Here is a 109,727-nt window from a genome sequence, read left to right as displayed (position 1 = left end):
TTCGCCGCCGAGTCCATTCCTGCGCGCCGCAAGATCGGCGAGATTCGCGGCGAAGCCATCAGCGTGAAAGAAGCGCGGCGCCGCGCGAAAGGCGTGGCGCGCATCATGATCGTCGAGTTGAGCGAGAAGCGCGCCATCGACGCGTCGCAGTCGGCCGACCCGTTGCGCTTCACCAACCACTCGTGCCAGCCCAACGCGGTGCTGCGCATCCGCCAGGGCCGGGTCGAGTTCTACGCGATGCGTGATCTGCGCGCGGGCGAAGAGCTCACAGTGAACTACGGCGAGACCCACCACGAAGGCCGACTGCGCTGCCGCTGCGGTGCGCCGGGCTGCGTGGGGCGGCTGTAGGGGCGGCTGCCGGCGGCCCGCTTCAGTCCGGCCGGCTTTGTCCGAAATACGAGGCATGGGCCCACCTGCGCCGCTGCTGCGAGCGCGAGGCGGGTTCCGACTGGAAGCCACCGCTCGCGAGAGCCAGCCACCCGTGAACCTCTTCGGTATCTCATCGTCGTCACCCCGCGCCGCATGGCTGTTCGCCGCGTTCGGCTCGCTGAAGCTGCGCATCACGCTCGGCGCCATCGCCGGGCTGGTGCTCGGCGTGGGCCTCACGACCGCCGGGCTGCTGCGCCAGGCCGAACGCGACACGCTCTCGGCCCAGCGCTACCGCGAAATGAGCGAAGCGGTGCGCACGGCCAACGTGCTCTCGCGCCGGGTGGTCGACCTGCAGGTCGCGCTGCAGGCCACCGCCGCACGTCTCGACGCTGCGACTCTCGCCGACAACGCGCGCCTCGCCGCGTTCATGGAATCGCAGCCGGTGTTGCGCGGCCTGTTCGCCAATGTCTTCGCCACCGCCGCCGACGGCCGGATGCGGGTGTACGCCGACGCGTCGGGCATCCGCCACCCCGAGGTGAACCTGAGCGAGCGCAGCTACTTCAAACGCACCGTCGAAGAACGGCGCACGATCGTCTCGGACCCGGTGCCGGGCCGCATCCTGAGCGAACCGGTGATCGTGTTCACCGCACCGCTGCTGGCCGAGGCGCGGGTCCACGGCGTGCTCGGCGGGGTGCTGCGGCTGGTCAGCCGTGACCTGCTCGCCGACCTGACCGACGGCGTCGATGCCGAGGGCGACGCCATCACCATCGTGACCGACACGCAGGGCCGCATCCTCGCTCACCCGTCGAGCACGCGGCTGCTGCAATCGCTGGCACAGGAAGAACGCTTGTCGCAGGCCTTCGCACATTGGCTCGAAGCCGGCAGCTCGGCCGAACCTTCCGGCATCAACCTGGCGCAGGCCGACGAGCTGGTCAGCGCCGCCGGCGTGGCCGGCACCGACTGGGTGGTCTGGCGCGCCGTGCCGCAGGCCGAGCTGCTCGCGCCGCTGCGGGCCGCGCGGCGCCAGGCGCTGCTCTGGGCCGCGGTGCTGATCGTGATCGTCTCGGTGTCGACGCTGCTGCTGCTCTGGTGGCTGCTGCGGCCACTGACGCAGCTGGAGCATCGCGCGCAGCACCTGTTCGACGGCTCGCAGGACGCGCATGCCGGCTGGCCCGAGGTGGGCGGCGAGCTCGGCCGGCTGGCGCGTGTGCTGCGCCACGTGGGCGCCGAGCGCGCGCAACTCGAGTCGTTCAACACCGGGCTGCTGCAGAAGCTCGGCTCGGTGATGGGCGCCGCGCCGGTGGGCATCTGCTTCACGCGGGCACAGCGTTTCGAGCTGGTCAGCGCCGAGTTCTGCCGCCTGTTCGGGCGCGAAGAGCACGAGATCGTCGGCCAGCCGACACGGCTGCTCTACGCCTCGAACGCCGACTTCGACGCGGTCGGCCCGCAGGTGAGCAAGGCTTTCGCGGCCGGCGAGCCGTATGTCGGCGAATGGGAAATGCAGCGTGCCGACGGCACGCGCTTCTGGGCTTGCCTGCGCGGCTCGCCGGTCGACAAGATCGAACGCGGCGCCGGCACGATCTGGACCATCAACGACATCGGCGAACAGATCGCCGAGCGCGCACGGCTCGAGTGGTCGGCCACGCACGACGCGCTGACCGGCCTGGCCAACCGCAAGGCGCTCGACCAGCGCCTGCAGGCGGTGTTCGAGGCAATGCCACGCTCGGTGCCGGCGGCGATCGTGATGATCGACCTCGACCACTTCAAGCCCATCAACGACAACGCCGGCCACGCCGCCGGCGACGCGGTGCTGAAGGCCGTGGCGGCGGCGATCGTCTCGCAGGTGCGCGCCAGCGACCTGGTGGTGCGCATCGGCGGCGACGAGTTCGCGCTGCTGCTCGAGCGCTGCGCGCCCGAGGTGGCGATGCGCATCGCCGACAACGTGCGCGCTGCCGTGGCCGCGCTGGCGCTGCCCTGGCAGGAGCGCACGCTGCGTGTGGGTGCGAGCGTGGGCGTGGCCTCGCTCGTGGCCGAAACGCGCGACGCGGCGTCGTGGCTGGCCGATGCCGACGCGGCCTGCTACGAAGCCAAGGCCAACGGCCGCAACGGGGTGCGCGCCGCCGTGCGGCCGATGCTGCGGGGCCGTGCCGTGGACGACGAAGCCGACGAGCTCGACACCGACACGCAGGGCTAGCCGGCGCGATCCCACGGCGGCACGCCCTGGAAGGCCTGCGCCAGAAAGTCGATCATCACGCGCACTTTCGCGCTCACGTGGCGCCGGCTCGGGTAGACCGCGAGCACGTCGATGTCGGGCATGCGGTAGCCGGGCAGCAAGGGCACGAGGCGGCCGGCGCGCAGGTCGGGGCCGATCAGGAAGCTCGGTTGCCAGATCACGCCGCGCCCCGCCAGCGCCGCGGCACACGCGGTGTCGCCGTTGTTGGTGTGCATCACGCAAGACACCTTCACCGCATGGTCGGCGCCTTGTGCATCGCTGAAATGCCACTCGTCGGCGGTGGCCGCGTAGGTGTAGCCGATGCAAGCGTGCGCTGCCAGATCGGCCGGCGTCTTCGGCTTGCCGTGTTTGCGCAGGTAGGCCGGCGAAGCGCACACGATGTTGCGCGAGGCCGCGAGCTTGCGCGCCGCGTGCGTGGTGGAGCCGCTGCGCGAGATGCGGATCGCCAGGTCGTAACCCTCATCGACGATGTCGACCACACGGTCGACCAGCGCCACATCGAGCTCGACCTCGGGGTGGCGCTGCATGAACTTCGGCCACAGCGGCGCCAGGTGCAATACGCCGAAGCTCAGCGGCGCGTTGATGCGCAAGCGGCCACGCGGCTGCATCGAGGCCGACGCGGTGATGGCCTCGGCCTCGGCCACGTCTTCGAGAATGCTCTTGCCACGCTCGAACAGCGCTTCCCCACTCTCGGTCAGCGACAGCTTGCGCGAGCTGCGGTTGAGCAGCCGGGTGCCGAGGTGCGCTTCGAGCTCGGTGATGTAGCGGCTGACGTTGGCGGGCGAGGTGTCGAGCGCCAGCGCGGCGCGCGCGAAGCCACCACGCGCCGCGACCGTCACGAACACTTCGATGGCACGCAGGCGGTCCATGGCGGGCTCCTTGATTCATGAAAGCTGAAGCGATTGTGCAGTCTTGCTGCCTTGTTGACGACAAAGCTGACTCTTAGAGTTCAACCCATCGGCAACGACGCCGACGAAACCACAAACCTCACCGGAGAAACACCATGACAAGACTGAACGGCAAGCGCACCCTGATCACCGGTGGCACCAGCGGCATCGGCCTGGAGACGGCACGCCAGTTTCTGGCCGAAGGCGCCCGTGTGGCCGTGACCGGCACGAACCCCGAAAGCTTGGCCGCCGCAAGAATCGCGCTCGGCCCCGACGCACTGATCCTGCGCGCCGACGCCGGCAGCGTGGCCGGTCAAAAGGAACTGGCGCAGACGCTGAAGGAGCACTTCGGCCAGCTCGACGCCGTGTTCATCAACGCCGGCGTGGCCGAGTTCCGCGCGCTGGCCGACTGGGACGAAGCCGCGTTCGACCGCAGCGTCGCCACCAACCTGAAGGGCCCGTTTTTCCTGATGCAGGCACTGCTGCCGCTGTTGGCGAACCCGGCTTCAGTGGTGCTCAACACCTCGATCAACGCCCACATCGGCATGCCGACGTCGAGCGTTTATGCCGCCACCAAGGGCGGGCTGCTCACGCTGGCACGCACGCTCTCGGGCGAGCTGATCGGGCGCGGCATCCGTGTCAACGCGATCAGCCCGGGGCCGGTGGCCACGCCTTTGCACGGCAAGCTCGGCATGGGGCCCGAAGAGCTCAAGGGCCTGATCGCGCAGATCCCGGCGGGGCGGCGTGGCGAAGCGAGCGAGATCGCGAAGGCGGTGGTGTTTCTGGCGTCCGACGAGTCGGCATTCACGGTCGGCAGCGAGCTGATCATCGACGGCGGCATGAGCACGCTGTGACCGTTGGCAGGCCGCTCGCCGGCGGCCTGCGGCGCGGCATCAGTTCGCTGGTTTGCGAAAGACGATCACGTGCTGCCAGGGCAAACCGCTGGCCGTGCGTTCCCAGTTCAGGGCCAGCACGGCCGCTTCGCGCCGCACCTGCGCTTCGCTCATCTTGTGCAGCGGCTTGATCGGCACGCGCGGGTCTTCGGCGCGGTACTCGACGAAGACGACGCGGCCACCCGGCTTGAGCGCACGCACGATGCTGGCGAGCACCTCGCGCGGGAACTCGAGCTCGTGGTACACGTCGACCATGATCGCGAGATCGACGCTCGCCGCCGGCAAGCGCACGTCGTCGGCGGCGCCGAGCACCGGCTTGACCTGCGCCAGACCGGCCTTGGCCGACAGCGACTGCAGCATGCGGATCATCTCGGGCTGCACATCGACCGCGTAGACCACACCCATCGGCCCGACCAGCGCCGCCATGCGGCGTGCGATGTAGCCGGTGCCGGCGCCGATGTCGGCCACCACCATGCCGGGTTTCAGCGCGAGTTCGGGCAGCAGCAGATCGGTGCGCTCCTCGCGTTCGCGCTCTTCACGTTCGAGCCAGGCCGCGCCCTGCCAGCCCATCACCTGCGCGATCTCGCGACCCATGTAGCGCTTGCCGATGCCGTCGGCACTCGGCGCTTTCTGTTCGTAGACGGGCGCGCCCTCGGCCGCCGACACGGCGGCAGCAAAGGCCAGCGTCGCCAGCGCGGCATAGAGCGAATGCCAGAAGCGGGCACGCCGCATGTCAGAGCCGGTCGAGGTAAGTGAAGGTGCCCGAGCTTTTCACCTCGGTCGCGGCTTGCGTCAGCCCGGCCATCGCCGCGCGGTACAACGAGGTGGCCAAACTCACGCGGCGCACGCCCGCGGCCTGCAACTCGGCCACGCCGAACGACTTGCCCTTGATGCTGGCCATGAAGCTGAACGGCTTCGAGAGCGACGCGCACACCGTGCGCACCGCCGCCAGGTCGGGCAAACCGGGCGCGAACAGCACGTCGGCGCCAGCCTTCTCGAAAGCCTGCAGGCGCCGGATCGTGTCGTCGAGATCGGGATGGCCGCGCAGGTAGTTCTCGGACCGCGCAGTCAGCGTGAACGGGAAGGCATGCGCACGCGCCGCTTCGGCCGCGGCCGCCACGCGCTCGACGGCGTGGTTGAAGTCATAGAGCGGTTTGTCGGCGTCACCGCTCGCGTCTTCGATCGAGCCGCCGACGAGGCCCACTTCGCCGGCGAGGCGAATCGTCAGCGCTGCATCGGCCGGCGCGTGGCCGAAGCCGTTTTCCAGGTCGGCCGCCACCGGCAGGTCGGTGGCTGCCGCGATGGCGCGGCCGTGCGCCAGCGCTTCGTCGCGCGTGATCTGGCCGTCGCGCCGGCCGAGCGCCATCGCGCACGCGGCGCTCGACGTGGCCAGCGCGTCGAACCCGAGTTTGGCGAGGATCAGTGCCGAGCCGGCGTCCCAGGGGTTGGGCATCACGAACACGGCGGGGCCACGGTGAAGCGCGGCGAAGCGCTCGGCCTTCTGCCGCTGGGTGGAGGGCGATGGGAGCGATGGGGGCGACGACGTGTTGACCATGAAGAACCTCCTGTGCGGCCCATTCTGCCGCGTCGGCCAGAATGCGCGCACCGCATGGAAACCATCGCCGTCATCGACTTCGAAACCACCGGCATCTCGCCCGGCCAGGGTGCGCGTGCGACCGAGATCGCCGCGGTGCTCGTGCAAGGCGGGCAGATCGTCGGGCGCTTCCAGAGCCTGATGAACAGCGGCGCCTGGGTGCCGCCTTTCATCGAGCAGCTCACCGGCATCAGCAACCACATGCTGCAGACCGCGCCGCCTGCGCGCGCCGTGATGCACGAGGTGGCGCGCTTCACCAAGGGCTGCCCGCTGGTCGCGCACAACGCGGCCTTCGACCGCGGCTTCTGGCACGCCGAGCTGGAACGTGCCGAGTGCGAGCCCGATGCGGCACACGTGTTCGCGTGCACGGTGCTGCTGTCGCGACGCCTGTATCCGCATGCCGACAACCACCGGCTCGGCACCCTCGCGAAGCTGCACGCGCTGCCCAGCGCCGGGCGCGCGCACCGGGCGCTGGCGGACGCGGAGGTGACGGCGCATCTGCTGATGCGGATGCAGCAGGATGTGCGGGAGCGGTTTGCGGAGCCGCTGTCCGGCGCGGCCGCGACCCACGCCCTGCTGATGGCCATGCAGCGCTCGCCGAAGGGCCAACTGGAGCGCTGCGTGGCGCGGGCGATTGGCGCCTGCTGACCTTGCAGTTCCCGAAGAGAGCGCGGCAAGGGCGCCATGCAGCCAGGCGCGCTCGACATCCAGGCTTCAGCAACAGGCTACGGGTGTTCTCGCGTGACGGGTACGCCGCGCAGAACAAGAGCAACCAGTTGTGCCTGCGTGTGAACGGCCGCCTTGCCGAACACGACCTTCAAGTAGGCGCGCGCGGTCTCGTAGGTGATGTTCATTTCACGTGCAGCGTCGCGCAGTGTTCCGGTGCTGGCCAGCAAGCGGCTGAGCTTCGCCTCGGCGGGGGTGAAGCCGAACGCGTCGCGCATGGCCTGGTCGGACATCGGCGCGAGGGTTTCGCTCGTGCCGACCGTCAACAGACATGAAGGCATGCCAGCAGACGACGGGCTGCCCGTGGTTCCCAGCGGAATGGCCTGAAGGGACATGACATTCCCGCGGCGGTCGCGCAGTTGCAGTGGCGCCGGGCTGTCGCCGTGCTGCTCACGCCAGCGCAAGGCCATGCGATCGATGTAGGCCTCCAGCACCGGCTGCGCGCCGTCAGCGGTCGCCACCAACTCGGCGCCGCGCATGGCCAGACCGTCGCGTCGCTTCAGCAATGTCTCCATGGCGGCGTTGGCGTAGAGCACTCTTCGCCGACGGTCGAGCACCGCGATCGGCTGCGAGCTGGCCTCGAAGGCAAGCGCCGCCGCCGGCACGTTCTGGGGATGCTCGAGCCGAATGGCCATGCGCAAGGCGCGAGTCATGTGGCCGCTCAGCGATTCGAATTCGCGCACCTCGGCCGCGCTGAAGGTCTTCATGCCGGGCGGTCGAAACAGTGTGATGTTGGCGACCAGGTCGCCTTCGGCCAGCAAGGTGTTGCCCAGGGTCAACTTGAAGCTCTGCGGCCGCATCCAGTCGTTGTAGTACGCCGATCGGTAGAGCGCACCGCGCTGCTGCAGGAAGCGATCCAGTCTTTCGTTCGTCCTGACCACGCCCGGCTTGTGCAACTGCTGCGTCAGCCGCATCCAGGGGTTGTCGGGCGCGAAATAGAGTTCGTTGAATGTTCGCAGCCAGCCCGGCTCGATACCCGCGAAGCTGACTGTCTGCAGGCGCCGCGGGTTGCGGTGCAGGTAGTAGAAGGCCTGGGCCGAGGATGGGAAGCACTGTGCGAGCTGCTGCATGACGTCGACCCACGCGGCGGGTTCCAGGGCCGCCCGGTACACCGAATCGAGAAGGTCTTCTGTAGCGGGCACGGGCAGCCTCCAACTCGCCAGTGACGAGCAAACACCCAGAGCTCGGCCTCCCTCCCAAATGGGAGTTGCGTCGCCCCTCTCATGCGCCAAAGATCATACCGAGTGGCGAATAGAGGCGTCGAACCCAGATGAACAAGCTCCCTTCACAACGGCAGCTCAGCGCGCCGGCTTGCATGAGTGCTGAGAAATACCCGAGAGCGGCCCTGTACCCGGTGATGGCGGGGGCTTTGCTATTCGCCTCGGCGACGGTCAGCGCGAAGCCCGATGACCCGGGCGTGTTGCTCGCGCAGGCCCGCCCACAACGAGCGGCCGCACCGTCGGTCGTCGACCCCACGCCCGCCGACTTCGGCACGGTCGAGGGCACCAGCAGAATCGCCGGCACGGCGGGCCTGCTCGACATGGTCGGCATCAAGCTGGGATCGCGCGAGAAAGACGCGGTCGCGGCGCTCAAGCGGTACAACCCGGCCCTGACGACGACCCCGCTGCTGCTGATGACCTACACGGTTCTGCCGAACGTCTCGATGACGCCGGTCATCGTGGCCGAGACCAAACCGGCCCCCGATGGCGGCTTCGAACGATTCAGCCTCGAACTCACGTATTCACCGAATGAGGCCTATGTGTGGAGCATCTCGCGCGAGGTCGGCATCGCGAAGAGCCAGGCGCCGACCTTCGAAAACACGCTGGCAGGGTTTCGCACGAAGTACGGCCCGGAGTCCTTCGCGTTGACCAACGAGCAGTTGGTGTGGGTCTTCGACTCGCAAGGCAAGCTCGTGCCCGGCGCGAAGGCAAAAGACATCTTCTACAAGTGCAGCAACCAGTGGCAGTCGGGTGTGGCGGGCATCTCAGCCGGCGGCAATCGGCCCACCGGCGAGAACCGACTCAGCAACTCCTGGTACGACCAGCAATTGCGCGGTGGTTACTACCATGCGCAGCAGGGCAACGACTACGCGAACGGCGTATGCCACTCGCATGCGCTGTTGCACCTGGGGCTGCAGCGCCTCGGTGCGATGGGCGCCGGTGAGCCGACGAATCTGATCCGCGGATTCGTCGTGCGCTTGTCGAACCGTCAGCTCGAAGCGAGCGGAGTGCAGGCTTCGCACAAACAACTCGCGGCGGCGGCCGGTGCGCTTCAGAAGGAGCGCGCCGGAGAGGCCGCCAAGCGCAGCGGGCCCAAGCTTTGACAGGCGTCCTGCTGTCGTGGCCATGCATCAGCCCACGCCTTGTTCCGTGAACTTCCGAAGCCAAGGAGAACCCATGAACCACCGCCGTTGCATGACCGCCGTCTGCCTTCTGCTGAGCTTGACCTTCGGCAGCGCGTTCCCTGTATCCGCCAAGCTTCACCCGGCTCAGCTCGGTCTGAATGCCACCGGAACGACCTGCGATACCGGCAAGAAGGGAACGTACACCTACACGGCCCGTTGGCGCGCCAGCCCTGCCGCCAGCTACACCGTGCACACCGGCAATCAATGCCAGGTCAGGGCCCAGATCTGCGGCACCGCGTTGTCCACGGGCTGCGCTGTGACTTGCGACGCCAAGGGCGCGTGCAGCGCCCCTTTGAATGCATGCCTCGCCACGGGTGCCGCCGCCGGCCAGTGGGTGAAGGTTCTGGGGAGCGATGGCGGGTGGCAACAAGTCAAGGCATTGGCACCTGGCAAGTGTTCGTAGCGCCTCAAGTCGACTGAAGAACGCCCTGCACTTACGCCCAACCTCAGTGTGCCGCTGCGCGCACCCGCGCGCTCGCCGCCTCCAGATCAACCCACGCCGCCTTGCCCGGCGCAAAGCGCTGCCGCATCCAGGCCGCGAGCTCCGCGACCTGCGCGTCGCTCAGGTGGTGGCGGAACGCCGGCATGAAGCCGATGTCTTTCGTGGCCGGCTCTTGAATGCCTTCGAGGATCACGCGCAGCAGGTTGTCGGGCCGTGCACTGTGCAGGTTGCTGTTGAGCGCGAGCGGGATGTTCTGGCCCAGCAGCACCGGGCCATCGCCGTCGTGGTGGCAGGCACCGCAGGCGGTGCTGAAGAGGCGCTGCGCCGGTCCGGCGAGAGTGCGCCCCTGCGCCGCGCTCTGCTCGACGAGCGCGGGCGCCGATGCGATGTCGTTCGGCTGCGTGGCCGGCGTGTTGAGCGACGCCAGGTAGACCGCCATCGCCCGCACGTCCGCCTCTGGCAGTTGGCCGAGTTGCTGCACCACCGGCGCCATCGGGCCGCTCGCGCTGCCGTGCTCGGCCGAGTGGCCGTAGCGCAGGTAGCCGAACAACTGGCTTTCGGTCCACGGCACCGGCGCATGGCTCAGTGACGTGAGCGGCGGCGCTTCCCAACCGTCGACCACCGCGCCGGCCAGGTAGGCGCTGCCGCCCCGCTCGGCACCGAGTGCGTTGCGTGGCGTGTGGCAGCCGCCGCAGTGGCCCAGGCCGTTGACGAGGTAGGCGCCGCGGTTCCATTCGGCCGATTGCGTGGCCACCGCGGGCACCGGGCCGGGCGCGAGGTAGAGCGCGTTCCACAGCGCCATCAGCGGGCGCACGCTGAACGGGAACGCGAGCTTCGTTTCGGGCACGGCCGACGACACCGCCGGCTGTGCCATCAGGTAGGCGTACAAGGCCGTCAGATCGTCGTCGGTCATCTGCGTGAACGCGGTGTACGGGAACGCGGGGTACAGGTGCTGGCCGTCGCGCGACACGCCTTCGCGCATCGCGCGTTGAAAGGCGCTGAACGACCACGCGCCGATGCCGGTGGCCACATCGGGGGTGAGGTTGGTGGTGACGACGCGGCCGAACGGTGTTTCCATTTCGCGGCCGCCGGCATTGGGCACGCCGCCCGTCGCGGTGTGGCAGACGATGCAGTCGCCCGCGGCCGCGAGCACACGCCCGCGTTCGATGGTGGCGGCGGTGTAGACACTCGCGCTCGTCCCCGTCACCGGCGCGATGGCAGAACGCCAGCCGAGCAGCGCTGCGCCGAGGCCGACGATGCCGGCCGCGAGCGCTGCAGCCTTTGCCCAAGTGCTGCGTTGGCGTGGCCACGGCGCGTTGTAGGGCGTTGTGGGCACCGCGCTGGCAAGCAGCGGCGGCGATGCGCTCGGTTCCGTCGACACGTTCAACGCCGCACGTACCACCTCGGGCGTGAACGGCGGCTCGCGAAAGCGCACGCCGGTCGCGTCGAAGATGGCGTTGGCGATCGCTGCCGTGCCGGGCACCGACGACGACTCACCCGCCCCCAGCGGCGGCTCGCCCGGCCGCGGCATCATCATCACCTCGACGACCGGCACCTCGCGAAAGCTCAGGATCGGGTAACTGCCCCACTCGCGCGCCGCCGGCAGGTTCGTCTTCGCATCGAGCGGCAGCGATTCCTTCAGCGCGCGGCTGGTGGTCTGCAGCACGTTACCGTGGATCTGGTGCTGCACGCCGGCGGGGTTGATCATCAAGCCCGCGTCGTGGCCCACGACGACACGGCTCACGTGCACGTCGCCGGTCTCGCGGTTCACTTCCACGTCGGCCACCCACGCGGCCCAGGCTGCACCGAAGCCGGGGAACTTGCTGTGCACGTAGCGCGCATAGGCGAAGCCCTGGCCCTTGAGCAGCGGGCCGTCGCTCGGCTGCTGCTGCGGCTGCGTGTGCGCGAGCCAGCCGGCGCGCGCGGCGGTCGCCCTCACGAGCTCGCTCGCACGCTGGTCGTTCAGGTGCTGCAGGCGAAACGCCACCGGGTCGGCGCCGGCCGCGGTGGCGAGCTCGTCCACGTACGACTCGTGGGCGAACGAGTTCGGCAACGCCGACACGCCGCGCAACCACGAAGCACGCAGGATCGGCGCCATGTCGTTGGCCACGACGCGCAGGTTCTTGTAGTCGTAGGGCGGCACGGCCGTGCGGTCGCCCATCTCGTAGGCGGTCGACGCGGGTTCGACCGTGCGCGTGAGCAGCAGCGCCAGCGTGGGCGCGCCGTTCGACGGGTACGAGGTTTGAAAGTCGTACGCCGCCACGCTGGCGTCGGCGTTCAGCCCACCGTTCACCTGCATCAACTGCGCCGCGCCCTTGGGTTCCCACAGATGTTCCTGCTCGCGCGAGAGCTGCACGCGCACGGGGGCGCGCACGGCACGAGAGAGCAGCGCCGCATCGGCCGCCACGTCGTCGGCGCAGTTGCGGCCGTAACAGCCGGCGGCTTCCATGCGCACCACGTCGATCGTGGTGTCGGGCAGGCCGGTCAGCAACGCCAGGTCGGCGCGCAGCACGTGCGGGTTCTGCGTGCCGGCCCACACGGTCATCGCGTTTTCGCGCCAGTCGGCCAGCGCGCACGAAGGGCCGATCGAGGCGTGCAGCTGGTAGGGCCAGACGTAGTTGCGCTGCATCGGTTGCGCGGCATTCGTGATCGCGCCCTCGATGTCGCCCCGCTCCAGCAGCACGCGCCGCGTGGACGGGTTGTGGCGCAACGCGTTCTGCAAGTCGCCGAGCGGCTGCATGCCGGGCCACGGTTTCCACACCACCTTCAACTCGCGCATCGCCGCTTCGGCGTGTTCTTCGCGTTCGGCCACGACGCCGACGAAGTCGCGGATCACCACGACCGCGCGAATGCCCGGGATGTGCGCGATCGATGTTTCATCGACCGATTCGAGCGTGTTGCCCACGAACTCGCCGGCATCGACACCGGCATACGGCGGGCGCACCACCCGGCCGTGCAGCATGCCCGGCAGTCGCTTGTCGTGCACGAAGGTCTCGGCGCCGGTCGCCTTGGCCGTCAGGTCGACACGCGGCGCGTCGGTGCCGACGAGGCGGTAGTCGTTCGGCGACTTCAGCGGCGCGTCGAACGAGAGTGCGAGTTCGACATGCCGGCCGTGCAGCAGCGCGTGGTGATCGACCGGCGCGCCGCCCGCATGGGCCACGAGCCAGGCCCGCGCCTGCGCCGCCGCCTGCCGCAAAGGCACGGCATGGATCTGGATCGACGCACTGGCGATCGTGGCGCCCTGGTTCGGCACGAGCGCGGTGCTGCCCAGCACCATGTTGACGGCGCCGAGTTCGACCTCGAGTTCTTCGGCCACGATCTGCGCCAGGGCCGTGCGCAGGCCGGTGCCGAGGTCGACGTGGCCGTGCAGCGCCGTGACGCTGCCGTCGCTCCACACCGCGATCAAGATCTCGTCGCCCTCGGCCGGGTTGGCCGGCACGGCGGCGGGTTGCCCGGCGACGGGCGGCGCGGGTGGCGGCGGCGCGCGCGTCACCAGCAACACGCCGCTGGCAGCGCGCAGGCTCGCGCGGCTCGTCGGCGTGTCGGCGCGGCGTGGAGTCATGCCTCGGTGTTCATCAGTGCGGCCGCACGTTGCACGGCCTGCAGGATCTCGACGTGCGCGCCGCAGCGGCACAGGTTGTGCGCGAGCGCGTCACGCGCCTGCTGCTCGCTCGGCCGCGGCTGGCGCTGCAGCAGCGCGACCGTGCTCATGACCATGCCGTTGAGGCAGTAGCCGCACTGCGCCGCCTGGCACTCGACGAAGGCCTGCTGCACCGGGTGCAGCCTGCCCGCCACGGCCAGGCCTTCGAGCGTGGTGACGTGCCGGCCTGCGATGCCCCCGACCGGGATCACGCACGAGCGTGCCTCGACGCCGTCGACCAGCACCGTGCAGGCGCCGCATTCGCCGAGACCACAGCCGTACTTCGGGCCGTTCAGCCCGAGGTCGTTGCGCAGCACGTTCAGCAGCGGTGCGTCATGCGGCACGGCCAGCGTGTGCGGCTGGCCGTTGACCGTGAGCGCGATCACAGGTTGCGTCAGGCGATGTCGCTCGACTGGATGCGCTTCACGCCCTTGGCGGTCATCTGCTTCCAGGCCGCGGCGAGCGAGCCGTTGAGGTCGATGCCGCGCGTGGCGTCTTCGATCACGTAGACGTTGAAGCCGGCCTTGCGCGCGTCCATCGCCGTCCAGGCGACGCAGAAGTCGGTGGCCAGCCCGGTCACGTACACGGTCTTGATGCCACGCGCCTTCAGGTAACCGGCGAGACCCGTCGCCGTCTTGTGGTCGGCTTCCTCGATCGCCGAGTAGCTGTCCATCTCCTTGTGAAAGCCCTTGCGGATGATGATCTGCGCCGTGGGCAGCTTCAGGTCCTTGTGCAGCGACGCGTCTTCGGTGCCCTGCACGCAGTGGTCGGGCCACAGCACCTGCGTGCCGTAGCTCAGCTTGGTGGTCTCGAACGGCTTCTTGCCCGGGTAGGTGCTCGCGAACGAAGCGTGGCCGGGCGTGTGCCAGTCTTGCGTGACGACGATGTTCTGGAACGCGGCCGAGAGTTTGTTGATGACCGGCACCACCGCCTCGCCGTCTTTCACCGGCAGCGTGCCGCCGGTGACGAAGCAGTTCTGCACGTCGACGACGATCAGTGCGCTCTTGCCGTCGGGCGTGATCTTCGCAGCGGCGAAGCTGTGGCCGGTGGCGGCGGAAAGGCCGGTGGCAGCCAGGGCTTTCAACAGAGTTCTGCGGGTGCTCATGGGTGGACTCCTCGGGGTGGGTGGCGAAGCTGGGGCGGGGCGGCGCGCCGGGTGGCCTACACGCTCAGGTAGGCGCGGCGCACTTCTTCATTGGCCGACAGTTCAGCCATCGAAGCCTGGTAACGGATCTGGCCTTTTTCGAGCACGTACGCCCTGTCTGACACCAGCTCCGCGAAATGCATGTTCTGCTCCGACAGCAAGATGCTCACGCCCTGCGCCTTGAGCTCGAGGATCATCTGCGCCATCTGCTCGACGATGACTGGCGCCACGCCTTCGCTCGGCTCGTCGAGCAACACGACGAAGGGGTTGCCCATCAGCGTGCGTGCCACGGTCAGCATCTGCTGCTCGCCACCGCTCATGCGGCCGCCGGGGCGGTCGGGCATTTCGCCGAGGTTGGGGAAGAGCTTGAACAGCCGCTCGGGCGTCCACACCGGCGCGGCGCTGCCGTCGGGCCAGGTGCGCGCGGGTTGTTTGCCGACCTCGAGGTTTTCCATCACCGTGAGGTCGGCGAACACGCGCCGGTCTTCGGGCACGTAGCCCAGGCCGAGGCGGGCCACGTCGTGCGGTTCGGCTTTCGACACGTCTTTGCCGAGAAAGCCGATCGTGCCCTTGCGCTTGGCGAGCAGGCCCATCAGCGCCTTCAGCGTGGTGGACTTGCCGGCGCCGTTGCGGCCCATCAGCGCGACCACTTCACCGCGGTTCACCTGCAGGTCGACGTCGAACAGGATGTGGGCGGCGCCGTACCAGGCGTTCAGCCCTTTCGCTTCGAGGAGCGTTGTCATGCGGTGGCTTTCTCGAAGGTCTTGCCCGTGCCGAAATACACCTCCTGCACTTTCGGGTGGTCGCGAATTTCGGCCGGCTTGCCTTCGGCGATCAAGCGCCCGCGCGCCAGCACGATCAGGCGGTCGGCATACGCGAACACCACGTCCATGCTGTGTTCGGTGAACAGCACCGCCATGCCGCGCTCGACCACGAGGCGCTTGGTCAATGCCATCAGCTCGTTGCGCTCTTTGGGCGCCATGCCGGCGGTGGGCTCGTCCATCAGCAGCAGCTTCGGGGCGTTGGCCATCGCGATGGCGAGTTCCACGCGCTTCACGTCGCCGTAGGCCAACACGCTGCACGGCCGCTCGGCCTGCGCTTTCATGCCGACCTGGTCGAGCAGCGTGAGCGCCTCGTCGCGCTTGTGGTGGGCGGCACGCTTCCAGAGTTGGTAGAGCTTCGCGTCGGCCGAGATCAGGGCCATCTGCACGTTCTCGACCACCGTGAGCGAGGCAAAGGTTTCGGCGATCTGGAAGGTGCGGCCCACGCCCTGGTGCCAGATGTCGCGCGGCTTGCGGCCGATGAGCTCGACACCGTCGAGCACCACCGAGCCGGTGTCGGCGCGCAACTGGCCATTGACCATGTTGAAGGTGGTCGTCTTGCCGGCGCCGTTGGGGCCGATCAGCGCGAGCAGTTCACCGGCGGCCACGCTGAAGCTCACGCCATCGACGGCGCGGTTGCCGCCGAAGGACTTGCCGAGATCCGTGACTTTCAGCAGGCTCATGCCTTCGCCTCGCGCCGCCGCTCGAACAGGCCACCCACGAAACCGGCGATGCCCTGCGGGAACACCAGCACGATCAGCAGGATGATGCCGCCCAGCAGCGCTTTCCAGTAGTCGGTGTTGCGCGCCACCGCGTCTTGCAGCCAGGTGAAGGTGACGGCGCCGACGATCGGCCCGGCCAGCGTTTGCAGGCCGCCGAGCAGGACCATCACCAGGCCGTCGACGGAGCGCCCCACGTAGACCGCGTCGGGCGAGATGCTGCCCTTCGAATACGCGTACAGCGCACCGGCCAGCCCCGCGAACACCGCGGCGATCACGAAGGCGACCCACTGGATGCGCTTCACGTCGATGCCGATCGCATCGGCGCGCAGCGGTGAATCGCGCCCCGCACGCATGGCGTAGCCGAAGGGCGCGAACAGCGCACGCCGGATCAGTAACACGCCGCCGACCACCAGCGCGAGCGTGAGGTAGTAGTAGGTCTGCTTGTCGGCCAGCCACTCGGCCGGCCACACGCCGGTGAGACCGTTGCTGCCGCCGGTGAAGTCGTCCCACTGGAACACGACCGACCAGACGATCTGCGAGAACGCGAGCGTGAGCATCGCGAGGTACACACCCGACAGGCGCACGCAGAACCAGCCGAACACCAGCGCGCCGAGCGCGGCCACGAACGGCGAGAGCGCGAGCGCCACCTCCATGGGCAGGCCGAGCGAACGCACAAGCAGTGCGGCGCCGTAGGCCCCGAGCCCGAAGTAGGCGGCGTGGCCGAAAGAATGCATGCCGGCCGGGCCCATGATGAAGTGCAGGCTCGCGGCGAACAGCGCAGCGGTGAGCAGGTCGATCGCGAGCACGGTGAGGTAGGGCGAGCCGGCCGTGGCCACCGGCCACGCGACCAGTGCGATCAGGAGCAAGGCGCCGGCGATCTTCAAGGCCTTGTCGGCCTGGCGCAGCGGCGCTTCGGCCGGTGCCGAGTTGCGGCTCACGGCTTGCGGCTTGCCGAGCAGGCCCCAGGGCCGCACGACGAGCACGACCGCCATCACGAGGAATTCGACGACCAGCGTGAGCTTCGAGAAAGAAAAGCTGAAGCCACCCAGATCGACGTTGCCGATGCCGATGCAGATCGCCTTGATCTCGGCGATCAACAAGGCCGCGACATACGCACCCGGTATCGAGCCCATGCCACCGACGACGACGACGACGAAGGCGTCGCCGATCGTCAGCAAATCGAGCCCGAGGTTGGCCGGCTCGCGCGGCAGCTGCAGGGCGCCGCCGAGCCCGGCGAGCATGGTGCCGAGCGCGAACACCGCCGTGAACAACCAGGCCTGGTTCACGCCCAGCGCACCGACCATCTCGCGGTCTTGCGTGGCGGCGCGCACCAGCGTGCCCCAGCGCGTGCGCGTGAGCAGCAGCCACAGCAGGCCGAGCACGAGCGGGCCGACGACGATGAGGAACAAATCGTAGGTGGGGAAACGCCGTCCGAGGATGTCGACCGCGCCCGACAAGCCCGGCGCGCGCGGGCCGAGCAGGTCTTCGGCGCCCCACATCCAGAGCGCGGCGTCCTTGATGACCAGCATCAGCGCGAAGGTGGCGAGCAGCTGGAACAGCTCGGGCGCGCGATACACACGCCTGAGCAACACGATCTCGACCACGGCACCGACCACGCCGACGGCGAGCGAGGCCAGCAGCAGCGCCGGCCAGAACCACAGGCCGCCCCCGAGCTTGTCGGCCAGCATGTAGGCGATGTAGATGCCCAGCATGTAGAACGAGCCGTGCGCGAAATTGACGATGCGGGTCACGCCGAAGATCAGCGACAACCCGGCACCGACCAGGAACAGCGAGGAAGCGCCGGCCAGGCCGTTGAGGAGCTGGACGACGAAGCCGGAGAAGTTCATGCGCGCAGGCGGGGCTCGGGAAACCGAATCAGTTGGGTGCGCGCAGCGTCTTGACCTTTTCGTTGCTCGGCAGGAACTTCGCGCCGTCGAGGTACTTGTAGTCGACCATCACGCCCTTGCCGCCTTCGTTCTTGGTCTTGCCCACGTAGGCGCCCATGGTCGACTGGTGGTCTTCGGCGCGGTACGTGAACTTGCCGAACGGCGAGTCCATCTGCAGGCCTTCGAAGGCGGCGACGAGCTTGTCGGTCTCGGTGCTCTTGGCCTTCTTGGCGCCGGCGGCGATCGACTTGATCATGGTGTAGCCGACGACCGAGCCCAGGCGCGGGTAGTCCTTGTACTTGGCGTGGTAGGCCAGGAAGAAGGCCTTGTGCTCGGGCGTCTGGATGCCGTACCAGGGGTAGCCGGTGACGATCCAGCCGCTCGGGGTGTCTTCTTTCAGCGGGTCGAGGTACTCGGGTTCGCCGGTCAAGACGCTGACCACTTCCTTGCCCTGGAACAGGCCGCGGGTCGTGCCTTCGCGAACGAACTTGGTCAGGTCGGCGCCGAACAGCACGTTGAAGATCGCGTCGGGCTTGGCGTCGGAAAGCGCCTGCACCACGCTGCCGGCGTCGAGCTTGCCGAGCGGCGGCGCCTGCTCGGCGACGAATTCCACGTCGGGCTGCGCGGCCTTGAGCAGTTCCTTGAACGCGGCCACGGCCGACTGTCCGTATTCGTAGTTGGGGTACACGATCGCCCAGCGCTTTTTCTTCAGCTTGGCGGCTTCGGGCACGAGCATCGCGGCCTGCATGTAGGTGCCGGGGCGCAGGCGGAAGGTGTACTTGTTGCCACTGCCCCAGATGATCTTGTCGGTGAGCGGCTCGCCGGCGAGGTAGAAGAACTTCTTCTGCTTGGCAAAGTCGGTCAGCGCGAGGCCGGTGTTCGACAGGAAGGCGCCGGCCAGCACATCGATCTTCTCGCGCGAGAGCAATTCTTCGGCGGCGCGCACCGCGTCGCCGGGGCTCGCGTTGTCGTCGCGCGTGATCAGCTCCAACTTCTTGCCGTTCACGCCGCCGGCGGCGTTGATCTCTTCGACGGCGAGTTCCATGCCCTTCTTGTAGGGCTCGAGGAAGGCGGGCTGCGCCTTGTAGCTGTTGACTTCACCGATCTTGATCGTGCCCTGCGCGAGTGCGCCGAGCGGCAGCACCGAGAGGCCCACCACGAGGCTGGCGGCGGCCAGTGCGATCTGTCTGCGTTGTGTCATCAGGTGCTCCTTGGGGTTCAGGATGAAAAAGGATTGTGGAATGAGTGCCGATCAGCGCAAGCCGTCTTCACCCTTGATTTCGCTCATCCGCAAGCCACCGATGCGCGGCAGTGGCCGGCCGCTGTCGGTGACGACGACGCAGACCACGATCTCATTGGCACGCGGCGCGTCGGCCACGCGCGCTTCCATCGCGTCGAAGTGGCTGCGCACGAATGCGGCGTCTTTGTGCCCGAGCGGCACGTCGATGGCGGCGCCCAGGCCACCACGCTTCTTGGCCGAAGGCACGAGGGCCGCGCCCTTCTCGACCGCCTTGCGCAAGGGCGCGCCGAGCTTGGGGTGCAGGATCGCGGCGGCGTGTTCGAGTTCGCCGGCTTCTCCGACGATGGCGGCCTTGCCGTAGCTCTGTGCTTCGTTCGGCGCGATGCCGAGCGCCTGCACGCATTTGTCGCCGAGCAGGCCGCCGAGCTCTTCGCCGATGTTGATCAGCGCGTCGAGGTTTTCTTCATACCGGCCGGCGAACGGGTTGTCGATCACGGCCATCGCGAGCGCACGGCGTGTCGGCGGGTCGATCGCCTTGCCCATCTCGATGCGGGTTTCGTCCACCTGAACGACGAGTTTTCTGATCTTCGCGAGCATGTTCGTGATTCCTTCGTTTCAGCGCAGGCCGTTCCACTGCGCGATGTCTTGTGCCTTCAGCCCGCCGACCCGCGCATGCACTCGCGCGCCGGTGCTCATCACGAGAAAGAACACGATCTCGTCGGGCAGCGGCGCACCGGGCACACGCACTTCGATCGCGTCGAAATGGCTGCGCACGTAGGCGGCGTTGATGTGGGTCATGGGCACGTCGAGCGTGGCGCCCGGGCCGCCGACCTTCTTGGTGGATGGCACGATGGCCAGCGCGTTGCCGGTTTGCGCGCCCGCGGCACCGGCGGCCGGCGCCTTGCCTTGCGCATACGCGACGCGGTCACCCTTCCAGCCCAGCAGTTCGCGCATCGCGTAGCCGCCGGGCACGTGCCAGAGCGCGCCGTGTTCGAGCTCGCCGTTGGCGCCGACGATGGCGCCCTTGCCGTAGCACTCGATGCGCTCGACGGGCAGGTCCATCGCGGCGCGCAGGCGCTGCGCCATGTCGATGCCGACCGGCTGCAGCGCGTCCATCATCGGCACGATGTCTTCGACGTAGCGGCCGGCGAACGGGTTCGTCAGCACCGCGCCGATCGCACCGCGGCGCAAGGGCACGGCGGCGGCCGGGCCGAACTCGTGGTGGATGTCTTCGACATGCGTGAAGACGCGGCGGATTTCGATCATGTTTTCGTTAAGCAAATACTGAACCAAGTTCGGCAGCCACGTTGGCCGGGCCGGGTGCTTCAACGCGAAGCATGCGATGTTGGCATACCAGCACCGCAGAGTGAATCAGGCCTTCACGCTGCAGGTCGCGGGCGCGGCGCTCGCCGGCCTGCAGTGCGCGAGCCACCTGCGCTTCTTCGAGTGGCGGCACGTCGACCGTGACCGCGATGTCGCCGAGGTCGGAGTCGTCCTTGAGCTGGTTCGCCGGGCGGCGCTGGATGCTCGCGTCGTTCACATTGACCGCGTTCGCGATCACGGTGGCGGCGGCATCGGCCATCGCGGCGGTGCGCGCGAGCACGGTCACGCTGTCGGCGATGCCGAGCGAAAAGCTGCGCCCGCGCCAGCCGCTGGTGGCGATGCCACGCACCGGCATCGCGGCACGCACCTCGAAGTGGCCGTCGGTCGGCAGCGTGGCTTGTGCAGGGTCGAAGCGCGCCAGGTCGGCGAACAAGCCCACCTTCACCGCCGCGCCGGGCGCCAGGTGCAGCGCGATGTCGCCGCCGTTGTTGACCCAGGCGCGCGACACCCCTTCGCGTGCATAGCAGCCGATCAATTCCTGCGCGACCGACCCCGCCACCGCCGCCATCGGCGTGATGAACTGCGAGTGGTACGGCCGGCACGCATGCCACATGCGACGCGCGATCACACCTTGCAAAGCGCACGGCCCGCGCACAGGCAGGCGCAGCGTGCGCAACTCGGCCACGAGCTCGGGCAACACGGTCTCGAAGCGTGCCCAGGCCGCTGCGTGCGCGGCGGCCACCGCGGCGGCATCACCTTCGGCGCCGATCACGATGTCGATCGGGCCGTGCTGGAAGTGCCAGCGGCCAGCGTCGAGCAAGGCTCGTTGTGCTTGCATGTCAACCCAGCAGGGGCGGCTGCCCCAGCGGCCACGCGTTGCCCGAAGGCAGCGTTTCGAAACGCCGCGCGGTCGGCGCACCGTCGTTGTGCCACGCGCCGCTGCGCAGCACGTCGGCGAGCGAACGCACGTACTCGGTGTGGCCGCCGAGGGCTTCGTATTCGTCGCGCCGCATGCTGAATTCGATCGGCGCCACGATCGCCGGCGTGGGCACGGTGCCGAAGCTCTGGTCGGGCATGCGCATCACGTCGACCATCACCGTGATGCCGCCGCCTGGCCACACGTAGGCCGGTGCGCCGCCGCAGGTCACGTTGACCACGGCCTGCTTGATGCGGCGCGTGAGATGCACCGGGTTGTCGGTCACGCCGGCGCGCAGGCTGCCACCGGCACCGCCGAGAAACAGCACCGTGGTGAGCGAGGGTTCGCAGTTCTCGCCGATGCGCTCGACCACGTGGCGGATCGCCGCCGGCATCGGTGCCGGCTGCGGCACGAGCGCTTCGTCGAGCACGTACCAGCTCGAGTGCTCGCCGGTGGTCGAGACCATCAGCAGCCGCAGACCCGGCCAGGCGACGGTGTCGTCCCAGCCTTCGATGATCGACAGCGGGTCGGCGATGTCGGTGCCGCCCCAGCCGGTGCCCGGGTTGGCGACCTGAAAGTAACGCCCGGGCGTGGATTTGCGGCCGCGAATCTTGATGCCCGAGGGCCGCATGTCGAGGCAACGCCCGGCCTGGTGCAGCGTGAGCACGCCGGTGATGTGGTCGTCGACGACGACGACTTCATCGGCTTGGCCGAAAAACTGCTTGGCGAAGATGCCGACGGTCGCCGAGCCGCAGCCGACCCGCATGCGCTGTTCTTCCACGCCGTTGACGATGGGCGCGCGGCCTGCCTGGATCACGACCTGCGCACCACCGTCGATCGAGAGGTCGACCGCTTGCTTGTTGCCGAGCGCCAGCATCATGTCGCAGGTGACGCGCCCTTCTTTCTTGCTGCCGCCGGTGAGGTGGTGCACACCGCCGAGCGAGAGCATCTGCGAGCCGTATTCCGCCGTCGTGACGTGGCCGACGACCTCGCCCTTGCAGCGCACGTTGGCCTGCTCGGGGCCGAGCCAGCGGTCGGTGTCGATCTTCACCTTGAGGCTGCAGTAGCTGAAGATGCCTTCGGTGACGACGGTGACCATGTCCACGCCCTCGAGCTGCGAGGCGACGATGAAGGGCGCGGGTTTGTAGTCTGGGTAGGTGGTGCTGGAGCCGATGCCGGTGACGAAGATCTCGTCCTGCGCGGCAAGCGGGTTCGCGGTGGCTGCGCTCTCGGCATCGGCGCTGCGCGCCACAAAAGGCACCAGCGCCGCGTCGCCCGCCTCGACGGTGCGCCGCAGCAGCACGACCGGGTCGACGCGGATCAGCACACCTTCGGCATTGGCATACCGGTCGCAGGCCCCGGTGCGCCCGGGCGAGATCTGGCACAGCACCGGGCAGGCGTTGCACTCGATCTTGTCGCTGGCCATGCGCTCGCTGCGCGGGCGCGATTTGTCGAGCACCTGCGGCGAGGCGTCGGGCAGGGGCATCAGTTCGGGCAGGCCGTCGGTCTTGGTGTGTTCGGTCATGCCAGCACGCTCCGGTTAGGATTCGGCCCCTTGACCTGCATCATCCCCGGGCAGCGGAGTTTCATGTAGTATTTACTGAACGACGGTGTTGTGAATGCTACATGGCCGATGCGGCCAGCGCAACACCGGGAAGCCCCCATCCCCGCCCACCCATTCGCCCAGATCACCATGAGTGCATTCAACGAAGAGCGCGTGCTGAGCGTGCACCACTGGACCGACAAGCTGTTCACGTTCACGACCACGCGCGACCCGGCGCTGCGGTTCTCGAACGGCCACTTCACGATGATCGGCCTGCGCATCAACGGCAAGCCGCTGCTGCGCGCCTACAGCATCGTCAGCGCCAACTACGAAGAGCACCTCGAGTTCCTGAGCATCAAGGTGCCCGACGGCCCGCTCACCTCGAAGCTGCAGCACCTGAAGGTGGGCGACACCATCATCGTCGGCAAGAAGCCCACCGGCACGCTGCTGATCGACTACCTGAACCCCGGCAAGCGCCTGTACATGCTTTCCACCGGCACCGGCATGGCGCCGTTCATGAGCATCATCCGCGACCCCGACACCTACGAGCGTTTCGAGCAGGTGATCCTGGTGCACGGCGTGCGCAACAAGGACGAACTGGCCTACCACGACCTCGTCACCAAACACTTGCCGGCGCACGAGTTCCTGGGCGAGATGGTGAGCAGCAAGCTGCGCTACTACCCCACCGTGACGCGCGAGGCCTACAAGAACATGGGCCGCGTGACCACGCTGATGGAATCGGGCAAGCTCTTCACCGACCTGGGCGTGCCGCCGATCGACCCGGCCGAGGACCGGGTGATGATCTGCGGCAGCCCCGGCATGCTGCGCGACATCAAGCACATGCTCGAAGGCAAGGGCTTCAAGGAAGGCAACACCTCCAAGCCCGGCGACTTCGTCATCGAACGCGCGTTCGCGGAACAGTGAGCTGGCACGCATGACCGCCGCGCCAGTGCGCAAGCCGGGTGTCCGCGCGCTGGCCGCCCAGGCCACGCGCGACAGCATCCTGCGCGCGGCGACCAAGGTCTTTGCCAAGCACGGCTACGCGGGCGGGCGCATCGAGCAGATCTCGAAGGCGGCCAAGTCGTACGACCGCATGATCTATTACTACTTCGGCAGCAAGGAAGGCCTGTTCATCGCCGTGCTCGAAGAGATGTACCGGCGCTTCAACGAAGCCGAGTCGAAACTCGTGCTCGGTGAGGCCGGGCCGGTGCAGGCGCTGCAGGCGGTGATCCGTTTCATGTGGGGCTACTACCAGAAGAACCCCGAGTTCATCACCTTGCTCAACACCGAGAACCTGCACCGCGGCAAGCACATCTCGAAGTCGCTGCGGGCGAGCGAGTACTCGTCGCAGGCGGTCAGCGTGCTGGGCGACGTGCTCGCGCGTGGCGCCCGCCAGAAGCTGTTCCGCAGCGACATTTCGGCGCGCGACGTCTACCTGATGATCGCCGCGCTGGCCTACTTCTACCTCTCGAACCGGTTCACGTTGTCGGCGTTCCTGGGCGAAGAACTGGAGACGCCGGCCGCGCTCGCGCACTGGGAAAGCTTTCTCGTCGACGCGGTGCTGCGCACCGTGGCCGTGGCGCCGGCCCTGCCACCAGCTTGACCCAGCGCAAAGCGCCGAGGCGCGGTCGGGCGCATCCTGAGTTCTCAAGAAACAACAGGAGCAAGACATGACGGCAAACGTAGGCACCGTGGACCGCGCTGCGCGCATCGCCTTCGGGCTGGCCTTGATGGTCGCCGCGGCCATGGGTTGGATCGGCGTCTGGGGCTGGCTCGGCGTGGTGCCTCTGGCGACTGGCGTGTTCCGCTTCTGCCCCGCCTACCTGCCGTTCGGCCTGAGCACCTGCAAGCGCTGACCGCGGCACAGGGCCTGCGCCCGCCACGATGAACATCAGCTTCTTCGGCGCGGCCGACACCGTGACCGGCTCGCGCCATCTGGTCGAGATGGCCGGCCGGCGCGTGCTGCTCGACTGCGGGCTGTTCCAGGGCTTCAAGACCCTTCGCGAGCGCAACTGGCAGCCCTTCCCGGTGGCGGCGGCCGACATCGACGCCGTGGTGCTGAGCCACGCGCACCTCGACCACAGCGGCTGGCTGCCGGTGCTGGTGCGCGAAGGTTTCAAAGGGCCGGTCCACTGCTCGCCCGCCACGCGCGACCTGGCAGAGGTGCTGCTGCTCGACAGCGCCCACCTTCAGGAAGAAGACGCGCGCCGCGCCAACCGCCGCGGGTTCTCTCGCCATTCGCCGGCCCTGCCGCTGTACACCACCAAAGATGCCGAGCGCGCACTGGCGCGTTTCGTGCCGATCCCGGCCGGGCGCCTGGCGCGGGTCGGCGCGCTGCGGGTGTCGCTCACGCCGGCGGGGCATCTGCTCGGCGCCAGCGCGGTCACGCTCGCCGCGGCTGACGAAACCCTTGTGTTCTCGGGTGACCTGGGCCGCAGCGACGACCTGCTGATGCCGGCGCCCGAACTCATCGCCCAGGCCGACGTGTTGCTGGTCGAGTCGACCTACGGCAACCGGTTGCACCCGGCCGACGACGTGCAGCAGGAGCTCGGCGCGATCGTGCGCGCCACCGTGCGGCGCGGTGGCTCGGTGCTGCTGCCCTCGTTCGCGGTCGGCCGCGCGCAGGCGCTGATGCTGTGCATCCAGCGCCTGAAGGCGGAGGGCAGCATTCCGGCCGAGCTGCCGGTGTTCCTCGACAGCCCGATGGCCACGCGCGCGACGGCGCTGTACCACCAGCACCGCCGGCTGCTGCGCCTGCCACCGCGTGAAGCCGCGTTGCTGGGCGAAGGCGTGACCGTGATCGGCTCCCCGCAGGAATCGGAAGCGCTGAGCCGGTCGCCTTACCCCGCCATCATCATTTCGGCCAGTGGCATGGCCACCGGCGGGCGCGTGTTGCACCACCTCAAGGCGCTGGCGCCGCACCCGCGCAACCACATCGTTTTCCCCGGCTTTCAGGTCGCGGGCACACGCGGCGCCAAGCTCGTCGAAGGCGCGCGCGAGGTCAAGATCTTCGGCGACTACGTGGCCGTGAAAGCGCAGGTCAGCCACCTCGAAGGCTTTTCGGGCCACGCCGATGCGAACGGGCTGCTCGACTGGCTGCGCGGTTTCAGGCAGCCACCGCGCCAGACCTTCGTGGTGCACGGTGAACCGGCCGCCAGCGACACGCTGCGGCTGCGCATTGCCGACGAACTCGGCTGGCCGGTGCGGGTGCCGGAACAGGGGTCGACGGTGAACGCGTGAGCCGCGCGGCGCTCTGCGCGCCAGCGTCTCAGCGCACCAGCAGCACCGGCGTCTTGCAGTTCGCCAGCACCTTGGTGGCGACCGAGCCGAGCACCAGGTTGCCGAGCAGGCCGTGGCCGTGCGAACCCATCATCAGCAAGTCGAACTTGCCGCTGTCGGCCAGCTTGGCGATCATGGCGGCGGGGTGGCCGACCTTGCTGACGAAGCTCGCCTCGATGCCCTGCTTCTTGAAGAAGCTGCGGATCGGCTTGAACACGGCTTCGGCTTCGCTGTCGTAGTAATTCTTCACCGTCTCCCTGTCGACGAAGGCCGCGGCGCCGTTCGGCACGGCGAGCACGCCACAGAACACGGTGTACTCGTGCTGCGCCCCGAGCCACTCGTCGTGCGCCGCCAGGTAGGCCAGCATGCGCTTGGTGTAAGAACTGCCGTCTGCTGCAACGAGGATCTTCATCGCGCGCCTTTCGCTTGCCGTGGATGAGCCAGTGTGTGGCGGCGCGGCCAGGCGCGGCTTGCCCCAGATCAAGCCCGGGGCGATTCGCCCGGCCCCACCCGAGCAGCTGGCCACAGGCACGATTCCTGCTGTGCACTCGCTTGTATACCAACAAGAGCACCAACAAGTCGCATGGCCTCGAACGCCCCGCTCACACTGCCCGAATGGCGCCAGGCCTACGCCGAAGGCGCTTCTGCGCTGGCGCTGCTGCAGAGCCTGCGCCAGCGCCTGCTCGAACAAGGCCCGCGCGAGGCCTGGATCACGCTCACCGGTGCCGCCGCACTCGAAGCCGGCGTGCGGGCCATCGAAGCCCGGGCCGCGCTGCACCCCGATCGCGCCACGGCGCTGAAGGCCATGCCGCTCTTCGGCGTGCCCTTCGCCGTCAAAGACAACATCGACGTGCTGGGCCTGCCCACCACCGCCGCCTGCCCCGGCTTCGACCGCCCGGTCACGGCCGACGCCACCGCGGTGGCCCGCCTGCTCGATGCCGGCGCGGTCTGCATGGGCAAGACCAACCTCGACCAGTTCGCCACCGGCCTGGTCGGCGCACGCTCGCCTTACGGCCGCCCCAGCAGCAGCTTCGACCCGGAACGCATCAGCGGCGGCTCGAGCTCGGGCTCGGCGGTCGTGGTCTCGCGCGGCGACGTGCCGTTCGCGCTCGGCACCGACACCGCCGGCTCGGGCCGCGTGCCGGCAGGCTTCAACAACATCGTCGGCCTGAAGCCGACACCGGGCCGCGTGAGCTGCGCCGGCGTGGTGCCGGCCTGCCGCAGCCTCGACTGCGTGTCGGTGCTCGCGCTCACCGTGGCCGACGCCGCCGAAGTGCTGGCCGCGATGGAAGGGCCCGACCCGGCCGACGCCTACAGCGCGTTCCGCACCGGTGCGGCGCAGCCCAAAGCGGTGCTGCGCGTCGGCGTCCCGATCGACCCGGTGTTCGCCGGTGACATCGGCTACGAAGCGTCCTACGCGCAGGCCGTCGCACAGGTGCAATCGCTCGGCCACAGCGTGGTGCCGCTCGACTTCTCGCCGCTGCTCGCGGTGGCGCGCCTGCTCTACGGCGGGCCGTGGGTCGCCGAGCGCCACGCCGTGGTGCAGGCGCTGATGGAAAAGAGCCCCGAGGTCATCGACCCCACCGTGCTGCGCGTGATCGAGGCGGCCGCGAACTACAGCGCCACCGACGCTTTCCGCGGCCAGTACGCCCTGCGCGAAGCGCAGCGCAGAACGGCCTCGCTCTGGCAGCAGGTCGACGTGCTGATGGTGCCGACCGCACCGGCGCACCCGACGCACGCCGAAATCGACGCCGACCCGCTGGGCGCGAACGCCTTGCTCGGCACCTACACCAACTTCGTCAACCTGCTGGGCTGGTGCGCGCTCGCGCTGCCGGCCGGCTTCACCGAAGCAGGCCTGCCGTTCGGCGTGACCTTCATCGCGCCGGGCTCGGCCGACACGGCGCTGGCGCATTTCGGCCAGTCGTGGGAGATGAGCCTGCAGCTGCCGATGGGTGCAACCGGGCGGCCGTTCGCGGCCTCCGGCGGCGCCGCCTGGCCGGCCAGCGCGCCGACGCTGCCGATCGCTGTGGTCGGTGCGCACCTGAGCGGCCTGCCACTGAACGGCCAGCTCACCGAACGTGGCGCCACCTTGCGTGAGGCCACGCTCACCGCACCGCACTACCGGCTGTTCGCGCTGCCGAACACCACGCCGCCCAAGCCCGGCCTGCTGCGCGCCAGCGGCTCCGAAGCCGGTGCGTCGATCGCCGTCGAGGTGTGGGACGTGCCGCTCGACCAGGTCGGCTCGTTCCTTGCGTTGATCCCACCGCCGCTCGGCCTGGGCAGCCTGGAGCTGATCGGCGGCCGCTGGGTCCACGGTTTCATCTGCGAAGCGCACGCGCTGGCCGAAGCGCGCGATGTCACGGCCTTCGGTGGCTGGCGCGCCTTCATGCAGGCGGGCGGCGCGACGGCAGCGCCGTGAGCGGCCTGCGCGTTTCCTGATTCTTCACCGTCACTTCTGGAGATTCACATGAGCCAGCTCCCCTTTCTTGCCACCGTCGACCCGCGCCGCCGGCGCCTGATCACCGCGGCCGCTTCCGGTGCGGCGCTGGTCGGCATCGGTGCGCCGCGCTGGGTGCGTGCACAGGCCGGCCCGAAGATCCGCATCGGTTACTGGCCCGTGGCGGCCGGCCTGCCGTTCTTCGCGGCGATCGAGAAGGGCTACTTCAAGGAAGCCGGCCTCGAGGTCGAAGCCCTCAAGTTCGCCGGCGCGCAGCAGGTGATGGAAGCGATGCTGTCGGGCCGCTCCGACGGCAGCTCGAATGGCACCGGCTCGGCCAATCTGGCGATCGGCGAGATCGCGCAGCCCGGCCTGTTCAAGATCTTCGCCACCAACCCGAGCAACGCGAAGCACGTGCTCGAAGAGTTCCTCGTGCCCAAGGACAGCCCCATCAAGACGATGGCCGAGCTGAAGGGCAAACGTGTCGCTTCAGGCCCCGGCATCCAGAACGTGACCCTCGCCAAGACCATGCTCGAAAAAGCCGGTGCCGGCGTGATGAGCGTGACCGAACTGCCGATCGGCCAGCACGTGGCGGCACTCGCCGCCGGGCAGATCGACGCGGCCTACACGCTGGAGCCCACCGGCACCATCGGGCGGCTGAACGGCACGACCCGGGTGCTCGAAGCCGGCGTGGTGGCGCACTACATCCTCGGCGACCCGATGGCGCCCTGGCACGGTGGCTCGGCCAGCCTCACGAGCGAGTTCATCAAGAAGTACCCGGCCGAGACGAAGAAGTTCATCGCGGCGTATGCGAAGGGCATCGAGCTGGTGCGCACCAAACCCGACGAAGCGCGCCAGTTCATGAAGGGCTACACCGCGATCGAAGGCGCACTCGCCAACGAAGTGCCGCTCGCGTCCTACATGCTCTACAACGAGTTCAAGGCGAGCGACGTGGCGTACTTCCAGAAGTTCTACGACCTGTTCTCCGACAAGGGCATCTTCGAGAAGAAGGTGGTCGTGGAACCGCTGCTCTACAAGGCTTGAGCCATGCGCGACGCCTCGCAGACCGCCCTGGCCGCAACCGCCAAGCCCTGGAGCGGCTCGACCGACGGCTCCAATGCCCCGCCGAGCAAGTTCAGCTGGGGCAAGCTGCTGCCCTTCGTGGGCCCGGTCGCCTTGTTCATCATCTGGGACCTGGTCGTGCGCGCCGGCCTGATCAAGGTGATCCTGCTGCCCACGCCGTCGGCCACGCTCTATGCGCTGGTCACCGGCCTGGCGGGCGGGCCGCTGCTGATGGACTTCATCGTCACCGTGATCCGCACGCTCGAAGCCTTCCTGATCGCGGCCGTGGTCGGCGTGCCGCTCGGCGTGCTGCTCGGCAGCAACGAAAAGGCCTACCGCAGCGTCGAGTTCCTGATCGACTTCTTCCGCTCCACGCCGTCGTCGGCGTTGATCCCGCTGTTCCTGCTGATCTTCGGGGTCTCGGACATCAACAAGGTGGCGATCGCGGCTTTCGGCGCCTTGCTGATCGTGCTGTTCAACAGCGCTTACGGCGTGATCAACGCGCGCAAGCAGCGCGTGATGGCGGCCAAGGTGATGGGCGCGTCGCGCTGGCAGATCTTCAAGGACGTGCTGATCTGGGAAAGCCTGCAACCCACCTTCGTGGGCCTGCGCTCGGCGGTGTCGATGGCGCTCGTGATCGTGATCGTGGCCGAGATGTTCATCGGCTCAGACAACGGCCTGGGCCACCGCATCATCGACGCGCAGCAGGTGCTCAACGTGAAGAGCATGTACGCGGCGATCCTGGCGGCGGGCGCGCTGGGCTATGCATTGAACGTGCTGTTCCTGATCCTGGAACGCAAGATCGTGCACTGGAGCGGGAGATAAGCATGAGCGAAGTCCTGAACGCTGCCGTGGTGGCGGACGTGCCCGAACGCCCCTTCGAGCCCGGCCCGGCCGGCACCCACATCACGATCCGTGGCCTGACGAAGTATTTCGCCGGCTGGCCGCTGTACGAGAACTTCGACCTCGACATCCCCAAGCACCGAATCGTGTCGGTGTTCGGGCCGAACGGCTGCGGCAAGTCGACGCTGATCAACATGATCGCCGGCCTCATCCCCATCGACTCGGGCCAGATCCTGTTCGACGGCAAGAGTCTGAAAGACACCAAGATCGGCTACGTGTTCCAGAACTACCGCGAAGCGATGTTCCCGTGGATGCGCACCATCGACAACATCGCCTACCCGCTGGTGCTCGAAGGCCGCAGCAAGGCCGAGGTCGACCGCCGCATGGCCGAGCTGGTGGCCTCGTTCGACGTGAAGTTCGACCTGCGGCGCTACCCCTACGAACTCTCGGGCGGGCAGCAGCAGACGGCGTCGATCATGCGCGCGCTCGCGCCCGGCCCCGAAGTGCTGTTCCTCGACGAACCGTTCTCGGCGCTCGACTTCGAGATGACGCTCTTCATCCGCGAGAAGCTGCAAGAGGTGTTCATGCAGACCGGCACGACCATGCTGCTGGTGTCGCACGACCTCGAAGAAGCGGTCTACCTCGCCGACCAGGTGCTGCTGCTGACCAAGCGCCCGACCAAGGTGGCCGAAATCTTGCAATACAACGACGCGCGCCCGCGCACCGTGGCCACGCTGTCTGAACCCAGCTTCGTGGCGGCCAAGAAGCTGAGCCTGGAAATCTTCCAACGCGAGGTGCGGCGCTGACTTTCCAGAAAGGCCCGCCCGTCGATGACTCCCGCGCAGATCGAAGCCTATGTGGACGCCGCTTCGGCCGCGTTGAACCTGCCGCTGAGTGCCGAGCACCGGCCCGGGGTCTTGCATTACTTCGCGCTCGCCGCCGGCATGGCCGATCTGCTGGCAGCGCATCCCTTGGCGATCACCGACGACCCGGCCGAAGCCTTCGTGCCGGTTTCACCGCCCGGCGGGCAGGCCTGATGAACGCGAATGAGTTGCTCGCAGGCAGTGCCGCCGACATGGCCGCGGCGGTGCGCAGCGGCGCCATCAGCGCCAGCACGCTGGTGCACGCGAGCCTGGCGCGCATCTGCGACACCGACAAACGGGTCAACGCCTTCACCGACGTGACCGCGCAGCGCGCCCTGCAGGCCGCTTCGGCACTCGACGCCCGGCTCGCCGTGGGCGACACCACCGTGAAGGCGCTGCCTCTGCTGGGTGTGCCTTTCGCGGTGAAGAACCTGTTCGACGTGACCGGCCTCACCACGCTCGCCGGTTCGAAGATCGAACGCGGCCAGCCCGCGGCCACGCGCGACGGCCCGCTGGTGGCGCGCCTGCAGGCCGCCGGCGCGGTGCTCGTGGGTGCGCTGAACATGGACGAATACGCCTACGGCTTCACGACCGAGAACACGCACGAAGGCGCCACGCACAACCCGCACGACCTGGCGCGCACGGCCGGCGGTTCGTCGGGCGGGTCGGCCGCGGCGGTGGCCGCCGGGCAGGTGCCGTTCACGCTCGGCTCAGACACCAACGGTTCGATCCGCGTGCCGTCATCGCTGTGCGGCACCTTCGGCCTGAAGCCGACCTATGGCCGGCTGCCGCGCAACGGCAGCTACCCGTTCGTCGCGAGCCTCGACCACCTGGGGCCTTTCGCGCGCAGCGCCAGCGACCTGGCGCTCGTCTACGACCTGATGCAGGGTTTCGATGCACATGACCCGGCCTGCGTGGCGCGACCGGCCGAGCCGACGGGCGAAGCGCTCGGCCTGGGCGTTGGCGGCCTGCGCATCGCCACGCTCGGCGGTTATTTCGTCGACCACGCCGGTGCCGAGGCGCGCGCCGCCGTCGCGCGGGTCTCGCAGGCGCTGGGCGTGACACGCAGCGTCGAACTGCCCGAGGTGGCGCGCGCACGCGCTGCCGCGTTCATCATCAGCAACGCCGAAGGCGCGGCGCTGCACCTGCCCGACCTGCGCACGCGTGCGACTGATTTCGAGCCGCTGTCGCGCGACCGTTTTCTCGCCGGCGCCCTGCTGCCTGCCGTGTGGGTGCAGCAGGCCCAGCGCGTGCGGCGCTGGTTCGCGCTGCGCGCGGCCGAATTGTTCCAGGACGTCGACGTGCTGCTCGCACCAGCCACACCGTGCGCGGCCACGACGCTCGGCACCGAGTGGATCGAGATCAACGGCCAGCGCCTGCCGGCGCGGCCGAGCATGGGACTGCTCACGCAGCCGATCTCATGCATCGGGCTGCCGGTGTGCGCGGTGCCGGTGTGGGGCTGCCACCCGGCATTGCCGATCGGCGTGCAGGTGATCGCCGCGCCGTGGCGCGAAGACCGGGTGCTGCGCGTGGCGCATCATCTGCAAAGCCTCGGCGTCGCCTCGTCGCCGGTGGCCCAGCTCACATGAACACACAGATCAATCTGCCCGACGTGCTGGCCGAAGTGACGGCCGTCTTCACACGCTACGAAGACGCGCTCGTCAACAACAAGGTCGAGGTGCTCGACGAACTGTTCTGGGACTCGGCGCTGACGGTGCGCTACGGGGCCGCCGAGAACCTGGTCGGCATCGAAGCGATTCGCGCTTTTCGCCTCGCGCGGCCGGCGGCCGGGCTGGCACGGCGCCTGTCGAACACCGTGATCACGACCTATGGCCGCGACTTCGCCACCGCAATGACCGAATTCCACCGCGACGGCAGCCGCCGCCATGGCCGGCAGAGCCAGACCTGGGTGCGTTTGCCGCAGGGCTGGCGCGTGGTCGCGGCGCACGTGAGCCTGATCGACTTGTGATGCTGCGAAAGCCGGCTCGCTAAGATCGTCGCCATGACTGCCGCCGTGACGACCCCGCTGCCTGCTGCCCGCGCCAACCTCGCGGAGCAGGTGTACGCCACGCTCAAGGCGCAGATCCACGACTTTCAGCTGGTGGCCGGCGACCGCTTCTCCGAGGCCGAACTCGGCAACCGGCTCGGAGTAAGCCGCACGCCGGTGCGCGAGGCGCTGTTCAGGCTGCGCAACGAAGGTTTTCTCGATGTCGAGCCCAAGCTCGGCTGGTTCGTCAAGCCGATCGACTTCGGCAAGCTCGAGCAGCTCTACGACCTGCGCATCGTGCTCGAGCTGGCCAGTGCGCTGCGCCTGTGCGCCCGAACCGAAGACCCGCCCGAGCTCGACGCGCTGAAAGACATCTGGCTCGTGCCGGTGGCCGAGCGGCTGACCGACGCGCGACAGGTCGGTGCGAACGACGAGCAGTTCCACGCCACGCTGGTGCGCGCGGCCGGCAACGACGAGATGGCGCGGGTGCACTGGGACGTGACCGAACGGATCCGCATCATCCGGCGGCTCGACTTCACACGGCCCGACCGCATCGAGGCCACCTACACCGAACACGCGAAGATTCTTCGCGCCGTGATCCAGCGCAAGCCAGACCAGGCCCAGCTGCTGCTGAAGACGCACATCGAGCAGAGCAAGGCCGAGGTGCGCAAGATCACGCTGCACACGCTGCACGAGGCGCGCGCGCGGCTGGCGCAGTAAAGCGCGCCGCTCTGTGCGGCGCCGGGGCCACGCCCCACCCTCCGCAGGCCCACGAGCCGCCCGATGCAGGCATGCGTCTTGCTGAATGCCACTCGGTATACCAGAGCGTGCACCAAAGTACGGCGCAACCCCTTACATCGCGGAGAAACTCCCATGACGAACCCTCTCGACACGTCCCGCCGCCGCGCCCTGGCGCAGCTTTCGGCCCTGACCGCGGCCACGCTGTCGCCCTGGACCCTGCGCGGCGCGGCGGCCCAGGCACCGCTGACCGTTGGCGTGATCTACGTCGGCCCGCGTGACGACTTCGGCTACAACCAGTCGCAGGCGGCCGCCGCGGCCGAGATCAAGAAGATGCCCGGCATCAAGCTCGTCGAAGAAGAGAACGTGCCCGAGACCGCCGCCGTCACCAAGACCATGACCGGCATGATCAAGCAGGACGGCGCCAAGCTGCTGTTCCCCACCTCGTTCGGTTACTTCGACCCCTACCTCATCACGCTGGCCGCCAAGGAAACCGACGTGCGCTTCGCCCACTGCGGCGGCATGTGGACCGAAGGCAAGCACCCGAAGAACACCGGCAGCTACTTCGGCTACATCGACGAGTGCCAGTACCTGAACGGCGTGATCGCCGGCCACATGAGCAAGAGCAAGAAGCTCGGCTTCGTGGCCGCCAAGCCGATCCCGCAGGTGCTGCGCAACATCAACGCCTTCACGATGGGCGCACGCTCGGTCGACCCGAAGATCACCACCACGGTGATCTTCACCGGCGAGTGGTCGATGCCGGTGAAAGAAGCCGAAGCCACCAACAGCCTGGCCGACCAGGGCGTCGACGTGTTCACGATGCACGTCGACTCGCCGAAGGTGATCGTCGAGACCGCCGCCAAGCGCGGCAAGATGGTCTGCGGTTACCACGTGAGCCAGGCCAAGCTCGCGCCCGCCGCCTACCTGACCGGCGCCGAGTGGAACTGGACCACGGTCTACAAGACCATCGTCGACGCGGCACAGGCGGGCAAGCCGCACCCGAACTTCTCGCGCGGCGGCCTGAAAGAAGGCTACGTGAAGATGTCGCCCTACGGCTCGATGGTGCCGGAGCCTGCGAAGAAGATGGCCGACGCCATCAAGGCCAAGATGCTCGCCGGCGGTTTCGACATCTTCGTCGCCGGGCTGAAGAACAACAAGGGCGCGGTCGTGGTGCCCACGACGCTGAAGCAGACCGACCCGGCGCTCGAAGGCATGAACTACCTCGTCGAAGGCGTGATCGGCTCGGTCTAGGCACGCATTTCGCGAGGCCGAGCCATGCACAAGAACATCGTCGACGCCTTGCTTCCGATTGGTGCGCTGATCGGCGCATTGCTGCTGTTCGGCGTATTCGTCTGGCTTGGCGGCGTGAGCCCGGTCGAGACCTGGGTGCTGCTGTTCAAGGGCGCGTTCGGCGACTGGTTCTCGTGGCAGAACACGTTGACGCGTGCCGCGCCGCTGATGCTCACCGCCCTGTGCGTGGCGCTGCCTGCGCGCGCAGGGCTGGTCATCATCGGCGGTGAAGGTGCCTTGGTGCTCGGCGGTCTCGCGGCGGCCGCGGTGCCTTACCTGATGCCGTTGCCCGGCAACCTCATCGGCAGCGTGATCCTGTGTGTCGCCGGCTTCGTGATCGGCGCGGGCTGGATCGCGATGGCCGGCGCCCTGCGGCAGTACCGCGGCGTCAACGAAACCATCAGCAGCCTGCTGCTCGCGTACACCGCCATCGCGATCTTCAAGCAGTTGGTCGAAGGGCCGATGCGCGACCCGGCCACGCTGAACAAGCCCTCCACGCGCACGCTCGAAGAAGCCGTGCGCATCGGCGGCATCGCTGGCTCCGACGTGCACTGGGGTTTCGTGATCGGTGTGCTGGCCTGCATCGCGCTCGGCCTGTGGCTGGCGCTCACCGCGCGTGGCTTCTCGGTGCGCGTGGTCGGCGGCAACCCGCGCACCGCGCAGCTCGTGGGCTTGCCGGCGAGCGGGCTGATCCTGCTGGCGTGTGCACTCGGTGGCGGATGTGCCGGGCTGGCGGGCGCCATCGAAGTGGCGGCGGTGCACACGAACGCCAACGCGTCCTTGATCGCAGGCTATGGCTACGCCGGCATCCTGGTCTCGTTCATCGCGCGGCACTCTCCCTTTGCGGTGATTCCGGTCGCGATCCTCTTCGGAGGCTTCGGCGCGGCGGGCAGCCTGCTGCAGCGCCGGCTCGGTTTGCCCGACGCTTCGGTGCAGGTGCTGCAAGGCATCGCCTTCGTGCTGATTCTTGCGAGCGAAGCCTTGCGTGGGGTCGACTGGAAAGCGGCCGGCGAGCGTTTCCGGCGCTCGATGGCGCCGCGCGAAGTGCCGCTGAACAGCACCGTCAAACCCACCTGACGTTCACTCAAAACGCCATGAACGACGTGCTGCTGCCCTTCTTCGCCGCGATTCTGGGTGGCGCCCTGCGCGTCGGCGTGCCCTTTCTCTTCGTCAGCCTCGGCGAGTGCCTGACCGAAAAATCCGGGCGCATCAACCTCGGGCTGGAAGGCGTGCTGGTGCTGTCGGCGATGGCCGGCTTCGGCGGCTCTTACCTCAGCGGCTCGCCGTGGATCGGCGTGCTGGTGGCCGCCGCAGCCGGTGCCGTGCTCGCGCTGCTGCATGGCCTGCTGTGCTCGTTGCCGCGCGTGAACGACGTGGCCACCGGCATCGCTCTGATGTTGCTCGGCACTGGACTGGCCTTCTACTGGGGCAAGCCGCTGATCCAGCCGCAGGCCACGCAGTTGCCACCCTTGCCGATGGGTGCGTGGAGCAGTTCGCCGCTGTTCCAGTCGGCCTTGCAGATCAACCCCTTGCTGCCGGTCGGCATCGTGCTCGCGGTGGTGATGTATCTCGGGTTCGCGCGCACCCGCTGGGGCTTGCTGGTGCGCCTGGCGGGCGATTCGGCCAGCGCGACCAAAGCCTTGGGTTATTCGGTCAACGGCATCCGCATCGCCGCCACCGCGGCAGGCGGCGCGATCGCCGGGCTCGGCGGTGCGTCGCTGACGCTGTTCTATCCCGGCAGCTGGAACGAAGGCATCTCCAGCGGCCAGGGCCTGATCGCCGTGGCGCTCGTGATCTTCGCGCGCTGGAGCCCGCTGCGCTGCGTGGGTGCGGCGCTGCTGTTCGGCGGTGCCGGGGCCATCGGCCCGGCGCTGCAATCGATCGGCATCAGCTCGGGCTACAACCTGTTCGCCGCGGTGCCCTATGTGCTGACGCTCGTGATCCTCGTGATCAGCTGCCGGCCCGGCAAGGTGGCCGAGGGCAGCCCGGGCGAGTTGTCTTCCGCACGCTGACAAGGACGATTCGATGAGCGGTCTCGGTGGCTTGAACAAATCGCCGAACGGCGTCGTGATCGGCCTCGTGCAACTGCAGTTGCCGGTGGTCGAAACGCCAGCGCAGTTGAAGCAGCAGGCCGCGCGCATCGTCGCGATGGTGGGCAAGGCGCGCCGCAACAACGCCGGGCTCGACTTGGTGGTCTTCCCCGAGTACGCGCTGCACGGCCTGTCGATGAGCACGGCCCCCGAGCTGATGTGCAGCATGGACGGCCCCGAAGTCGCGGCATTCAAGGTCGCCTGCAAGGAGCACAAGCTCTGGGGCTGTTTCTCCCTCATGGAGTTCAACCCGAACGGCAACCCGTACAACACCGGCATCGTGATCGACGACCAGGGTGAGGTCGCGCTCTACTACCGCAAGCTGCACCCGTGGGTGCCGGTCGAAGCCTGGGAGCCCGGCAACCTGGGCATCCCGGTGATCAGCGGGCCGAAGGGCTGCAAGCTGGCGCTGATCATCTGCCACGACGGCATGTTCCCCGAGATGGCGCGCGAGTGCGCGTACAAGGGCGCCGAGATCATGCTGCGCACGGCCGGCTACACCGCGCCGATCCGCCATGCCTGGAAGATCACCAACCAGGCGAACGCGTTCCAGAACCTGATGGTCACGGCGAGCGTGTGCCTGAGCGGCAGCGACGGCACCTTCGACTCGATGGGCGAAGCGATGGTCTGCAACTTCGACGGCACGGTGATGGCCGAAGGCGGCGGCCGCGTCGACGAGATCGTCACCTGCGAAGTGCGGCCCGACCTGGTGCGCGAAGCGCGTGTGCACTGGGGCGTCGAGAACAACCCGTACCAGCTCTGGCACCGCGGCTACAGCGCCGTGAAAGGCGGTGCGATGGACTGCCCCTACACCTTCATGCAGGACATGGTGAAGGGCACGTTCCAGTTGCCGTGGGAGGGTGAGGTCGTGCACACCGACGGCACGTCGTGCGGCTTCGCCCGCCCGACCCGCGCACACGCCCCGCGCAACATGCTGCCCGAGTGAGCGCCAGGAGAACGCCTTGAGCAAAACCTCCACTTTCGTCAACGCCGACCCGTATCCGTGGCCCTACAACGGTGACCTGCGCCCGGCCAACACGGCGTTGATCGTGATCGACATGCAGACCGACTTCTGCGGTGTCGGCGGCTACGTCGACAAGATGGGCTACGACCTGTCGCTCACGCGCGCGCCGATCGGGCCGATCAAGAAGCTGATGGGTCGTTTGCGAACGCTTGGCTTCCACATCATCCACACCCGCGAAGGGCATCGGCCCGACCTGTCGGACCTGCCCGCGAACAAACGCTGGCGCTCGCGCCGCATCGGCACCGAGGGCCGCGGCATCGGCGACGACGGGCCTTGCGGCCGGATCCTGGTGCGCGGTGAACCCGGCTGGAACATCATCGACGAACTCGCGCCGCTGCCGGGCGAGATCGTCATCGACAAGCCCGGCAAGGGCTCGTTCTGCGCGACCGACCTGGAGCTGATCCTGCGCACGCGCGGCATCGAGAACCTGCTGCTCACCGGCATCACGACCGACGTGTGCGTGCACACGACGATGCGCGAAGCCAACGACCGGGGCTTCGAGTGCCTGCTGCTCGAAGACTGCACGGCCGCGACCGACTATGGCAACCACCTGGCTGCGCTGAGCATGGTGAAGATGCAGGGTGGGGTTTTTGGTGCGGTGGCTTCTTCGGGTGCGGTGCTGGAAGGGTTGGCGTGATGGGCGGCAAAGGCGCGTCTGCGCTTGCTCGTCGAGAACCACCACTGGTGCCGCCCGCCGCAACGTGCCCGACTTGACGGAGTTCCAGCCATGACCGCCCCACTCGACCCCAAACCCCCCGCCACCGGCGCCCTCACGCTCGAAACCCTGGAGCTCACCAAACGCTTCGGCAGCTTCACGGCGATGGACGCAGTCAGCATGACGGTGGCTGCCGGTTCGGTACACGCGCTGCTCGGCGAAAACGGTGCCGGCAAGAGCACGCTGGTGAAATGCGTAGCCGGCTCGCAGCGGCCCGAAGGCGGCTCGATCTTGATCGACGGCCGCGAGCACGACATCGCCACGCCGGTGATCGCACGCTCGCTCGGCATCGGCATGGTGTACCAGCACTTCACGCTCGCGCCCGGCATGAACGTGGCCGAGAACCTGCTGCTCGCCGGTGGCCGCACGCCAGCATTGATCGACTGGAAAAAGGAGCGTGCCGCGCTGCAGGACTTCCTGAAATCCACACCCTTCAAGCTCGACCTCGACGCAACTCCCGCCGGCCTGGCCGCTGGTGAAAAACAGAAGCTCGAACTGCTGAAGCAGCTCTACCTGAAGCCGCGACTGTTGATCCTCGACGAGCCCACGTCGGTGCTCACGCCGCAAGAGGCCGACGAAGTGCTGGCCTATGTGCGTGCCGTGGCCCAGCGCGGCGAATGCACGGTGTTGATGATCACGCACAAGTTCCGCGAAGTGATGGCCTATGCCGACGAAGTGACCGTGCTGCGGCGCGGCAAGCGTGTGCATGGCGCTTCGGTGCCGAGCACCACGCCCGAGCAATTGGCGCAGGCGATGATCGGCGACTCGGCCGCGAGCGCATCGGCCATCGTGGCCGAAGGCAGTGCCGCGCCCCGCGCCGCCACCGACGCGGCGGCGCCCATCGCGCTGCAGGTCGAAGGGCTGAGCGCGATGGGTGACCGTGGCACGCTGGCCGTGCAGGGTTTGAATCTGTCGGTGCGCAAGGGCGAGATCCTCGGCATCGCCGGTGTCTCGGGCAACGGCCAGCGCGAGCTGGTGGAAGCGCTCGTCGGGCAACGACCGCGCGTGGCTGGCACGGTGCGGGTGGTGGGCGAACCTTATGCCGCCAAGCGCTCCGAGAACCGCATCCTGCAATTGCGCGCGCTGCCCGAAGAGCCGCTGCGCAACGCCTGCGTCGGTGAACTCTCGGTGGCGCAGAACATGGCGCTGCGTGACTTCGACGAAGCGCCGCTCAAGCGCGGCTGGCTGCGCTTCGGAACATGGCGCGAACGCGCGCGTTCGTGGATCACCGAATACGGCGTGAAGACCCGCGGCGAGAACGCGCCGATCGCCAGCCTCTCGGGCGGCAACGTGCAGCGCGCCGTGCTGGCGCGTGAACTCGCCGGCAGCATCAACGTGTTGATCGCCGCGAACCCGGTGTTCGGCCTCGACTTCGCGGCCGTGGCCGAGATCCACGCCCGCATCCTGCAGGTGCGCGCCAAGGGCGGCGCGGTGCTGCTGATCAGCGAAGACCTCGACGAGTTGCTGGAACTCTCGGACCGCATCGCGGTGATGAGCGAAGGCCGCATCGTCTTCGAAACGCCGGCCGCCGGCGCCGACCGCCGCGTGATCGGCTCGCACATGGGCGGCGGCGACCATGGCCATGCCTTGCCGGAGGCCGCATGAACCTGATCGACATCGCCGCGACGCCGTTTCCCTACCCGTTTGCGCCGGGCCGAACGGCGCTCGTCATCATCGACATGCAGCGTGACTTCGTCGAACCCGGTGGCTTCGGTGCATCGCTCGGCAACGACGTGACGCTGCTGCACACGGCGATCGGGCCGATCGCCAGCCTGCTCGCCGCTTGGCGCGCGCGTGGCTGGCCGGTGGTGCACACGCGCGAAGCGCACAAGGCGGATCTGTCGGACTGCCCGCCGGCCAAGCGCCTGCGCGGTTCGCCCACGCAGCGCATCGGCGAACCCGGGCCGATGGGCCGGCTGCTGATCCGCGGGGAGCCGGGCACCTCGATCATTCCGGCGCTCGCGCCGCAGAGCGGCGAACTCGTGATCGACAAGCCCGGCAAGGGCATGTTCTGGTCGACCGGGCTGCACGAGATGCTTCACGCGCAGGGTGTGACCCATCTCGTGTTCACCGGCGTGACGACCGAGGTGTGCGTGCAGACCTCGATGCGCGAAGCCAACGACCGCGGCTACGACTGCCTGCTCATCGAAGATGCGACCGAAAGCTACTTTCCCGAGTTCAAGGCCGCGGCACTGGCGATGATCGCAGCGCAGGGCGCGATCGTCGGCTGGCACGCGCCGTCGGCCACCTTGCTCTCGGCGATCGGCCAGGCGCCCTGATACGCGGCCGGCGCGGGCGGCGCGCCGCGCGTACGATGCGGCCGACTCCACTGCGCCGCCGAGGCCCCGCTTGCCGACAAGAACGCTTCGATTCGCCGCCGCGCTGCTGCTGCTCGTGGCGGGGCTGGCCGCTTGCGCCAGCGCACCGCCCAGCCTCTACGGGCGCCTCGGTGGCCGCGCCGCCATCAGCGCGGTGGTCGCCGACGCGATCCACAACATCTCGGCCGACCCGCGCATCAACCGCCACTTCCTGCATGCCAACGCGCCGGGGCTGGGCAACAACCTCGTCGACCTGATCTGCGAACGCACCGGCGGGCCGTGTGTCTACCGCGGCCTGGACATGTCGGCTTCCCATGAAGGCATGAACATCCGCAACAACGAGTTCGACGCGCTGGTCGAAGACCTGTTCAAGTCGCTCGCCCGGTTCAAGGTGCCGGCGCGCGAGCAGGCCGAGGTGAAGCTCGTGCTCGAACGCATGCGCAACGCGATCGTCGGGCACTGAAGGCGGCTCGCGCCGGCACGCCGAGCACTTCTGCCGCACTGGCACGAAGCTCGCTCCTTCGTCCGCAGCAGGCCACGAACGGGCCACCTTCCCTGGCGGGCGTGACAAACGACCGCGCCTCTGTATCCGGAGTTCACATGACTGACAAACATCGTCACCGCCACGGTGGTGTGCCCCACGGCTCGGCGCCGAACTGGGTGCTGATGCTGCTGTGCCTCGGCGCGATCGCGCTCACCGCTTTTTCCGCGTCGATCGTCTGAGCTCGGGCGGTGCGACCGGCAGCGTACCGAGCTGCTGCAGACGCGCCACCACCGGCGCCAGCGCGCGGCGCGGGCGCAGCGGCGTGAAGAGGTGCATCTCGTAGCGCGGCAAGGCTTCGCGCAGATGCAGGGGCACGATCTGCTCGCCCGACGTGCCGCGCAGCAGCGCCGGGTGGGGCAGCACGGCCAGCAGGTCGGTCTGCGCCACCAGCCGCAGCAGGCTGGCGTAGTCGGGGCACGACACAGCCACACGCGGCACGCGCATTCGGCGCACCGCATGCGCTTCACGCAGCACGTCGACCGGCCCACTCACGCTCGGCCCCACGATGGCCCATGACGCCGCCTGCAAGGCCACCAGCGATTGCGCACCCGCCAACGGGTGGCCCCGCCGCGCATAGGCCAGCGGTGCAATGGCGTACAGCGGCCGCGCCACGAGGCCGAGCACCTCTTGCCCGCGCGGCAAGGGCGCGATCACCAGGTCGAGTTCACCACCCTGCAGCCGCGCCAGCATGCGGCCTTCGTCAGCGCTCGACAGGTCGAGGCGCCGGCGTGGATGCCCCTGGCACCAGGCGTCGTGCAGGGCCGGGCCGCAGACGAGTGCCGCAGACGCCGTGGCGCCGACCCGCAGCGTGTCGCTGCCGCGCCCGGTGGCGCGCGGTGCGGCGAGTGCGCCAATCCGCTCGGCCAGTTCCTGCCCGCCCAGCGCAGCGCGCAAGGCCACGTCGGTGGGCAGCTGCCGTCGCCCAGAGGGTACGAACAGCGGCGAACCGAACCCACGCTGCAGTTGTTTCAAACCCTGGCTGATGGCCGGCTGCGAAACGCCGGCGGCGCGGGCAGCAGCACTGAAACTGCCGTGGTCGATGACGAGCCGCAGGTAGTTCAGGTGGCGCAGATTCATAAGCATCCCTTATCGGTTGCCCGGCATTCTGGCTTGTCGCTGCGACTGAAGCCAAGAACAATCCGGCCCATCGACATGCCAGGAGCTTGCACATGAACACCAATCCGCTCGACACCGTGCGTGCCTATCTGCGCTGCCTGCACACCAGCGACACGGCCGGCCTGGTCGCGAGCTTCGAGCCCGATGGCGTGGTGCATTCGCCCTTCCTGGGCACGATGCCGGCACGCGAGTTCTTCCCGCGGCTGGCGCAGGCGTCGAGCCAGAGCGTGATCACGCTGATCGACCTGTTCGCTTCGGTGCAGCCCACCGACGGCACGGTGCGCGTGGCGGCGTACTTCCGCTACGACTGGACACTCGCCGACGGCCGCCTGGTCGACTTCACCTGCGTCGACGTGTTCGGCTTTCGCGCGGGCAGCGAGCGCATCGCCAGCATGCACATCGTGTACGACACGCACCCGCTGCGCGAGCGGGTGGGCGACAAGTACGCGCCCACCGCGGCCACTGCCTGACCAGCCAGCGCGGCCAGTGTCACACCGGGTCAGGGGCCGGTCGCGAGCGCGAACGCGACGGCGTCGGCAAACGCACGCGGAATGATGCCGGTGTGGCCGCCGTCATAGGCCTGGGCCCTGAACGCCAGTCGGGCATAGCGGCGCTGCTCGATGGCCTGCGAATACCGCAGGTTGGCTTCGTAGTTCCCCCCAGTGGCGTACGACAGGTGCAGCCGCACCGGCAGCTCGCTGTAGCTTGCGGCGTAGCTGCGCTCCCAGCCGTAGGCGGTGTCGGTCATGCAGCTCACCGAAGCATCGCTCGCCAGGTAGGCACTGAAAAGATGCTGGCCCGGCGCTTGCGCGAACATCGCATACAGCACGAAACTGCCGCCATGCGAATGCCCGAGCAACACGCGGCGCGCCGGGTCACCACCGTAAGTGCGTTCGATGTAGGGGATGAGTTCGCTGCCGATGAAGTTCAAGTAGGCCACGTGGCCACCGCCACCGACTGTGCAGAAGTTGCCCGGCACGTAGTCGCGGCCGCGCAAGGCCGGGTTGCCGATGCCGACGATGATCACCCGGGCGTGGGTCGTCTCGGCAATGTTCACGAGCACCTCGAACCACCACTCACCGTCGAGCGCATAGATCACCGGCAACGCGCTTCGCGGGCCGGCACTGGCCGGCGGCAGGTAGACGTTGAGTGGGTAGCTGCTGCCGTTCACTCGAGACGCGATGGTCTGAACATCGCGCGAGCCTTCCATCGGCACGGCTTCGCCCGAGCCGCCGCCCCCGCAGCCAGAAAGCACCAGCAGGCAAACCAGCAACCCCAACCAGGCATCGGAAGTCAGCCACCTCAGAGGCAAACGCCCGCGAGCGTGAAGAGGCAAGGGCAGGCGATCGGTGGCAGGCGTCATGGCGCCAGTCTAAGCGCGCGAGGCACCCCGGCACCCAGCTCATGTAGCATCCACTGAACCAGATCGGAGGGCACATGGCAGACGTGGCGGCGGGTGGCAAATCGGGCAAGGTCGTGATTCGCAACATCGGGTTGCTGCTGTCGGGCGACATCGACCGCCCGGTGCTCGATGCGAACACCATCGTCATCCACGACGGGCTGATCACCGCCGTGGGCAAGGAGGCCGACTGCGACATCGCAGAAGCCGCCACCGTGATCGACGCGCGCCACACCTGCGTGGCGCCGGGCCTGATCGACAGCCACGTGCACCCGGTGTTCGGCGACTGGACGCCACGCCAGAGCCAGCTCGGCTGGATCGACTCGACGATGAACGGCGGCGTGACAACGATGATCTCGGCCGGCGAAGTGCACCTGCCCGGCCGCCCGAAAGACATCGTCGGCCTGAAGGCGCTGGCGATCACGGCGCAACGCGCGTTCGACAACTTCCGCCCCGGCGGCGTGAAGGTGCTGGCCGGCGCGCCCGTCATCGAGAAAGGCATGGTCGAGAGCGACTTCAAGGAGCTGGCCGAAGCCGGCGTGGGCCTGCTCGGCGAGATCGGCCTGGGCTCGGTGAAAGGCGGGACGGAAGCTGCCACGATGGTGAAGTGGGCGCGCAAACATGGCATCCAGAGCACCATCCACACCGGCGGCCCGTCGATCCCCGGCTCGGGCCTGATCGACAAAGACGTGGTGCTCGAGGCCGACGCCGACATCATCGGCCACATCAACGGCGGCCACACCGCGCTGCCCGAAGCGCACGTGTGCGAGCTGTGCGAAAAATCGTCACGCGCGATCGAGATCGTGCACAACGGCAACGAGCGTGTGGCGATCGCCGCGGCGCAGGCGGCGCTGCAGCTCAAGTGCCCGCATCGCGTGATCCTCGGCACCGACGGGCCGGCCGGATCGGGCGTGCAGCCGCTCGGCATCCTGCGCATGGTCGCGTTGCTGTCGAGCCTGGCCAACATCCCGGCCGAGCTGGTGTTCTGCTTCGCCACCGGCAACACCGCGCGCATCCGCCAACTGAACTGCGGCTTGATCGAAGTGGGCCGCGATGCCGACTTCGTCTTCATGGACCGGGCCCAGCACACCGCCGGCCGCACCCTGCTCGAAAGCGTGCAGCTCGGCGACATTCCGGGCGTCGGCATGGTGATGATCGACGGCATCGTGCGCTGCGGCCGCAGCCGCAACACACCGCCTGCCACCGAGGTGCCGGTGGTGGTCGGGGCGCACTGACGTCAGGGTGGCCCCGGCTGGTGCGCCCGCGCCGCCGCACCACAATCGAACGATGCCCCACACCCCGCACGAACCCGATTCCCGCTACGCCTGGACCCGCCTGCTGACCACGCTCGCGCTGATGACGATCGGCAGCGGCGCGATGTACGTGGTCTCGGTGGTGCTGCCGGCCGTGCAGGCCGAGTTCGGCGTGGCGCGCGCCGACGCGTCGCTGCCCTACACGCTCATGATGGTCGGCTTCGGCCTGGGCGGCATCGCGATGGGCAAGGCGGCCGACCGCTTCGGCGTGATGCCGGTGGTGCTGCTCGGTTCGTTCGGCCTGGGCACCGGCTTCATCGCGGCCGGCATGTCGGGCAGCCTGCTCGCCTTCGCGCTCGTGCACGGCGTGTTGCTCGGCGCGCTCGGCAGCGCGGCCACCTTCGCGCCGCTCGTGGCCGACACCTCGTTGTGGTTCGTGCGCCGGCGTGGCATTGCGGTGGCCATCTGCGCCAGCGGCAACTACCTGGCCGGCGCGGTGTGGCCGCCGATCGTGCAGCACTTCGTCGAGACGGCAGGCTGGCGCCACACCTACATCGGCCTCGGCATCTTCTGCATGGCAACGATGCCTTTGCTCGCGTTGATGATGCGGCCGCGGCCGCCCGCCACCGCGGGCGCATCGCCGGCGTCGCGGGCCGGCGGCGTCGTGCCGTCGACACGCCCTTTCGGCCTGAGCCTGAACCAGGCGCAGTTGTTGTTGTGCGTCGCCGGCGTGGCCTGCTGCGTGGCGATGGCGATGCCGCAGGTCCACATCGTGGCCTACTGCAGCGACCTGGGCTTCGGTGCGGCGCGCGGCGCCGAGATGCTCTCGCTGATGCTCGCCTGCGGCATCGTCAGCCGGCTCGTCTCGGGCCTGATCTGCGACCGCATCGGCGGGCTGCGCACGCTCCTGCTCGGCTCGGTGTTGCAGGGCCTGGCGCTGCTGCTGTTCCTGCCTTTCGACGGGCTGATCTCGCTCTACGTGATCTCTGCGCTGTTCGGGCTGTTCCAGGGCGGCATCGTGCCGAGCTACGCGATCATCGTGCGCGAGCACTTCCCGCCGGCCGAAGCCGGCGCGCGCGTGGGCACGGTGATCATGGCCACGCTGTTCGGCATGGCGCTGGGCGGCTGGATGTCGGGCAAGGTGTTCGACCTGACCGGCTCGTACCACGCCGCGTTCGTCAACGGCATCGGCTGGAACCTGCTGAACCTGACGATCGCGCTGTTCCTGCTGAGCCGGGTGCGCGGTCGCGCTCAGGCTCAGCCCGCCTGAACCGGCGCCGGCCGGCGCGCTGAAGGCCCGTCGTCCTACAGCCCGCGAACGGGCGCGGAGCGAAGCTGTGCGCACCCGCAGCACACCGCTGCATCGCCGCAGGGGACCTGCCATGACCCACCGTTGTTTGCCGTTCGCGGCAGCGTTCGCACTCGCCATGTGTGCCTTCAGCGCCGCCGCCCAGCCGGCCTCGGCACCGGAGCTGCCCAGCGCTTCTGCGCCGATCGCAGCCAAGCCTGCGCCGCGGCCGCTGAGCCCGAGCGAACTGCGCGAAAGCGCTTCGACGCCGGGCGATCTGCGGCCCGAAAACCCGGTCACGCCGCAGATCAACATCCCGTTCGGCAAGAAGCCGGCGCCGGTGCTGGCGCCAGAACCACGCGCCCAACGCCGCATCGGCTCGGCCTCGGCGGTGGCCGGCGGCCTGGCCGACGCGCCCGCGCGCTGCGAGGCTGAAGTGGGCGATGCAGCGCGCGCGGCGTGCCGCGGCAAGCTGGCCCAAACCAAACCGTTGCGCTGATCGTGCTGCTTCCTCGCTGCGCCAGCCTGGCTCTGACGGTCATGACCCTGCTGCTCGGCGCCTGCGGGTCGTTGCCGCGCATCGTGCCCGACATGGCGCGCGCCGCACCCGCTGCGCGGGTCGAAACCGCACGTGGCCCGCTGTCGGCAGCGCGCAGCAAGCAGGTGCTCGAAGGCCTGCGCAGTGCCGGCAAGGACACCGACGTGCTCGACCGCCACCTGGCGCTCGAGCAGGCCATCTCCGACAGCCCGCTGCTCACCGGCAACAAGGTCCAGCTGCTGCAGGACGGGCCAGCCACCTACGCCGCGATGTTCGCGGCCATCGCTGCGGCGCGTGACCACATCAACATGGAAACCTACATCCTCGAAGACGACGAGGTCGGCCGGCGCTTTGCCGACGCGCTCATCGCCAGGCAGCGCGCGGGCGTGCAGGTGAACCTGATCCACGACAGCGTGGGCACGATCGGCACGCCGAAAGAATTCTTTCAGCGCCTGGTCGACGCCGGCGTTCAGGTGCTCGAATTCAACCCCGTCAACCCGCTCACCGCCAAGGCCGGCTGGGACGTGAACCAGCGTGACCACCGCAAGCTGCTGGTCGTCGACGGCAAGGTGGCGCTGCTCGGTGGCATCAACATCAGCAGCGTTTATTCGAGCGGCTCGTCGGTGCGCCGCAAGCCGGCGGGCCCCGAGGGCAAACAACCCTGGCGCGACACGCACCTGCAGATCGAAGGCCCGGTGGTGGCCGAGCTGCAGAAGCAGTTTCTCGAGACCTGGAACAAGCAGAAAGGCGACACGCTCGCGCCGCGAAACTACTTTCCGGTGCTCGGGCGCGTGGGTGGCGAAGTGGTGCACGCCATCGGCAGCTCGCCCGACGACGCCTACAGCCTGATCTACGCCACGATGATCTCGGCCATCCAGTCTGCCGAGCGCGAAGTGCTGCTGACCAATGCCTACTTCGTGCCCGACCCGCAGCTCGTGGCGGCCCTCAAAGACGCCGTGGCGCGCGGCGTCGACGTGAAGCTGATCCTGCCGGCGCGCACCGACTCGGCGCTGGTGTTCCATGCGGGGCGCTCGCACTACAGCGAGTTGCTGCAGGCCGGCATCAAGATCTACGAGCGCAAGAACGCGCTGCTGCACGCCAAGACCGCGGTGATCGACGGCGTGTGGTCGACGGTCGGCTCGACCAACCTCGACTGGCGCAGCTTTCTGCACAACCAGGAGCTCAACGCCGTCGTGCTCGGCGCAGAGTTCGGCGAACGCATGCGCAAGGCCTTCGACGAGGACGTGGCGCAGTCGGAGCAGGTCACGCTCGAAGCGTGGCAAGGCCGCGCGCTCGACCTGCGCGTGAAAGAGATGTTCGGTCGTCTGTGGCAGTACTGGCTGTGAACAAGACCCTGCGCCATCTCGCCTCGGTGCTCGCCTGCGTGGCACTGGCCACGCTGGGTGCGTCGCCCGCGTTCCCGCAAGACGCCAGCGCGCTGCGCGCGGTGCACACACAGCTGCGCGAGCGTCTGGCTGCCAGCCCGTTCAAGCGCCCGCTGCTGCTCGAATCAACGCAGGGCGACGCGAGCCTGAAAGGCGACGTCTACGCGGTCGTGGACCAACCCTTCGCCGTGGTCGCGCCGGCGTTGAAAGGCAAGGCGAACTGGTGCGATCTGCTGATCCTTAACCTGAACGTGAAACTCTGCAGCGTTGCCGGCACCGGGCCGAACGACGTGCTCACGCTGGTCGTCGGCCGCAAGGTCGACCAGGAGCTGGCCGACGGCCACCAGCTCGCGTTCCGCTACAGCATGCCGGCGGCCACGGCCGACTATCTGCGGGTGAGCATGGCCGCCGACAGCGGCCCGCTCGGCACGCGCGATTACCGCCTCACGGTGCAGGCCACGCCACTCGACGCGAAACGCAGCTTCATCCACCTGTCGTACGCGTACTCGTACGGTGTGGCGGCGCGCGTCGCGCTTCAGGGCTACCTGTCGACCGTGGCGCGCGACAAGGTCGGCTTCAGTGTCGTCGGCCAGGGCGACAGCGGCCAGCCGGTGCACGTGGGTGGCCTGCGCGGCGTGGCCGAGCGCAACACGATGCGCTACTTCCTGGCCATCGAGGCCTATCTCGGCGCGCTGGGTTCACCAGCGGCCGAGCAGCCCGAGAAGCGCCTGCGCGACTGGTTCAACGCGACCGAACGTTACCCGCTGCAACTGCACGAGATGGAGCGCGACGAATACCTCGAGATGAAGCGCCGCGAACTGCAGCGCCAGCAGTTGCTGGCCGCGGGTGCACCGGCCAAGCTGAACTGAGGGCCGTCAGCTCGCGACCTTGAACACCTGGCGCAGGTAAGCCAGGAAGGTCTCGTCGTCGCACAACAGCTTTCCCGGGCTGTCTGAGAGTTTGGCCACCGGCTGGCGGTTGGCGTGCGTCAGCTTCATCACGATGTGCAGCGTGCGCAGGCCCATGTCGTTCGTGAGGTTGGTGCCGATGCCGAAACCGGTTTGCGTGCGGTCGGCGAAGTGGCGGTACAGCGCGATCGACTTGTCGAAGTCGAGCCCGTCTGAAAAAACCAGCCGCTTGGTCTGCGCGTCGACGCGCAGCTTGGCGTAGTGCGCCAGCGCTTTTTCACCCCAGACGACCGGGTCGCCGGAGTCGTGGCGCAGGCCGTCGAAGAGCTTGGCGAAGTAGAGGTCGAAGTCGCCGAGAAAGGCGTCCATGCCGACCACGTCGGTCAGCGCGGTGCCCAGGTCGCCGCGGTATTCCTGGACCCAGTCTTCGAGCGCCGCCCGTTGAAAGTCGCGCAGCCGCACGCCCAGCGTCTGGTAGGTCTGCAGGTACTCGTGCGCCATGGTGCCGATGGGCACGAGGTCGAGGTCACGCGCGTAGAGCACGTTCGAGCAGCCCTTGAAGAATTGCGGCACCTCGCGCTTGAAGGTGGCCACCACCTCACGCTGCCAGTCGCCCGAAAACCGCCGGCGCACGCCGAAGTCGAAGAACTCGAACGGGTGGCGGCGCTTCGGCTCGCGCTCGAAGTCGCGCAGGCGTGCGATCTTCGCGACCAGCCGCTTGCGCCCTTCCTGCAGCGCCGCGGTCTGGTCGAATCGGCGGAAGTACAACTCGTTGACGATCGCCAGCACGTAGATCTCGAAGGCCATCACGTGCACCTGCGGGCCGTTGGCCACGATCTCGAGCTTGCCGTTCACCACGCTGGCCGTGATGAACTCGCGCTGGAAATGAAAGATGCGCAAAAAGTCGACGAAGTCGGAGCGGATGAAACGCAGGCCGCCCAGGTAGGCCAGGTCTTCGGGGGCGAAGCTCAGGCGGCACAGGTGGTCGAGCTGCTGGTTCACCTCGGGCAAGAGCTCGGCCAGGGGGTAGGCCGGCTCGTTGCGGCACACGAAGGTGTATTCGGCCTGCGTCTGCGGGTGGCGGTGCAGCATGGTCTGCCACATCGTGAACTTGTACAGGTCGGTGTCGAGCAGGCTGTTGATGACGGGTTGCATCGGGTGTGTCCCCATGTGGTTTTGCTGCGGTGCGCCACACCCTCCATGCGTGCACTGCCTGGCCGCATTCTCGCGCCCAATTCCGGAGCCGCCGCGACGGCGCTGTTTGACCCGATGTCCCGAACGCGACAGGTTCCAAGGGTAGCTCCCATCGCATCACCCCGCGCATGAAGACTATTCTCGCTTTCGCACGAGGGACAGATGCGCCGCAGAGCGCCAACGACCAACCCATTGGAGACAAGTCATGAAGTACCACAAACCCCTGCGCCTGACCGCGCTCGCTCTCGCCAGCACGGCGTTCCTGGTGGCCTGCGGCGGCAGCGACGACCCGCCTGCGCCGGAAGAAACCCGCGCCCAGGACACGCGCACCTTCAGCCCCGCCGACCCGACCGCCACCACCTTCACCGCCATGGCCGCCGCGGCCGGCGACGTGACCGACATGAGCACCACCAGCCGCTGGGCCGGCGTGCTGGGCGGCGCGTCTTACCGCGTCGAAGTGCCGGCCAACTGGAACGGCAAGCTCGTGATGTACGCCCACGGTTACGCCGGCACCGGCAACCTGGTCGGCGTGCAGAACCCGTCGATCCGGCGTTACCTGGTGCAGAACGGCTACGCCTGGGCCGCGTCGAGCTACGCCAAGAACTACTACGACGTGCGCGCCGGAGTCGAAGACACGAACGCGCTGGCGCTCGAGTTCACCAAGATCGCCGCCGCCAACGGGCGCACACTCGCTGCACCGACGAAGACCTACATCACCGGCCACTCGATGGGCGGCCACATCACGGCCGCCGCGATCGAAGACGAAGCGGCCTCCACAGCGGTTCACAAGGTGAAGTACGCCGGTGCCGTGCCGATGTGCGGCGTGGTCGGCGACACCGAACTGTTCAACCAGTTCGCCGCGATGCAGGTCACCGCGCAGGCGCTGGCCGGGCTGCCCGCCTACCCGACCGACAAGTTCGCCGACATCGCCGCCGTGGTGACCAGCACGCTGTTCACCACGTTCCCGAGCGCGCCGACCGCGCAAGGCGCGAAGTACCTCGCCGTGCTGCAGAACATCACCGGCGGCCCGCGCCCGATGTTCGACCTGGGCATCGCGTTCGGCGGCAGCTTCCCGTCCGCCTACGGCACCTTCGGCTCCGACGGCACGGTCACCGGCATCCTGAACAAGAACGTGCTCGACACCACGGCCTACACCTACACCATCAACGGTGACACCGCGGGCACGACGGCGTTGAACGCGTCGGTGTTGAAGATCAGCCCCACGGCAGACGCCAACCGCCTGCGCCGCGACGGCCTGCGCTGGATCCCGAAGGTCAACGGCGAGTTCAAGATTCCGGTGGTCTCGATCCACACGCTGGGCGACTTGTTCGTGCCGTTCAGCATGGAGCAGACCTACAGGACCCGCACCAACGCCAAAGGCAACGGCACCTGGCTCGTGCAGCGCGCCATCCGCGGTGTGAGCCATTGCGACTTCACCACGGCCGAGCAGGTCGAGGCCTTCGACGACATGATCAAGTGGGAACGCGACGGCATCAAGCCGACCGGCGACGACGTGGTGACCCCGGCGACCGTGGCCGCCACGACCTACGGCTGCACCTTCACGCGCAACACGCTCGGGCCCGACGAAAGTGGCACGACCCGCGCGCTGCGGCCGGCGACACTCGCCAATTCGGCGCCCTGCCCGGCACCCTGATCGGTTGAAAATCTGAACGAACAAGGGGGCCCTCGGGCCCCCTTTCTGTTGTCACGGTGCGGTTTCGCTCAGATGTCGAAGAACACCGTTTCGCCCTCGCCCTGCAGTCGGATGTCGAAGCGGTAGGTCACGGCACCGTCTTTCACCTCGCGCTGCGCCACCAGCGTCTTGCGGCGCGCTTCCCACTCGATGATGTTCAAGACCGCGTCCTTGGCGTTGGCCTCGGCTTCGTCGCTGAAGTACAGGCGCGTGTTCAGCCCGAGGTTGATGCCACGCGCCACCAGCCACACGTTGATGTGCGGCGCCATGAAGCGGCCGTTGCGGCCCGTCACCACACCGGGCTTGATGGTGTCGAAGGTGTAGACGCCGCTGTCGAAATCGGTGCAGCTGCGGCCCCAGCCACGAAAGTTCGGGTCGACGGCCTTGCCCGGCTGGCGGTCGCCGGGGTGCGCGTACTTGCCGTCGGCGTTGGCCTGCCAGATCTCGATCAGCACGTCTTTCAGCACCGTGCCGATGCCGTCGGTCACGCGGCCTTCGATGCGGATGCGCTCGCCCTTCGTCTGCGCGTTGGTCAACACGCTGCCGAAATTGTTCTCGAAGATGTCGAACCCGGCCGCCTGCGGCGCGAGGCCGATGTGAACGTAAGGCCCGGCGGTCTGCGACGCGGTTTCGCGCATCAGCGGTTTCATTTGCTGCTGGCTCATTTCGCGGCTCCTTGCACGGCGTTCTCGAACAGGGTGGCGCGCTGGCCGCGCAGCACGATGTCGAAACGGTAGGCGCGGCTGTCGAGCTGCACGAAGGCGCTCGTGTCCTGCAGCGCGATCAGGCCGCGGATCTGCTCTTCGCTCGGCACGATGCCCAGGATCGGGCAGGTCTTGATGAGCGGGTCGCCCTCGAAGTACATCTGCGTGATCAGGCGCTGGGCCCAGCCGTCGCCGCTGATCGCGTAGTGGATGTGCGCCGGGCGCCAGTCGTTCACGCGGTTGCGCCACGGGTAGGGGCCGGGGCGGATCGTGCGGTAGGCGTAGTAGCCGTTCTCGTCGGTGAGCACACGCCCGCAACCGCCGAAGTTCGGGTCGAGCGCGCCGATGTACTGGTCTTTCTTGTGGCGGTAGCGGCCGCTCGCGTTGCATTGCCAGACTTCGACGAGGGCGTTCTTCACCGGCCGGCCGAGCTGGTCTTGGACGTAGCCGTGCACGACGATGCGCTCGCCGATCGGCAAGCCGCCTTTCGACGCGTTCATGATCAGGTCGTTGTCGAGCGGGCCCAGTTCATCGGCGCGAAACACCGGCGCAGTCACCTCGGAGAGAGAGTTCTGCAACGAGATCAGCGCCAGCCGCGGGCTGCGCAACACGCTGGTCTTGTAGGCCGGCGCGAGGGCCGGCGGGTGCGACGTGGTGTCGCGCATCATGAATTCGGCGTCGGGCGCGGCCGCTCTTCCCATGGGTGTCTCCGGGGCTGTTGTGGCGCCACTGTAGTTCGCCGACCCGCGCCCGACAATTGATTTGTCGGCGCGGCTTCGATCACCCGATGTTATCGAACGCGGTGCTTCGACGCGGTGCGGCCGGCCGCCGCCTGCGCGCGCACGGCAGCGACGAAAGTCGGCACCGTGGCGCTCGTGCCCGCCTCGGTGCGCAACATCAGGCCGACGGGCTCTTCGGGTGTCAGCGCCACGCCCAGCTGCTGCAGCGCGCCGGAAGCGAGGTCGGGCAGCACGGCGCCAGCCGGCGTGAACCACAGGTTATCGCCCTGCAAGACCAGCGCGCGCGCCAGCGAGGTGTCGAGCGTCTCGACCAGCCCGGCCTGCGCGCCCACGCCGTGGCGGCTGAGAAAACCGTCGGCCACCTGGCGGATCAGCGTGCCGGCGAGCGGCAGCACCAGCGGGTAAGAGCCGATCAGGCCGAGGGCGGGCGTGGCCCGGGCGGCACGCGCTCTGGCTTTGCGCACGGTGGCCAGCGGGTGCCCCGGCCGCAGCACGATCACCATCGGCTCGGCGTAGAGCGACTCGAAGCTCAGGCCCGCCATCAACTCGGGGTCGGAGAGGCGCCCGATCACCGCGTCGAGCTCGCGGCTGCGCAGGTGTTCGATCAGCTGGGCATTGCGCCCCGTCGACACCCGCACCGGCACCAGCGGCCAGCGCGCTGCAAACGCCTGCAGCACGCCGGGCAGGAACGACGGGGCCACCGTGGGCAACACACCGATGCGCAGCGGCGCGGCGTCGGGCTCGCGCAGCACGCTGTCGACCGCCGAGCCGAGCGCGTTGACGCTGTCGCCGGCGTGGCGCATGAAGGCCTCGCCTTCGGCCGTGAGCGTGGCGCCGTGGCGACCGCGCACGAACAGCGGCCGCCCCAGCAGCGCTTCGAGTTCGTTCAGCGTTTTCGTGACCGCCGGCTGCGTGATCGACAAGGCCTGCGCCGCGCGCCTCAGCTTGCCGAACTGCGCCACCGCGAGAAAACACTGCAGGTGGCGCAGCCGGATGCGGGCGAGCGCGGCGTCACGCATGCTTGCGTGCTTTCAATCTACGCATGCTGGCGTGCCTGCAGGTCACGCACCGGTGGCGGAGCTTTAAGCCAGGTCTTTCTGGCGCTCGATGATGCGCGAGACGATGCCGTAGGCCACAGCCTCTTCGGCGTTCATCCAGTGGTCACGTTCCATGTCGGCCATCACGGTCGAGAGCGGCTTGCCGGTCTCGCGCGCCACGATCTTGGCGATGCGCTCGCGCGTGCGCAGGATTTCCTTGGCCTGGATCGCGATGTCGGTCGCCTGGCCGCCCGCGCCGCCGGCCGGCTGGTGGATCATGAAGCGGGTGTTCGGCAGGCACAGGCGGCGCTCTTTCGGCACGGCCAGGAAGATGTGCGCACCGGCACTCGCCACCCAGCCAGTGCCCAGTGCCGTGACCGGCGCACGCACGAAGCGGATCATGTCGTGGATGGCGTCGCCCGATTCCACGTGGCCGCCGGGCGACGAGATCGTGACGGTGATCGGCGCGTCAGACTCTTCCGAGAGCGCGATCAGGCGCTGGCAGGTGGCGCGCGCCAGCTTGTCGTCGATCTCGCCGAAGACGAGCACGTAGCGCGACTTGAAGACGAGCTGGTCTTCGAGACGGTTGTTCTTGTCGGCCTTGGGGGCGGCGGTGTCGGGCGCTTCTGCAAGTCGGTATGTCATGGGCTGCTCCTTGGATCGGAATGTGCGATGCGTCGATTCTGGCAGCACGCGCGGCGCACCGTCAGCGCCCACCCTGTTGCCCGGAAAAGGGGGTAAGGGCAAACCCTATACTCACGCCTTTTTCGCCGAGACCCGCCCCATGCCCACTTTTCCTGCCCAGACGTATCGCGCCCTGGCCCCGCTGATCCTGCTGGCCCTGGGCGGCGCCGCATCGGCGCAGGGCGCAGGCGACACCATGGCCAAGGTGCGCGCCAGCAAGACCATCGTGCTCGGCGTGCGCGAAGCGGCGCGGCCGTTTTCTTACTTGAACGAGCAGAAGCAGCACGTCGGCTACTCGATCGACCTGTGCCTGAACGCGGTCGAAGAGATCAAGAAGGAACTCAAGCTCGGCGAACTCAAGGTCCAGTACAAGCTGGTCAGCGGCGCGGAGCGCATCCCCAAGCTGCTGAGCGGCGAAATCGATCTGGAGTGCGGCTCGACCACGAACACCCGGGCGCGCCAGGAAAAGGTCGACTTCAGCTACACCTTCTTCGTGGCGGCCATGCGCGTGCTCACGCCGAAGACGCGGCAAGTCGATTCGCTGAAAGACCTGAACGGCATGAGCATCGCGCTGAGCAAGGGCACGACCTCCGAGAAGCTCTTCCGGCAACTCGAAGGCGGCGAACTGCAGGCCAAGCTCGAGTCCTACGCCAGCAACACCGACGCCTACAAGGCGCTGAAGGAAGGCAAGGTCGGCGCCTTTCCGCAAGACGACTCGCTGCTGATCGGCCTGGCTTCGAACGACAAGGCGCTCGACACGCTGGGCGTGAGCGCGCTCGCGCTGTCGGTCGAGCCCTATGCCGTGATGATGCGCAAGGGCGACACCGCGCTGCAGGCCGCGGTCGACCGCAGCCTGGCCCGGCTCTATTCCAGCGGCGAGATCAACACGATCTACGGCAAGTGGTTCGCGACCGACACGCTGACCATCAAGATGGGCCGGTTGACGCGCGACAGCTTCACCCGCCCGAACCGCGAAGCCGGCGTGGCGATGCTGCTGGGCTACTCGATCTGAGCGTCACGGCCCTGCGGCCTGGGCGCGGCCGAACCAGTCGGCCCAGTGCTCGATGCAGGCCCTGATCTTCGGCAGGCGCTGGCGCGGGGTGGCGGTCACGGCGTAGACCGGCACCGGTTGCTTGTCGACGAAGCCGGGCAGCACCGGCACGAGCCGCTGCTGCTGCACCAGCGGCTCGGCCACCATGGTGGCGAGCCGGCCGATGCCCAGCCCCTGCAGCACCATGCTGGCGGCCAGGCCAGTATCGTTCGAGCGCCAGAAACCTTCGGCCGGCAGCGCACGCGCTTCGCCCTCGACGACGAAGGGCCAATGGTTCAGGTGCGTCGCCGCGCTGTTGGTGACGAGCCGATGCCGGCGCAGGTCGTCGGGATGCGCCGGCTCGCCGGCACGGGCCAGGTACGCGGGCGCGGCATACAAGGCGCGGCCGAGGCTGCCGATCTGCCGCGCGACCATGGTTTCGGGCAGCGTGCCCGAGGTGCGGATCGCTATGTCGATGCCGTCGCGCGCCATGTCGACCAGCCGGTCGCTCACTTCGAGCTCCACGCGCACCTGCGGGTGGCGCTCGCTCAGGCTCGCCAGGCTCGGCAGCAGCAGGTACTGCGCGATCACGGTGCTGGCCGCCACCCGCACCAGGCCGCTCGCTTCGCCGGCCTGCGCGGCGAACTCGCCTTGCAGTTCTTCGAGCGTGCCGGTCAGGCGCTGGCAGTAGCCGAGAAAAGTCTGGCCTTCCGGCGTGAGCGCCAGCGCGTGGGTGGAACGGTGGATCAAGCGTGCGCCGCAGGCCTTTTCGATGCGCGCCAGCGCACGTGAGATCTGGCTCACCGGCACGTCGCGCTCGCGCGCCACGGCCGACAGTGTGCCGAGCGCGGCCACGCGTGCAAACAGCTTCAGGTCATCAAAGGCGAGCTCGTTCATCGACGCGATGGTAGGGCGGCGGCCTTGCGCCGGGTGCAAGACGGTTTTGCCCGGCCTGCCGTTTCCGGCGAACGCGGGCCTGCCTAGAGTTCGGTCACGCTCTGAGGAAAGGCCAACACCATGAACCACGACAGCTTGAAGTACGACACCTGGCCCGACCGCCGGTCGGTGCTGCAACACAATGCACTGGTCGACGCCGCCAGGCAGCGGGCGCTGGAACTTCGCACCGAAGCGATCGACGCGTTCTGGTCGGGCATCGCCCGTTCAGCGCGCCGTGCGCTGCACGCCTTGCGGCGTGACAGCGCGCCCATCGCGCAGGCCACGGTGGCATCGCCATGCCCACGCTGACACTGAAGCTGGCCGCGCCGCCAGACCCACCACGCGACCAGGCGCTCGCCAGCGCGTTGACGGCCATCACCGCCGCCACGCTCGGCAAGCGCGCGGAGGTCACCGCCGTGATGATCGAAGAGCTGCCCGTGGCGCGCTGGTTCATCGGCGCACGGCCGGTGCAGCGGCCCACCGCGCTGCTGGAGATCAGCATCACGGCGGGCACCAACACGACCGTGCAGAAGGCGGCGTTCATCGAGGCCGCCTTCGCCGAACTGCAAAGCCGGCTCGCACCGGGTGCGTCTCTTGAAGAAGCGAGCTACGTGATCGTTCGCGAAGTGGCCGCCACCGACTGGGGCTACGGCGGCAAGACGCAACAGGCACGGCGCGGGCAGGGCGCGCTGTAGCGGCACCCGGCCTTCGGGCGCGGATGGCGTTTCAGGACGCGGGCAGCGCGCGCCGCGCGGCCTGGCCGGCGAACAACGGGTCGGCCAGCCAGCCCACCACCCAGCAGATCCACGCCGTCCAGAGCGTGTGGCTCATGAAATGGGCGCCGCGCAGCTGTTGCGCCAGGCCGAGCCCCAGGCCGGTGACGAGCGCCACGACGAGCCAGGTGCGCGCCAGCCGCGGCAGGTGCAGGCGCAACGCGAAGTAGCCGCCGACGAAAGCGAACCCGGTGGCGGCATGCCCGGCCGGAAAACAATGCCCGCCGCCGCCGTCGGCCATGAACCAGCCGCTCCAGTGCGACAGGTGCTGTGCCAGACCGCCGAACTCGGCCATGTCCCAGGGGCAACTGGTCGCGCTCAAGCCTTTCAGCAGCGAAACCGCCGCCGAAGCCAGCAAGGCCGTGACGGGCAGTTGCAGCCGGCGCGCGAACGGCAGCGACCGCAAGGGCCCGCGCGGCCAGACCAGGCCCAGGCACAGCAGCAGGGTGAAACCCCAGGCCGACATTTTCACGGCGTCGTGCAGCACGCGGGTCAGCAGCCAGTGGTTGCGCAGCGCGAAGCCGTCGGGCCCGCCGACCCAGCGCGCGAGCGCCATGTCCAGCCCCGAGGCGTCCCAGGCGATGAGCACGAGCAGCAGGGCGAGCGCGAGGAACCCGGTGCGCGCACGGTGAATCGTCATGGCGCGCAGTCTCGACAGCCCGCCTTAAGGAACTCTTAAGCAGAGGCGCACAATCGTTCACATGCGGGTACTGGTGGCGGAAGACGACGAGGGCATCGCGCACGGGCTCAGCCTGGCACTGCGGCAGGAAGGCTGGGCCGTGGACACCGCCCCGAGCATCTCGGCCGCCTGGGCGGCCCTCTGCGCGGAACCTTTCGGCATGGTGCTGCTCGACCTCGGCCTGGCCGACGGTGACGGCCTGCAGGTGCTGCAACGACTGCGTGCCGCGTCGGCAGGTGCGCTGCCCGACCCGGCCACGCCGGTCGTGATCATGACGGCACGCGACCAGGTCGCTTCGCGCATCGCCGGCCTCGACACCGGCGCCGACGACTACGTGACCAAGCCCTTCGACGCCGGCGAACTCGCCGCGCGCATGCGCGCGCTGCGCCGGCGCGTGGCCGGGCGCGCCCAGGCACTGCTGCACTGGGGCGAGCTCGAGATCGACCCGGCGGCGCGCCACGTGCGCCGCGGTGGCGTGGAGGTGGAGTTGTCGGCACGCGAGTTCGGCGTGCTGATCACGCTGATGGAAGCGCGCCCACGGGTGCTCTCGCGGGCCCAGATCGAAGCCAGCCTGTACGGCTTCAACGAGCCGCTCGACAGCAACGCGATCGAGGTGCATGTGCACCACCTGCGCCGCAAGCTCGGCGAGGGCGTGGTGCGCACGTTGCGCGGCGTGGGCTATTTCGTGCCGGCAGAGCCCGCGCCATGAGGTGGCGCCCTTCCTTGCTGCGCCACCTGCTGGGCTGGGCGCTCGCTTCGCTGCTGGTGGTGTGGGCCAGTTTCATGGCGGTGGGCTACAGCACCGGCGTGCACGAAGCCGACGAACTGACCGACGGCCACCTCGCCAGCGTGGCCTCGCTCGTGCTCGCGCAACGGCTCGGCGAGTTCGTACCGCGCCCGGCGGCGAGCGCTTCGGCCCCGCGCGGACGCAGCGAGCTGCGCGCCCACGACTACCAGCCCTCGCTGAGCATCGTGGTCTGGAACAGCCGGGGCGAGGTGCTGTCGCGCACCGGCAAGGCGCCGACCCCACCCTTCACGCAGATCGAAGGCTTCGCCACGCTGCAGCTGGGCCAGCCCGCCACCGAGTGGCGCGCCTTTTCGCGCTGGGACGCCCCCGAGCACGACCGCAGGATCACCGTGCTGCTGAGCCTGGCCGAACGCGACGACCTGGCCGACGACATCGCCTGGCAGGTCGCGGAACCCGGGCTCTGGCTGCTGCCGATCGTGACGCTGGTGCTGGCGTTGGCGATTCGCAGGGGGTTGCGTCCGCTGCACGAGCTGAGCGAGCAGGTGCACGGGCTCGACATCCACCGCGACACCGCTCTGCAAGCACCGCCCCACGAGGAATTCAGGGAGATCGTGCAGGCCATCGAGCTGCTGATCGAACGCTACAACGCGGCCCTGTCGCGCGAGCGCACGCTGGCCAGCGAAGTGGCGCACGAGCTGCGCACACCGTTGGCTTCGCTGGGCCTGCACGCGGCCTCGCTGCGCGGCGCGTTGACGCCCGCCGAGCGCAGCGAAGCCCTGGCGCGCGTCGAACACGAAGCGGCGCGCGCCAGCGCCGTGTTGACCCATGTGCTGGCACTGGCACGGGCGAGCCGGGCCGAGCTGACCGACACGATGCAGCCACTCGACCTGGCCGAGCTCGCGCGCGCCGTGACGGCGGAATACGGCCAACCCGCGCACCTGAGCGGCCACGAGCTCTCGGTCGACGCGCCCGAACACTGCGCGGCGCAAGGCCACCCTGTGTTGCTGGAGATGGCGCTGCGCAACCTGCTCGACAACGCGCTCGCCCACACCCCGCGCGGCACGTCGGTGCAGGTGGTGGTGGCAACGAACCCGCCGGCCCTCGAAGTGCGCGACAACGGCCGCAGCGTCGGCGCGCCGGGCCCGGGCGGCAGCGGGGCGCACCGGAGCCTCGGGCTGGGTCTGGGGCACGAGGTGGTGCAACGGGTCGCTGCCGTGCACGGCGGTCGCTTCGAGCGCACCGAAGGCACAGCGGCCGAACCGGCGCGTTACCGGATCAGCCTCGGCGAGGCCTGAGGCCGCGCGCCTTCTTCAGGGCGCCTCGACCACCGGCGCCGCCGGCGGAACGGCCGCCTTGCGGTGCGTGATGCGGCGCATCCACTGCACCACGTCGTCGACGAAGGTGAACAGCACCGGGATCACGAGCAGGCTCAGGAAGGTCGACGTGATCAGCCCGCCGATCACCACGATGGCCATCGGCGCGCGGAAGCTCGGGTCGGTGCCCAGGCCGAGCGCGATCGGCATCATGCCGGCGCCCATCGCGATGGTCGTCATCACGATCGGGCGGGCGCGTTTGTGGCAGGCGTCGAGCAGCGCTTCCATGCGCGTCATGCCCATGTCGCGCCGCGCCATGATCGCGTATTCGATCAGCAGGATCGAGTTCTTGGTGGCGATGCCCATCAGCATGATCAGGCCGATCATCGACGGCATCGACAGCGCCGTGTGCGTGATGAAGAGTGCGAGGAACGCACCCGGGATCGACAGGATCAGCGCCGAAAGAATCGTCACCGGCTGCACGAAGTCGTGGAACAGCAGCACCAGCACGATGTAGATGCACAGCACGCCGGTCAGCATCGCCAGGCCGAAGCTCGCGAAGAGCTCGCCCATGGCTTCGGCGTCACCCACCGTCGTCTGCGTCACGCCGGCCGGCAGGTTCTGCAGGCTGGGCAACGCGAGCGCGTGTTTTTCGACTTCGCCGAGCGGCTGCTGGTTCAGCTCGATCTCGAAGTTGATGTTGCGCTGGCGGTCGTAGCGGTCGATCTGCGCCGGGCCGCTGTCGATGGCGAGCGTGGCCACGTTGCCGAGCATCACCGGCCCGCGCGCGCCGGGCACGGCCAGGCGCGAGAGCAGCTCGAGGTCGGTGCGCGCGTCGGCCTTGAGCTTGACGACGATCGGCACCTGGCGCTGGCTCAGGTTGAGCTTGGGCAAGGCCTGGTCGTAGTCGCCGGCGGTCGCGATGCGCAGCGTGTCGGCGATGGCCGCGCTTGTCACGCCCAGGTCGGCAGCGCGCGCGAAGTCGGGCCGCACGATCAGCTCGGGGCGCACGAGGCTGCTGGTCGACGTGACGTTGCCGATGCCGGGAATGGTGCGCAGTTCGCGCTCCACCTCGCGCGCGTGGGTCGCGAGCGCGTTGCCGTCTTCACCGGCCAGCACCAGGATGTACTTTTCGGCCGAGCCGCCGAAGCCGACCTTCACGCGCGCCCCCGGCAACACCTCGACCGCGTCGCGGATCTGCGCTTCGATCGACTGCTTGGTCACGCCCTTGCGTTCGTCGCGGGGTGTCATGTTGATCGTGAGCGTGGCCTTGCGCACTTCAGCCGCGCCGCTCGGCGCGAACGGGTCGGCGCCGGTGCTGCCGCCGCCGATCGCGGTGTAGACCAGCTTCACATGCGGGTTCTTCTGCACCAGCTCGCGCGCGGCTTCGGCGGCGGCGAAAGTCTGCTCGAAGGTGGCGCCCGGCGGCAACGAGATCTGCACCTGCGTCTGCGACAGGTCGTCGGGCGGGATGAAGCCGGTGGGCAAGAACGGCACCAGCGCGAACGAGCCGACCAGGAACACCGTGGCCGCGATCGTGGTCCAGATGCGGTGCTTCAGCGCGGCCTTGACCCAGCGCATGTAGATCTCGACCCAGCGCCCTTCCTTGTGCTCCTTCTTCGGCCGCTTCAGGATGTAGGCCGACATCATCGGCGTGAGCAGCCGCGCGACCACGAGCGAAATGAAGACCGAGATCGCCGCCGTCCAGCCGAACTGCACGAAGAACTTGCCCGGCACGCCGCTCATGAACGCGGTCGGCAGAAACACCGCGATCAGCGTGAAGGTGGTGGCGATCACGGCCAGGCCGATCTCGTCGGCGGCCTGCATCGCAGCGTCGAACGGGCTCTTGCCCATGCGCAGGTGGCGCATGATGTTCTCGATCTCGACGATGGCGTCGTCGACCAATATGCCGACCACGAGCGAGAGCGACAGCAGCGTCACGCCGTTGAGCGTGAAGCCGAACAGGTACAGGATCGCGAAGGTCGGGATGATCGAGAGCGGCAGGGCCGTGGCCGACACCAGCGTGGCGCGCCAGTCGCGCAGGAACAGCCACACCACCAGCACGGCGAGCGCGGCACCTTCGAACAGCAGCGTCATCGAGCCGTCGTAGTTCTCCTGCACCGGGTCGACGAAGTTGAAGGCTTCGGTGACCGTGATCTCGGGGTGCGCCGCCTTCAGTGTTTCGAGCTGTGCGCGCACACCGGCCGCCACTTCGGTCTCACCGGCGCCACGCGTGCGCGTGATCTCGAAGCCGACCACCGGCTTGCCGTTGAGCAGCGCGGCCGAGCGTTTTTCGGCCACGGTGTCGGAGACGAGCGCCACCTGGTCGAGCCGGATGCGCCGGCCGTCGCTCAGCGTGACCTCGAGCCGCGCCAGTTCTTCGGCCGACTTCACGGTGGCGATGGTGCGCACCGACTGCTCGGCGCCACCCACGTCGGTGCGACCGCCCGAGGCTTCCTGCTGCACCTGGCGCAGTTGGCGCGAGATGTCGGCAGCCGTGGCGTTCAGCGCCTGCAGGCGCGCCGGGTCGAGTTCGACGCGCACTTCGCGCGTCACGCCGCCCACCCGCGACACCGCGCCGACGCCGCGCACGCTGAGCATGCTCTTGGTGACGGTGTTGTCGACGAACCAGCTCAGCGCTTCGTCGTCCATGCGGCTCGACGCGACGGTGTAGGTCAGGATCGGCGCGCCCGACAGTTCCATCTTCGTGACGACCGGGTCGCGCAGGTCGCCGGGCAGGTCGGAGCGCACGCGCGCGACGGCGGCACGCACGTCGTCGACCGCTTCCTGCGTGGGCTTCTCCAGGCGGAACTCGGCGGTGACGATGGCGCTGCCGTCTTGCACCGTGGTGTAGATGTGCTTCAGTCCCTGCAGCGTGGCGATCGAGTTCTCGAGCTTGCGCGCGACCTCGGTTTCGAGCTGCGCCGGCGAAGCACCCGGCAACGACGCCGACACCGTGACGGTGGGCAGGTCGATGTCGGGAAAGTTCTGGATCTTCATGGCCTTGAACGCCATCAGGCCCACCAGCGTGAGCATGATGAAGAGCAGGACCCCGGGAATCGGGTTGCGGATCGACCAGGCGGAAACGTTCATCGTGCGGCCCTCACTTCGGCGCCGACGCAGGCGCGCCAGCCACCGCCTTCTGCGGTGCCGCTTCGACCACACGCACCGTGTCGCCATCGCCCAGGAAACCACCGCCCGACGCGACAACGCGCGCCGCCGCATCGAGCCCGCCGGTGATCTCGATGCGGTCACCCACACGCCGCCCGACCGAGACCTTGGCCTGCGTGACCTTCGAGTCGGGGCCCACACGCAGCACGTAGCTGAAACCGTCGCGCAGCAGCACCGCGCTCTGCGGCAGCGTCAGGCCCGAGCCGCTGCCGATCTCGAACTCGCCGCGCGCGAACATGCCGGCGCGGGCCGTGCCGCTGCTGGGCAGGTCGACATACACGATGCCGTTGCGGGTCTGCGGGTCGACCGTCGGCGCGACCATGCGCACCGTGCCTTTCAAGCCCGCGCCGTTGGCCGGCGTCACGGTGACCGGCATGCCGGGTTTGAGCGAAGCCATGTCGCTGCTGGCGACTTCGCCGCGCCACTCGAGGCGGCCCTGGCGGATCATGCGGAACAGCTCCTGCCCGGCCGGCAACACCGCGCCCACGGTTGCGCTGCGCGCCGAGATCACGCCGGCGTCGGGCGCCAGCACCTGGGTCTGCTTCAAGCGCAGTTGCTGCATCTGCGCCATCGAGCGCTGCGCTTCGAGGCGCGCCTGCGCGGTGCGCTCGGCGGTGAGGTACTGGTTGATCACCGATTCGCTCAGCGCGCCGGTGGCTTGCAAGCCCCGCGCGCGCTGCGCGTTGGCGGCGGCTTCGGCCAGGGTGGCTTCGGCTTCGGCGACGGCAGCGCGGGTCTGCGCCACGTCGGCGTTCAGCGTGTCGGGCGCGAAGGTCGCGAGCACCTGGCCGCGCTTGACGACATCACCCACATTCACGCGCACATCGGCCAGCCGCAGGCCGTTGGCTTCGGTGCCGACGCTCGCTTCCTGCCAGGCCGCGATGTTGCCGTTGGCGCTCACGCGCAGCGGCAGCGCGGCCGGGCTCGGCTGCGTCACGGTGACGGTGAGCGCGGCCTTGGCCGGCGCCGACGCGGCCGCCTTCTTGTCGTCGGCGGCGTTGACGACGCCGCCGAAGCCGAGCACGAGCACGGTGCAGGCCGCGAGCGCGGCGACGAGCAGGGTGGGGTTGGTTTTCATCGTGGTGAGCGTGCGGATGTGAAGGTTCATTTCGAGGGCGATTGAGCTGCGGCCACCGGCGTGTCGGCGGTCGACCAGCCGCCGCCGAGCGCGCGGTAGAGCGAGATCCAGGCGGTGCTGCGCTCGCGCTGCAGATCGATCAACGCCACCTGCGCCTGCAGCGCCGAGCGGCGCGCGTCTTCGAGTTCGTAGAGACTGGCCAGACCGCCTTTGAAGCGCGCTTCGGTGGCGCGGAACGAGGTGGCAAAACCTTCGGTCGCGACCTGCGCGTCGGCGTCGCGATCGGCCGTGCTCTGCAAGGCGACCAGCGCTTCTTCGACCTCGCGCACCGCCGCGCGCAACTTCGCGCGGTACAACACACCGGCTTCGTCGTAGCGCGCTTGTGCGGCGGCCACGTTGGCGCGGCGCGCCCCGCCGTCGAACAGCGGCAGCGAGACCGTGACCGGCCCGATCGACCACAGCGTGCCGTTCTGCGAGAACGCGCCCGACTCGAATCGGGCCGCGCTGATGCTGCCGTTCAGGCCGATGCGCGGGTAACGCTGGGCCTGCGCCTGCGACACGTCGGCGCTCGCGGCGAGCAGCTCGCGTTCGGCGCCGAGCACATCGGGCCGTTGCGCCAGCACCTGCGCCGGCACGCTGGCCATCACGATCTGCGCCGGCTGCGGCAGCTTCGCCTGCCCGCCGGCGAGCTGGCCACGCAAGCCGGGCTCGTCGATGCCGGTCAGTGCCACCAGGCCCTTGACCAGCAAGTCGCACTGCGCGCGGCGTTGTGTGAGCAGCGCGTTGCCCTGGGCCGCGCTGGCGCGCGCGAGTGCCGCACCGGCCGGGGCTTCGAAGCCGGCTTTCGCGCTCAGCCCGGTGAGGCGCGCGGTTTCGCTGCGCGAGGCGCTGTCGGCGCGGGCCTGTTCGACCTGCGCTTCGCAGGCGCGCAGGCTCGTGTAGGTGGTGGCGACTTCGGCGGCGACCGAGACCCGCGCGTCGTGCCACGCGGCTTCGGCGCCGTCGACCCTGGCCTGCGCCGCGTCGCGCGCGGCGCGGCGGGCACCGAACAGGTCGAGCTCCCAGGCCGCCTGCAGGCCGACGCTGGCACTCGAACCAATGCCGCTCACGAAGTCGGGCTTGGCGCGCACCGCGCTGGCGTTGGCGTCGAGCGTGGGCAGCAGCGCGGCGCCGGCAGCCACGCGCGTGGCGCGCGACTGCTCGATGCGCGAGGTGGCCGACGCGAGCGTCGGGCTCACCGCCTGCGCCGCATCGATCAGCTGCACCAGCAACGGGTCGTTGAACTGCTGCCACCAGGTCTTGAGTTCGCTGAGCTGGCCGATGTGCGGCAGCGGGGCCTGCCACTGCGCGGGGGCCTGCCGGGTGAGTGCATCGGGCGCGGGCGCCGGGCCGGTGCTGCAGGCCGCGAGGGTGAAGAGGCTGGCGGCGATGGGCGCGGCGCGCAGCAGGGGGAACCTGGGCTTCATCACGAATGACTTCCGTTTCACGCTTGTGGGGTGCTCACGCCGCCAGAAGGCGGGCCGAGGCGGATAAGCGCTCGGACTTCGAATGGGCCGACGGGTGAGCCCGGAAATATAACAACGGCGCCCGGCGGGTCGATGAAGATGTGGGTGGTCATGGGCTCGTCGTGTGGGCGGCATGAGGCTGCGGAGTCTCGTGGTGTGCAGAGCCCCACCGGTACGACGATCGAGCAAGGCCGGAATCGACAGTGCAGCCTGTTGCTTCCACTTCAGCCCCGGAAACGATGCTGCCGCAGGGCTGCTGACAACGTGATGTCAGCAGCCCTGCGGCAGCGGGTGTCGCAGCGGGCGGCGCCGGCGCGCCGAATCGGCTTACTTGATGGCCTGCACCCGGTCGTACAGCTCTTTCGGCCACGGCGCGTCGGGCGCGGTCACGGCTTTCTGCACCGCGGCGATGAACGGGCCGCGGTCGACCTTGACGACCGAGACGCCGCGCTTGGCAAAGTCGGTGACGAGCGCGTTCTCGGCTTCGACGATGTCGTTGGTCGAGCGTGTCGAGGCTTCCCACATCACGTCGGAGACGATCTTCCTGTCGGCCTCGGGCAGCTTGCTCCACACACCACCGGCCACGATCGTCACCAGCGACTCGGTGATGTGCCCCGTCAGCATGATGTACTTCTGCACCTCGTAGAACTTCTTCGCGTCGATGGTGGGCAGCGGGTTCTCCTGCGCGTCGACGGTGCCGTTCTGCAGCGCCAGGTAGACCTCGGCGAAGGCGATCGGCGTGGCGTTGGCGCCCACCGCTCTCGGGAACATCAGGAACAGCGGCGCGTCGGGCACGCGGATCTTCAGGCCCTTCATGTCTTCGGGCTTCAAGACCTGCTTGTTCGCCGTCATGTGGCGCTGGCCGTAGTAGGTGTAGCCGACGATGTGGTTGCCGTTGGTCTTGCCTTCGTAGCCGGCCGCCAGTTCCTTGAACACCGGGCCGTTGCGGAAGGCCTGCCAGTGCGCGAAGTCGCGGAAGATGAACGGGCCCGAGGCGATCGACATCGGCGGGAAGGCGCGGCCGGCGAACGCCATGCCGGTGTAGATGATGTCGACGGTGCCCAGGCCGAGGCCCTGGTTGATGTCGCTTTCCTTGCCGAGCATCGACGCCGGATAGACCTCGATGACGACGCGGCCGGCGCTGCGCTTCTTCACTTCGTCGGCCGCCCACAGCGCCTGCTTGTGGTACGACTCGCCGACCTCGTAGACGTGGGCCCACTTGAGCTTGGTCTGGGCGCTGGCGAAGCCGCTGCACAGCGCGAGCGTGGCCAGGGCGGCGAGGGTCTTCAGGGTGTTGCGTTTCATGCTGGTTGTCTCCTTCGTGTGGGGCAGAAGCGGGTTCGGCAGCGCCGCGGGTTCAGGGCTTCAGGTTGAGCTTCGGAATCAGCGCCTTGAAGCCGTCGTTGTCGCGCGCCATCGTGGCCTTGAACGCCGCTTCGTCGCCGTAGGCGTAACCGAGCGCCAGCTTGTCCATCGCCTCGCGCATCTGCGGTTCGTTCATGGTCTTCTGCGCCACGGCCTTGAGCACGTCGATCACTTCCTTCGGCGTGTTCTTCGGCGCACCCAGGCCGCGCCAGGCGCCCAGGCTCACGTCGATGCCACGCTCTTTCAGTGTGGGAACTTTCTCGAAAGCCTTCAGGCGCTGGTCGGCCATGACGGCGAGCATCTTCAGCTTGCCGGTCGCCAGATGCGGCGCCACTTCGGCGGGGCTGACGGCCACCGCGTCGATGTGGCCGCCGAGCAGGCTCAGCACCGCCGGCGCCGCGCCTTGGTAGGGGATGTGGCTGAACTTGGCGCCGGTCTTGTCTTCGACCGAGGCCGCGGCCAGGTGCCAGATGGAGCCGTTGCCGGAGTTGCCCATCTTCATCTCGGCGCCGGGCTTCTTGGCGGCGGCGATGAACTCTTCGACCGTGTTCCAGGGCGCGTCGCCCTTCACGGTGATGGCCGCCGGGTCGGCGTTGAGCCGCGCGATCGGGGTGAACTCTTCGACGCCGAATTTCGACAGGCCGAGGTGCGGCAGGATCGTGAGCTCCACCGTCATCAGCGCGAGCTTGTAGCCGTCGGGCTTGGCGTTGACCACGTCGCTCCAGCCGATCACGCCGCTGGCGCCGGGCTTGTTGTTGACGACGAAGGGTTGCGCCAGGTGCTTGCGCGCGTTGTCGGCAAAAGCGCGAGCGAGCGCGTCGGTGCCGCCGCCGGCGCCGAAGGGCACGATGATCTCGATGGCGTGCGCCGGGTAGTCGGCGGCGCGCGCCGCACCGGCGCCGGCCAGCGTGGCGACGGCGAGGGTCGAGAGGAGAAGGCGTCGGTTGATCATCATCACGGTCTTTCTGGGTCGCTTCGTGGGTGGAATGGAAAGCGTGGCGGTACCGGCTCAGCCCTGCGGCCGCCAGCCCGAGGCAAAGCGCACCTCGGCGTTCTTCATGTGCTTGCGCATCGCGGCGCGCGCGGCCCGCGCGTCACGCGAGGCGATGCCTCGCAGGATCTCGCCGTGCTCGGTGACGGCCTCGCGCCAGATCTGCGCGCCGACAAAATGCGATTCGAGCTGCATGTAGAGCGGGCCGCGCCGCGCGTCCCACAACTGCTGCGTGACCATCACGAGCGCGCTGTTGTGGCTGGCTTCGGCGATGCCGAGGTGAAAACGGTGGTCGGCGTCGAGCGCGGCGGCGTTGTGCGAGGGCGCACTGCGCATGTCGCTCAGCGCGTCGTGCAGGCGCTGCAGTTGGGCCGGCGTGGCATGGGTGGCGGCCAGCGCGGCGGCTTCTGACTCGACGATCCAGCGCGCGCGGATCACGTCGAACGGGCCGGGCGCCGGCACCGCGCTGCGCCGCGGCGCGGTTGAGGCCGGCAGCACGAACACACCCGAGCCACCGCGCACCTCGACCGCCCCTTCGACCTCGAGCGCGATCAGCGCCTCGCGCACCGACGGCCGGCTCACACCGAACTGCAAGGCCAGTTCACGCTCGGCCGGCAGGCGCGTGCCGACCGGGTAGGCGCCGCCCGCAATCAGCTGGCCGAGCTGGTCGGCGATCTGGCGGTAGAGGCGGCGGGCATCGAGCGGGGACGGGGTCGGCATGCGTCAGGTCAGGCAAATTGGTAAGGCAAATTGGTAAGGCCAATGGATGATTGGCCTGTCCAATTGCGGCGTCAAGCGCCGGAAACCCGACCCGGGTTTACGCGGCCTACCAGGCGAACTGGCGCTGCGCGTCGTGCTCGACACGGCCTGCTTGCTGGGTGTGTGGCACATAACCGCGTGTGTCCAGATTCCAGCCGTCGGTGGCGCCGGCCTCGCTGTGCGGCACCACCACGGCTGTCGTCAGCTTGCGCGCAGCGGCGCGCGCCAACAGCGCTTCGCATTGCGGCGCCGTGAGCTGGCTGGCAAAGCTCTTCCAGCGCTGCTGCACCAGCGGCGAGCGCCACGCGTCTTCGACCGCCCAGCGCGCATGCTGGCCTTCGCCCGACAGGCCGGCCTCGATCACGCGCGGCAGCAGCGCCATGAAAAAACTCTTGAAGTCGCGCTTCAGCGGCTTGCCGGGCAACAGGTCTTCGAAGCGGCTGACACGCCCGCTCCAGCCGGGCTTCAACAACTGCTGGCTGACGAAAGCCTGCAGCGCCTGCACCGGGTTGAACAGGCGCAGCCGGTTGGGCGGCAACACCAGCAGGGGCAGCGCGCAGGCTTCGTCGTGAGAAAGCGTCTCGACGAAGCTGCAGAGCACGGCGGTGCGGGCCCACTGCTCGGCGGTCAGGCCGTTCAGGCCGGGCAGCTTGGCCGATTCGATCTGCTGCACGAAGCGCAGCGCGTCGCGAAACCCGTGCGACGCCTTCGCGTGGTTCGCCTTGGTGCTCATCACGGCCAGGTTGCCGGCCGCATAACCCGCGTCGTTGCGCACCCGGTCGACCGAGGCATCGGTGGCTTCGAGCGTGGCGGTGGAGAGTGCCGCGCGTGTGATCGGGCAGTGGCTCACGTCGATCTGCTGCAGGTAGTTGGGCGTGACCTGCACCAGCTCGACGCTGCGCCCGCGCAGCCAGGCGTGCAGCCGCAGCTGCAACCACTTGCGCACGTGGCGCGTGGCCGCCAGGGTGCGCTGCCCGAACGCGGCCTGACCGGCGAGCAGGCCGTTGCGCAGCGGCGAAGGCTCCTGCGCATAGGGCGCGGGCGGGTTGACGCGGTAATGCGCGTAGTCCCAACCCAGCTCGAAGCCGACGTGTTCGTGCGCCGTGACGCTGGCGTGCGGGTGGGGGAAGCCGGTTTGCAGATCGATGAAGTTCAGCGTGGTCATGGGAATGCTCCTGGGGAGTCGCTGCAAACGCTGCAGCGATGGAGCCAGTGTTCCGCCCGGGTAGCTCACAACGTGAGCCAGCAAAACTCGCTGAAAAAAAGCTATGCTGCGCGCCACTGGCTCACCCAGTGAGCCAGTGGGCTGCCACCACACCGGGAATCGATGGACCGCACCGAACGTTTCTACAAGATCGAACTGCTGCTCAAGGGCCGCGGCTGCGTCAGCTTCGCCGCGCTGCAAGGCGAGCTCGGCGTCTCGCCGGCCACGCTCAAGCGAGACCTTCAGTACCTGCGCGACCGCCTGAGCGCGCCGATTGTCTACGACGCCTTCAGCAACGGCTACCGCTTCGCCGCCGCGCCCGCAGGTGCCTCAAGCCATGCCCGCCACGAGCTGCCCGGCCTGTGGTTCAGCGAGAACGAGATCCACGCCCTGCTGACGATGCACCAGTTGCTCGCCGGCCTCGACGACGACGGTGTGTTGGCCCGCCACCTGCAGCCGCTGATGGAAAAGCTGCAGGGCATGCTCGGCACCGACGAAAGCACGGCGCGCGAACTGATGCGCCGCGTGAAAGTGATCGGCACCGCGCGCCGGCGCGTGCCGAGCAAACATTTCGAGCTGTTGGGCAGCGCGCTGCTGCAGCGCCGGCGCCTGACGCTGCGCTACTTCAAGCGGAGCGACCGCAGCACGAGCGAGCGCGAAGTCTCGCCGCAGCGCCTGGTGAACTACCGCAACACCTGGTACCTCGACGCGTGGTGCCACGCCAGCGACGGCCTGCGCCGCTTCGCGCTCGACGCGATCCGCGAGGCCGGGCTGCTCGAATCGAAGGCGAAGAACGTGGCACTGCGCGAACTCGAAGCCGAGCTCGACGCCGGCTACGGCATCTACGGTGGTGGCGGCGCCAAAGTGAAGTGGGCGACGCTCGTGTTCACTGCCGAAGCGGCGCAGTGGGTCGCCAACGAAGAGTGGCACCCGCAGCAGAAGACTCGTTTCCTGCCCGACGGCCGCTACGAACTGCAGGTGCCCTACAGCGACCCGACCGAGCTGGCGATGGACATCCTGCGCCACGGCGACACCGTGTTCGTCACCGGCGACAAAACCCTGTCGGCCATGATCGCGAAGCGCCTGCGCAGCGCCGCGGCGAGATATCCGGGATGATCCGGCATCGAACCACCCGCAGCACGAGGACCCCCGATGAAAGCCACCTGGAACGGCGTGACCCTGGCCGAAAGCGACGACACCGTGATCGTCGAAGGCAACCACTACTTTCCCGAAGCAAGCCTGAAGCGCGAATACGTGACCTTCAGCAACCACCGCAGCAGTTGCCACTGGAAAGGGCAGGCCTACTACTACAGCCTGATGGTCAATGGCGAGATGAACGAGAACGCGGTCTGGTACTACCCCGAGCCGAGCGAAGCCGCTGCCAACATCAAGGGGCGTGTGGCGTTCTGGAAGGGTGTGAAGGTCAGCTGAGACCGCATCAGCCTGCTCTCCTACAGCGCTGAGCCCGGGCGCACGCGATACTGCGCCGCCCCGACTCGCCACCCGTCATGCCAGCAGCGCTGTTCATCGTGTTCAACATCGGCTCGGGCCACGGCGACGCGGCCGAGGCCCGGGCCGCGATCGAGCACGCCTGCGCCGAAGCAGCCCGCGAGCTGCAGTTGCTGGTGGTCGACGAACCCCAACGCATCACCGCCGTGGCGCACGAGGCAGTGCGGCGCGCGCAACAAGTGGGCGGTGTGGTGGTCGCGGCCGGCGGCGACGGCACGATCAACGCGGTGGCGCAGGCCACGCTCGGCAGCGGCTGCCCCTTCGGCGTGCTGCCACAAGGCACTTTCAACTACTTCAGCCGCACCCACGGCATCCCGGCCGACATCGCGCCGGCGATGCAGGTGCTGCTGCACGAGCAGGCCCATCCGGTGCAGGTGGGGCTGGTCAACGAACGGGTGTTCCTCGTCAACGCGAGCCTCGGGCTGTACCCGAAGCTGCTGGAAGACCGCGAAGCGTGGAAGAAAAAGCTCGGCCGCAGCCGGCTCGTGGCTGCCGGCGCCGGCCTGATGACCTTGCTGCGCGGTTACCGCAACCTGCGGCTGCGCATCGGCGTGCATGGCGAGACGCACGACGTGCGCACACCGACGCTCTTCGTCGGCAACAACGCGCTGCAGATGGAGCAGTTCGGCTTTCCCGAAGCGCAGGCCATCGACGCGGGCGCGCTGGCCGGCATCACGCTGCGCCCGGTCGGACGACTGGCGATGCTCGGGCTGCTGCTGCGCGGCGCACTCGGCCGGCTGGGCGAAGCCGACCAGGTGCTGAACTTTCCGTTCCGCCAGCTCACGGTGCTGCGCGGGTTCGGCCAACGCCGCGTGAAGGTGGCCACCGACGGCGAGGTCACACGCATGAACCTGCCCCTGGTGTTCCGCGTGTCGCCCGAGCCGCTGTGGCTGATCCGCCCCAGCGCGCCCGCACCGGAGCGCGCAGCGCCATGACCGTCGTGCTGCAGGTCTCCGACCCGCACTTCGGAACCGAGCGGCCCGAGGTGGTCGCAGCGCTCGAACGCTTCGCCCACGCGCTGCGACCGGACGTGCTGCTGCTCTCGGGCGACATCACCCAGCGCGCCACCGAGGCGCAGTTCGCCGCGGCGCGCGCTGTTGTCGATCGGCTCGGCGTGCCGGTGGTGCTGGCGATTCCCGGCAACCACGACATCCCCTTGTTCAACCTCGCGGCGCGCCTGTTCTCGCCGTATGCGCACTTCTCGCGGGCTTTCGGCCAGCGCCTGGAACCGGAGTTCGAGAACGACGACCTGCTGGTGCTCGCCCTCAACACGACCCGCTGGTACCGGCACGCCGACGGCGAGGTGTCGGCCGCGCAGGTCGAGCGTGTGGCGCGCCGGCTCGAAGCGGCGCGGCCGGCGCAGACACGCATCGTCGTCGTGCACCAGCCGGTGGCGGTGACGCGCGAGCAGGACCGCCACAACCTGCTGCACGGCCACGCGGCCGCCGTGCGGCGCTGGGCCGCGGCCGGCGCCGACATCGTCGCCGGCGGCCACATCCACCTGCCCTATGTGCTGCCGCTGCGCGAGCGCTGGCCCGAGCTGCCGCGGCCGGTCTGGGCGGTGCAGGCAGGCACCGCCGTCAGCCGGCGGGTGCGCGCCGATGCGGGCAACTCGGTCAACCTGTTCCGGACCGGCGCGTCGGCGAACGAGGCGCACGTCACGGCAACGCGGCGTTGTGCGGTCGAGCGCTGGGACCACGACGCTGCCGCACAGCGCTTCGAGCGGGTCTCGGTTCACGAGCTGGCGAGCGCGCATGCCGGCTGAAAGCTGGGCGGGTGCCGCCACGTTCGTCGGCACTCATGCGCTGGCGGTGTTCTTCGGCCTGCTGGTGCTGTTGCTGCTGCTTGTCGGCGCGCTCGTCTGGCTGCTGCGATCGCAGGTGCTGCCACGAGCGCGCAGCCGGCTCGAGCCGCTGGCGCTGGAACTGGCCAGCGCGGCGATCGGGTTTGGGATCGTGCTCGGCGGCGCGGCGCTGTTCGCCGAGATTGCCGAGGGCCTCGGCCCGGGCGCGGCCATGGCATCGGCCGACGATGCGCTGACGACCGCGATCCGCGACCACGTGCATCCGGCCACGCTGCGTGTCTTCGCCATGCTCACGCACTTTGCCGATGTGATCACGCTCACGCTGCTCGGCGTGGTGGTGGCCGCGCTGCTGTGGTCGCGGGGCCGGCGCGCGCTGGCGCTCGGCTGGGTGCTCGCGGTCGGTGGCAACGCGGTGTTGAACCCCTTGCTGAAGCGGGTGTTCGAGCGCGTGCGGCCGCTGCACGAGCACGGCCTGGTCAACGAGGTCGGCTGGAGCTTCCCGAGCGGCCACACCTCGGGCGCGACCGTCGCCTACGGCATGCTCGCTTACGTGGCGCTGCGCACCTTGCCGCCGGCCTGGCATGTGCCGGCCGTGATGGCGGCGACCGCACTCGCGTTCACCGTCGGCTGCAGCCGCGTGTTCCTGCAGGTGCACTACGCCAGCGATGTGCTGGCTGGTTTCGTGTCGGGCTGCGCCTGGCTGACGGTGTGCATCGTCAGCGTGGAAATGGCCCGCGCCTACCGGCGGCGGGCCTGAGCGGTCGAGCTACTTGGCCGCCTTGAAGGCGGTGAACACACGCGTCTGCACACGCCGGATGTCTTGCGGCAGCGAGTCGGGTGGCGTCATGCGTTTCTTGTCGGCGTCGGACAGGAAGATGGTCTTGTTCTCGGCCACGTCCTTCTTCACGAACTTCAGCGAAGCAGCGTTCGGGTTGGCGTAGAACACCTTGTTGGTCAGCGACGCGTGCACCTCGGGGCGCAGGATGTAGTTGATGAACAGGTGCGCGTTGTTCGGGTGCTTGGCGTCCTTCGGGATCGCCATCGAGTCGAAGAACAGCGTGGCGCCGCCCTTGGGCACGAGCGCTTCAATGGCCGGCGGTGCTTTCGGGTTGGCCTCGATCGCGCGGGCCCGGGCGATGTTGATGTCGCCCGAATAGCCCATCACCGCGCACAGCGCGCCGCTGGCCAGGTCGTTGATGTAACCCGACGACGAGAACCGGCCGACGTAGGGGCGCACGCTCTTGAGCATCTTCGCTGCCGCGTCGTAGTCGGCCGCGGTCTTGCTGTAGGGCGCCTTGCCGACGTAGAGCATCGCGACCGGCAGCACTTCGGAAGCCGAGTCGAGGTAATTGATGCCGCAGCTCTTCAGCTTGGCCGCGTACTTCGGGTCGAAGATCAGGCTCCAGGCGTTGTCGGGCATCGGTAGCGCGTTTGGCAATGCTGCGAGCGCGGCCTTCACCTTCTCGGTGTTGATGCCGACCGTGACGTAACCCCACATCCAGTTCACGAGGTACTGGTTGCCCGGGTCGACCGCCGCCAGCTGCTCGAGCAGGCCCTTGTCGAGGTTGCCCCAGTTCGTGAGCTTGCTGCGGTCGAGCTTCTGCAGCAGGCCGCCTTCGATCTGCGCCTTGGCGAAGTGCGCGCCCGGCACCACGATGTCGTAGCCGGTCTTGCCGGCCACCAGCTTGGCGTGCAGGATCTCGTTGGCGTCGTAATTGTCGTAGTTGACCTTGATGCCGGTTTCTTTCTCGAAATTCCTGATCGTGTCTTCGGCGATGTAGTCGGACCAGTTGTAGATGTTGAGCAGCTTGGGTTCGTCGGCGGCCACGCTGGCGCCGGCGGCCAGCGCGAGGGTGAACAGGGCGGCGATCTTCTTGAGGTTCGACGTCATCGCGTCAGGCTCCTTCGGTGGGTGGGAAGGGAAATTCGTGGCACGGCTCCTGCGAGTGCGTCGTTCGCGCCGAGTTCCCGAGCGCAAATCCTAGCGGCATTTGTGCAGGCGAACCCGTACCATGCATCCACTTTCAACCTTGCCTCAAAGGACCGCCTCCATGCGACCGAACTTCCTGAAGCTGCTCCCCGTCCTCGCGCTGGCCGCCCCCGTGCTGGCAACCGCACAAGCCACCTCCACGCTCGACAAGGTCAAGGCCTCGGGCCAGATCACGCTGGCCTACCGCGAATCGTCGATCCCGTTTTCATACCTCGACGACAAGGCCCAGCCGGTCGGTTTCGGCCACGAGATCTGCCTGAAGATCGTCGACGAAGTGAAGAAGGCCACCGGCCGGGCCGACCTGAAGGTGAACCTGCAGGCCGTGACGTCGGCCAACCGCATTCCGCTGCTGCAGAACGGCACGATCGACATCGAGTGCGGCTCCACCACCAACAACAGCGCGCGTGGCAAGCAGGTGCAGTTCGCCACCAACTACTTCTACACCGGCACCAAGTTCCTGGTGAAGACCGGCACCGCCGTGAAGACGATCGACGACCTGAAGGGCAAGACCATCGTCTCGACCACGGGCACGACCAACTTCCAGATCCTGCGCAACCTGAACGAAGAAAAGAAGCTCGGCATGGAGCTGCTCGGCGCGAAAGACCACTCCGAGTCGGCGCTGATGGTCGAGATGGGCCGGGCCGTCGCCTTCGGCATGGACGACATCCTGCTCTACGGCCTGCGCGCCAGCAGCCAGAACCCGGCCACGCTGGCGGTGGTGGGCGAGCCGATCCAGGTCGAGCCCTACGCGATCATGCTGCGCCTGAACGACCCCGCCTTCAAGAAGCTGGTCGACGACACGCTCGCCGGCCTGATGAAGAGCGGCGAGTTCGCGAAGCTCTACACCAAGTGGTTCCAGTCGCCGATCCCGCCGAAGGGCATCAACCTGAACGCGCCGATGAGCCAGGAGCTGATCGACAACATGAAGGCGCTGAGCGACAAGCCGGCGACTTGAGACACGCGGCGGCATTCCGCCGCCGGGTCTCTGGCGCGTTCAGCCCGAGACCCGCGTGCTCAGCACGCGGCCGTCGCGCGGGTCGATCTCGCAGTCGAAACCGAACAGCGTGAACGGCGAGCCTTGCAGCGGCAGGGCGCGGCCCTGGCCATGCAGTTCGGCTTTCTCGGGGCTGGTTTGCACGAAGCTGCGGGCGCCGCTGTCGAGCCGGATCTCCGAGACGCGCGGCCAGCGCTTCTGCAGCACCGCCGCCACGCTCGCCTCGCAGGCTTGCGGCGACAGGTTGCGCAGGTCGGGCTCCAGCGCCGTGGGTGCGGGTCGGGCCTGCGCAGACGCCGGCGTCGTGTCGCGCAGCACCAGGCCCATGGCCTCGGCCGTGCGCGGGTCCACGTTGCAGCTGTACTCGAAGCGCCGCACGCCCGTGGCGGCGCGCCAGCTCCCTGCCCCTCGGAGCACAAGCTGACCGTCGTTCGAGCGGTCGGTCTGCGACGCGGGCGGGCCGTTGAACCGGAGGTCGGCCGCGGGCGCGCCCTTGCTCGCCAGCGATTGCTGAACCGACTGCTCGCAGGCGGCCACCGCCTCGGCATTCGTGGCGGGCTTGTTGCCAGGCGCTTGCGCATGCGCGCACGGAAGCAGCAGCAAGAAACCGCTGAGAGCGAATCCGAGGTGGAGCGGTGTCGTGCGCATGCCGGCAGTGTGCCGCCAAGCGCAGCGCTTGTCTGTCACGGTTTGCCACCGGCGCCGGGGCGCGCCGTGTCGGCAACCGCTACCAGCCGGTCCAGGCACGACGCCAGCGCGTCGCGGTCGGCAGCATCGAGCCTGAGCGCCAGGCCCGGCCCGGGCCCGTGCTGCGCCACGCAGTGTTCGAAGTACGACCAGTCGGTGGCCGTGTCGCCCAGCGCCACCACGCGCGGCAGCAGGCCGAGGGCGGCGAGCCGGTGCACCTCGTGTGCGGTGCCCTTGCGCTGGTCGGTGAAACCGCGCAGGTCGAGCAGCACCACGTCCGACAAGCCCATCAACTGTTCGACCACACCGCGCCACGAGGTGTCGAAACAGAACACCTCGTTGACGCGGAAGCGGCCTTCGTGGTCGAGCGCCAGGTCGAGGCTGGCTTCCAGCACCTCGGCTGGGGCCTCTCCGGGCTGGAACAGGTCGTGCAGCTTGAAGGTGACGAGGTGGATGAACTCGGTCAGGTCGAGGTTCAGCTTGGCCAGGTCGGGCCCGGCGATCTCGAGCACGGGCCCGGCCAATTGCCAGCGCGACTGGATCGCGTCGAGCAGGCGCTCGGCCTGGCGGTCTTTCGAGAACACCCGCAGCATCAGCAGGCGCCGGTTCGTCTGCGGGCAGGGCTGGTGCTGCAGCATCCAGGCATAGGCGCCGGCGGTCAGGCCCATCCAGCCGGCGTAGATCGCGACGCGCAGGCCGACCGTGGCCCGCGGGTCGTCGACGGCCAGCATCAGCACGCCGGCGATCATCGCCAGACCCGTGAACGCCACCAGCGAGCGGTCGGACAGCCAGCCGCGCCGCACGATCGCCGCCAGTCCGTCGAGCAGCCGTGCGCCGAACCACACGCAGGCCACGAACAGCATCACCGACGCGCCCAGCACGGCGCCGCTCAGCGCCCAGGCCTGCACGCCGGACGGCCCCTCTTCGGGCAGGCAGCTGAGCGGCAGCAGCGCCCACAGGGCCAGGAACGCGCCGACCAATGCCGCGGCACTCAGCACCAGCAGCGGCACGACCAGCGCACGCATCGTGCGGTGCACGCTCGTGAAGTACAGCAGCACAACGATGGCGACCGCGATCAGCGCGTCGTCCAGGCCCACGTCGGCCTCGAACGCCAGCGCACTCGCCGTCACGAGCACGGCGCCGGCCAGCAGCAGGCGCTTGGAGCCTTGCGGCACGACGTTCACGACCGCCGGGCCGGCGGCCAGCACCGCAGTGAACAAGACCATCCCGGCGTGGTCGAGGAGCGTCATGTCGAGCATCCACGGGGCCAGCATCGGGCTGTAGGCCACGCAGGCCAGGTAGGCCGCCCAGGTGGCGCGCCGGATACGGGTTTCGCGTTGTTGTATGGCCTGCGCCAACGGCATCGCCGTGCCGGCCTGTGCGCCGGCCGAAGCGCGGCGGCCGAGCGCACTTTCGCGGCGCCGCCACCAGGCACCGGGTGGCACCGCCACCTCGCGCAACCCCATGAAACGCTGAACGCGGCGGCCGTAGACGGCCTGCCACACGGGAGCCATCAGCACCGCCAGCACCAGGCCGACCATCGGGAAGAGCGCGAGCAACTGGGCCACGCTGAAGTCGGGGTCGGCGAGCACGGCCGCATGGGTGGCGTCGATCGTGGCCCGGCAGGACTGCAGGTTCATGCCGGCCCCGCCGCAGGCAGCTCGGTGGCCGTCATCCGGTAACCGGCGCGCTCGAGCAGGCGCCGGTGCAAGCCGTTGGCCCAGCGGCCCGCCGCGAGCGACCAGCCGATCAGCCAGAACAGCGCCAGCGCGCCCTGCGCGTTCTCACCAGGGACCGCGCCGATCGCCAGATTGGCAATGCCGTGCGCCGCCGTCGTGAGCGGAAACGACGCCAGAAACACCCACCACAGCCGGCGGTGCAGCGCCCACAGCGGCCAGGCCAGCACGGCCAGCCACGAGAAGCCGGTGCGGTGCAGCACGCTTTCACCGCTCGGCCGGATGTAGATGGACAGTCTCGTCATCGCACCACGAGCCTAGGCTGGCCACGGCGTCGCGGTCAATCCCGCAGGGCCGATACCGGGTGGCATCATCGCGGCCACACCCACCACTGGCGCCCGCGCGATGAAATCCTTCGAGACCGACTACCTCGTCATCGGCAGCGGCGCCGCCGGCCTGGCCTTCACCGACACGCTGCTCGACGAGAGCGACGCCCACATCACGATCGTCGACCGCCGCGGCAAACCCGGTGGCCACTGGAACGACGCCTATTCGTTCGTGACGCTGCACCAGCCTTCGGCTTTCTACGGCGTCAACTCGATGGAGCTGGGCAGCCGCCGCAAGGACACCATCGGCCTCAACAAGGGCTTGTACGAGCTGGCATCAGGCCCCGAGATCAGCGGCTACTACGACCGCGTGATGAACCACAAGCTGCTGCCGAGCGGCCGCGTGGCCTACCACCCGATGTGCAACCACCTCGGCGACGGCGAGTTCGAGTCGCTTCTCTCGGGCGAGCGCACGCGGGTGCGGGTGCGCAAGAAGGTGGTCGACGCGACCTGCTTCAGCCCCTCCATCCCGTCGACGCACACACCCCGCTTCGAGGTCGCGCCGGGGGTGCGGCTGGTGCCGCCGAACGCGCTGCCACGGCTCTGGGCCGACCAGCGCGGGGGCAGCCTGCCACGCCGCTTCGTGGTCGTGGGCGCGGGCAAGACGGCGATGGACGCGGCCATCTGGCTGATCCAGGCCGGCGCCAGCCCCGAGGCCATCCAGTGGGTGATGCCGCGCGATTCCTGGCTCGTCAACCGCATCACCACCCAGCCCGCCGAAGAGTTCTTCAACGAGGTGATCGGCGGCCAGGCCGACCAGATGGAAGCCTGCGCGCGCGCCACGTCGACCGCCGACCTGTTCCTTCGCCTCGAAGCCTGCGGCGCCGTGATGCGCATCGACCCCGATCGCACACCCACCATGTTCCACCTGGCCACGATCGCCCCGGGCGAGGCCGAGGTGCTGCGGCGCATCCGTGACGTGGTGCGCCTCGGCCGGGTGCAGCGCATCGACCCCGGCGAGATGGTGCTCGACCAAGGCCGTGTGCCGGTGGCACCGGGCACGCTGTTCATCGATTGCACCGCGTCGGCGGTGGAGCCGCGGCCCGCGCAACCCATCTTCCAGGGCGACGACAAGATCTTCCTTCAGCTCGTGCGCCTGCCCCAGCCCAGCTTCAGCGCGGCCCTCGTCGCCTACGTGGAGGCGCACTACGAGGGCACCGCGAAGAAGAACAGCCTGTGCGGCACCGTGCCGTTCCCGCACACGCTCGACGACTACCCGCGTTCGCTGATGGCCAACATGCTCAACCAGTTTCAGTGGGGGCAGGACAAGGAACTGCGCCAGTGGGTGCGCGCGAGCCGGCTCGACGGCTTCGGCAAGCTGATGACGGGCATCGCGCCCGAAGACAGCGAGAAGCAGGCCATCATGGCGCGCTTCAAGCAAGCGGCGGCAGACGCGATGACGAATCTGCCGAAGCTGCTGCACGCCTGAACGGCGCGCCCCGCCGGCTTCAGGCCCACGCCGGCGCCAGGCCGCGCCGCCAACGTGCGCTCGTGCCGTCGACCACGAGCACCAGCGCAAACATCGCGATCAGCACGGTCGCCGACTGTGCCTGCTGGAACAGGGACAGGTGGTAGTACAGCATCTGCCCGAGCCCGCCGGCACCGACGAAGCCGAGCACGGCGGCCATGCGGATGTTCATTTCCCAGCGGTACAGCGTGTACGACATCCACTGCGGCAGCACCATGGGCAGCGCGCCGTAGGCGAAAGCCGCGGCAGCGCCCGTGCCGGCGCCCTGAAGTGCGCGCTCGGCCTCACGCGGGGCGTTCTCCAGCGCTTCGGCAAACAGGCGGCCGAGCACGCCGCTGGTGTGCAGCGCCAGCGCCAGCGCACCGGCGAACGGGCCGAGGCCGGCGGCCAGCACCATCAGCGCCGCCCACACCAGCTCGGGCACGCCGCGCAGCATGTTGAGCAGCAGCCGCGCGGCGGGGCGCGCAGCGGCGCCGAAGCGGCCCGCCGCGGGCAACGCGAGCGCTGCGCCGAGCAGCACGGCGAGCAGCGTGCCAAGCGCCGAGACGGCGAGCGTCTGCAGTGCGGCCCAGGCGGTTTTCTTGACGAACGCGGAAGAGAGGTCGGGCGGGAAGAACTCGGCGACGAAGCGCCCCATCGAGCGCAGCGAGTCGGCGGCGAACAGGCCACGGTAGTCGATGCCGAGCCCGACGAAACTCGCGACCACGGCCGCGAGCAAGGCCAGCAGCACCACGACGCAGGTGAGGCACGGCCCGGCGGCGGTGGCACGCTCGGCCGCGCTGACGTCGCCAGGGGTCGCGTTCATGCAAGCAACCTGCGCAGCGCAGCACTCAGGCCGTCGGCCAGCAGCACCAGCAGCAGAAACATCAGCAGGATGGTGCTCGCCTCGCCGCCGTTGAGCATCTTCATCGACTGGTCCATCAGCTGGCCCAGCCCGCCGGCGCCGACGAAGCCCATCACGACCGAAGCACGCACCGCACATTCCCAGCGATAGACGGTGTACGACGCGAGCTCTTGCGCCGCGCCGGGCAGCAAGCCGTAGAGCAGCGCATTGATGCGCCCCGAGCCGGCTTCGAGCAACGCACGCGCCGGGCGGGTGTCGCTCGACTCCAGGATCTCGGCGTAGACCTTGCCGAGCATGCCGCCATACGTGATCGCGATGGCCAGCACACCGGCGCCCGGGCCGAGGCCGAGCGCGCGCACCAGCACCAGCGCCCACACGAGTTCTGGAATAGCGCGCAGCGCCAGCAGCAGCCAACGCGCCGCCGCCCGCACGATGCGGCCCAGGCCGCGCCCGCGCCCCGGCCCGATGCGCGAGACCGACAGCGCCTCGGTCATCACGAAGGCCAGCGGCACCGCGAGCAGGAGCGCGAGCGCGATGCCGGCGGTGGCCATCGCCAGCGTCTGCAGCGTCGCTTTCATCAGCAGGCCGAGGAACTCGGCCGAGGTGACCGGCGGCAAAAAGCCCGCCAGAAAATCGCCCATCACGCGCAGGTTGCCGGCCTCGAACAAGGCCCAGGGCTTGAACTCGGCGAGCACGAGCATCGGCCACAGCACGAGCACCGCGACCAGCAGCGCCGTGGCGCGTGGCAGCGCTTGCGGATCACGCTGCAGCGGGCGCGCCACGGCCGCGCTCATCGGCAGCCCGGGTGGGCGAGCGGCACGACGTCGCCTGCGGCTTGCGGCAGCGCCACGCCTTGCGTCGGCAAGGCCGCGCCTTCGGTCGCGTAGAGCTCGTGCAGCATCTGCGGCGTGACGCTGGCGGTGGCGGCATCGAACACCACTTCACCGGCACGCATGCCCACGATGCGCGGGAACCACTTCAGCGCCAGGTCGACGGCGTGCAAAGACGCCACGAGCGTGGCACCCGTGCTCTCGCTCTGCGCCGCGAGCTGCGACAAGGCCAGGTCGGCCAGCGCCGGGTCGAGCGCCGAAACCGGCTCGTCGGCGAGCAGCAGCTCGGGCTGCTGGTACAGCACCCGCGCGATGCCCACACGCTGCAACTGGCCGCCCGACAAGCGGTCGCAGCGCTCGAACAATCGGTCCGACAGGTCGAGCCGCGCGAGCACCGCGCGCGCGCCGGCGATGTCGGCCGGGTACACGAGCGATGCCAGCCCGCGCCGCAGTGACCACACCCCGAGCCGGCCGGCAAGCACGGCGGTCACGACACGCAGCCGCGGCGGGATCGGCGGCGCCTGGTGGATCAACCCGATGCGCGCGCGCAGCCGTTTCAGGCCGCCCGCGCTCAATTGCCACGGGTTCGCGCCAAGCGCTTCGAGGCGGCCTTCGCTCGGCCGCTGCGACGCCGCCGCGAGCCGCAGCAAGCTCGTCTTGCCGGCGCCCGAAGGGCCGATCACCGCCAGGCGCTCGCCAGCCTCGAGCGCCAGGCTCACGTGCTTCAGCGCGCGGTGTCCGTTGGGGTGGACCAGCCCGAGCCGGTCCAGCTGCAAACTCACTTGATCAGGCCGGCCGATCGTGCCGCGGCTTCCACGCCTTCGTAGTTCGCCGCCTTCGTGGCGATGAACTTGCTGGCGCGCTGCAGGCCCATGATCTCCTTGTGCTCCGGCACGTTGGGGTCAAGTTTGAGAAACGCGTCGGTCAGCTTCTTGGTGAGCGCCGGCTCCAGTCCGGGGCGCACGGTCCAGTTGTAGTCGTAGTACGGCGGCGTCGTCAGCAGCACACGCACCTTGGCGGCATTCGGGTTCGCAGTCTCGACCAGCTTGTCCATCACCGAGGCGTTCAGCACGCCGGCTTCGGCACGGCCGGCGGCCACGAACGCGACGGTGGCGTCGTGCGCGCCTGAGAACGCCACGGCCTTGAAGTCGGCTTCGGGGTTGACGCCGGCCTTGAGCAGAAAGTATCGCGGCATCAGGTGGCCCGAGGTCGACGACGGGGCGCCGAATGCGAAGTTCTTGCCCTTCAGGTCGGCCAGAGACTTGGCCGGGCTGTCGATCGGCACGATGAACTTGCTGGTGAACTTTTCGTCTTCGGCACGCTGCACGATCGGCACCGCGCCGCCGTTGGTGCGGATCTTCGCCTGCACGAACGTGAAGCCACCGAGCCAGGCCAGGTCGATCTTGTTGCTGGCCAGGCCTTCGACGACGGCGGCGTAGTCGGTGACCGGCGTGAACTGCACGTCGAGGCCCGTCTCCTTCTTCAGGTAGTCGCCGAGCGGCTTGAACTTGCGCTGCAACTCGGTCGGCGCTTCGTCGGGGATGGCGGAAACGCGCAGCACGGTGGTCTGCGCGAGCGCCAGCGTGGCGCTTGCCAGCAGTGCGGCTGCGGCGGCTTTCAGCAAGGTCTGTTTCATGGGGGAAGTTGCTTTCTTGTCAAAGGGAATCGTTTCAAGGGGTCAGGCCGCGGAAACCGGCAAACGCACCACCGCGCAACCCGCGATGATCGCCGAACCACGGCGCGGAGCCCTCGCGGTACGGGCCGGGGGCTCTGTGCTCGATCCGGCGAACACGCGGCGCGTGCTCGCCAACATGCTGGCGCCGCAGGCCGCGACCGGCGCTGACACAATCCCGAGACCGCAGCAACCGCTGCGCACCGCTCGCGCGCCACCATGAACACCACCCCCACACCCGACAAGCCCGCGCCGCTGCGCCTCACCAGCTTCTCGCACGGCGGCGGCTGCGGCTGCAAGATCGCACCGGGTGTGCTCTCGCAGATCCTGAAGAACAGCGGTGGCGGGCTGATCCCGAAAGAACTGATGGTCGGCATCGAGACCGCCGACGATGCCGCGGTCTACAAGCTCAACGACGAACAGGCCCTGATCGCGACGACCGACTTCTTCATGCCGATCGTCGACGACCCGTTCGACTTCGGCCGCATCGCCGCCACCAACGCGATCAGCGACGTGTACGCCATGGGCGGCCAACCGATCATGGCGCTCGCGCTGGTGGCGATGCCGGTGAACCAGCTGCCGCTCGAAGCCATCGGCCAGATCATCAAAGGTGGCGAGACGATCTGCGGCGAAGCCGGCATCCCGATCGCGGGCGGCCACACCATCGATTCGGTCGAGCCGATCTATGGCCTGGTCGTGCTCGGCCTCGTGCACCCCGACCGGGTGCGGCGCAACGCCGACGCGAAAGCCGGCGACGTGTTGGTCCTCGGCAAGCCGCTCGGTGTGGGCGTGCTCTCGGCCGCGCTGAAGAAGGGCAAGCTCGACGATGCGGGCTACACGCAGCTCGTGAAGACCGCGACGATGCTGAACAAACCGGGCATCGAATTCGCCAGGATGACGGGCGTGAACGCGCTGACCGACGTGACCGGTTTCGGCCTGGCCGGCCACACGCTCGAGCTGGCGCGCGGCGCGAAGCTCACCGCCGTGATCGACTGGCACAAGGTGCCGCTGCTGCCGGGTGTGAACACGATGGCGGCCGACGGTTTCGTGACCGGCGCGTCGGGCCGCAATTGGGATGCGTACGGCCACGAGATCACGCTCGCACCCGGCTTGCCGGCCACGGCACGCGACCTGCTGAGCGACCCGCAGACCTCGGGCGGTTTGCTCGTGAGTTGCCGGCCTGAGGCGGCCGACGAGGTGCTACGTGTGTTCCGCGCCGCGGGCTTCGATCAAGCCGCTGTGATCGGGCGGGTCGAGGCCGGCCCGGCGGGCTTGCGCGTGGAAGGTTGATCGGCGCACGCCGTCATCACTGCAGCCTGATCGCCGAGTCGAAAGACCAGGTCCGCCGAATCTCGATCACGTCGAACTGGCGGGCCAGGGCGGGCTGGAACGCCGGGTAGGGCGCGTGGCTTTCGATGATGCGCCGGATCGCTTCGTCGACTTCGGCCACGCCGCTGGTCACGACGAAGGTCACCGATTCGACCGAGCCGTCACTTCGAACCGCCACCGACACCAAGGGCGGCGCGTGCGCCCGCTGCGCCAGCTCACGAACCTTGTCGACCGCCGTGTTGAACTGGATCTTGCGAGACCACGCTTCCGCGTACTGCACCAGCTCGACATTGGGGTCGCTGCGGCCCCAAAGGCGCACGCGGCGTGCGGTGCTCAGCGAATACGGCAGCGTGTTGGGCGAGGCCGCGGCTTTTGCGGCAGCGTCACGCCGCGCAGCCTCTTCGTCGAGCTGGCGGCCGATGGCGCGGAGCACGGCCTCCTGTTTTGCCGCTTCGGCCTTTTCGGCATCGGCGCGTGCGGTCTCCTGTCGCGCGGCTTCGGCACGGGCCGCTTCCTGGCGAGCCGCCTCGCGCCGCTGGGCCTCCAGCCGGGCGGCATTCAGGCGCTCGGTCTCGATCCGCGCCGCCTCGACACGCGCTGCCTCCTGCCGGGCCGCTTCGGCGCGCAACGCGTCTTGCCGGGTGGCCTCGGCGCGCAACGTTTCCTGTCGCGCGGCTTCTTGTCGTGCAGCTTCCTGTCGGGCCGCGTTCAGACGTTCCGTCTCGAGCCGGGCAGCTTCGAGGCGCGCGGCCTCGGCACGCAAGGCTTCCTGCCGTGCGGTCTCTTGTCGCGCGGCTTCGGCTCGGGCGATCTCCTGACGAGCCGCTTCGGCTCGCAGCGCGTCTTGCCGTGCCGCTTCCTCGCGCGAGGCCGCCAGCTTCGCAGCCGCCGTGCGGTCGGCCTCGATGCGCGCGGTCTCGGCGCGGGCGGCCTCCTGGCGCGCCGCCTCTTCCCGTTGCGCCTGCTGCCGCGCCGTCTGGCGCGCGGCCTCCTGGCGTTCGGCTTCCTGCCGCGAGGCTTCGGCACGCGCCGCTTCGCGGCGATCGGCCTCCAGGCGTTCCTGTTCTTGCCGGGCCGCGGCCAGACGTGCGGCTCGCTCGCGTTCGGCTTCTTGCCGCGCGGCCTCGGCGCGAGCCTGTTCCTGACGCGCGGCTTCCTCACGCTGCGCCTGCTGCCGCGCGGCCTCGCGACGCGCCGCTTCTTCGCGTTCGGCATCACGCCGCGCGGTTTCCTCACGTTCGGCCTCGCGCCTCGCGGCCTCGGCGCGGGCTTCTTCCTGGCGCGCCGCTTCTTCACGCTGCGCCGCGAGCCGCGCTGCGTCGCCGGGGTCTGCAGACGCCGCGGGCGAGGGTTGCGGGCTCGACGCGCTGGGCGCCGCCGCGGCCACGGACGTCGGCGAGACCGGAACGGACAGCACCGGGGGAGCGGCTTCTTCGACGGGCTGGGCAACGATGCGGGCGGGCTCCGGTACCGGCTCGGCAGCCACCCGCTCGGGTTCGACTTGGGGTACGGGTGTTGGCGGCAGGGTCACCTCGGCCACCAGGCCCGGTGGCTCCGCGGGCGGCGGTGCGGCCTCGGGCTCGGGGACAGCCACGACGGCCTGGGTGGGGGCGGGAGCGGGGGGCGTCGGCACCGGCCGCGCGGGGGCCGCAGGAACGGGCCGAACGTCGGTCGCCGCCGGCTTGGCGGGCTCTGCGGCGGGCTGGGTCGCCGCCTCGGCGGGTGCTGGCGGCGGCACGAGAACGACACGCAGGTCGGGCACCTCGCCGCGCCGTTCCTGCCACGGGGCGACGAAGCCCGGCAAGCCGAGCTGGTCGCCGCCGAAGGTCAGGCCCAGCAGCAAACCGTGAATCAGCAGCGACACCGCCATCGCCGGCGCCAGCGGCCGGCGCACACGCCGGCCGTGCCGGAAAGGCTGCGCGGCAGCGTCGGTGTTGCGCGCAAGAGGCACGGGCGCAGAGGTGGCCGACGTTTCCGGGGCAACGACGGGCGGCTCGGGCACAGCGGGCCCGTCACCGACGACGGGCGCTGCCGCCTTGGGCTCGGTGGTGTTCCGCATGTGGGCCATCGGGCCGATTCTCGCGGATTGAACCCGGCCGTCGAGGCGGGGCCGGCCGGCACGGCGCGATGCCGGCGCTGGCGTCGTTCAGCGCCGGTGGACGAGGGGCCTCAGAGCGCCGCGGCCAGGCGCGTGCCCTGGTCGATCGCGCGTTTGGCGTCGAGCTCGCCGGCTTCGTCGGCGCCGCCGATCAGGTGCGTCTTCACGCGCGCCTGGCGCAGCGGCTCCAGCAGCTCGCGCAGCGGCTCCTGGCCAGTGCACAGCACCACCGTGTCGCATTCGATCAGCTGCCCGTCGCTGCGCTTCTCGCCGTAGGTCACGAACAAGCCCTGCGGCGTGATGCGCTCGTAGTTCACGCCACCGATCATCTCGACCTTCTTCATCTGCAAGGCCGCACGGTGGATCCAGCCCGTCGTCTTGCCCAGGCCCTTGCCGAGCTTGCCGCTCTTGCGCTGCAGCAGCGTGACCTGGCGCGCGGCCGGTGCCGGCTGTGGCCGCACCACGCCACCGCGCACCGTGGCGGGGTCGGCCACGCCCCATTCGGCGAGCCACTCGTGCAGGTTCATCGTGGGCGAGTGGCCGGGCGCGGTGACGAGGAATTCGGCCACGTCGAAACCGATGCCGCCAGCGCCGACGATCGCCACACGCTGGCCGACCGGTTTGCCGTGCAACAGCACGTCGACATAACTCAGCACGTTGGCGCCGTCGGAGCCGGGGATCTTCGCGTCGCGTGGCAGCACGCCGGTGGCGAGCACGACGTCGTCGAACTTGCCGGCCAGCAGCTGCGCCGCCGTGACACGCGTGCCCAGGTGCAGCTGCACGCCGGTGAGCGTGATGCGGCGCGCGAAGTAGCGCAGCGTCTCGCTGAACTCTTCCTTGCCTGGAATCAGTTTGGCCATGTTGAACTGGCCGCCGATCTGCGCCGCCGCTTCATACAGATGCACTTCGTGGCCACGCTCGGCCAGCGTGGTCGCGGCCGCCAGCCCTGCCGGCCCGGCGCCGACGACGGCGACGCGCTTCTTCGCCGCCACCGCGCGGATCATCAGCGTGGTCTCGTGACCGGCACGCGGGTTGACCAGGCACGACGCGAGCTGCGACTTGAAGGTGTGGTCGAGGCAGGCCTGGTTGCAGGCGATGCAGGTGTTGATCTGGTCGCGTTCGTTGGCGGCCGCCTTGTTCACGAAGTGCGCGTCGGCGAGCAGCGGCCGCGCCATGCTGACCATGTCGGCGCAGCCTTCTTCGAGAATCGCTTCGGCCACTTCGGGCATGTTGATGCGGTTGCTGGTGATCAGCGGCAAGGTGTAGCCGTCCGCACGCAGCTCCTTGCGCATCTTCTGCGTGACCCACGCGAAAGCACCGCGCGGCACGCTCGTCGCGATGGTGGGCACGCGCGCTTCGTGCCAGCCGATGCCGGTGTTGATGATGGTCGCGCCCGCGTCGGCCACGGCCTTGGCGAGCACGACCACTTCTTCCCAGCTGCTGCCGTCGGGGATCAGGTCGAGCATCGACAGGCGGTAGATGATGATGAAGTCGGCACCCACCGCTTCGCGCACACGGCGCACGATCTCGACCGCCAGGCGCATGCGGTTCGCGTAGCTGCCACCCCATTCGTCGCTGCGGTGGTTGGTGTGGGTGACGAGAAACTGGTTGATGAAATAACCTTCGCTGCCCATCACCTCCACGCCGTCGTAGCCGGCCTCGCGCGCGAGCTTCGCGCAGCGCACGAAAGCGCGGATCTGGCGCTCGATGCCGCGCACGCTCAGCTCGCGCGGCGTGAACGGCGAGATCGGGCTCTGAATGCGCGAAGGCGCCACGCAGAACGGCTGGTAGCCGTAGCGCCCGGTGTGCAATATCTGCAGCGCGATCTTGCCGCCTTCGGCGTGCACCGCGTCGGTCACCAATTTGTGCCGCCTCGCGCCGCCGCTCGTGCTCAGTGTGCCGGCCAGCGGTTTGGCCCAGCCTTCGATGTTGGGCGCGAAGCCGCCGGTCACCATCAGGCCGACACCGCCACGCGCGCGTTCGGCGAAGAACGCGGCCATGGCGGGGAAGTGTTTGCGGCCGTCTTCGAGGCCGGTGTGCATGCTGCCCATCAGCACGCGGTTCTTCAGCGTGGTGAAACCGAGGTCGAGCGGGCTGAGCAGGTGAGGGTACGGCACGGGCATGCTGGGCGCTTTCGGCAACGCCCGGCGGGCGGCGGCGTACCGATCATCGCAGCGAACCGCAGCCGCCGATGCAGAGGCTTTCGCCGCTTGACACTCAGGCGCAGACCAGCGTCATCAGCTTTTCGGGCGTGATGACGACTGGGCCGGCGCGCTCGCCGAGCAGCGCGACGATCGCGTACTCGGGCCGGCTGGTGTCGCGCCGCAGCGGCTCGCTCAACGCGGCGCCACGCGCGGTGGTCACGGTCGCCACCTGCGGCGTGTGCGCGCTGGGCCCGCGCCGCACCACGATGCCGGTCTCGCCCGACGCCAGCTTCACGAAGCAGCCCGGCGGGTACAGGCCGAATTCCTTGATCAGCGCGGCCGTGGTCGGGTCGCCGGGGTGGTCGGCGAACAGGCTGCGCGCCACGCTGTCGGCGCCGAGCGCTTCGCGGCTCTGGCGCGGGCTCAAGCGCGCGGTGTAGACGTCGCACTGGTGCAACACGGCGGCCAGCGGCGTCACGTCGCGCAGGCCCATCGGGTAGCCACTGCCGCTGCTGGTTTCGTGGTGCTGGGCCACGGCCTGCAGCCATTCGGGGTCGGTGATGCCGGCCAGCGCCAGCATGTGCATGCTGCGCTGCGGGTGGCTGTGCACGGCCTCGCGCTGCGCCGCCGTGAGCGGCGTGGCCTGGGCGGCGAGCTGCCCCTGCAGCTCGAGCATCGAGACGTTCATCGTCAACGCGGCCTTGAAAGCACGCTGCATGTCGGGCTTGTTCCAGCTCAGGCGCTGCACCGTGAGAAAGGCGGCGATCGCGCAGTGGATCGAGTGGTTCGCGCCGTATTGCGCGTGGCGGCCGCCGTGCTGGCGCAGCACCTGGAAGATGGCCAGGTCGGGGTCGCGCTCGACCAGCGCCACCAGCGGCGCGGCCACGTCGTCGACCACGACGTCGAGGTTCTTCTTCGGCAGCGCATACAAGGCCTGCGTGGCGGCGTCGATCGATTCGTCCCACAGCGCCGGCAATTGTTCGGGCGGTGCTCTCAGCACGCGGTGGGCGGCGGTTTCGAGCTCGGCCAGGTCGACCAGCATGCCGCGCTCGAACAGCGCCTGCAGTTGCTCCACGCCCACCAGCACCTGGCCGCGCGCCAGCAACAGCGTATGGTCGCTCTGGCGCACGTTGAACGGCAGCGGCACGCCCACCTGCAGGCGGTGCTTGACCGATTCGAGTTCGATGAATCGCATGGCGCTCCGGTAAGCCAGTGTGGGGTGGCCGGCCGGTGCATGCAACACCGCCCGTCAGCGTGTTTTCGGCGTCGCCGGCCCGGGCTTGAGGGCGGCTGCCTGGCGCGGCTACGCTTCGGGGCATGGCCGCGACCCCGCCCCCCGCCCCGATCACCGCGCTGCACCGGCGGCGCCTGCGCGACGTGTACCGTTCCGCCGGCTGGCCATGCCAGGACGCGCTGGAGATCGAGCTGCTCGTGGCCGGTTATCTGGCGCGGGTGCGCAGCGCCGGCGGGCACGAGACGCTGCGCGTCACCGACGCCGGCCTTCAACTCCTGGCCGAGACACAACAGCGAAACCGCGCCCGGCGCGACGCCCACGAAGGCCTGGTGGAACGCGTGGCGCGCGAGATGACCCGCGCCGGGCGCCTCGCCTGGCGGGGCCTGAGCCTGCGCGCCAGAGTCGAGAGTGGCTGGGTGATGGCCATGCCCGACGTGTTTTCGGTGCGGCACACCACGGTCGAGGCCTACCTCGAACCGATCGTCCACGAAATCAAGGTGCAACGCGCCGACCTGCTGTCGGACCTGCGCAGCGCCGCCAAGCGCGCGGCCTACCTGCAGCTCAGCAGCGAATGCTGGTACGTGATCCGCGAAGGCATTGCGCAGCCGCAAGAGATCCCGCCCGAGTGCGGCGTGCTGGTCGCCACCGACACCGGGCTCGACGTGGCGCGCGCCGCGCCCAAGCGGCCGATGCAGATGCCCTTCGGCCTGTGGATGGCATTGGCCCGCGCCACACCACTGGAAGGTTGGCGGCTCGAAGACGCCCAGGCGCATCTCGGCGACACTCAGGGCTCACCTCCGGAACCCTGAACCGCCCGATGCCCGACCCGAACCCCGCCCGCGCCCGCCAGGCCCTGTGGGCCGCGCTCGTGTTGATCGTCATCTGGGGTGCGAACTTCAGTGTGCAGAAGGAAGTGTTCAAGGCGCTCTCGCCGGGCGGCTTCCTGTTCGTGCGTTACCTCATCATGCCGGTGGCGGCCGCGCTGCTGCTGTGCTGGCTGCACGGCGCCCGCTGGCCGAAGGTGCCACGCCCGGAGCTGCTGGCCTTGCTCAAGCTCGGCATTGCCGGGCACTTGCTGCACGTGGGCCTGGTCACCTACGGCATCCACTGGTCGACGGCGTTCTCGAGCTCGCTGATCCTGGCCTGCGGGCCGGTGTTCACCTTGCTCATCTTGCGCTGGCACGGGCTCGAGCAGCTCACGCGCGCGCAACTCGCCGGCGTGGCCGTGGCCTGCGCGGGGGTGCTGCTGTTCCTGTCGGACAAGTTCCTCGGCGGCCACTGGCAGGCCAGCGGTGGTGACCTCACCTTGCTGGTCGCCGCCTCCCTGTTCTCGTACTACACCGTCGCCGCCAAGCCGCTGATCGAGCGCCACGGCGGGGTGACGGTGATGACCTACGCCACGCTGCTGGGCAGCGGCCCGGTCGTGCTGCTGAGCCTGCCGGCGGGTCTGGACGTGGACTGGGCGAAAGTCAGCCCGATGATCTGGCTCGGCACCTTCTATGCAGTGCTGATCTCGGCTTTTCTGGGCTGGATGGTCTGGGGCTGGGTCAACGCGGTGCGCGGCGTGGCCCGCAGCGCGCCGCTGATGTACTTGATGCCGCCGGTGGCCGGGCTGGTGGCCTGGGCCGTGACGGGCGAACGTTACACGGGCATAAAACTGGCCGGCGCTGCCCTCACGCTGGCAGGAGTGGCCGTGGCGCAGTACGCTTCGGCTCGGCCGAACGACCCGGTGCGCGAAGCGCCGGCGCCGGTGGACTGATCGACGAAGGACTCACCATGCACACACCGACCCGACACGCCCTTTCACTGCTCGCGCTGGCCGCGCTGCTCGCCGCCTGCTCGAAGCCGGCCGACGTGCCGCCGCCGGTGGCCGCCGCGCCGAAAGCGACGAACGCGCCCGCGGTCGCCGCCACCGACCACGCCGACGCCGGCATCGCCTGGAAATACGCGAGCAACGACACCGAGGTCGACGCCGCTTTCGCCCAGGCCAAGGCCGAGGGCAAGCCGGTGTTCGTGTACTGGGGAGCGAAGTGGTGCCCGCCTTGCAACCAGGTCAAGGCCACGCTCTTCAACCGGCAGGACTTCATCGAGCGCTCGCGCGCTTTCGTGCCGGTGTACGTCGACGGCGACCGGCCCGGCGCGCAGAAGATCGGCGCGCGCTTCAAGGTCAGCGGCTACCCCACGATGGTGCTGTTCAACCCGCAGGGCACCGAACTCACGCGGCTGCCGGGCGAGGTCGATGCCCAGCAGTACACCGAGGTGCTCACGCTCGGCATGAACGCGCAGCGGCCGGTGAAAGAAGTGCTGGCGATGGTGAAGGCCGGCGGCGCCGGCCTGACCGCGAACGACTGGCGGCTGCTCGCCTACTACTCGTGGGACACCGACGAGAAACAGGTCGTGCCCAAGGACGAGGTGCCGGCGCTGATGAAACAGCTGGCCGCCGCCTGCCCGGCCGACCAGACCGAGGTGGCGACGCGGCTGCAGCTCAAGGCACTGGCCGCCGTCGACGAAAAGGCGCCGGCCCAGCCCGACGCCGCAGCGCAGGCGCGGGTGCTCGCGCTGCTGGCCGACGCCAAGGCCTCGCGCGCCCACATGGACATGCTGGCCAACTACGCGACCGACATCACCCATGCGCTCAGCGCCAAGGGCACGCCGCAACGCGCCGAGCTGCTTGCGGCCTTCGAGGCGGCGCTGAAGCGTTTCGAGGCCGACACCACCTTGTCGCGCGCCGACCGCCTCTCGGCGCTGATGTCGCGGGTGTCGCTGGCGCGCATGGACGCCGCCAAGGGCGAGACCGTGAAACTGCCCGAAGCGCTGGTGGCCGATGCGCGCGCCCACGCCGAGCGTGCCGACCGCGAGATCACCGACGGCTACGAGCGCCAGGCCGTGATCGCGTCGGTGGCCCACCTGCTGACCGACGTGGGGCTGGTGGCCGAGTCCGACACCTTGCTGAAGGCAAGCCTGGCCAAGAGCCACTCGCCCTACTACCTGATGCTCGGCCTGGCCGGCAACGCCAAGAAGCGTGGCGACAAGGCCGATGCGCTCAACTGGTACGAGCAGGCCTTCGACAAGAGCGAAGGCCCGGCCACCCGGCTGCAGTGGGGCGCGAGCTACATCAACGCGCTCGTGGAGATGGGCCCGACTGAAGAAGCACGCATCGAAAAGGCCGCGAGCCAGCTGCTTGCTGAGGCGGCGAAACAGCCCGACGCGTTCTACGAGCGCAGCGGGCGCTCGCTGCAGCGCGTGGGCAGCAAGCTGCAGGCCTGGAACAAGGGCGGCGCTCACGGCGCGGCGATCAAGCGCCTGCAGACCCAGCTCGACGGCGTGTGCGGCGCGCTCGAACCGAACGACCCGAAGCGCACGAACTGCGAAGCGCTGCTGAAGGCGCCGGCGAAGAAAACCGCCTGAGCCCGGCTCTTCGCTGCGCGGGCATTAACAGGCCGCGGCGCAGCATGCCCACCGTGTAAACCAGCGCCGAGTGGCATGGCGCTTGCCTTAGCATCCGCGCCATGCGAAATAAACCTGTTCGCAGCTTGACGCGCCCTTTGCCCTGGCTGCTACCCGCAGCGCTGGTCATCGCGCTGATCGCCGCCACCTCCACCCCCCGGGCCGCACCGGCCACGCCGGCACCGGCCGATCCGCCCGCCGCAGCCTCGTCGCCCGAGGCCGCCGTGCTCGGTGTCTGGACCCACGCCTACGCCGCGTTCGGTCAGCCCAAGTACCCGCGCGACTTCAAGAACTTCGGCTACGTCGACCCGGCCGCGCCGAAGGGAGGCACGCTGTACCTGCGCAACCCCGACCGGCGCTCGAGCTTCGACAAGTTCAACTACTTCACGACGCGCGGTGTGGCCCCGGCCGGCCTGGTGATCTTCATGCTCGAGCCGCTCGCCGTCTTGTCGGGCGACGAGCCGCAGACCATGTACGGGCTGCTCGCCGAAGAGATGCTCGTCGCGCCCGACAAGTCGTCGGTCACCTTCCGCCTGAACCCGAAAGCCCGCTTCTACAACGGCGACCCGGTGACCGCGGCCGACGTGAAGTACAGCTTCGATTCGCTGTCTGGCAAGCAGGCGGCGCCGGCCTACCAGAGTGGCTTCAGCGGCGTCGAGCGTGCGGTGGTGATCGACGAACGCACGATCCGCTTCGACCTGCGCGACCGCTCCAACGACACCGTGTTCACGGTCGGCGCGGGGCTGCGCGTGTTCTCGCCGAAGTGGGCGCTGGGCGCCGACGGCAAGCCCAAGCCCTTCGACCAGATCGTCAACGAGTACCCGATCACGACCGGGCCGTACACGATCGACGTGGTCGACCGGCCGCGGCGCATCGAGTTCAAGCGCAACCCCGACTACTGGGCGCGTGACCTGCCGGCGCGGCGCGGCCACTTCAACTTCGACCGCGTGGTCTACCGCCTGTACAAGGACAACGACGTCGGCCGCGAGGCTTTCAAGGCCGGCGAATTCGACTTCTACAAGGAATACAGCGCGCGCGCCTGGGCCCGCCTGCACAAGGGCCCGAAGTGGGACGACGGGCGCATCAAGAAAGACGCCTTCGACACCTCGTTCGCGCAGGGCCTGCAGTCGTACCAGCTCAACAACCGGCTCGAGAAGTTCAAGGACATCCGGGTGCGCGAGGCGCTGACCTACACCTACGACTTCACGATGTCGGTGAACCGTTACGGCCAGTACAAGCGCGCCAACAGCCTCTTCAACAACTCGATCTTCGCGGCTCAGGGCCTGCCCTCGCCGGCGGAACTGAAGCTGCTGGAGCCGTTCCGCAAAGAGCTGCCGCCGGCCGTGTTCGGCCCGGCCTTCGTGGCCCCGCGCACCGATGGCGACCCGAAACTGCTGCGTCAGAACCTGCTGAAGGCGCGCGAACTGTTCGCCGCCGCCGGCTGGAAGCTCGCCCCCGACGGACGCCTGCGCAACGCCAAGGGCGAGGCCTTCGAAGTCGAGTACCTGATCGCCGGAGACCGCGGTTCGACATTGCCCGAGTGGCGCCTGAACCTCGAAAAGCTCGGCGCCGTGCTGCGCCTGCGCAGTGTCGACTTCGCCTTGTTCAGCCGCCGGCTCGACGAATACGACTTCGACATGGTCACGATCGCCGGCAACAAGTTCACGCTGCCCTCGGCCGCGGAACTGGTCACCGGGCTGAGCAGCAAGTCGGCCGACGAAAAAGGCAACAACAACTACCGCGGCATCAAGAGCGCGGCCGTGGACCACATTCTCGACGTGATGGGCAAGGCCACGACGATGGACGAACTGCGCGACGCCTGCCGGGCGCTCGACCGCGTGGTGATGTGGAGCTACTACCAGGTGCCCGACCTGTACCTCGCAGCCGAGCGCGCCTCGTACTGGGACAAGTTCGGCATGCCCGCCGTGCGCCCGCTGTACTACACCGTCGAGAGCCCCAGCGACGAACAGCCGGCCTGGCCGATCACGACCTGGTGGATCAAGGACCCGGCCAAGCGCTGAACCCGCGCCGGCCCGCTCTGTTCCTTTCTGAAAGTTTCCCGATGCTCGGCTACATCCTCAAACGCCTGCTGCTGATGATCCCGACGCTGCTGGGCGCGCTCACCATCACCTTCATCGTGATCCAGTTCGTGCCCGGCGGCCCGGTCGAAACGCTGATGGCCGAGGCGCGTGCCGGCCAGGGCGAGAGCAGCGGCTACAAGGCCGGCCGCGACAACGACGCCAAGCAGATCGCCGAGCTCAAGAAGCTTTACGGCTTCGACAAGCCGGCCCATGTGCGCTACGTCGAGATGATCGGCAGCTTTCTGCGCTTCGACCTGGGCAAGAGCTTTCTGCAGAACAAGGACGTGTGGTCGCTGATCAAGGAAAAGCTGCCGGTCTCGATCAGCCTGGGTTTGTGGACCTTCTTGCTGTCGTACCTGATCTCGGTGCCGCTCGGGGTGTGGAAGGCGGTGCGCGAAGGCTCGCGCTTCGACGTGCTGAGTTCGCTGTTGGTGCTGATTGGTTATGCGATCCCCGGTTTCGTGCTCGGTCTGTTCCTGATCGTGCTGTTCGCCGGCGGCAGCTTCTACGAGCTGTTCCCGCTGCGTGGCCTGACCTCCGACAACTGGGCCAGCCTGTCGTGGCCGGCGCGCATCACCGACTACCTCTGGCACATCACGCTGCCGCTGATCTGCATGGTGATCGGCAGCTTCGCGATCGTGACCATGCTGACCAAGAACACCTTCGTCGAAGAGATGCGCAAGCAGTACGTGCTGGTGGCGCGCGCCAAGGGCCTGTCGCAAAAGCGCGTGCTCTTCAAGCACATCTTCCGCAACGCGCTGATTCCGCTGATCACCGGCTTTCCGTCGGCCTTCATCGGGGCGTTCTTCGCTGGCTCGGTGCTGATCGAAACGCTGTTCTCGCTCGACGGCCTGGGCCTGCTTTCTTATGAATCGGTGGTGCGGCGCGACTACCCTGTCGTGCTGGGCTCGCTCTACCTCTTCACGTTGATCGGGCTGGTGGTCAAGCTGGTCTCCGACCTGTTGTACGTGGTGGTCGACCCGCGCGTGCAGTTCACCAGCGTGAGCAAGTGACGCCATGAACACGAACACCACCACACTGCCCGCTTCGGCCACCGAACCCCAGGCCATGCCGGCGAGCATGCCGGCTTCGCCGAACCAGCGCGCCTGGGCGCGCTTCAAACGCAACCGGCTCGGCTACGTGTCGCTCTGGATCTTCGGCGTGCTGCTGGTGCTGGCGACCTTTGCAGAACTGATCAGCAACGACCGCCCGCTGGTCGCCCGCTACAACGGCGAGATCCTGTTCCCGCTGTTCGCCAACCAGCCGGAAACACGCTTCGGCGGCGACTTCTCGACGCCGACCGACTGGAAAGACACCTTCATCACCGACCAGTTCGCCAAACCCGGCAATTGGGCCTTCTTCACGCTGAACCCGCACACCGCGCTGTCGCAGAACTACTTTCAGAAGATTCCGAGCCCGTCGCCGCCCGGCAGCGACGGCCTGCTCGGCACCGATGGTGACGGCCACGACATGGTGGCGCGCTTGATCTACGGCTTTCGCGTCAGCATCTGGTTCGCGTTCGCGCTGACGCTCGTGGGCACCGTGATCGGCATCGTGATGGGCGCGCTGCAGGGTTACTTTGGCGGCCGCACCGACCTGTTCCTGCAGCGCATCTTCGAGATCTGGGGCGCCGTGCCCGAGCTCTACCTGCTGATCATCTTCGCCTCGATCTTCGAGCCCTCGCTGCTGCTCTTGCTGGTGCTGCTCTCGTTGTGGGGCTGGCTCGGCCTGTCAGACTACGTGCGCGCCGAGTTTCTGCGCAACCGCAGCCTCGAATTCGTGAAGGCAGCGCGCGCGCTCGGCCTGTCGAACGCGCAGATCATCTGGCGCCACGTGCTGCCGAATTCGCTCACGCCGGTGATCACCTTCCTGCCCTTCCGCATGAGCGGCGCGATCATCGCGCTGACCTCGCTCGACTTTCTGGGCCTCGGCGTGCCGGCCACCACGCCGTCGCTCGGCGACCTGCTGCGCCAGGGCAAGGCCAACCTCGATGCGTGGTGGATCATCTTCCCGACCTTCGCGGTGCTGGTGCTGACGATGCTGCTGCTGACCTTCATCGGCGACGCGCTGCGCGACGCTTTCGACACGCGCAAATCATGAAGCCGCTTCTGGAAATAGACCACCTGACGGTGCGCTTCGGCACGAGCGTCGTCGTGAACGACGTGTCGTTCACGGTCGCGCCGGGCGAAAAGTTCGCGCTCGTCGGCGAGTCGGGTTCGGGCAAGTCGATCACGGCACTGTCGGTGCTGCGGCTCGTCGACGCAGCCACGAGCAGCGGGGTGATCCGCTTCGACGGCGCCGACCTGATGCAGAAGTCGGAACGCGAGATGCGCGGCATCCGCGGTGCCGACATCGCGATGATCTTCCAGGAGCCGATGACGGCGCTGAACCCGCTCTACACCGTGGGCAACCAGATCGGCGAGGTGCTGGAGCTGCACGAAGCGCTGCTCAAGAACCAGGCGCGCGCGCGTGCGATCGAGCTGCTTCAGCGCACCGGCATCCCCGAACCCGAACGCCGCATCGACTTCTACCCGCACCAGCTCTCGGGTGGCCAGCGCCAGCGCGCGATGATCGCGATGGCCTTGGCCTGCAAGCCCAGGCTGCTGATCTGCGACGAGCCGACCACCGCGCTCGACGTGACGATCCAGGCCCAGATTCTGGCGCTGCTCGACGAGCTGCAGGCCGAGATGGGCATGGCTCTGCTCTTCATCACGCACGACCTGAACCTGGTGCGGCGTTTCACCCACCGCGTGGGCGTGATGGAACGCGGCAAGCTGGTCGAGATGGGCGAGACCGCGGCGGTGTTCACGAACCCGCAGCACGCCTACACGAAGAAGCTGCTCGCCAGCCGCCCGCAGCGCGTGGTGCAAGCGGTGCCGGCCGACGCGCAGACCCTGGTCGAAACCAAGGACCTGGGCGTGACCTTCACCATGTCGGAAGGCTGGTTCGGCAAGCGCCACTTCGAAGCGGTGCGCCACGCCACGCTGCAGTTGCGGCGCGGTGAAACGCTCGGCATCGTCGGCGAATCGGGCTCGGGCAAGACCACGCTGGGCATGGCGCTGCTGGCGCTGCAGGGCATTTCTTCGGGCAGCGTGGCAATGGGCGGCGAGCGCATCGACAACGCCGACCGGCGGGTGCTGCGCTCGATGCGCAAGCGCATGCAGGTGGTGTTCCAGGACCCGTTCGCCTCGCTCAGCCCGCGTCTCACGGTCGGCCAGATCGTCGGCGAAGGGCTGGCGCTGCACCGACCCGAACTCTCGGCTTCGGACCGCGAGAAGCTGGTGCTGGCCATGCTCGACGAAGTGGGGCTGAGCGCCGCCAACGGCATCCACAACGTGCTGCAGCGTTACCCGCACGAGTTCTCGGGCGGCCAGCGCCAGCGCATCTCGATCGCGCGCGCCGTGGTGCTGCGCCCCGAGGTGCTGGTGCTCGACGAGCCGACCTCGGCGCTCGACGTGTCTGTGCAGCAGCAGGTGCTCGCGCTGCTGGCGGAACTGCAGCGCCACTACGGCATGAGCTATGTCTTCATCAGCCACGACCTGGCGGTGGTGCGCGCCATGTCGCACCGCGTGATGGTGATGAAAGACGGCGACGTGATCGAAGAAGGCGAAGCGCAGGCGCTGTTCGACGCACCGCGCGAGGCCTACACGAAAGCCTTGCTGGCGGCGGCGCACCTCGGCTGAGGCGGGGCCACAGGGCCAGCGCCAGCGCGGGGGCTACTTCGCTGCCGTCTTGCGTTCGCCGAGCTTCAGCTCGTAGCGGGCGTTCTTGTCGGCATCGACGAACTGCAGCGAGTTGCCGGCCCACTCGTAGACCGCGACGAATTCGTCGACCTGCATCGCACCGTGCATCAGCGCCACCTCGACCTGGCTGCTGTTGAGCTTCAAGCGGTAGACGAAGTCGCTGACGCGCACACGCGCCGCGCCACCGGCCTGCAGCTCGACCTGCGCCGGGCCGCAGCTCGGTGCGGCGCTCGAGGTCGCCACGCACAGCTCGGCGGCGTAGCTGCCAGCCGGTGGCGCCGAGTTCGCTTGCGCGAACGACGCGGCGAGGGCCAGCAGCATGAACAGCGCGGGCGCGCTGCCCGGGCTTGCAGCCCGCGCGGCAGGTGTCACGGCGGGCTGCACGGCGCGGCTTACTTGAGCAGGCCTTCGGCCTTGAGCGCGGCCTGCACGGCCGGCCGGGCGGCCATGCGGGCTTGGAACGCGCTCAGGTTCTTCAGGCCAGAGATGTCGATGCCGGTGTGCGCCGTCCAGTTCGTGACCGTGAACAGGTAAGCGTCGGCGATCGTGAAGGCATCGCCCATCAGGTACTGCTTGCCTTCGAGCTGCCCGTCGACCCACTTCAGCTTGTCAAGGGCACGGGCACGGATCACGGCCTTGCCGTCGTCGTTCATGGCCGGGTTGAACAGGCCACCGATGCCCTTGTGCAGTTCGCTGGTGACGAAGTTCAGCCACTCCTGCACGCGGTAGCGGGCCATCGTGCCGTTGGCCGGCGCAAGCTGTTTGGCAGGCACCTGGTCGGCCAGGTACTGCGTGATCGCCGGACCTTCCGAGAGGCGGTCACCGCTGTCGAGCTCGAGCAGCGGCACCTGGCCCTTGGAGTTGATGGGGTAGTAATCGCTGCCGTCCGCGGCGAGCTTGTGCGTCTTCAGGTCGGCCTTGACCAGGTCGAAGGCAAGACCGGTTTCCTGCAGCACGATGTGGGGGGCGAGAGAACACGCGCCGGGGCTGTAGTAGAGCTTCATGGTGCTTGGTCGGGAGTGAATGGGCTCGTATTACACCCCTTTCGCGCCTTTCCTGCCGGCGCGCGCGTCGTTCAAGCGCTTTCACCAATGAGTGCAAAGAGACGCGCTTCCATTCGCGGGCCGCGGCACTACATTGACTGCATGAACACCACCACGGCACTCCAGAACTTCACGGTGACACGCTCGCGCCAGGTCGAGCGGCAGGTGCGCGGCCAGCCCACCTCGGACGGCGACGGCGTGAAGCTCACGCGGGTGCTGACGCAGCCGCTGCAAAAGCGCCTCGACCCGTTCCTGATGCTCGACGCCTTTGGCAGCGACTCGGCCAGCGACTACATCGGCGGCTTTCCGAGCCACCCGCACCGCGGCTTCGAGACGGTGACGATCATGCTCGAAGGCCGCATGCGGCATAAAGACAGCGTCGGCAACGTCGGCCTGCTCGAGCCTGGCAGCGTGCAGTGGATGACGGCCGGCCGCGGCATCATCCATTCAGAAATGCCCGAACAGGAAGAAGGCCGCATGGCCGGCTTTCAGCTGTGGGTGAACCTGGCCGCCAAGGACAAGATGACGGCGCCCGCCTACCGTGACGTGCCGCCGGCCGATGTGCCCGCGATCACGCTGGGCAGCGGCGTGCAGGTGCGCGTGATCGCCGGTCAGGCGCTCGGCATCGCCGGCGCCGTGAGCCGGCCCACGACGGAGCCGCTGGTGCTCGACATCGCCTTGCCCGCGGGCACCTCGTTCGACGCCGCCGTGCCGCCCGGTCACAACGCTTTCGCCTACGTGTACGGCGGTGGCGCGGCGGATGTGGGCGGGCAGGTGGTCGAGAGCGAGCGCATGGCGATCCTCGCCAACGACGCGGCGGCCGACGGCGTGCGCCTCGCCACCACCGGCCAGGCGGCGCGGGTGCTGCTCGTCGCCGGCGCGCCACTGAACGAGCCGATCGCGCAGTACGGCCCGTTCGTGATGAACACGAGCGAGCAGATCCACCAGGCCCTGGCCGACTTCCAGCGCGGCGCGCTGGCGGTGTGAACAAACGCTGACGCGTGCGGCGCCCGATCGGGCGCCGCGTCGGCTACGCTTGCGTCTTTGTCTTCAGGACGCCTGCATGCCGCGCCAGATTCTCGACGAACCCCGCCTGCACCCCGCCATTCGCGACAAGGTCGCGAACCTGAACGCCGACACCGTGCACAACGTGCAGGCCGCCGCGTCGTCGAACCCGGTGCTGGTGGTGGGCATGGCGCAGAACCCGTACTGCAGGCGCGCCCGCAAGGTGCTCGACGCGGCCAGCGTGCCCTACCACTACCTCGAATACGGCAGCTACCTCAGTGACTGGCGGCGGCGTAATTCGCTGAAGATGTGGACTGGCTGGCCGACGTTCCCGATGGTGTTCGTGAAGGGCTCGCTGATCGGTGGCCACGCCGACCTGCAGAGGCTGATCGAGAGCGGCGAGCTCAAGCGCCTGCTCGGCGAATAAGCCGTGCGCGTGTTTCGCCGTGTCGGGTGGATCGCGGTCGCGGCGCTTTGTGCGCTCGCCAGCCACGCCGCACCCGCCCAGCCGCTGACCGACTGCCGCGTGCCCGGCCTGCGCCACAGCGTGCAGTGCGGCGCGTTGCAACGTGCGCTCGACCCGGCGCGACCCGACGGCCCGAAGATCGACGTCCACTACGTCGTGGCCCCCGCGATGGCGCGGCGCAAACTGCCCGACCCGGTGTTCCTGCTGGCCGGCGGGCCGGGCCAGAGCGCGATCAAGCTGGCGCCGAACATGCTCGCCTTGTTCGCCCGCCTCAACAACCGGCGCGACATCGTGTTCGTGGATCAGCGCGGCACCGGAAAGTCGGCACCACTCGAATGCGCCGACCCGCAGCGCGAAAGTCTGGCCGAGCAGGCCGATGCAGACCGGCCGTTCAAGCGCCTGATGGAATGCAAGGCTGCACTGCTGAAGCTGCCCTACATCCAGGCCCCCAGCGACCTCGGATTCTTCACCACGCCACTGGCGATGCAAGACCTCGACGCGGTTCGCCAGGCGCTCGGCTACGCACGCATCAACCTCGTCGGCGCTTCTTACGGCACACGCGCGGCGCTCGACTACGCACGCCAGTTCCCGCAAGCCGTGCGGCGCAGCGTGATCGATGGCGTGGCGCCGCCCGACATGGTGCTGCCGGCGAGTTTTTCGACCGACGGACAGGCGGCGTTCGACAAGCTGCTGGCCGATTGCGAGCGCGAGCCGGCGTGCACCAAGGCTTTTCCGACGCTGCGTGCCGATTGGTCGGCGCTGCTGGCCGGCTTGCCGCGCACGGTCTCGGCCGCGCACCCGCTCACCGGCTTGCCCGAACGTTTCACGCTGACGCGCGAGATGGTGTTGGCCGCTGTGCGCGGCCCGCTCTACGCGCCGGCGTTCGCGGCCGCGCTGCCGGCGGCCATCGCCGCCGCAGCGCAGGGCCGCTTCGAAGCGCTGGTCGGCATGGGCTCGCTGATGTCGTCGCGCAAAGGTGCGCAGCTTGCGGTCGGCATGCACTTCTCGGTCGTCTGCGCCGAAGACCTGCCCTTGCTCGACAAGGCGAGCGACCAACCCGGTGCCGACTTCGGCAACGACCAGGCCACGCTGTACCGCCGCGCCTGCGCCGAGTGGCCGCGCGGCGTGCTGCCGGCAGCGTTCTATGCCGTGACGGCAGCCGCCTCGCCGACGCTGCTTCTCAGCGGCGGGCTCGACCCCGCCACGCCGCCGCGCCACGGTGAACGGGTGGCGAAGCTGCTCGGCGCCAACGCCTTGCACGTGGTCGTGCCGAACGCCGGCCACGGCGTGATGTCGCTCGGCTGCATGCGCGACGTGATCTACCGCTTCGTCGACGCGGCCGACGACAAGGAAGCGCTGGCGGTCGACGCGGCCTGCGTGAAGAGCATTCCGCGGCCGCCGGCCTTCGTGCCCATTGACGTGGCCACCGGGGTGCTGAAATGATCGGCGTCCGGCACCTCGCCAAACAGTTCGCCGCACCGGCCGCGAAGGGCACGGGCTTCGCCGGCGTGTCGCTGAAACGCCGCGAACCCGCGCGCTTCGTGCAGGCGGTGAAAGACGTGAGCTTCGACGCGCCCGACGGCCACATCACCGGCCTGCTCGGCCCGAACGGCGCCGGCAAGACGACCACGCTGCGCATGCTGGCCGGCCTGATCACGCCCGACGCGGGCAGCATGGCGGTCGACGGCATCGACGTGGCGAGCCGCCCGCGCGAAGCGCTGGCGCGCATGGGCGTGCTCTCGGACGCGCGCGGCCTGTACCCGCGCCTCAGCGCACGCGAGAACATCGTCTACTTCGGGCGGCTGCAGGGCATGAGCGCCGACGCGGCGAACGCACGCGCCGAGAGCCTGTCGCACATGCTGGAGATGACGGCCCTGCTCGACCGCCGCACCGACGGCTTCAGCCAGGGCGAGCGCATGAAGACGGCGCTCGCGCGCGCGCTGGTGCACGACCCGGCCAACATCATCCTCGACGAACCGACCAACGGCCTCGACGTGCTCGCTACCCGCGCGCTGCGCGAGAGCCTGCGCTGGCTGCGCACGCCGGCTGGCGGCTCGAAGTGCATCGTGTTCTCGACCCACATCATGCAAGAGGTGGAACGGCTGTGCGACAGCGTCGTGGTCGTCGCGCACGGCCGCACGGTGGCCGCCGGCACGGTGCCCGGCCTGCTGGCGCAAACCGGCGAGAGCGACTTCGAAGAAGCGTTCGTGAAGCTGGCGTTCGCCGAAGAAATCCATGCCCACGAAGCTTCACCGGAGCCGATGCGATGAAGCCGATGCAATCCGTGCTGACGGTGTTCCGCAAGGAGATCAGCGACGCGCTGCGCGACCGGCGCACGCTGCTCACGGTGCTGGTGTCGTCGGTGCTGCTCGGGCCGCTGGTGCTGGTAGCGATCTCTTCGTTGGTGGCCTCGCTCGAGTCGCGCGCCGAAGCGCGGCAGGTGATCGTGGCCGGCATCGAGCACGCACCGAGCCTGAAGAACTGGTTCGAGCGCCAGACCTACACGGTGAAGGCCGCGCCCGCCGACTACGAAAAACAACTGCGCAACGCGAAGCTGACCGACCCGGTGGTCGTGGTGCCGGAGGGTTTCGAGGCCGCGTTGCAGCGTGGCGAGTCGCCCACCGTCGAGCTCGTCTCCGACAGCGCCAACCAGCGCTCGCAAGCGGGCGCCGGGCCGATCGCGCGGCTGCTGAGCGGCTTCAGCCGCGAGCGCGCGACGCTGAACCTGGCGCTGCGTGGCATCTCGCTGGACTTGCTCGAGCCGATGCAGGTCGAAGACCGAGACCTCGCCAGCACCCAGACACGCGCGACCCAGATCACCGGCATGCTGCCCTACTTCGTGATGATGGCGGTGCTGTACGGCGCGCTCAACGCGGCGCTGGACACGACCGCCGGTGAACGCGAGCGCGGCTCGCTCGAACCGCTGCTGATGAACCCGAGCGAACGCTGGGTGCTGGTGGTGGGCAAATGGGGCGCCGTCGCCAGCGTGGGCATGCTGATCGCGGTGCTGAGTTGCCTGAGCTTCCTGCCCGGCCAATGGGTCTTGCGCAGCGACACGCTGGCCGCGATGTTTCAGTACGGCCCGCGCGAGGCGGCGCTGTTCCTCGTGGTGCTGCTGCCGTTCGCAGCTGCCGTGTCGGCGCTGCTGATGGCGGTGGCGATCCGCTGCAAGAGCTTCAAGGAAGCGCAGGCGAGTTCGACCGTGGTGATGCTCGCGGCATCGCTGCTGCCGCTGGTGAACGTGTTCAGCCTGGGCGGCGATTCGCCCTGGCACCTGTGGGTGCCGGCACTCGCGCAGAACGTGTTGATGACCCGCGTGTTGAAGGGCGAAGCCTTCGACACCGCGCAGGTGCTGGTGCCGCTCGGCGTGTGCGTGCTGCTGGCGACCGTGTGCGTGTGGTTCGTGGCGCGCACGCTGCGCAGCGCGGCGGTTCGCTGACGCAGGTCAGAGCGCGGGCTTCGGCATCCAGCCCAGCGTCTTCGCGTGCAGGCTCTGGATGTAGAGCCGGTCGGCTGTTTCGGTGACGGACGTCGTCTCGGGGTAGGCACCGCTCGGGTCCTGCAGGTCGACGAGCATCTTGCCCGACTCGTCGAACGCGAAGACGTGGCCATAGGCCGGCGGCACCGGCCACAAGGACCGCGGCAGGCGCATCACGAGTTGGCGCAGCCAGGGTTTGCCGGCGTTGTCGTCGATGAAGGCGCCGCGCGGTTTGGTGAGGCCGGTCCAGAGGCGGCCGCCCTCGCCGCGCATCAGGTTGTCGGGGTAGCCGGGCAGGTTGCTCAGCAGCGCCACGGCGCCGGGGCCGGGCCGTTTGGCGCTGAGGTTCTGCGCGCCGACCGCGACCTTCCAGATGCGGTATTCGCCGGTCTCGCTGACGAAGAGTGATTGTTCGTCGGCGGAGAGCGCCACACCGTTGGCAAAACACAGGTCGGCGAGCAGCACGCGCGTGGTTTTGGTGGCCGGGTCGTATTCGAGCAGGCGGCCGGTGGACTGGTGTTCGAGGATGTCGTGCACGCTCGCGATGAACGCGCCCTCGAAAGCCTTGGCGCCGAAGCGGCGCGACGCGTCGGTGAAGTAGACCTTGCCGTTCTTCGCGACGACCACCGCGTCGGCGTATCGGATGGCGTCGCCCTTCAACGGCGAGTCGACGCTGTCGGTGAGCAGCTCGATTTTTGCGGACGCGCCGCTGCCGGTCACCCGCAACAAGCCCCCGTGCGCGCCGTATTCCGGGTCGGCGACGAGCAGCGCGCCTTGTGCGTCGAAGTCGAAGCCGAGCGGCCGGCCGCCGGTGGTGACGACCACTTCTCGGCCCGTGCCGTCGGGCCGCATGCGCACGACGGAGCCGCTCGACACGGCGGCATAGACCCAGCCGTCGCGCACCAGGATGTGCTCGGGGCCGGAATCGGCGCTGAGGTCGATCGACTTCAGCCCGGCCAGTTTCTGGTTCACCGCGTGCGGGCCGACGTAACCCGGTGCCGGAGCGGGGCTCCACACCACCGGCTCGATCGGCACCGGCCACAAAAGCAGATAGGCGACGACGATCGCCAGCAGCGGCAGCAGCAGCCGGTAGAGCAGCTTGGTCAAGACGGGTCTCCTGGGCGCCACGGCGTGGCTGCGCGTTCATGGGCTCTGCGCAACCGGGCGGTTGCATGGGCACGGTAACGCGGCGCCCGCTCCTTCACAATCCGCGATCATCCGAACAAGAGTTTTCGACGTGCGCGAATCTTCATTGCCCGAGTGGCGCTGGTGCCGTTTCGACGAGCTGAACGTCTTCGAACTGGAAGCGATCTACCGCGCCCGACAAACAGTGTTCTCGATCGAACAGGCCTGCGTATATCTCGACGCCGACGGCTTCGACAGCGCGTCGTTTCACCTCGCCGGGTGGTCGGCGGACCGCTCGATGCCCTTGGCGTATGCGCGTGTCGTGCACCCCGGCCAGAAGTACGTCGAACCGTCGATCGGGCGGGTGATCACGATCGATGCAGCGCGTGGCACGGGCCTGGGCCGCGAACTCGTGCGGCGTGCGGTGGCGCATTGCCAGGATGCATTCCCCCGCCAAGGCATTCGCATCTCGGCGCAGACGCGGCTCGAGGCGTTCTACGCCAGCTTCGGCTTTCAGCCCGTCGGCGAGCCCTACATGGAAGACGGCATTCCGCACACCGAGATGCTGCTGCCGGGTTGACTCAGCCGGGCGAAGTGGCGGCCTCCAACCTGGCGAGCCACTGCATCGCGTGCTCGCGGCTGGCGCCGCACATCTCCACCGACGGCTGCAGGCCTGAACAGCACGCCGGGCGCTCGGGCCGGCCGAAGATCAGGCAGCGGTTCTCTGCGTCGAGCTGCACGCAGCGAACACCCGCGGGCTTTCCGCCCGGCATGCCGGGAATCGGGCTCGAGATCGAAGGGGCGGTACAGCACGCGCCGCAGGCGGGTCGGCATTCCATGGCGCGAGCGTAACAAACGGGTCTCGTGCACAACCAGCCGCCCGAACCCTTCGGGTGACTTCCCCAGGCCCGCTGCCTACAATCCCCGTCTGCTCAAAAATCAGGCAATCCGATGTTGTTCCCGAAGCAATTCGACGTGATCGTGGTCGGCGGTGGCCACGCCGGCACCGAGGCCGCGCTCGCCGCTGCGCGCATGGGCGCGGCCACGCTGCTGCTCACGCACAACATCGAGACACTCGGGCAGATGAGCTGCAACCCGTCGATCGGCGGCATCGGCAAGGGTCATCTGGTCAAGGAAGTCGATGCGCTGGGCGGCGCGATGGCCGCCGCTACCGACGAGGCCGGTATCCAGTTCCGCATCCTGAACGGCT

At 68.7% G+C, this 109,727-nt stretch carries 108 protein-coding genes (2 of these 108 only partly in view); 61 read left to right on the top strand and 47 right to left on the bottom strand.

Features of this window, described 5'->3' with window-relative positions:
• Window positions 1–348: the 3' portion of an SET domain-containing protein gene (locus tag AC30PD_RS19385; protein ID WP_489537322.1), read on the top strand. Its footprint begins 138 nt before the window's first position; 348 of the gene's 486 nt are visible here — the last part of the coding sequence; its start codon lies off the left edge, out of view; it ends in the stop codon at window positions 346–348.
• A gap of 133 nt (window positions 349–481) precedes the next feature.
• Window positions 482–2,563, top strand: coding sequence for a sensor domain-containing diguanylate cyclase (locus AC30PD_RS19380; protein ID WP_489537321.1), 2,082 nt, complete (start codon window positions 482–484; stop codon window positions 2,561–2,563).
• Here the strand turns inward: AC30PD_RS19380 and AC30PD_RS19375 are convergent.
• Window positions 2,560–3,471 (bottom strand): LysR family transcriptional regulator, encoded by a 912-nt coding sequence (locus tag AC30PD_RS19375; protein ID WP_489537320.1) that lies wholly within the window; start codon window positions 3,469–3,471, stop codon window positions 2,560–2,562. The genes AC30PD_RS19380 and AC30PD_RS19375 overlap by 4 nt on opposite strands.
• 134 nt (window positions 3,472–3,605) lie before the next feature.
• On the opposite strand from AC30PD_RS19375, the gene AC30PD_RS19370 reads away from it, so the two are divergent.
• Window positions 3,606–4,343 carry an SDR family oxidoreductase gene (locus AC30PD_RS19370; RefSeq protein ID WP_489537319.1) on the top strand — a complete coding sequence of 246 codons (738 nt, stop codon included), beginning with the start codon at window positions 3,606–3,608 and terminating at the stop codon, window positions 4,341–4,343.
• A gap of 39 nt (window positions 4,344–4,382) precedes the next feature.
• Here AC30PD_RS19370 and AC30PD_RS19365 read toward each other — a convergent pair whose 3' ends face one another.
• Both AC30PD_RS19365 and AC30PD_RS19360 read right to left on the bottom strand, forming a co-directional pair.
• Window positions 4,383–5,114: a class I SAM-dependent methyltransferase gene (locus AC30PD_RS19365; RefSeq protein ID WP_489537318.1), complete on the bottom strand. Its 732-nt coding sequence runs from the start codon at window positions 5,112–5,114 to the stop codon at window positions 4,383–4,385.
• Between the two features lies 1 nt (window position 5,115).
• Window positions 5,116–5,937: an isocitrate lyase/PEP mutase family protein gene (locus tag AC30PD_RS19360; protein WP_489537317.1), complete on the bottom strand. Its 822-nt coding sequence runs from the start codon at window positions 5,935–5,937 to the stop codon at window positions 5,116–5,118.
• 54 nt (window positions 5,938–5,991) lie between these two features.
• On the opposite strand from AC30PD_RS19360, the gene AC30PD_RS19355 reads away from it, so the two are divergent.
• Window positions 5,992–6,624 (top strand): 3'-5' exonuclease, encoded by a 633-nt coding sequence (locus tag AC30PD_RS19355; protein ID WP_489537316.1) that lies wholly within the window; start codon window positions 5,992–5,994, stop codon window positions 6,622–6,624.
• A 77-nt stretch (window positions 6,625–6,701) separates the two neighbouring features.
• Here AC30PD_RS19355 and AC30PD_RS19350 read toward each other — a convergent pair whose 3' ends face one another.
• Window positions 6,702–7,934, bottom strand: a complete 1,233-nt coding sequence (locus AC30PD_RS19350) for a helix-turn-helix transcriptional regulator (protein WP_489537315.1) — start codon at window positions 7,932–7,934, stop codon at window positions 6,702–6,704.
• 83 nt (window positions 7,935–8,017) lie between these two features.
• Here AC30PD_RS19350 and AC30PD_RS19345 point away from each other — a divergent pair, with 83 nt between their 5' ends.
• Window positions 8,018–9,025, top strand: a complete 1,008-nt coding sequence (locus AC30PD_RS19345; RefSeq protein ID WP_489537314.1) for a hypothetical protein — start codon at window positions 8,018–8,020, stop codon at window positions 9,023–9,025.
• A 73-nt stretch (window positions 9,026–9,098) separates the two neighbouring features.
• Complete coding sequence (locus AC30PD_RS19340) at window positions 9,099–9,509, top strand: hypothetical protein (protein WP_489537313.1); 411 nt, start codon at window positions 9,099–9,101, stop codon at window positions 9,507–9,509.
• Between the two features lie 43 nt (window positions 9,510–9,552).
• On the opposite strand, the gene AC30PD_RS19335 is transcribed toward AC30PD_RS19340, so the two are convergent.
• Genes AC30PD_RS19335 through AC30PD_RS19285 form a run of 11 tightly spaced genes read right to left on the bottom strand, consistent with a single transcriptional unit; the run spans window position 9,553 to window position 22,765 of the window.
• Complete coding sequence (locus AC30PD_RS19335) at window positions 9,553–13,110, bottom strand: molybdopterin cofactor-binding domain-containing protein (protein WP_489537312.1); 3,558 nt, start codon at window positions 13,108–13,110, stop codon at window positions 9,553–9,555.
• Window positions 13,107–13,574 (bottom strand): (2Fe-2S)-binding protein, encoded by a 468-nt coding sequence (locus tag AC30PD_RS19330; protein WP_489537311.1) that lies wholly within the window; start codon window positions 13,572–13,574, stop codon window positions 13,107–13,109. Before AC30PD_RS19330 ends, AC30PD_RS19335 begins: the two co-directional genes overlap by 4 nt.
• 8 nt (window positions 13,575–13,582) lie before the next feature.
• Entirely contained in the window at window positions 13,583–14,293 is a 711-nt protein-coding gene (pncA, locus tag AC30PD_RS19325; protein ID WP_489537310.1) for a bifunctional nicotinamidase/pyrazinamidase, read from the bottom strand.
• 56 nt (window positions 14,294–14,349) lie between these two features.
• The gene (locus AC30PD_RS19320; RefSeq protein ID WP_489537309.1) at window positions 14,350–15,075 is read right to left on the bottom strand and encodes an ABC transporter ATP-binding protein; all 726 of its coding nucleotides are present in this window, start codon (window positions 15,073–15,075) and stop codon (window positions 14,350–14,352) included.
• A complete protein-coding gene (locus AC30PD_RS19315; protein ID WP_489537308.1) occupies window positions 15,072–15,836 on the bottom strand; it encodes an ABC transporter ATP-binding protein in 765 nt (254 codons plus the stop codon). The genes AC30PD_RS19320 and AC30PD_RS19315 overlap by 4 nt, the downstream gene beginning before the upstream one ends.
• On the bottom strand, window positions 15,833–17,722 hold the full coding sequence (locus AC30PD_RS19310; protein WP_489537307.1) for an ABC transporter permease: 1,890 nt from the start codon (window positions 17,720–17,722) through the stop codon (window positions 15,833–15,835). Before AC30PD_RS19310 ends, AC30PD_RS19315 begins: the two co-directional genes overlap by 4 nt.
• Window positions 17,723–17,750: 28 nt before the next feature.
• Complete coding sequence (locus AC30PD_RS19305; protein WP_489537306.1) at window positions 17,751–18,962, bottom strand: ABC transporter substrate-binding protein; 1,212 nt, start codon at window positions 18,960–18,962, stop codon at window positions 17,751–17,753.
• A 51-nt stretch (window positions 18,963–19,013) separates the two neighbouring features.
• Window positions 19,014–19,598, bottom strand: coding sequence for an amino acid synthesis family protein (locus AC30PD_RS19300; protein WP_489537305.1), 585 nt, complete (start codon window positions 19,596–19,598; stop codon window positions 19,014–19,016).
• A gap of 18 nt (window positions 19,599–19,616) precedes the next feature.
• Window positions 19,617–20,267, bottom strand: coding sequence for an amino acid synthesis family protein (locus AC30PD_RS19295; protein WP_489537304.1), 651 nt, complete (start codon window positions 20,265–20,267; stop codon window positions 19,617–19,619).
• Between the two features lie 7 nt (window positions 20,268–20,274).
• On the bottom strand, window positions 20,275–21,162 hold the full coding sequence (locus AC30PD_RS19290; RefSeq protein ID WP_489537303.1) for a UPF0280 family protein: 888 nt from the start codon (window positions 21,160–21,162) through the stop codon (window positions 20,275–20,277).
• Between the two features lies 1 nt (window position 21,163).
• On the bottom strand, window positions 21,164–22,765 hold the full coding sequence (locus AC30PD_RS19285) for a 6-hydroxynicotinate reductase (protein WP_489537302.1): 1,602 nt from the start codon (window positions 22,763–22,765) through the stop codon (window positions 21,164–21,166).
• Window positions 22,766–22,933: 168 nt separating this feature from the next.
• Here AC30PD_RS19285 and AC30PD_RS19280 point away from each other — a divergent pair, with 168 nt between their 5' ends.
• From AC30PD_RS19280 to AC30PD_RS19265, 4 genes are all read left to right on the top strand, one after another.
• Window positions 22,934–23,707, top strand: coding sequence for a ferredoxin--NADP reductase (locus tag AC30PD_RS19280; RefSeq protein ID WP_489537301.1), 774 nt, complete (start codon window positions 22,934–22,936; stop codon window positions 23,705–23,707).
• Between the two features lie 10 nt (window positions 23,708–23,717).
• Window positions 23,718–24,386 (top strand): TetR family transcriptional regulator, encoded by a 669-nt coding sequence (locus tag AC30PD_RS19275; RefSeq protein WP_489537300.1) that lies wholly within the window; start codon window positions 23,718–23,720, stop codon window positions 24,384–24,386.
• 67 nt (window positions 24,387–24,453) lie between these two features.
• Window positions 24,454–24,639 carry a YgaP family membrane protein gene (locus AC30PD_RS19270; RefSeq protein WP_489537299.1) on the top strand — a complete coding sequence of 62 codons (186 nt, stop codon included), beginning with the start codon at window positions 24,454–24,456 and terminating at the stop codon, window positions 24,637–24,639.
• Between the two features lie 28 nt (window positions 24,640–24,667).
• Window positions 24,668–26,023, top strand: coding sequence for an MBL fold metallo-hydrolase RNA specificity domain-containing protein (locus AC30PD_RS19265; RefSeq protein ID WP_489537298.1), 1,356 nt, complete (start codon window positions 24,668–24,670; stop codon window positions 26,021–26,023).
• Window positions 26,024–26,051: 28 nt separating this feature from the next.
• Here the strand turns inward: AC30PD_RS19265 and AC30PD_RS19260 are convergent, their stop codons facing one another.
• The gene (locus AC30PD_RS19260; protein ID WP_489537297.1) at window positions 26,052–26,474 is read right to left on the bottom strand and encodes a universal stress protein; all 423 of its coding nucleotides are present in this window, start codon (window positions 26,472–26,474) and stop codon (window positions 26,052–26,054) included.
• Window positions 26,475–26,645: 171 nt separating this feature from the next.
• Between AC30PD_RS19260 and atzF the strand changes: the two genes are divergently transcribed.
• From atzF to AC30PD_RS19175, 17 genes are all read left to right on the top strand, one after another.
• A complete protein-coding gene (gene atzF / locus AC30PD_RS19255) occupies window positions 26,646–28,481 on the top strand; it encodes an allophanate hydrolase (protein ID WP_489537296.1) in 1,836 nt (611 codons plus the stop codon).
• A 48-nt stretch (window positions 28,482–28,529) separates the two neighbouring features.
• Window positions 28,530–29,543: an ABC transporter substrate-binding protein gene (locus AC30PD_RS19250; RefSeq protein WP_489537295.1), complete on the top strand. Its 1,014-nt coding sequence runs from the start codon at window positions 28,530–28,532 to the stop codon at window positions 29,541–29,543.
• A gap of 3 nt (window positions 29,544–29,546) precedes the next feature.
• Window positions 29,547–30,386, top strand: coding sequence for an ABC transporter permease (locus AC30PD_RS19245; RefSeq protein ID WP_489537294.1), 840 nt, complete (start codon window positions 29,547–29,549; stop codon window positions 30,384–30,386).
• A 2-nt stretch (window positions 30,387–30,388) separates the two neighbouring features.
• The gene (locus AC30PD_RS19240; protein ID WP_489537293.1) at window positions 30,389–31,210 is read left to right on the top strand and encodes an ABC transporter ATP-binding protein; all 822 of its coding nucleotides are present in this window, start codon (window positions 30,389–30,391) and stop codon (window positions 31,208–31,210) included.
• A gap of 24 nt (window positions 31,211–31,234) precedes the next feature.
• Window positions 31,235–31,441 (top strand): DUF4089 domain-containing protein, encoded by a 207-nt coding sequence (locus AC30PD_RS19235; RefSeq protein ID WP_489537292.1) that lies wholly within the window; start codon window positions 31,235–31,237, stop codon window positions 31,439–31,441.
• Window positions 31,441–32,856 (top strand): AtzE family amidohydrolase, encoded by a 1,416-nt coding sequence (locus AC30PD_RS19230; protein WP_489537291.1) that lies wholly within the window; start codon window positions 31,441–31,443, stop codon window positions 32,854–32,856. The genes AC30PD_RS19235 and AC30PD_RS19230 overlap by 1 nt, the downstream gene beginning before the upstream one ends.
• Window positions 32,853–33,236, top strand: coding sequence for an oxalurate catabolism protein HpxZ (hpxZ, locus tag AC30PD_RS19225; RefSeq protein WP_489537290.1), 384 nt, complete (start codon window positions 32,853–32,855; stop codon window positions 33,234–33,236). Before AC30PD_RS19230 ends, hpxZ begins: the two co-directional genes overlap by 4 nt.
• 33 nt (window positions 33,237–33,269) lie before the next feature.
• Window positions 33,270–33,974: a GntR family transcriptional regulator gene (locus AC30PD_RS19220; protein ID WP_489537289.1), complete on the top strand. Its 705-nt coding sequence runs from the start codon at window positions 33,270–33,272 to the stop codon at window positions 33,972–33,974.
• A gap of 153 nt (window positions 33,975–34,127) precedes the next feature.
• Window positions 34,128–35,243, top strand: a complete 1,116-nt coding sequence (locus tag AC30PD_RS19215; protein ID WP_489537288.1) for a BMP family ABC transporter substrate-binding protein — start codon at window positions 34,128–34,130, stop codon at window positions 35,241–35,243.
• A gap of 24 nt (window positions 35,244–35,267) precedes the next feature.
• Window positions 35,268–36,359, top strand: coding sequence for an ABC transporter permease (locus AC30PD_RS19210; RefSeq protein WP_489537287.1), 1,092 nt, complete (start codon window positions 35,268–35,270; stop codon window positions 36,357–36,359).
• A 17-nt stretch (window positions 36,360–36,376) separates the two neighbouring features.
• The gene (locus AC30PD_RS19205; RefSeq protein WP_489537286.1) at window positions 36,377–37,294 is read left to right on the top strand and encodes an ABC transporter permease; all 918 of its coding nucleotides are present in this window, start codon (window positions 36,377–36,379) and stop codon (window positions 37,292–37,294) included.
• Between the two features lie 13 nt (window positions 37,295–37,307).
• Window positions 37,308–38,318 carry a formamidase gene (locus AC30PD_RS19200; RefSeq protein ID WP_489537285.1) on the top strand — a complete coding sequence of 337 codons (1,011 nt, stop codon included), beginning with the start codon at window positions 37,308–37,310 and terminating at the stop codon, window positions 38,316–38,318.
• Between the two features lie 16 nt (window positions 38,319–38,334).
• Entirely contained in the window at window positions 38,335–39,033 is a 699-nt protein-coding gene (gene biuH, locus AC30PD_RS19195; RefSeq protein WP_489537284.1) for a biuret amidohydrolase, read from the top strand.
• Between the two features lie 90 nt (window positions 39,034–39,123).
• On the top strand, window positions 39,124–40,716 hold the full coding sequence (locus AC30PD_RS19190) for an ABC transporter ATP-binding protein (protein WP_489537283.1): 1,593 nt from the start codon (window positions 39,124–39,126) through the stop codon (window positions 40,714–40,716).
• Entirely contained in the window at window positions 40,713–41,390 is a 678-nt protein-coding gene (locus AC30PD_RS19185; protein WP_489537282.1) for a cysteine hydrolase family protein, read from the top strand. The genes AC30PD_RS19190 and AC30PD_RS19185 overlap by 4 nt, the downstream gene beginning before the upstream one ends.
• 70 nt (window positions 41,391–41,460) lie before the next feature.
• Window positions 41,461–41,892, top strand: coding sequence for a group I truncated hemoglobin (locus AC30PD_RS19180; RefSeq protein WP_489537281.1), 432 nt, complete (start codon window positions 41,461–41,463; stop codon window positions 41,890–41,892).
• 137 nt (window positions 41,893–42,029) lie between these two features.
• Window positions 42,030–42,152 (top strand): hypothetical protein, encoded by a 123-nt coding sequence (locus AC30PD_RS19175; RefSeq protein WP_489537280.1) that lies wholly within the window; start codon window positions 42,030–42,032, stop codon window positions 42,150–42,152.
• Here AC30PD_RS19175 and AC30PD_RS19170 read toward each other — a convergent pair.
• Window positions 42,124–43,050 (bottom strand): LysR family transcriptional regulator, encoded by a 927-nt coding sequence (locus AC30PD_RS19170; RefSeq protein ID WP_489537279.1) that lies wholly within the window; start codon window positions 43,048–43,050, stop codon window positions 42,124–42,126. The two genes, AC30PD_RS19175 and AC30PD_RS19170, sit on opposite strands and share 29 nt — an antisense overlap.
• A 92-nt stretch (window positions 43,051–43,142) precedes the next feature.
• Here AC30PD_RS19170 and AC30PD_RS19165 point away from each other — a divergent pair, with 92 nt between their 5' ends.
• The gene (locus tag AC30PD_RS19165; protein ID WP_489537278.1) at window positions 43,143–43,559 is read left to right on the top strand and encodes a nuclear transport factor 2 family protein; all 417 of its coding nucleotides are present in this window, start codon (window positions 43,143–43,145) and stop codon (window positions 43,557–43,559) included.
• A 29-nt stretch (window positions 43,560–43,588) separates the two neighbouring features.
• Here AC30PD_RS19165 and AC30PD_RS19160 read toward each other — a convergent pair whose 3' ends face one another.
• Entirely contained in the window at window positions 43,589–44,452 is an 864-nt protein-coding gene (locus AC30PD_RS19160; RefSeq protein WP_489537277.1) for an alpha/beta hydrolase, read from the bottom strand.
• Between the two features lie 74 nt (window positions 44,453–44,526).
• Here AC30PD_RS19160 and AC30PD_RS19155 point away from each other — a divergent pair, with 74 nt between their 5' ends.
• The 5 genes from AC30PD_RS19155 (at window position 44,527) to AC30PD_RS19135 (ending at window position 49,821) form a co-directional block, all read left to right on the top strand.
• Window positions 44,527–45,723 (top strand): amidohydrolase family protein, encoded by a 1,197-nt coding sequence (locus AC30PD_RS19155; RefSeq protein WP_489537276.1) that lies wholly within the window; start codon window positions 44,527–44,529, stop codon window positions 45,721–45,723.
• 52 nt (window positions 45,724–45,775) lie between these two features.
• Window positions 45,776–47,011: an MFS transporter gene (locus tag AC30PD_RS19150; protein ID WP_489537275.1), complete on the top strand. Its 1,236-nt coding sequence runs from the start codon at window positions 45,776–45,778 to the stop codon at window positions 47,009–47,011.
• Window positions 47,012–47,123: 112 nt separating this feature from the next.
• Window positions 47,124–47,528: a hypothetical protein gene (locus tag AC30PD_RS19145; protein WP_489537274.1), complete on the top strand. Its 405-nt coding sequence runs from the start codon at window positions 47,124–47,126 to the stop codon at window positions 47,526–47,528.
• Between the two features lie 41 nt (window positions 47,529–47,569).
• Window positions 47,570–48,913, top strand: coding sequence for a cardiolipin synthase (cls, locus tag AC30PD_RS19140; RefSeq protein WP_489537273.1), 1,344 nt, complete (start codon window positions 47,570–47,572; stop codon window positions 48,911–48,913).
• Window positions 48,910–49,821, top strand: coding sequence for a hypothetical protein (locus AC30PD_RS19135; protein WP_489537272.1), 912 nt, complete (start codon window positions 48,910–48,912; stop codon window positions 49,819–49,821). Before cls ends, AC30PD_RS19135 begins: the two co-directional genes overlap by 4 nt.
• A gap of 6 nt (window positions 49,822–49,827) precedes the next feature.
• Here AC30PD_RS19135 and pncB read toward each other — a convergent pair whose 3' ends face one another.
• Window positions 49,828–51,015, bottom strand: a complete 1,188-nt coding sequence (gene pncB / locus AC30PD_RS19130; RefSeq protein ID WP_489537271.1) for a nicotinate phosphoribosyltransferase — start codon at window positions 51,013–51,015, stop codon at window positions 49,828–49,830.
• 244 nt (window positions 51,016–51,259) lie between these two features.
• On the opposite strand from pncB, the gene AC30PD_RS19125 reads away from it, so the two are divergent.
• Entirely contained in the window at window positions 51,260–52,708 is a 1,449-nt protein-coding gene (locus AC30PD_RS19125) for an alpha/beta hydrolase family protein (RefSeq protein WP_489537270.1), read from the top strand.
• A 68-nt stretch (window positions 52,709–52,776) separates the two neighbouring features.
• On the opposite strand, the gene pcaG is transcribed toward AC30PD_RS19125, so the two are convergent.
• From pcaG to AC30PD_RS19105, 4 genes are all read right to left on the bottom strand, one after another.
• A complete protein-coding gene (gene pcaG / locus AC30PD_RS19120) occupies window positions 52,777–53,412 on the bottom strand; it encodes a protocatechuate 3,4-dioxygenase subunit alpha (protein ID WP_489537269.1) in 636 nt (211 codons plus the stop codon).
• The gene (gene pcaH, locus AC30PD_RS19115; protein ID WP_489537268.1) at window positions 53,409–54,152 is read right to left on the bottom strand and encodes a protocatechuate 3,4-dioxygenase subunit beta; all 744 of its coding nucleotides are present in this window, start codon (window positions 54,150–54,152) and stop codon (window positions 53,409–53,411) included. Before pcaH ends, pcaG begins: the two co-directional genes overlap by 4 nt.
• Before the next feature lie 89 nt (window positions 54,153–54,241).
• Window positions 54,242–55,210, bottom strand: coding sequence for a pca operon transcription factor PcaQ (gene pcaQ / locus AC30PD_RS19110; RefSeq protein ID WP_489537267.1), 969 nt, complete (start codon window positions 55,208–55,210; stop codon window positions 54,242–54,244).
• Window positions 55,211–55,273: 63 nt separating this feature from the next.
• The gene (locus AC30PD_RS19105) at window positions 55,274–55,873 is read right to left on the bottom strand and encodes an ATP-dependent Clp protease proteolytic subunit (protein WP_489537266.1); all 600 of its coding nucleotides are present in this window, start codon (window positions 55,871–55,873) and stop codon (window positions 55,274–55,276) included.
• Window positions 55,874–56,012: 139 nt separating this feature from the next.
• On the opposite strand from AC30PD_RS19105, the gene AC30PD_RS19100 reads away from it, so the two are divergent.
• Complete coding sequence (locus tag AC30PD_RS19100; RefSeq protein ID WP_489537265.1) at window positions 56,013–56,924, top strand: amino acid ABC transporter substrate-binding protein; 912 nt, start codon at window positions 56,013–56,015, stop codon at window positions 56,922–56,924.
• Between the two features lie 3 nt (window positions 56,925–56,927).
• On the opposite strand, the gene AC30PD_RS19095 is transcribed toward AC30PD_RS19100, so the two are convergent.
• Window positions 56,928–57,839: a LysR family transcriptional regulator gene (locus AC30PD_RS19095; protein ID WP_489537264.1), complete on the bottom strand. Its 912-nt coding sequence runs from the start codon at window positions 57,837–57,839 to the stop codon at window positions 56,928–56,930.
• Between the two features lie 120 nt (window positions 57,840–57,959).
• Between AC30PD_RS19095 and AC30PD_RS19090 the strand changes: the two genes are divergently transcribed.
• Together AC30PD_RS19090 and AC30PD_RS19085 are read left to right on the top strand one after the other, a co-directional pair.
• Complete coding sequence (locus tag AC30PD_RS19090) at window positions 57,960–58,187, top strand: hypothetical protein (protein ID WP_489537263.1); 228 nt, start codon at window positions 57,960–57,962, stop codon at window positions 58,185–58,187.
• Window positions 58,175–58,573: a tautomerase family protein gene (locus AC30PD_RS19085; RefSeq protein WP_489537262.1), complete on the top strand. Its 399-nt coding sequence runs from the start codon at window positions 58,175–58,177 to the stop codon at window positions 58,571–58,573. The genes AC30PD_RS19090 and AC30PD_RS19085 overlap by 13 nt, the downstream gene beginning before the upstream one ends.
• A 31-nt stretch (window positions 58,574–58,604) precedes the next feature.
• Here AC30PD_RS19085 and AC30PD_RS19080 read toward each other — a convergent pair whose 3' ends face one another.
• The gene (locus AC30PD_RS19080; RefSeq protein WP_489537261.1) at window positions 58,605–59,291 is read right to left on the bottom strand and encodes a phosphatase PAP2 family protein; all 687 of its coding nucleotides are present in this window, start codon (window positions 59,289–59,291) and stop codon (window positions 58,605–58,607) included.
• 61 nt (window positions 59,292–59,352) lie between these two features.
• Between AC30PD_RS19080 and AC30PD_RS19075 the strand changes: the two genes are divergently transcribed.
• Both AC30PD_RS19075 and AC30PD_RS19070 read left to right on the top strand, forming a co-directional pair.
• A complete protein-coding gene (locus AC30PD_RS19075; RefSeq protein ID WP_489537260.1) occupies window positions 59,353–60,039 on the top strand; it encodes a response regulator transcription factor in 687 nt (228 codons plus the stop codon).
• Window positions 60,036–61,373 carry a histidine kinase dimerization/phospho-acceptor domain-containing protein gene (locus AC30PD_RS19070; RefSeq protein WP_489537259.1) on the top strand — a complete coding sequence of 446 codons (1,338 nt, stop codon included), beginning with the start codon at window positions 60,036–60,038 and terminating at the stop codon, window positions 61,371–61,373. Before AC30PD_RS19075 ends, AC30PD_RS19070 begins: the two co-directional genes overlap by 4 nt.
• Window positions 61,374–61,388: 15 nt before the next feature.
• Here the strand turns inward: AC30PD_RS19070 and AC30PD_RS19065 are convergent, their stop codons facing one another.
• The 7 genes from AC30PD_RS19065 to AC30PD_RS19035 form a co-directional block, all read right to left on the bottom strand.
• Window positions 61,389–64,484, bottom strand: a complete 3,096-nt coding sequence (locus AC30PD_RS19065; protein ID WP_489537258.1) for an efflux RND transporter permease subunit — start codon at window positions 64,482–64,484, stop codon at window positions 61,389–61,391.
• Between the two features lie 10 nt (window positions 64,485–64,494).
• Window positions 64,495–65,670 carry an efflux RND transporter periplasmic adaptor subunit gene (locus tag AC30PD_RS19060; RefSeq protein WP_489537257.1) on the bottom strand — a complete coding sequence of 392 codons (1,176 nt, stop codon included), beginning with the start codon at window positions 65,668–65,670 and terminating at the stop codon, window positions 64,495–64,497.
• Entirely contained in the window at window positions 65,667–67,106 is a 1,440-nt protein-coding gene (locus AC30PD_RS19055; RefSeq protein ID WP_489537256.1) for an efflux transporter outer membrane subunit, read from the bottom strand. Before AC30PD_RS19055 ends, AC30PD_RS19060 begins: the two co-directional genes overlap by 4 nt.
• 366 nt (window positions 67,107–67,472) lie before the next feature.
• Window positions 67,473–68,450, bottom strand: a complete 978-nt coding sequence (locus AC30PD_RS19050; RefSeq protein ID WP_489537255.1) for a sialic acid TRAP transporter substrate-binding protein SiaP — start codon at window positions 68,448–68,450, stop codon at window positions 67,473–67,475.
• 52 nt (window positions 68,451–68,502) lie between these two features.
• The gene (locus tag AC30PD_RS19045) at window positions 68,503–69,462 is read right to left on the bottom strand and encodes a tripartite tricarboxylate transporter substrate binding protein (protein ID WP_489537556.1); all 960 of its coding nucleotides are present in this window, start codon (window positions 69,460–69,462) and stop codon (window positions 68,503–68,505) included.
• Window positions 69,463–69,519: 57 nt separating this feature from the next.
• Entirely contained in the window at window positions 69,520–70,221 is a 702-nt protein-coding gene (locus tag AC30PD_RS19040) for a FadR/GntR family transcriptional regulator (protein WP_489537254.1), read from the bottom strand.
• 106 nt (window positions 70,222–70,327) lie between these two features.
• Window positions 70,328–71,425, bottom strand: a complete 1,098-nt coding sequence (locus AC30PD_RS19035) for a hypothetical protein (RefSeq protein WP_489537253.1) — start codon at window positions 71,423–71,425, stop codon at window positions 70,328–70,330.
• 162 nt (window positions 71,426–71,587) lie between these two features.
• Between AC30PD_RS19035 and AC30PD_RS19030 the strand changes: the two genes are divergently transcribed.
• From AC30PD_RS19030 to AC30PD_RS19010, 5 genes are all read left to right on the top strand, one after another.
• Window positions 71,588–72,580: a helix-turn-helix transcriptional regulator gene (locus AC30PD_RS19030; protein WP_489537252.1), complete on the top strand. Its 993-nt coding sequence runs from the start codon at window positions 71,588–71,590 to the stop codon at window positions 72,578–72,580.
• A 36-nt stretch (window positions 72,581–72,616) separates the two neighbouring features.
• A complete protein-coding gene (locus tag AC30PD_RS19025) occupies window positions 72,617–72,895 on the top strand; it encodes a DUF427 domain-containing protein (RefSeq protein ID WP_489537251.1) in 279 nt (92 codons plus the stop codon).
• A 77-nt stretch (window positions 72,896–72,972) separates the two neighbouring features.
• Window positions 72,973–73,908, top strand: a complete 936-nt coding sequence (locus AC30PD_RS19020) for a diacylglycerol/lipid kinase family protein (protein ID WP_489537250.1) — start codon at window positions 72,973–72,975, stop codon at window positions 73,906–73,908.
• The gene (locus tag AC30PD_RS19015) at window positions 73,905–74,738 is read left to right on the top strand and encodes a metallophosphoesterase family protein (RefSeq protein ID WP_489537249.1); all 834 of its coding nucleotides are present in this window, start codon (window positions 73,905–73,907) and stop codon (window positions 74,736–74,738) included. Before AC30PD_RS19020 ends, AC30PD_RS19015 begins: the two co-directional genes overlap by 4 nt.
• The gene (locus AC30PD_RS19010) at window positions 74,728–75,534 is read left to right on the top strand and encodes a phosphatase PAP2 family protein (protein WP_489537248.1); all 807 of its coding nucleotides are present in this window, start codon (window positions 74,728–74,730) and stop codon (window positions 75,532–75,534) included. Before AC30PD_RS19015 ends, AC30PD_RS19010 begins: the two co-directional genes overlap by 11 nt.
• Before the next feature lie 9 nt (window positions 75,535–75,543).
• Here AC30PD_RS19010 and AC30PD_RS19005 read toward each other — a convergent pair whose 3' ends face one another.
• The gene (locus tag AC30PD_RS19005; RefSeq protein ID WP_489537247.1) at window positions 75,544–76,668 is read right to left on the bottom strand and encodes a polyamine ABC transporter substrate-binding protein; all 1,125 of its coding nucleotides are present in this window, start codon (window positions 76,666–76,668) and stop codon (window positions 75,544–75,546) included.
• A gap of 160 nt (window positions 76,669–76,828) precedes the next feature.
• On the opposite strand from AC30PD_RS19005, the gene AC30PD_RS19000 reads away from it, so the two are divergent.
• Entirely contained in the window at window positions 76,829–77,722 is an 894-nt protein-coding gene (locus AC30PD_RS19000) for an amino acid ABC transporter substrate-binding protein (RefSeq protein WP_489537246.1), read from the top strand.
• Window positions 77,723–77,761: 39 nt separating this feature from the next.
• Here AC30PD_RS19000 and AC30PD_RS18995 read toward each other — a convergent pair whose 3' ends face one another.
• From AC30PD_RS18995 to AC30PD_RS18985, 3 genes are read right to left on the bottom strand one after another with little or no spacing between them, the layout of a single operon-like run.
• Window positions 77,762–78,409, bottom strand: a complete 648-nt coding sequence (locus tag AC30PD_RS18995; protein ID WP_489537245.1) for a hypothetical protein — start codon at window positions 78,407–78,409, stop codon at window positions 77,762–77,764.
• 35 nt (window positions 78,410–78,444) lie between these two features.
• The gene (locus tag AC30PD_RS18990) at window positions 78,445–80,088 is read right to left on the bottom strand and encodes a hypothetical protein (RefSeq protein WP_489537244.1); all 1,644 of its coding nucleotides are present in this window, start codon (window positions 80,086–80,088) and stop codon (window positions 78,445–78,447) included.
• Window positions 80,085–80,429 carry a hypothetical protein gene (locus AC30PD_RS18985; RefSeq protein ID WP_489537243.1) on the bottom strand — a complete coding sequence of 115 codons (345 nt, stop codon included), beginning with the start codon at window positions 80,427–80,429 and terminating at the stop codon, window positions 80,085–80,087. The genes AC30PD_RS18990 and AC30PD_RS18985 overlap by 4 nt, the downstream gene beginning before the upstream one ends.
• 100 nt (window positions 80,430–80,529) lie before the next feature.
• Between AC30PD_RS18985 and AC30PD_RS18980 the strand changes: the two genes are divergently transcribed.
• On the top strand, window positions 80,530–81,939 hold the full coding sequence (locus tag AC30PD_RS18980) for an NAD(P)-binding protein (protein ID WP_489537242.1): 1,410 nt from the start codon (window positions 80,530–80,532) through the stop codon (window positions 81,937–81,939).
• A 19-nt stretch (window positions 81,940–81,958) separates the two neighbouring features.
• On the opposite strand, the gene phnE is transcribed toward AC30PD_RS18980, so the two are convergent.
• The 4 genes from phnE to AC30PD_RS18960 are packed head-to-tail and all read right to left on the bottom strand — an operon-like array spanning window position 81,959 to window position 85,288.
• On the bottom strand, window positions 81,959–82,783 hold the full coding sequence (phnE, locus tag AC30PD_RS18975) for a phosphonate ABC transporter, permease protein PhnE (protein WP_489537241.1): 825 nt from the start codon (window positions 82,781–82,783) through the stop codon (window positions 81,959–81,961).
• On the bottom strand, window positions 82,780–83,616 hold the full coding sequence (locus tag AC30PD_RS18970; RefSeq protein ID WP_489537240.1) for a PhnE/PtxC family ABC transporter permease: 837 nt from the start codon (window positions 83,614–83,616) through the stop codon (window positions 82,780–82,782). Before AC30PD_RS18970 ends, phnE begins: the two co-directional genes overlap by 4 nt.
• On the bottom strand, window positions 83,613–84,434 hold the full coding sequence (locus tag AC30PD_RS18965) for a phosphonate ABC transporter ATP-binding protein (RefSeq protein ID WP_489537239.1): 822 nt from the start codon (window positions 84,432–84,434) through the stop codon (window positions 83,613–83,615). Before AC30PD_RS18965 ends, AC30PD_RS18970 begins: the two co-directional genes overlap by 4 nt.
• The gene (locus AC30PD_RS18960) at window positions 84,431–85,288 is read right to left on the bottom strand and encodes a putative selenate ABC transporter substrate-binding protein (RefSeq protein ID WP_489537238.1); all 858 of its coding nucleotides are present in this window, start codon (window positions 85,286–85,288) and stop codon (window positions 84,431–84,433) included. Before AC30PD_RS18960 ends, AC30PD_RS18965 begins: the two co-directional genes overlap by 4 nt.
• Window positions 85,289–85,543: 255 nt before the next feature.
• Here AC30PD_RS18960 and selD point away from each other — a divergent pair, with 255 nt between their 5' ends.
• A complete protein-coding gene (gene selD, locus AC30PD_RS18955) occupies window positions 85,544–86,614 on the top strand; it encodes a selenide, water dikinase SelD (protein WP_489537237.1) in 1,071 nt (356 codons plus the stop codon).
• Window positions 86,615–86,630: 16 nt separating this feature from the next.
• Here the strand turns inward: selD and AC30PD_RS18950 are convergent, their stop codons facing one another.
• From AC30PD_RS18950 to AC30PD_RS18940, 3 genes are all read right to left on the bottom strand, one after another.
• Window positions 86,631–88,721 carry an energy transducer TonB gene (locus AC30PD_RS18950; protein WP_489537236.1) on the bottom strand — a complete coding sequence of 697 codons (2,091 nt, stop codon included), beginning with the start codon at window positions 88,719–88,721 and terminating at the stop codon, window positions 86,631–86,633.
• Window positions 88,722–88,822: 101 nt separating this feature from the next.
• A complete protein-coding gene (locus AC30PD_RS18945) occupies window positions 88,823–90,874 on the bottom strand; it encodes an oxidoreductase (protein WP_489537235.1) in 2,052 nt (683 codons plus the stop codon).
• A 94-nt stretch (window positions 90,875–90,968) separates the two neighbouring features.
• Window positions 90,969–92,090: an HD-GYP domain-containing protein gene (locus tag AC30PD_RS18940; protein ID WP_489537234.1), complete on the bottom strand. Its 1,122-nt coding sequence runs from the start codon at window positions 92,088–92,090 to the stop codon at window positions 90,969–90,971.
• Window positions 92,091–92,212: 122 nt separating this feature from the next.
• On the opposite strand from AC30PD_RS18940, the gene AC30PD_RS18935 reads away from it, so the two are divergent.
• The 7 genes from AC30PD_RS18935 (at window position 92,213) to AC30PD_RS18905 (ending at window position 101,340) form a co-directional block, all read left to right on the top strand.
• Window positions 92,213–92,938 carry a hypothetical protein gene (locus tag AC30PD_RS18935; protein ID WP_489537233.1) on the top strand — a complete coding sequence of 242 codons (726 nt, stop codon included), beginning with the start codon at window positions 92,213–92,215 and terminating at the stop codon, window positions 92,936–92,938.
• Between the two features lie 8 nt (window positions 92,939–92,946).
• Entirely contained in the window at window positions 92,947–93,888 is a 942-nt protein-coding gene (locus tag AC30PD_RS18930; RefSeq protein ID WP_489537232.1) for a DMT family transporter, read from the top strand.
• Window positions 93,889–93,905: 17 nt separating this feature from the next.
• Window positions 93,906–95,537: a thioredoxin family protein gene (locus AC30PD_RS18925; protein ID WP_489537231.1), complete on the top strand. Its 1,632-nt coding sequence runs from the start codon at window positions 93,906–93,908 to the stop codon at window positions 95,535–95,537.
• 125 nt (window positions 95,538–95,662) lie between these two features.
• The gene (locus tag AC30PD_RS18920) at window positions 95,663–97,597 is read left to right on the top strand and encodes an extracellular solute-binding protein (RefSeq protein ID WP_489537230.1); all 1,935 of its coding nucleotides are present in this window, start codon (window positions 95,663–95,665) and stop codon (window positions 97,595–97,597) included.
• A 41-nt stretch (window positions 97,598–97,638) separates the two neighbouring features.
• The gene (locus AC30PD_RS18915) at window positions 97,639–98,670 is read left to right on the top strand and encodes a microcin C ABC transporter permease YejB (RefSeq protein ID WP_489537229.1); all 1,032 of its coding nucleotides are present in this window, start codon (window positions 97,639–97,641) and stop codon (window positions 98,668–98,670) included.
• Window positions 98,671–98,674: 4 nt separating this feature from the next.
• Window positions 98,675–99,757: an ABC transporter permease gene (locus tag AC30PD_RS18910; RefSeq protein ID WP_489537228.1), complete on the top strand. Its 1,083-nt coding sequence runs from the start codon at window positions 98,675–98,677 to the stop codon at window positions 99,755–99,757.
• Window positions 99,751–101,340: an ABC transporter ATP-binding protein gene (locus tag AC30PD_RS18905; RefSeq protein WP_489537555.1), complete on the top strand. Its 1,590-nt coding sequence runs from the start codon at window positions 99,751–99,753 to the stop codon at window positions 101,338–101,340. The genes AC30PD_RS18910 and AC30PD_RS18905 overlap by 7 nt, the downstream gene beginning before the upstream one ends.
• A gap of 33 nt (window positions 101,341–101,373) precedes the next feature.
• Here the strand turns inward: AC30PD_RS18905 and AC30PD_RS18900 are convergent, their stop codons facing one another.
• The gene (locus AC30PD_RS18900; protein ID WP_489537227.1) at window positions 101,374–101,772 is read right to left on the bottom strand and encodes a hypothetical protein; all 399 of its coding nucleotides are present in this window, start codon (window positions 101,770–101,772) and stop codon (window positions 101,374–101,376) included.
• 20 nt (window positions 101,773–101,792) lie between these two features.
• Window positions 101,793–102,404 (bottom strand): glutathione transferase GstA, encoded by a 612-nt coding sequence (gene gstA / locus AC30PD_RS18895; protein ID WP_489537226.1) that lies wholly within the window; start codon window positions 102,402–102,404, stop codon window positions 101,793–101,795.
• A gap of 141 nt (window positions 102,405–102,545) precedes the next feature.
• Between gstA and AC30PD_RS18890 the strand changes: the two genes are divergently transcribed.
• From AC30PD_RS18890 to AC30PD_RS18870, 5 genes are all read left to right on the top strand, one after another.
• Window positions 102,546–103,430, top strand: coding sequence for a pirin family protein (locus tag AC30PD_RS18890; RefSeq protein WP_489537225.1), 885 nt, complete (start codon window positions 102,546–102,548; stop codon window positions 103,428–103,430).
• Between the two features lie 76 nt (window positions 103,431–103,506).
• On the top strand, window positions 103,507–103,875 hold the full coding sequence (locus tag AC30PD_RS18885; RefSeq protein ID WP_489537224.1) for a glutaredoxin domain-containing protein: 369 nt from the start codon (window positions 103,507–103,509) through the stop codon (window positions 103,873–103,875).
• A 3-nt stretch (window positions 103,876–103,878) separates the two neighbouring features.
• Window positions 103,879–105,357 (top strand): alpha/beta hydrolase, encoded by a 1,479-nt coding sequence (locus AC30PD_RS18880; RefSeq protein ID WP_489537223.1) that lies wholly within the window; start codon window positions 103,879–103,881, stop codon window positions 105,355–105,357.
• The gene (locus AC30PD_RS18875; protein WP_489537222.1) at window positions 105,354–106,184 is read left to right on the top strand and encodes an ABC transporter ATP-binding protein; all 831 of its coding nucleotides are present in this window, start codon (window positions 105,354–105,356) and stop codon (window positions 106,182–106,184) included. Before AC30PD_RS18880 ends, AC30PD_RS18875 begins: the two co-directional genes overlap by 4 nt.
• The gene (locus AC30PD_RS18870) at window positions 106,181–107,353 is read left to right on the top strand and encodes an ABC transporter permease (RefSeq protein ID WP_489537221.1); all 1,173 of its coding nucleotides are present in this window, start codon (window positions 106,181–106,183) and stop codon (window positions 107,351–107,353) included. The genes AC30PD_RS18875 and AC30PD_RS18870 overlap by 4 nt, the downstream gene beginning before the upstream one ends.
• A 6-nt stretch (window positions 107,354–107,359) precedes the next feature.
• Here AC30PD_RS18870 and AC30PD_RS18865 read toward each other — a convergent pair whose 3' ends face one another.
• Window positions 107,360–108,499, bottom strand: a complete 1,140-nt coding sequence (locus AC30PD_RS18865; RefSeq protein ID WP_489537220.1) for an SMP-30/gluconolactonase/LRE family protein — start codon at window positions 108,497–108,499, stop codon at window positions 107,360–107,362.
• Between the two features lie 130 nt (window positions 108,500–108,629).
• Between AC30PD_RS18865 and AC30PD_RS18860 the strand changes: the two genes are divergently transcribed.
• Window positions 108,630–109,097, top strand: coding sequence for a GNAT family N-acetyltransferase (locus AC30PD_RS18860; protein WP_489537219.1), 468 nt, complete (start codon window positions 108,630–108,632; stop codon window positions 109,095–109,097).
• 1 nt (window position 109,098) lies between these two features.
• On the opposite strand, the gene AC30PD_RS18855 is transcribed toward AC30PD_RS18860, so the two are convergent.
• Window positions 109,099–109,356 carry a YkgJ family cysteine cluster protein gene (locus AC30PD_RS18855; protein ID WP_489537218.1) on the bottom strand — a complete coding sequence of 86 codons (258 nt, stop codon included), beginning with the start codon at window positions 109,354–109,356 and terminating at the stop codon, window positions 109,099–109,101.
• A gap of 112 nt (window positions 109,357–109,468) precedes the next feature.
• On the opposite strand from AC30PD_RS18855, the gene mnmG reads away from it, so the two are divergent.
• Window positions 109,469–109,727 carry the beginning of a tRNA uridine-5-carboxymethylaminomethyl(34) synthesis enzyme MnmG gene (gene mnmG, locus AC30PD_RS18850; RefSeq protein WP_489537217.1) on the top strand. Its footprint extends 1,739 nt past the window's final position, so only the first 259 of its 1,998 coding nucleotides appear in the window; its start codon is at window positions 109,469–109,471; the stop codon falls past the right edge of the window.

The sequence above is a fragment of the Rhizobacter sp. genome (assembly GCF_032229685.1).
Classification (GTDB): Bacteria; Pseudomonadota; Gammaproteobacteria; order Burkholderiales; family Burkholderiaceae_C; genus LMDS01.
Note: the sequence above shows the minus strand (reverse complement) of the source record. Positions and strands in the feature narration are given on the sequence as shown.

Bases quoted from the DNA above. Each gene is read 5' to 3' on its own strand.
- AC30PD_RS19265 (WP_489537298.1), top strand. From the start codon at position 24,668: ATGAACATCAGCTTCTTCGGCGCGGCCGACACCGTGACCGGCTCGCGC.
- AC30PD_RS19190 (WP_489537283.1), top strand. From the start codon at position 39,124: ATGACCGCCCCACTCGACCCCAAACCCCCCGCCACCGGCGCCCTCACG.
- AC30PD_RS19365 (WP_489537318.1), bottom strand. From the start codon at position 5,114: ATGCGGCGTGCCCGCTTCTGGCATTCGCTCTATGCCGCGCTGGCGACG.
- atzF (WP_489537296.1), top strand. From the start codon at position 26,646: ATGGCCTCGAACGCCCCGCTCACACTGCCCGAATGGCGCCAGGCCTAC.
- AC30PD_RS19165 (WP_489537278.1), top strand. From the start codon at position 43,143: ATGAACACCAATCCGCTCGACACCGTGCGTGCCTATCTGCGCTGCCTG.
- AC30PD_RS19040 (WP_489537254.1), bottom strand. From the start codon at position 70,221: ATGCCGACCCCGTCCCCGCTCGATGCCCGCCGCCTCTACCGCCAGATC.
- AC30PD_RS18960 (WP_489537238.1), bottom strand. From the start codon at position 85,288: ATGAAACAGACCTTGCTGAAAGCCGCCGCAGCCGCACTGCTGGCAAGC.
- AC30PD_RS19025 (WP_489537251.1), top strand. From the start codon at position 72,617: ATGAAAGCCACCTGGAACGGCGTGACCCTGGCCGAAAGCGACGACACC.
- AC30PD_RS18945 (WP_489537235.1), bottom strand. From the start codon at position 90,874: ATGCCCGTGCCGTACCCTCACCTGCTCAGCCCGCTCGACCTCGGTTTC.
- AC30PD_RS19215 (WP_489537288.1), top strand. From the start codon at position 34,128: ATGACGAACCCTCTCGACACGTCCCGCCGCCGCGCCCTGGCGCAGCTT.
- AC30PD_RS19075 (WP_489537260.1), top strand. From the start codon at position 59,353: ATGCGGGTACTGGTGGCGGAAGACGACGAGGGCATCGCGCACGGGCTC.
- AC30PD_RS19270 (WP_489537299.1), top strand. From the start codon at position 24,454: ATGACGGCAAACGTAGGCACCGTGGACCGCGCTGCGCGCATCGCCTTC.
- AC30PD_RS18980 (WP_489537242.1), top strand. From the start codon at position 80,530: ATGAAATCCTTCGAGACCGACTACCTCGTCATCGGCAGCGGCGCCGCC.
- AC30PD_RS18930 (WP_489537232.1), top strand. From the start codon at position 92,947: ATGCCCGACCCGAACCCCGCCCGCGCCCGCCAGGCCCTGTGGGCCGCG.
- AC30PD_RS19035 (WP_489537253.1), bottom strand. From the start codon at position 71,425: ATGACCACGCTGAACTTCATCGATCTGCAAACCGGCTTCCCCCACCCG.
- AC30PD_RS19125 (WP_489537270.1), top strand. From the start codon at position 51,260: ATGAAGTACCACAAACCCCTGCGCCTGACCGCGCTCGCTCTCGCCAGC.
- AC30PD_RS19160 (WP_489537277.1), bottom strand. From the start codon at position 44,452: ATGACGCCTGCCACCGATCGCCTGCCCTTGCCTCTTCACGCTCGCGGG.
- AC30PD_RS19095 (WP_489537264.1), bottom strand. From the start codon at position 57,839: ATGAACGAGCTCGCCTTTGATGACCTGAAGCTGTTTGCACGCGTGGCC.
- AC30PD_RS19145 (WP_489537274.1), top strand. From the start codon at position 47,124: ATGACCCACCGTTGTTTGCCGTTCGCGGCAGCGTTCGCACTCGCCATG.
- AC30PD_RS19335 (WP_489537312.1), bottom strand. From the start codon at position 13,110: ATGACTCCACGCCGCGCCGACACGCCGACGAGCCGCGCGAGCCTGCGC.
- AC30PD_RS19235 (WP_489537292.1), top strand. From the start codon at position 31,235: ATGACTCCCGCGCAGATCGAAGCCTATGTGGACGCCGCTTCGGCCGCG.
- AC30PD_RS18885 (WP_489537224.1), top strand. From the start codon at position 103,507: ATGCCGCGCCAGATTCTCGACGAACCCCGCCTGCACCCCGCCATTCGC.
- phnE (WP_489537241.1), bottom strand. From the start codon at position 82,783: ATGAACGCGACCCCTGGCGACGTCAGCGCGGCCGAGCGTGCCACCGCC.
- AC30PD_RS19295 (WP_489537304.1), bottom strand. From the start codon at position 20,267: ATGATCGAAATCCGCCGCGTCTTCACGCATGTCGAAGACATCCACCAC.
- selD (WP_489537237.1), top strand. From the start codon at position 85,544: ATGAACACCACCCCCACACCCGACAAGCCCGCGCCGCTGCGCCTCACC.
- AC30PD_RS18985 (WP_489537243.1), bottom strand. From the start codon at position 80,429: ATGACGAGACTGTCCATCTACATCCGGCCGAGCGGTGAAAGCGTGCTG.
- AC30PD_RS18870 (WP_489537221.1), top strand. From the start codon at position 106,181: ATGAAGCCGATGCAATCCGTGCTGACGGTGTTCCGCAAGGAGATCAGC.
- AC30PD_RS19210 (WP_489537287.1), top strand. From the start codon at position 35,268: ATGCACAAGAACATCGTCGACGCCTTGCTTCCGATTGGTGCGCTGATC.
- AC30PD_RS19245 (WP_489537294.1), top strand. From the start codon at position 29,547: ATGCGCGACGCCTCGCAGACCGCCCTGGCCGCAACCGCCAAGCCCTGG.
- pcaH (WP_489537268.1), bottom strand. From the start codon at position 54,152: ATGGGAAGAGCGGCCGCGCCCGACGCCGAATTCATGATGCGCGACACC.
- AC30PD_RS19085 (WP_489537262.1), top strand. From the start codon at position 58,175: ATGCCCACGCTGACACTGAAGCTGGCCGCGCCGCCAGACCCACCACGC.
- AC30PD_RS19315 (WP_489537308.1), bottom strand. From the start codon at position 15,836: ATGAGCCTGCTGAAAGTCACGGATCTCGGCAAGTCCTTCGGCGGCAAC.
- AC30PD_RS18995 (WP_489537245.1), bottom strand. From the start codon at position 78,409: ATGCGCACGACACCGCTCCACCTCGGATTCGCTCTCAGCGGTTTCTTG.
- AC30PD_RS19290 (WP_489537303.1), bottom strand. From the start codon at position 21,162: ATGCAAGCACAACGAGCCTTGCTCGACGCTGGCCGCTGGCACTTCCAG.
- AC30PD_RS18855 (WP_489537218.1), bottom strand. From the start codon at position 109,356: ATGGAATGCCGACCCGCCTGCGGCGCGTGCTGTACCGCCCCTTCGATC.
- AC30PD_RS19260 (WP_489537297.1), bottom strand. From the start codon at position 26,474: ATGAAGATCCTCGTTGCAGCAGACGGCAGTTCTTACACCAAGCGCATG.
- AC30PD_RS19030 (WP_489537252.1), top strand. From the start codon at position 71,588: ATGGACCGCACCGAACGTTTCTACAAGATCGAACTGCTGCTCAAGGGC.
- gstA (WP_489537226.1), bottom strand. From the start codon at position 102,404: ATGAAGCTCTACTACAGCCCCGGCGCGTGTTCTCTCGCCCCCCACATC.
- AC30PD_RS19100 (WP_489537265.1), top strand. From the start codon at position 56,013: ATGCCCACTTTTCCTGCCCAGACGTATCGCGCCCTGGCCCCGCTGATC.
- AC30PD_RS18990 (WP_489537244.1), bottom strand. From the start codon at position 80,088: ATGAACCTGCAGTCCTGCCGGGCCACGATCGACGCCACCCATGCGGCC.
- AC30PD_RS19105 (WP_489537266.1), bottom strand. From the start codon at position 55,873: ATGACATACCGACTTGCAGAAGCGCCCGACACCGCCGCCCCCAAGGCC.
- AC30PD_RS19285 (WP_489537302.1), bottom strand. From the start codon at position 22,765: ATGACCGAACACACCAAGACCGACGGCCTGCCCGAACTGATGCCCCTG.
- AC30PD_RS19185 (WP_489537282.1), top strand. From the start codon at position 40,713: ATGAACCTGATCGACATCGCCGCGACGCCGTTTCCCTACCCGTTTGCG.
- AC30PD_RS18915 (WP_489537229.1), top strand. From the start codon at position 97,639: ATGCTCGGCTACATCCTCAAACGCCTGCTGCTGATGATCCCGACGCTG.
- AC30PD_RS18940 (WP_489537234.1), bottom strand. From the start codon at position 92,090: ATGCGATTCATCGAACTCGAATCGGTCAAGCACCGCCTGCAGGTGGGC.
- AC30PD_RS19300 (WP_489537305.1), bottom strand. From the start codon at position 19,598: ATGCTCGCGAAGATCAGAAAACTCGTCGTTCAGGTGGACGAAACCCGC.
- AC30PD_RS19205 (WP_489537286.1), top strand. From the start codon at position 36,377: ATGAACGACGTGCTGCTGCCCTTCTTCGCCGCGATTCTGGGTGGCGCC.
- AC30PD_RS19230 (WP_489537291.1), top strand. From the start codon at position 31,441: ATGAACGCGAATGAGTTGCTCGCAGGCAGTGCCGCCGACATGGCCGCG.
- AC30PD_RS19305 (WP_489537306.1), bottom strand. From the start codon at position 18,962: ATGACACAACGCAGACAGATCGCACTGGCCGCCGCCAGCCTCGTGGTG.
- AC30PD_RS19360 (WP_489537317.1), bottom strand. From the start codon at position 5,937: ATGGTCAACACGTCGTCGCCCCCATCGCTCCCATCGCCCTCCACCCAG.
- AC30PD_RS18910 (WP_489537228.1), top strand. From the start codon at position 98,675: ATGAACACGAACACCACCACACTGCCCGCTTCGGCCACCGAACCCCAG.
- AC30PD_RS19320 (WP_489537309.1), bottom strand. From the start codon at position 15,075: ATGACAACGCTCCTCGAAGCGAAAGGGCTGAACGCCTGGTACGGCGCC.
- AC30PD_RS18970 (WP_489537240.1), bottom strand. From the start codon at position 83,616: ATGAGCGCGGCCGTGGCGCGCCCGCTGCAGCGTGATCCGCAAGCGCTG.
- AC30PD_RS18890 (WP_489537225.1), top strand. From the start codon at position 102,546: ATGAACACCACCACGGCACTCCAGAACTTCACGGTGACACGCTCGCGC.
- AC30PD_RS19280 (WP_489537301.1), top strand. From the start codon at position 22,934: ATGAGTGCATTCAACGAAGAGCGCGTGCTGAGCGTGCACCACTGGACC.
- hpxZ (WP_489537290.1), top strand. From the start codon at position 32,853: ATGAACACACAGATCAATCTGCCCGACGTGCTGGCCGAAGTGACGGCC.
- AC30PD_RS19015 (WP_489537249.1), top strand. From the start codon at position 73,905: ATGACCGTCGTGCTGCAGGTCTCCGACCCGCACTTCGGAACCGAGCGG.
- AC30PD_RS19045 (WP_489537556.1), bottom strand. From the start codon at position 69,462: ATGATCAACCGACGCCTTCTCCTCTCGACCCTCGCCGTCGCCACGCTG.
- pncA (WP_489537310.1), bottom strand. From the start codon at position 14,293: ATGAGCACCCGCAGAACTCTGTTGAAAGCCCTGGCTGCCACCGGCCTT.
- pncB (WP_489537271.1), bottom strand. From the start codon at position 51,015: ATGCAACCCGTCATCAACAGCCTGCTCGACACCGACCTGTACAAGTTC.
- AC30PD_RS19345 (WP_489537314.1), top strand. From the start codon at position 8,018: ATGAGTGCTGAGAAATACCCGAGAGCGGCCCTGTACCCGGTGATGGCG.
- AC30PD_RS19070 (WP_489537259.1), top strand. From the start codon at position 60,036: ATGAGGTGGCGCCCTTCCTTGCTGCGCCACCTGCTGGGCTGGGCGCTC.
- AC30PD_RS19010 (WP_489537248.1), top strand. From the start codon at position 74,728: ATGCCGGCTGAAAGCTGGGCGGGTGCCGCCACGTTCGTCGGCACTCAT.
- AC30PD_RS19050 (WP_489537255.1), bottom strand. From the start codon at position 68,450: ATGAAACGCAACACCCTGAAGACCCTCGCCGCCCTGGCCACGCTCGCG.
- pcaQ (WP_489537267.1), bottom strand. From the start codon at position 55,210: ATGCGTGACGCCGCGCTCGCCCGCATCCGGCTGCGCCACCTGCAGTGT.
- AC30PD_RS19310 (WP_489537307.1), bottom strand. From the start codon at position 17,722: ATGAACTTCTCCGGCTTCGTCGTCCAGCTCCTCAACGGCCTGGCCGGC.
- AC30PD_RS19275 (WP_489537300.1), top strand. From the start codon at position 23,718: ATGACCGCCGCGCCAGTGCGCAAGCCGGGTGTCCGCGCGCTGGCCGCC.
- AC30PD_RS19020 (WP_489537250.1), top strand. From the start codon at position 72,973: ATGCCAGCAGCGCTGTTCATCGTGTTCAACATCGGCTCGGGCCACGGC.
- AC30PD_RS19005 (WP_489537247.1), bottom strand. From the start codon at position 76,668: ATGACGTCGAACCTCAAGAAGATCGCCGCCCTGTTCACCCTCGCGCTG.
- AC30PD_RS19080 (WP_489537261.1), bottom strand. From the start codon at position 59,291: ATGACGATTCACCGTGCGCGCACCGGGTTCCTCGCGCTCGCCCTGCTG.
- AC30PD_RS19155 (WP_489537276.1), top strand. From the start codon at position 44,527: ATGGCAGACGTGGCGGCGGGTGGCAAATCGGGCAAGGTCGTGATTCGC.
- AC30PD_RS19355 (WP_489537316.1), top strand. From the start codon at position 5,992: ATGGAAACCATCGCCGTCATCGACTTCGAAACCACCGGCATCTCGCCC.
- AC30PD_RS18925 (WP_489537231.1), top strand. From the start codon at position 93,906: ATGCACACACCGACCCGACACGCCCTTTCACTGCTCGCGCTGGCCGCG.
- AC30PD_RS19200 (WP_489537285.1), top strand. From the start codon at position 37,308: ATGAGCGGTCTCGGTGGCTTGAACAAATCGCCGAACGGCGTCGTGATC.
- AC30PD_RS18935 (WP_489537233.1), top strand. From the start codon at position 92,213: ATGGCCGCGACCCCGCCCCCCGCCCCGATCACCGCGCTGCACCGGCGG.
- AC30PD_RS19090 (WP_489537263.1), top strand. From the start codon at position 57,960: ATGAACCACGACAGCTTGAAGTACGACACCTGGCCCGACCGCCGGTCG.
- AC30PD_RS19220 (WP_489537289.1), top strand. From the start codon at position 33,270: ATGACTGCCGCCGTGACGACCCCGCTGCCTGCTGCCCGCGCCAACCTC.
- AC30PD_RS18950 (WP_489537236.1), bottom strand. From the start codon at position 88,721: ATGGCCCACATGCGGAACACCACCGAGCCCAAGGCGGCAGCGCCCGTC.
- AC30PD_RS19175 (WP_489537280.1), top strand. From the start codon at position 42,030: ATGACTGACAAACATCGTCACCGCCACGGTGGTGTGCCCCACGGCTCG.
- AC30PD_RS19060 (WP_489537257.1), bottom strand. From the start codon at position 65,670: ATGAACCTTCACATCCGCACGCTCACCACGATGAAAACCAACCCCACC.
- AC30PD_RS19370 (WP_489537319.1), top strand. From the start codon at position 3,606: ATGACAAGACTGAACGGCAAGCGCACCCTGATCACCGGTGGCACCAGC.
- AC30PD_RS19065 (WP_489537258.1), bottom strand. From the start codon at position 64,484: ATGAACGTTTCCGCCTGGTCGATCCGCAACCCGATTCCCGGGGTCCTG.
- AC30PD_RS19170 (WP_489537279.1), bottom strand. From the start codon at position 43,050: ATGAATCTGCGCCACCTGAACTACCTGCGGCTCGTCATCGACCACGGC.
- cls (WP_489537273.1), top strand. From the start codon at position 47,570: ATGACCCTGCTGCTCGGCGCCTGCGGGTCGTTGCCGCGCATCGTGCCC.
- AC30PD_RS19000 (WP_489537246.1), top strand. From the start codon at position 76,829: ATGCGACCGAACTTCCTGAAGCTGCTCCCCGTCCTCGCGCTGGCCGCC.
- AC30PD_RS19240 (WP_489537293.1), top strand. From the start codon at position 30,389: ATGAGCGAAGTCCTGAACGCTGCCGTGGTGGCGGACGTGCCCGAACGC.
- AC30PD_RS19250 (WP_489537295.1), top strand. From the start codon at position 28,530: ATGAGCCAGCTCCCCTTTCTTGCCACCGTCGACCCGCGCCGCCGGCGC.
- AC30PD_RS19150 (WP_489537275.1), top strand. From the start codon at position 45,776: ATGCCCCACACCCCGCACGAACCCGATTCCCGCTACGCCTGGACCCGC.
- AC30PD_RS19340 (WP_489537313.1), top strand. From the start codon at position 9,099: ATGAACCACCGCCGTTGCATGACCGCCGTCTGCCTTCTGCTGAGCTTG.
- AC30PD_RS19375 (WP_489537320.1), bottom strand. From the start codon at position 3,471: ATGGACCGCCTGCGTGCCATCGAAGTGTTCGTGACGGTCGCGGCGCGT.
- pcaG (WP_489537269.1), bottom strand. From the start codon at position 53,412: ATGAGCCAGCAGCAAATGAAACCGCTGATGCGCGAAACCGCGTCGCAG.
- AC30PD_RS18875 (WP_489537222.1), top strand. From the start codon at position 105,354: ATGATCGGCGTCCGGCACCTCGCCAAACAGTTCGCCGCACCGGCCGCG.
- AC30PD_RS19055 (WP_489537256.1), bottom strand. From the start codon at position 67,106: ATGAAGCCCAGGTTCCCCCTGCTGCGCGCCGCGCCCATCGCCGCCAGC.